We start from the raw sequence: 94,302 nt of genomic DNA, 5'->3' as shown, positions 1-94,302 counted from the left end.
CCGCAGCCGATGTCCACCACATGCTGAAAGGGCCCCTGCCGGCGGCTGAGGGTGCGTTCGATCAGGGTGGCAAAGCGGTAGGTGTCCGGCCCGAAGAACACGGCGTCCGCCTGCACGGTCGGGAAGGCGGAATGCACGAAAAGCTGCCCGCCGAGGCTCGAATAGCGCACCCGGCTACGCCAGAGTTCGCCCACGGGCTCAAGCAGATCGGCCGTTTCCAGCAGCGTCCACATGTCTCGCGGGACGATATCAGGCCTGAACGGGCGACTCCAGCCGAAGACATCCCGCAGGTCGCGCGCAGGCCGGCCCGCTTCGCGGGCATTGACCCGCCGATGCGTCTCGGGCGTCACGCAGGTGAAGTGATAATCAGCCGCCTGCAGCAGGCGGCCAATGGCCAACAACTTGTTTTCAGGGCTTGTGTTCTGGTGGTCTGACATGAGCAGGGGGCTTTTCCAGGAGACAAGCGCGAGTGGCTATAGAACTATCTCATATCTGCCAGTGCTCTTGTCAACCATGGCCAGGACCGCCAGGGGCACAGGTTACCAACATGGATTAATCCATATGGCGTAGCCAGATTCATCCACCTGGCGCAGGAGGAATGATGAACCTCAAGAAGACAGGGTGATCCCGCAAGCCGCTGATGGACATGCTGCCACCTGACAGTATGCTGATCTTCAGTGGCTCTTGCGAAAACAAATCATGCGAATCCTGGTATGCCATGCCATCCGGGACGCGGAGAACGACTTTCGCTGCTGATGCTTGAACATAGCCCCTTTGGCCACTTTCATCACTCCAGCTTTTACCAGATTCAGGATAGTTGCGTTGCCAAAGCGCGAGCAGCAGCTGTCCAGTACCGACGATCGGCACCATTGCCAAGGGCCATTGGCCATCATAACTTGTTACTTCTGGCATTGCCGCGGGCATGATGCGCTGAGTGCCAGTCTCCAGAGATCCAAGTGAATGGATGAGCTTGCCGAGCACTGCCAGCGCCATCCTTTCCTTGTAGGTCGCAGAATTCAGGACAGAATAGTTGCTCTCCTCTTCAAGCACATAAAAATCAATATTTTTCAGTTGAAGACTCTGATAGGCCAAGAACTGGCGCACCAGGAACAACGCTTGCACAAAGTCGTTCCCCGTATTCAACCCCGTTTCCGTAACCTCCAGGGGAATACTATATCCGAACGTCTTGAGGAAACGTTCTTCCGCAGCTACGGCCAACGGCAGATTAGCGCTCTGATTGCCGCCCTGCACGACTTTGTAGGGAAAGGTTTCTGCTGCCGTCGGATACCAGGTCTGCGATTCCGGAAAGGGTCCATATGGATGAAAAGCTTCAGTAAAAGTCTCTGCCTCTGAGCCTTTCAGGAGGTCGGCACTGGGATTCTCCAAGGATTCCCAATCTCCTGTCTTGAGAAAAAGCCAGTCACCGTCAGCAGTTTTGTTGGTTGCCGCATTGCAGAGCTTTACATTCTGGTAAGGCCAACGGGCACTCAGATTGGCAAGCACTGCTGGATAGACCGCAAAATCATCTGTGGTACTTGTCATCCAATCGGGAGGAGTACCGGAAAAAAACCTCTTGGGACTCAGCCATGCATCATCCGGCCAAGGTGGCTCATTCCAGATTTCGATGCTTCCTGTCACACCATTGCTCTCTACTTGTCTGGCTAGTTCACGAAGATAGTTGCAGTAGGCCACGACACCGGGATCCATCGGATCCACCTGCTGCGGAAAGGGGTACATCAGCTTGTTCAGGGCCAGGGGAGTGCCTGCAGGTAATGGTGACAGCACTGGCGCCGCAAGAGTGATCTGTCTTTTGGAGACATCTATTGCCAATACCAAGGTGCCATAGTAGTTCCATTTATCGAGATAGTTTTTCCCTTGTGAGGGATGTATCGATCCGCCAGCGCCCAGCGCAAGGAAAGTCATCCAGGGCTCAAAACCAGACAGATCTCCTTCGACCACCAGGGTACTATCACCAGTATTGGCTTGAGACAATAGCTTGAGTTGGGCATTTGCCTGCCAGGGTGGCCCATAGGCCCCTACCAAGCGGACGCGCATCCCGCGTGAGCGAAGCTCATTGAGCAGCTTTACGCTCGAGCCTCTGTATTTACCAGGGGCGGCAACAATTTCCTCATTGCTCCAAGCGCCTGGTTGCGACCGGATCTCGCGACAACCTGCAGCCCGTGCGCGATCCAGCACCCATCCAAGGTCTTTGGGATAACCGAGGTTGAATCCCAGATGGTCCATCATGCTTGCGGCAAAAACAGGCGGCCACTGCTCGATGATACGATCATTCACGGCATAAAGAACGGTTTTTGGCAAAGGCAAGACCGCTTCACTGGAAGTTCCAGAACCGCTGACATTACTATTGGGGGGAGTTCCAGACCTGCTGCCCGAAGCGGTAGTTGCAGCATCCGGCGTTCTACTGTCACACCCACCAAAGCCCACAATTGCTGCTCCGGCAATGACTTGTCCCAGGAAACGACGTCGACCAATGTTGCATGGCTTGTAGTTAGGCATGGTAACTCCATTCAATCCCTGGATCTCACATTGATCGCAAGTTTGCACTACTGGATCTCAACATTTGCCGTTCTGGACCAGAGCAGCATCCTGCATGAGTGATTTTGTCAGTATCTTGGTAATTGCCCGGTCCACCTCGTCCAGGGATCTTTCCAGAGAAAATCGGCTAAGCGCCCGCTCGTGCCCTTTTTTGCCAATCGAATGTAGAGTAGATGGATTTTGCAGAAGATTTCTGATGGCTTCAGCGAGATGACCAGCATCCCCGGGTGGAACCAGAATGCCGCTGATTTCGTTCTCGATGATCTCGGGCACGCCACCTGCCGCTGTTGCTATCACTGGCTGGCCGGCCAACATGCCTTCAACGACGACCTTGCCGAATGGTTCTGGCAGGGTCGATGCATGTACCACGATATCCACGACCCGCATCAGGGCCGGTATTTCATCGGAATGGCCCCAGAAATGCACCCTGTCCTGTATTCCAAGATCTTCCATCTGCCGTTTGAGCGCCTCATGAAAATTGCGATTTTCATAGGTGGGGGCACCAACGAGCAAGCCATGCACGCCCGGCAGGGCTGCCAGCGCTTTCAGGAAAACGTGCTGCCCTTTCCAGGGAGTCAGACGTCCGAAGATCCCGAGCAAGGGGGCATCCCCGCAATGTTGGTGCCGCCAGGCAAGGATCCTTGTCAGATCCGGGTCCGCAAAATGGGCCGGATCCGTTCCCGGATAAACGACCTGTACGAGATCCGCGCGCCCGCCGCATTGCACAAAGGCGGCTCTGGTCGCTTCGGAATTGGCGAGCACGCGACTGGCATATCGATTGGCCAGGCCAATGGCGAGATCGCGCAGCACCGGATGGAAGTTGCTGTTGGTGAAGATATCGTGCAGATGCCATAGCAGAGGCGTGCCGGAAAACCGTGATGCCACTGCCGCAACGATGAAGGCTTTTTGCGAATTTGCATAAATCACGTCGAACTCACTCGCCTTGCGTGCAATGGCATGCGCCAGGCCAAAAACAGCGGGTACGGCCCGAATGGCTGTCGAGAATCCGGAACCACGTCGTATCCGCATCATGCCCTCGGCACCGTGAGACAACCCCACCATGCACCCCCTGGATTCGAGCAAGTGTCGAAACGCGCCATCCTCAAAGAGCATGACCTGCGATCCTTCGGCAAAATGGCTTGCAATATCCAGTAGACACAGTTCCGCTCCGCCCAGATCTCCGGTATGATTCAAAAACAGTATGCGAGGCTTCATCACAGCACCTCCTGGTAAACACTGCGAACCTGACGGACGATCAGCGGCCAGTTATAGTTTTCCTGCACATAGCGTCTGCATTGTTTGGCATCTGGCAGATGCAGTACTCCTCGCAAGGCGGCACGCAAACCCTCGGCGAGTGCATGGCTGCCTGTTCCGCCAAGCACCAGGGCAGAGGACAAGCCCCCTACCGCTTCAGGCAAGCCACCGACGGGAGTTACCAGAACCGGGGTGCCAGAGGCCAGGGATTCCAGCGTGGTCAGGCCAAAACCTTCCAGAGCCACTGACGGAACAATGCTCAGATCGGCTGCCCGATAGACATAGGGCAAGTCGCTGTCATCGACAAAACCAAGCAGATGCACATGATTCTCGAGTCCAAGCGATCGAATGCGCGCTTCCAGCATGCTCGCCAGTGGCCCCTTGCCGGCGATATGGAGCAGCGCATCGGGAAATTCACGGCGTACCGCCAGCATGGCCTCGATGAGATTTTCCAGCCCCATGCGGTTGACCAGACGCCGTACCGTAATCACGATCGGCCTGTCTTGTGGCCAGCCAAGACGACGCCGCGCTTCTGCTTTCGAAACGTTCAAATCGAACACACTGGCATCCACCGCACTTGGCACGACCCGGATACGCCCGACATCCACGCCGTAGTTCTCGGACAGCAGCCGTCCAAATGCGCGCGTATGAACGATGCATCGATCAGCCTGTTGATATACGGTTTTCTCCAGCCTGAACTTGGCTTTATAGGCAAGTCCACGGCCACCCTCCATGGCCCCCTCATCCGCCCAGGGGCCATGAAAATGGATCACCAATGGAAACTTCCTGATCCGGTCAAGCAGCGGGAAGGTATAAAGCGCAAAATGCGATGCCACCAGGTCCGGCTTTTTTTCAGCCAGAAGATTGCCCATGGCCTTCCGGACTGCAAAAAGACGTCTTGACAACGGGATTTTCGCCGGCGAGAAAGACCGGATGAATCCGCCGGAATCGCTCAGCACCCGCTCCGAGCCCGCCACCAGCCCTCTGACCGCCACGCCTGCCCCGGGGAGCTTGTTGACCAGGTTGTAATAGAATCGATCCATTCCACCGGGCTGTTCCGGGAACCATGCCATACCGATCTCAAGTACTTTCATGTTCATTCTCCACCCCCAGTGAAAAGGTCACCGAACATGCCGGGTATGCCATTCGAGCACCGGCGAAGCCCTTACGAAATGCAAGGATCCATCAGACGCAAGCCACCTCCCGATAAGCTTCCAGATAATTTTCAGCCATGTGGCACCAGGTAAAGCGCTCCATGACGTTTCGCGCGGCACGGCCCATCGAATATCTGAGCTCCGGTTGATCCCGGAGCAGCTGCATCGCTCCAGCCAGGCTATCGACATTGTCGGGGTCATCCAGCACGATCCCGGACTCCGGCGTGAGCATTTCCGCCCCGCCAGTGCAGCGCGCGGTGATCACTGGCAAGCCGGAAGCCATGGCTTCCATGAGCACCAGCCCGAGCGGCTCGTACCGGGATGGAAAGATGAAAAAGTCGGCTGCACGCATCAGGGCCGGCATATCTGTACGTTTGCCGAGAAAGTGCACCCGGTCTGACAGCTTCAAGGAATCGGCAAGGGCCGGAAATGGGCTTCCTTCCAGGGTGCCAGCCACGGCCAGATGCACTTCTGGCACCTTGACGAGTGCCCGGAGCACGGTATCGAGGTTTTTGCGCGGTGTACGCAGATCACCCGCAAACAAGGCCATCGCCTTACCTTCCGGCAGTCCCAGCACGCGGCGAACGGAATACCCCGGGCGAAACTCATCAAGATCCACCCCGTTGTAGATGACGCGGATCCGCTTTTCTGAAACGCCCAGGACCATCAATTCTTCCGCTATCTTTCTGGAAACGGCGACGACCAGGCCGGCGCGGCGGAATATGAATCTCTCCAGCAAGGCGTTGAAGCCTGTATAAAAGGATTGGTAGGCGGCATAGACGCCCTGCCAGGGGCGAAAAGGATAATGGCCCGAGCGTAGGAAACCGCTATGGACGAAATGCGCCGTATTCAGGTCTCCCGGATGCCAAGTGACAAATCCATTGGCGTGCAGTACGTCACATTCATCCCGGTTACATAGCAGCCACACGGCCGCCGCGATCGCGAAGGAATGCTCCCTGAGCAAATAAGTGGGCAACGCGGCTACCGGAACCCTGACCCAATCGAAATTCGGCTCTTCTTGTAGTTCCGGCGCCACCTCCATGGCTATGGCTATCACCTGGTGGCCTGCCGTGAGGGCCTTCCTGGCAATTTCATAGTTCACGCGTCCCTGCCCGTCGCCCCGCACCAGCTTGTGGGTAATGATGCCGATCTTCATATTTCCTCCCTTTCGCTATAAAACCGCGTTCCAGCCAGTGCGAGCCCGGCAAATCCCCAGAAGATCATGCCGACCTCCCCGATCAGGGTGTTCACGAAAGGCAACTGGGAGAATACCGCCAAGGCAACGGCCACTTCGGAAGTCAGCCAGGGATCAGCTCGCTGACTCCTGGCGCGTAACAGATAAAACAGCACACCGCCACTTCCCAGGAAATACAGCAGGCTGCCGGGCCAGCCGAGCACGAACGGGATATTCATGATTCCACTGTCAAAATGCATGAATCTTTGCTGATCTCCCTCGCCTGGCTGATCACTCTGTAATTTCGTCGCCATGCCTGTCGACCCGAGCCCCGTGCCCCATAGTGTTGTAATTGCCGTTTCCCAGAATCGGTCATAAAAGGCGGATCGGGCCTGATAACTCTGGTTTTGTTCCAGATTCTGGATGGAATCGAAGCGACGCTCGACCTGGTTTGCGATCGGCCCAATGCTGAGCAATGGCAGGGAGATGACAAAAATCACGAGGGCCGACAGGATGATGCGAAGCACCTGTCTGGAGGGCACACGCGCCAGTAGATAGATCATCCCGACCAGCCAGCCGCCCCAGGCGGAGCGCACCAGCGACAACAACAGCGCGACATATCCGAATACCGAGGCCGGCAGTCGCAAGCCACCGCCAGGCGCGAAAAGCAGCAGCAGGCCGGACATGATGTAAACCGCAAAGGGCCCTGGAGAGTTCATGGTGCTATAAACCCGCACTTCGAAAGGCGCCGGCTGGCCAATGGTGTTCATCGGCACGTTCAGCATCCAGAACCGGTCCCAGGCAGGCGGCGCCAGAAATTGCAGCAGGCCATAGCTGCCCATGATCAGCACACCCCAGGCAAAGGCACGATGTATGGCATGGCGATTTGCCGCGTACTCCTCCCAGCGCAGGGCCATGTGAAAGGCAAAAGCGATGGGAATTCCCCAGCTCAGGAGTCCGTAGCTGGCAGCGACAGGGCCGGATTGCAGGAATCCGGAAAGATAGCCATACAGCACGCCCGCCATTGCCAGACCCAGCGGAAAGAGCCAGCGTTGCCGAATTTTCGGCAAATGTATGAACAGCGTGAAAAAGGTCAGACCGGTTACGAGATAGGGTGCCAGCATGATCGGCGTTATTGGCTGCCACCCCACCTGGAAATCCACCAGGCGGCGGACCTCAGGGGTCAGGAACCATAGCCACCAGGCATAGCCGAGATAAAAGACCGGATAGCACCGGAAGAGCCAGATTCCCAATGCCAGCGCCAGGACGGGATAGAGATAGTTGAGCAATACCCCGAGATGAAGCAGCAAGGTCAGCAGGGTGATCAGGACAAACCCTGTGGCGCCTATCCAGGCAGGCGAGACTCCTGATCGCCCGGAATCGGGCAGCGAGCTTTCAGCTAGGTTCGTAGCCATGTTCTCACGCCCTCATAGCGACCATGGAAGGAAGCGACGAATCTGGCCATCACGATTCCGCCTTTTCTGGGCAGGAATCGCAGCACTTGCGCCAGACCATAGGCTTCGCTGGTACCTATCAGGAGTGCCCACAACAGAAACACGGGCTTACGCCAGAAAGGCAGATGATCGAGAAGCACCAGGGTTTCGTTGTGGACCATGTTGGATTGCGCCTGAAAGTTGAAACTGGCGCGTTGGTCGATGTCATGCCGCTTGGCCGGGAAGTGATCCACGGCCACCGCTGGATCGTAGATCAGGCGCCAGCCAGCCCGCTTGATGGCCAGACACACGCCCATCTCATTACATACTTGTGCACCATTACCTCGCAAACGCGTATCGAATCCAGTCAGCCGCAGGATCTCCGTGCGAAATGCAAAATTCGCCCCTTTAAGCACATCAACCTCCCGAGCAGCGCCAGCGCCAATGTGATGGTTACCAATGGCGCGCCCATACCAGAGAACCCTGCCCACCTCTACGCATGCACCTTCTTCCAGAATGCCACTGTGATATACCCAGTCACGGCCGCCGACGCCACCAAGTTCGGGATCAGCCAGGAAATGGGCTTCTATCCGTAGAAGCCAATCTGGCCAGGGAGCCGCGTCATCATCCGTAATGGCTACCACATCGCCGGAAACCTCCATCAACCCGGAGTTCAAGGCCGCCACCTGACCCGCTTGATGTACGGTGACCTGTCGTAGCGGCAAGCCCTGTCTTGCCGATTCGGCAGCAACCCGCCGGCATTCATGGTCGTCCTCCCGCAAGACCACCAGCACTTCATCCGGGACGCGATGCTGCCCGGCAAGGGCACGCAGACAGCGCGACAAGTCATCGGGGCGGCGATACGTTGGAACCAGTACACTGATTTTCATGGATCAAGTCCTCCCGGTATTCCGAACCAAACGCATGACATCGACAAGTTCCGACCAGACGGGCAGCAATTGCGGAGGGGCCACATTGAAGATGCGTGGCACGCTGAGATTGATCATCAGGAGCCGCAGGATAGTCGAGATCAGCATGGCACTTGCCACCCCAGTCAGACCAAACCGCGGCGTCAGCAGCATGACCAGGATGACAGTCAGTATCAGGCTCACACCCTGCAGGATAGAGACGAATCCCGGTTTTCCCACGGCCAGAAAAGCCTGGGCCAGCACCATGCCGGCACTCGCGAAAATGGCATCGAGCAACAGGATTCGGAAGACCTGTGTTGCTTCGACAAAGCCAGGCCCATAGAGCAGTTCAAGCACCCAGGGTGCCAGCAGCCCCAAGGGCAAGGCCACCGCGCCAGTCAGCGCCAGGGTGGCTCTTACTGTCCTGCCCGTGACTGCCAGAATCTCGTCAGGCGCTCGGCCAGCGGTTTTCGGCAACAGGACATTGCTGATCGGAGAAATGAGACTGCTCAGGGTGCGCGCCAGACTGACGGCAACCACATAGAGACCCATGGCAGCAGGACTCAACAGCCCAAGTACAAGCACACGATCCAGTTGCGGCGCCAGTACGGTGGCGAGACTGGATCCGGCGGAGCGCCAGGCATAAGACAACAGGGCTTCACTTGAAGAGCGGAATGAGCTGAGAACGGGACGAAAGCTGATCCAGGTCCAGCGTAGGCCCCAGAGAAAAACCGGAAAGGCGGCCAGCAGGTAGGCTAGCGTTGCAGTGAAAGGGGAAAGGTTTCCTGAAACAACCAGCAGGAGCAAGGCCAGGAGTGTGAATGCGGGAGTAAAGTATCGAAGCCGGTTGTAATCAGTGAAATGGCTCATGACCTGCATACCGGCCATGAAGACCAATCCGGTAACTTCCAGGGGCGCGACAAACATCATCCACTGGGCGAAATGAACGATTTCCGGCGAATAATGCTGTAGCCAGATCGGAATCAGCCACCAGCCAAACAGGACCGAAATCCCGCCCATGGCCACCGAGAGGACAAGCGCGGCACCCATCAGCTCTCGCTGAAGTTCTGGTTGGCACTTGGCCTGATAAACCAGGGCCGTAGGTAATCCAAGCACGACCATATATCCCAGCAGTTGCGGCCATAAGGTCATGGCCGCCAGTTCGCCGCGACCCTCAGGGCCCAGCATTCTGGCAGTGAGCACACCCGTGCCGAGATTGATCGCCATGATCAGCAGATTGGTCCAGAGCGTGGAGACCATCGCCCCGACCCCAGTCTCGCCGCGCAGCAGACTCAAGAGCCGGATCACCAGTGTAGCGATTGAATGCCTCATGCAGGCAACCTCTCCCGAATGCAGAATGTCGCAGTGAGTACTTTTCCCCGCCCGTATTACATATCGTATTCAGATAACTACTGAAGATCGGTATGCAGGAATGCCTTTACTGCCTTTCAAATCAGCCATTATTCCAACAGCAATATTCGGGCCGCAGGCGATACATATCGGATTTTCCTCACCTATGGCGAAAACCACGAATCATTATATTTTTTCAATGGGACAAAGGACCTATTATTTGATTTTTTTAATCAGCCTTAAGTCCTATGCATACCAACTTTGATCCTAAATCCCAAGTAGCAAGCCAAAGGTTATCGCACCAAATTACTACATGAGCACCAAATCAGGGCCCTTTTTTGGGCAATCATGATTTCTCTCGATATTCGGTTTGCCAGAATTTTGCCAATGCCAAATAGTTTGCACACAAACCAATTAGTCGCGATCCAAGCAACAGCCAACATTCCAGGCAATCTGCACATGACTATTCCGCCATGAAAATTATTTTCCAGAATTCAGGCATGGTCCTTGCTGCAGATTGACTGAAGATATCTCCTTGACCAGCTCTGGAGAATTATTGGACTCCAGGCAAGAGCACACATAGAAGCGCCAGTAGAATATTTTTCTGCTTCATTCAGTACAGCTTTAAATCGCTGCAGACCCGCGGACACCGATCCGATCAATCTGTACAGGAGTCTGAATCATGCTGAATACACAAACGCCCTTGCCTCCGATTACCGATGCGTACGACAGCGAGGCAGGACATTGTCAACGAATGTTCCCGAAGACAGGGATCACCAGACTGATACTCTTATCCAGTGACTCACTTGCGCTCTTGACGAGCACACTGGCCGGACTGGCGATTGCTGGCATCTTTGGCAGCGAACCTGCAGAAACATGGCACTTGCAGGCAGGCGCGCTGATCATGCTTTCACTTCTGGGTTTGGCAGCAACCAATCTCTATCCTGCACCAGGATTGAATCCTCCCGAAGAAATCCGCTTGATATTTCTTTCCATCAGCAGTGTTTCAGCCACACTTTTTTCCGCATACATACTATTTCAGCCTGCCGGCCTTCCACCGCCATTCGTCATCCTCATTCATTGGCTAAGCAGTCTGCTGCTCATTCCTTTCGGGCGTTCGATCGCAAGGTCATTCTTTGCCCAGTGCTGGTGGTGGGGAACAGCCCTGGTCGTGTGTGGCCAAGGTGAAACACTGACCAGAACGGTACGTGAGCTTGAAGAGAATCCCCGTCTGGGCTTCAAGGTCATCGGCCGGATGCAGGATGAAAATGACTCAGGAATGTCGGTTGACGGAATTGTCGATCAAAGCAGCGCCGAAGCCAGGACACTCGTGGAATCAGGCGTGAATTATCTGCTTCTCGCACGTAACGGCCGCCACCCCGATGAAATGATTCCATTACTCAAATCTCACAGTCTGACCTTTCCGCACGTGATCATGCTCGCGGATAGTGTGGGCAGCACGACGCTGGCGGTGGCACCGAGGGACCTTGGTGGTGCTCTGGGGCTGGAAATGCAGCACAAGCTCCTCATCCCCTTCTATCAGCAATTAAAGCGATGGATGGATCTGGTGCTGAGCTTAACCGGAGGATTGGTCATTCTTCCGCTTCTGTTCATCCTGGCCATTATGGTCAGGCTGGACTCACCAGGCCCTGTGTTTTTCCGTCAGGAAAGAATTGGCAAGAATGGCAAGCCGTTCAAGGTATGGAAATTCAGGACCATGTACGTGGATGCCGAAGTCCGCCTGCAGCAAATCCTGGAAGAGCGGCCGGATTTGAAGGCTGAGTTCGAGCAGTTTCACAAGTTGCGCCAGGATCCCCGCGTAACCCGTTTCGGCGATTTCCTGCGCAAGTCAAGCCTAGATGAACTTCCGCAACTCTGGAACGTGATGCGCGGCGAGATGGGCCTTGTGGGACCGCGGCCGGTCAGCCGGGAGGAGGTACTGCAAATGCAGTCAGCCCGCGATTTGATTCTGAGTGTCAGGCCAGGCATTACCGGTTATTGGCAGGTATCCGGGCGCAATAACATTTCCTACACGGAAAGGGTGCAGATGGAGCTCTATTACGTCCGAAAATGGTCGATCTGGTTCGACTTATATCTGCTGGGGCGGACCATCAGGACAGTGATCAGTGGTCATGGCGCCCACTAATACGCAACTCACCAATTCCAGGAAAGGAGATGTGCCATGGAAACCATGCTAGGACCGGTCATCCAGACCCCGATGAAAGCACAGAAAAATGATGAGATCGATCTGCATGAGCTTGGCCTGGTTGTGCGCAGACACTGGAAATGGATTGTGGGAATAACGCTGCTCTGCATTTTGGCCAGTATTTTCATGCTGCTCTGGTCACGCCCTGTATTCAGGAGCAATGGCGGCCTGTACCTGGGGGACATACACGACAGGAATCTGGCAAGCCAGGACAACTTCAGCCGGGCACTGGATCAGGGCAGCATGTCCGGAGGCATTGAAAGCCAGATGGCGGTTTTGAAGAGCCGCGACCTTGTCGTGCAGGCCATCAAGGAAACCGGGCTGAACGCCCAGGTTGAAGCAGCCGGCTCTTCCGATAACTTGCGTAACTGGCACTGGAAGCTTTCCGGAAAGGACATCCGGCTTTACAAACCCCGCCAGGATGCCCTCGTTGCCATATATGCAGACCTGCACAACCCGATGCTCGCAGGTAGCCCTCTGAGCGTCAGGTTTGCTTCCAAAGGGCATTACCAGGTATTTGCCGGCAAGACGCTGCTTGGCTCGGGGATGATGGGCCAGCCATTCACAGTCCCTAACCAACTGAGCATGAACCTGCAGGGATATGACAAGGGCTTCGTGCCAGCGCCAGGCAGCACATACAAGCTCAGTATCCAGCCCGCCTATTCCTATTATCAGACACTGATCAGAAATGATGCCCTGCAGGTGTATACACCCAAGAAGGAAAATGGCGAGGGATCTACCAGCAAGGCCAATGTCATCTATGTCGGTTTCAAAAGCACCCAGCCTTATCAGGCCTCAGCTTTCGTGAACCAGTTGATGGCTGATTACCTCGCCCAGAGTCTGCGCTGGAAAACGGAAGAAGCCAGCGCGAAAGGCGACTTTGCCAAACAGCAACTGGAAAAAGTACGCCAGTCACTCGTGCTGGCCGACCAGAAGCTCGCAGCATACAAACAGAAGACGGGGATCATCGAAGCGCCAGAAAACGCCAAGGTCATGATCAGTTCGGCTGCGGATTACCAGAAACAGGCGACCGAGGCGCGCATGAAGCTCAATGCCTTGAACAACATCGAGCGACAGATCGCGGCCGGCCATATCGACAGCTATCAGCTCAACATGGCCGACAGCAGGGTCCTCGACGAACTGAGCGGCAGCCTCGCGAAGTCCGAAGCCACGCTTGCCCAGCTCAGAGAGACTCAAACCGATGCCTCTCCGTTGGTGGCGGAACAGAAAGCTGTCTCACAGCGCCTGCAGCAGTCGATTGCCGCACTGATAGCCAATGAGCGGCAAATGGCGAGCCAGACCTTGGCCGACCTGCAGGACCGCATTGGCAGAACGGATGCGGCGATGAAGCAGTTGCCACGCTCGGAAATGGAAATCATCGCCCTGACCCGCAATGCGGAGGTCCTGGGCAAGCTATATGTATTCCTCATGCAGAAGCAAGAGGAATCCGCCTTGAGCAAGGCTTCTACAGTCTCCCAAAATCATATTCTTGAAGAAGCAATCATACCGGACCAGACAATCAGCCCAAAAGCCTCTTTCCTGCTCGGGACTGGGGTGTTTGCTGGCCTGTTTCTAAGCATCACATCAATCTTTGCTTATCACTTCCTCTCCAGGCGGGTCCAGACTTCCCATCAGGCCCGCAGAATGCTCAATGGCGCTCCAACCTATGCAGCCCTTCCGCATCTGCCTGGCAAGCAATCAGGAAACAATCCGCTTTTCCTGGTTGAGGCACCACAATCCACCGGCGCCGAATCGCTCAGAGTGTTGCGTTCGAACATCTATCACACCCTGCAGGGCAGGCTGGGCCAGATAATCATGATCACCTCTGCCGTCCCGGGTGATGGCAAGACCACGCTTGCCACCAACCTCTCCCACGCGCTTGCACTGGATGGCAAGAAAGTTCTACTCCTGGATCTGGATCTCAGGACTTCCGCAAGGGACAGATCGAAGTTCCCGCGAAGCCATGTGGGTGCCGGTGAACTGCTCTGTGGAATTACACAGTGGCGCAATGCCGTGCAAAGAGTCATGAATGGCAGCTTTTCATATATCAGTCCGATCCTGGAGACGGACATGAGTCCCGCCGAGATTCTCAGCCATGAAAAGGTCGACAGGATCTTCGACGAGATCAGACGTGAATTCGACTACATCGTTCTGGATACACCGGCCTTCCCCACCGTCAGTGACAGCATCATTCTGGCCCCGCGCGCAGATCTGATGTTGTCAGTACTCCGAATTGGCCATACACCTCGGCAGGAATGGGCAGAACACCAGGAGGGACTAACAGGACTCGTTCTGCTGCGTGGAGTCGTGATCAATTGCGGCGAAATCATGAAGACGCACATGTATGGCCTGAACACCCGTCGGGATGGCTCCAGGTCAGCAACCCGTCTATTGCAGCGTGCCGGCTAGCCATAAGGAGATTGTCATGAAAATCGCTGTGGTCCATGAATGGTTTGTCGATTATTTCGGATCAGAACGCGTCGTGGAGCAGATCCTCCAGTGCTATCCGGAAGCCGATCTTTTTGCCGTGGTTGATTTTCTCAAGGATGACGAGCGCGGATTCCTGCTGAACAAGCATGCAAAGACCACCTTCGTCCAGAAGATGCCATTTGCACGCAAGCATTTCCGTCAATATCTTCCGCTCATGCCAATGGCCATCGAACTGTTGGATCTATCCTCTTATGACCTGATCATCTCCAGTTCCCATGCCGTAGCGAAGGGAGTGATCACCGGCCCCAATCAGGTGCATGTCAGCTATGTTCATTCACCGATGCGATATGCCTGGGACCTGCAGCACCTGTATCTGAGTCAGGCAGGCCTGAAAACTGGCTTGAAAGGCTGGATGGTGAAATGGATGCTTCACAAGCTCCGCATATGGGACACGCGCAGCGCAAACGGTGTGGATCAGTTTCTTTCCAACTCTCACTACGTTGCGCGTCGCATTGAAAAAACATATCGGCGTGAGGCAAAGGTTATCTTTCCCCCCGCAGACATCGAAGCCTTCCCGATGTGTGAGGACAAAGAGGATTTCTATCTCACCGCATCGCGCATGGTTCAGTACAAGCGGGTCGATCTGATCATCGAGGCCTTTGCCGCGATGAAGGACAAGCGGTTGATCGTAATTGGTGATGGTCCTGATTTTGAAATGATGAAGTCCAAGGTAACCAGCAACATTACATTGCTCGGCTATCAGCCTTTCAACCAATTGCGCGACTACATGCAGCGTGCCAAGGCCTTCATTTTTGCTTCCGAGGAGGACCTGGGCCTGACCCCTATAGAAGCACAGGCCTGCGGCACGCCTGTCATTGCCTATGGCAGAGGCGGCGCGCTGGAAACCGTGATTGGGTTGCCAACCGAACCAACACTGATCTCTCCAAGATCGCATCATGCAAACCGCGAGCAGTCATCGCCAGGACCTACGGGCATTTTCTTCGAAGAGCAGAGTGCGGCATCGATCATCGATGCCGTTCACCGGTTCGAAACCGCTTACCCCCTTTTCTCAGCCAGGGAATGTCGGGCCAACGCTCAAAGGTTTTCGCCTGAGCGTTTCCGGCAGAAATTGATGGAAGCTGTATCTGAAGCCTGCACGCGCTTCGACATGGCAGCAACCCGGCATTCATCATTACGAATGCTGCAGGAGTCCAGGGTCACTCAATGAACGATTCCACAAAGATAAAACATTTACATGAGTCCGGGCTAAACAGATTCATTGCCTAACCCCGATCTTGATGTCAACACGGGAGGTGTTACATGGTTTGTCGCTCTAAAGCCCCACTGCGCCTTGGCTTTGCTGGAGGCGGAACGGATGTGTCTCCTTTCAGCGATCAGCATGGTGGTTTCGTTCTGAATGCAACGATCGACATGTATGCTTACTGCACCATCTTTGCCATTCCGGGAGAAGGCATTTGTTTCCAGGCCATGGACTTGCAGGAATCATTCAGGGGGCCGCTGCAGGAATTTTTTCCACTGGATGGCGTCCTCAGTCTGCACAAGGCGGTCTATAACCGGGTTGTCAAGGAATTCAATCAGGGCAAGCCGATGGAAATATGCGTGGTCACCTATTCGGATGCGCCTCCCGGTAGTGGACTCGGCTCATCTTCCACCATGGTCGTAGCAATGTTACGAGCCTACCAGGAAGCACTGAATATCCCTCTGGGTGAATACGATCTTGCGCAGCTCGCCTTTGAAATAGAGCGTTGTGATGTCGGGCTCGCCGGCGGCAAGCAGGATCAATATGCCGCCACGTTCGGTGGTGTGAATTTCATGGAGTTCTATGGTCATGATCGAGTCATAGTAAATCCACTGCGCATCAAGGATGCCACCATCAATGAGCTGGAAAACTCCATTGTACTTTATTACACAGGCCGGTCGCGGGATTCAGCCCGTATCATTCAGGAGCAGGTGGAAAACACCAAATCACGATCGGAACAGTCTGTCCAGGCCATGCTCGAGGTGAAGGAGGACGCCCTGAGCATGAAGGAGTTCTTGTTGAAAGGAGATATCGAGGGCTTCACGGCCCACCTTGGAAAGTCCTGGCAGGCCAAGAAGCGCATGGCCAAGGCGATCAGCAACGACTTCATCGAGTCCATTTTCGAACGTGCCAGCCAGGCCGGCGCGCAGGCAGGCAAGATCTCTGGCGCGGGGGGTGGTGGATTCATGATGCTCATGACCTCACCAACAAGACGACTTGAACTATTGTCGGCACTGAAACCCCTGCAGGGAGAGATTGTGAGATTCCACTTCACGGGCCAGGGGGCGCAATCATGGCGAGCTTGAGAACATTCGTTCAAAGTGAAATCCGCAGTTCGATCGGCGTCAAGGAAGAAATTCTTGGCATGGATGCGCTGACGGAAGAAATAGCCTGTGTCGCCGAACTCTGCGTGTCCGTCTTTCAAGGCGGCAATCGGATTCTGCTCGCTGGTAACGGCGGTTCCGCTGCAGATGCGCAACATATTGCTGCGGAATTCGTGAGCCGCTTCATGTTTGACAGGCCGGGCCTCCCTGCCATATCACTCACGACGGATCCCTCCACTGTTACTGCCATAGGCAACGACTATGGTTATGAGAACCTGTTCAGTCGGCAACTCCAGGCCAATGGCCGTCCTGGTGATCTTTTCATCGGCATTTCCACTTCCGGCAAATCACCCAATATCCTCCGAGGATTCAAAACCTGCCACGATTTGGGCATTCATTCAGTGGCACTCACGGGCAAGGGAGGCATTCAGGCCATGGAACTGGCGGATCACTGCCTGATGGTTCCTTCATCAAGTACCGCCAGAATTCAGGAATCACATATTCTCATTGGCCACGTCATCTGTGCCATTGTGGAACGCTTGATTTTTGGGGACAGGGAACGCCTATGAAGGAAGCCATCATTCTTGCAGGTGGGCTTGGTACCCGGCTTCGTCAGATCACTGGCGAAGTCCCGAAGCCACTGGCACCTGTCTGTGGCCGCCCTTTTCTCGAACATCTCCTGCGTTATCTGGCCGCTGAAGGAATCGCGCGGGTATGCCTTGCCGTCGGTTATCGGCGCGAGATGATCATGGAACATTTTGGCCAGGAGTTTGCGGGAATGGAACTGGTTTATTCCATCGAGACCGAACCGCTGGGCACGGGCGGCGCGTTGCGTCAGGCTTTGGAATTGATGCACGCAAAAGACATTCTGGTCCTCAATGGCGACACATTGTTCAAGATCCCGCTTCAGCAAATGTTCGACGCACACCAGGCGGAGCAGTCCAAGGTAACGCTGGCCCTCAAGCCAGCCCACCAGGCGAGTCGGTTCGGCAGCGTGCAGGTCATCGAGGGAAGAATAATGGCTTTTGGCGCAGCTCAGCAGGGAGAGTGCCATTACATCAATGGTGGCATATATATCCTGCAAAAGGACTTGCTTAGCAGACCCGACTTGCCGGATAAGTTTTCATTCGAGGCCGATTTCCTGCAGCCAGAATTAGGCAATCTGGATGGCGCCAGTTTCATATCTGACGCCTACTTCATCGACATTGGCGTTCCTGAAGACTACCACCGTGCGGACAGGGAACTATGTGTGAATTGAAAAGGGCGCTTTTCCTCGATCGTGATGGTGTCATCAACAAGGATTTCGGGCATGTGCACCAGCTTCGGGATTTCGAGTTCGTGGATGGAATATTTTCCCTGTGCCAATCGTTCCAGGCCGCCGGGTATTTGATCGTGGTGGTCACCAATCAGGCGGGAATTGCGCGTGGCATGTATTCCGAGCATGACTTTCATCAACTCAGTGAATGGATGTTGAGCCGATTTGCTGACAAGGGCGTTTTCATCAGTGCCGTTTATTTCTGCCCACATCATCCGAGCTTTGGGACTTCAGCAACCCAATGCACATGCAGAAAACCAGAGCCAGGCATGATCTTGCGTGCGCGCACTGATCTCGATCTGGATCTGGGCAACTCGATCCTGATAGGTGACCATGAAAGCGACGTTAGAGCAGCGCATGCTGCCGGTGTAGAAACGACGGTGCTGCTACGTGCTCCCATGACTGCCCAAGTCCCCTCTGAGGCCACCTACATTGCCAGGGACCTCGACCATGCCAACAGCATTCTTGAACATACGTGTTCGCTGCATGTGGCTGGCAGCCCGAGTCCCGATATCGATTCAAGCCAAGGGCATGATGAAAGTCCGGTCTCTGCGTTTGGAAATGGATCTCCCATCCTTAGGGCATGTAGTTTGTGATTGTCACGACGACCTTCCTGATTGAGTAACGCGACGATGATGATGTAGAGTCCAAATCCATAGCCGGAAGGAATTGACATAAAAAAGGATTTTCCAAGGAGCAGATCATTGGCTTTCTGCTGGCGGCGGATACCGGGATACCGCGCAAGTATCTGTGTCGGCTAAACGGATTCTTGGGGCCGATCTACTACTTTGACAGAACAAGTTCAGTGGTCCGAAGGACTCGGAGGCCGAATTACCCATCATTCGGCCTGTCTGGCCAACAATCTCGTGGGTCTGGGTACCTGCGCATCAGGCGCGTTGTGCAATGAAGTCGATCACTTCGGCCAGACCCACATTTTTCTTGAGATTGGTGAATATGAAAGGTTTGTCCACGCGCATTTTCAGGGCATCGCGGTCCATGACTTCCAGACTGGCGCCCACGTAAGGCGCGAGATCGATCTTGTTGATGATGAGCAGGTCGGATTTGGTGATGCCGGGTCCACCCTTGCGCGGGATCTTGTCCCCTGCGGCCACGTCGATCACATAGAGCGTCAGGTCCACCAGTTCCGGGCTGAAAGTGGCCGCCAGGTTGTCGCCGCCACTCTCGACGAAGAGGATGTCGAGATCGGGGAAACGCTGTTCCAGGACCTCGATGGCGGAGAGATTCATGGAGGCATCCTCGCGGATGGCGGTGTGCGGGCAGCCGCCGGTCTCGACACCGATGATACGCTCCGGCGCAAGAGCGGTGCTGCGCACCAGGAACTGCGCGTCTTCCTGGGTGTAAATGTCGTTGGTGACCACGGCCAGGCGATAATCATCGCGCATCGCCTTGCACAGGGCATCCACCAGGGCGGTCTTGCCGGAGCCCACTGGCCCGGCGACGCCGACTCGAAAGGCACTCATCGTTCTTCTCCCATGATCAACTGCGAAACAGGCGGGTGTACTGTATTTCATGATGCATGCTGGCCAGCGCCAGTCCCGGACCGAAGCTCGCCAGTTGCTCATCCGGCAGATCCAGGGCCTGCGCTGCTGCCAGGCGAATGTCGCCCTGCAGGGACCAGAGCAGGCGCTGGCCGGCGGTCTGACCCAGCGGGATGAGCTTCACGCCGGCGCTGATGATATTGCCGGCCCAGGCATGCAGATAGCCTTCCACGGCCATGTGCTGCGGGATCTCCCAGTAGGCTGCGGTCAGCCCGAAAACGCTGCTGAAGTGACGGGCAATTGTACAGGCCGTCTGCAACTCGGCATCAGTGGGATGGAGATCCCGCAGCAGGCGCGCCAGGGCCCGGCCCATGTCGAGACTCTGGCCGCGCAGTTCCTCGCTCTCGCGCGTGGCATCGCACCACGCATCCCAATAGCGTAGCAGGGACAGGTCCCGGGCCTGCCACGCAGACCAGGCCCGCAGGACCAGCGCGGCTTCGAGCCGGGCATTGCCGGAGTGCAAGGCATCCAGCAGCCAACTTTCGAGGCTGCCGGCGTCATTCACCTTGCCCGCCTCGCAGGCCTGCTCCAGCCCTTCCGAGTAGCTATAGGCGCCAACCGGGAGCGCAGGGCTCGCCAGTTGCAGGAGCCTCGGGAGAGCCAGTTCAGCGTTCATGGCCATGGATCAGGCGTGGTTCATGTGAATGGCCATGATAGGCGCCGTTTTCTGGCTGGAAGGGCCGGATTTCCTCGATGACCTGCAGATGCAGGCGGCGGAGCATGTCCGCCAGTACCGGGTCAGGCGACAGGCGCAGGAATTCGGGCGTGATTTCCAGCGGCACATGCCGGTTACCCAGATGATAGGCCGCGCGCAACAGCAGAAGCGGATCGGAGGCGCTGACGGTCAGTACCGGCTCGGGACGGGCCAGCACACGCGCCACATGCTCGCCATCGCCGTAGAGAATATCAGAGTCGCGCAGCACGGTGCCGCGTGGCAGGCGCAGTTCGACCTCCTCGCCGGATTTTGCATGACAGCGAAAGCGGCTGCGCTGGCGCTCTTCAGCGCTCAGCAGAAGGTTCATGTTGGCCCGGGCATCGGGAATGGGGTCCAGGCGTTGCGTGAAGATGATCATGGCGTCCTAGAACAGAAAATAACGTTGAGCGAGAGGGAGAACCGAGGCCGGCTCACAGATCAGCAGTTCGCCATCCGCGCGGACTTCATAGGTTTCCGGATCGACTTCCATGTGCGGCATGGCGTCATTGAGCTTCATATCGCGCTTGCCGATGTTGCGGGTGCCGGATACGGCCATGACCTGATGCCGCAGCCCGAGCCGGGCGGCAATGCCGGCCTCCAGCGCCCGTTGCGAGACGAAGCTCAGCGCGGTCGCATGCCGCGCGCCGCCGAAGGTTGCGAACATGGGCCGGCCATGCACCGGCTGCGGGGTGGGAATGCTGGCGTTGGCGTCGCCCATCTGCGCCCAGGCGATCATGCCGCCCTTGAGGACCAGCTCGGGCTTGACGCCGAAGAAGGCCGGCCGCCAGAGCACCAGATCGGCGAGCTTGCCCGGTTCGATGGAGCCGACATAGCCGGCGATGCCGTGGGTGATGGCGGGATTGATGGTGTACTTGGCGATGTAGCGTCGTGCCCGCAGGTTGTCATGCCGCGCGGGATCGCCCGGCAGACTGCCGCGCTGGGTCTTCATCTTGTGCGCGGTCTGCCAGGTGCGGATGATGACCTCCCCCACCCGGCCCATGGCCTGGGAATCCGAGGCGATCATGCTGAAGGCGCCCAGGTCATGCAGGATGTCCTCGGCGGCGATGGTCTCGCGGCGAATGCGCGAATCGGCAAAGGCCACATCCTCGGCAATGCCGGGATCGAGGTGATGACAGACCATGAGCATGTCAAGGTGCTCGTCGACCGTGTTCACGGTATAGGGTCGCGTCGGATTGGTGGAAGACGGCAGTACATTCGGCAGGCCGCAGACCTTGATGATGTCCGGTGCATGGCCGCCGCCTGCGCCCTCGGTGTGATAGGTATGAATGGCTCGGTCCCTGAAGGCGGCCACGGTATCCTCCACGAAACCGGCCTCGTTGAGGGTATCGGTATGGATGGCCACCTGCACGTCATATCGATCGGCCACGCTCAGGCAGGTATCTATGCTGGCCGGGGTCGTCCCCCAGTCTTCGTGCAGCTTGAGGCCCATGGCCCCGGCCTCGACCTGCTCGACCAGGGCCTCCGGACGGGCGCTGTTGCCCTTGCCAAGGAAACCCAGATTCATCGGGAATGCATCGGCCGCCTGCAGCATCCGCGCCAGATACCAGGGTCCGGGCGTGCAGGTGGTGGCATTGGTGCCGGTGGCCGGACCCGTGCCGCCGCCCATCATGGTGGTCACGCCGGAGGCCAGCGCGGTCTCGATCTGCTGCGGACAGATGAAATGGATATGACTGTCGATCGCGCCGGCGGTCAGGATCATGCCCTCGCCGGCGATGATCTCCGTACCGGGACCGATGATGATGTCCACGCCAGCCTGGGTGTAGGGATTGCCAGCCTTGCCGATGGCGGCAATCAGGCCATCCTTCACGCCGACATCGGCCTTGACCACGCCCCACCAGTCGAGGATCAGGGCATTGGTGATGACCAGATCCATGGCGCCCTGGGCATTCGTGATCGGCGACTGTCCCATGCCATCGCGAATGACCTTGCCGCCGCCGAACTTGACCTCATCGCCGTAGACGGTGAAGTCCTTTTCCACCTCGATCAAAAGCGCCGTATCGGCCAGGCGCACGCGGTCCCCGACCGTGGGGCCGAAATGCTCGGCATAGGCGCGACGGTCCATCTGGCTCATGACGCACCCTCCAGCGGGCCCTCGACCAGGGCATTGAAGCCATAGATCTCCCGGCTGCCGGCAAAGGGCACGAGCCTGACCTCGCGGGTGTCGCCCGGCTCGAAGCGCACCGCCGTGCCGGCCGGGATGTCGAGGCGCATGCCGCGCGCCTGGGCGCGATCGAAGCGCAGGGCGCGATTGACCTCGTAAAAGTGAAAGTGCGAGCCGACCTGCACCGGCCGGTCGCCGGTATTGGCCACTTCCAGTGCTATCTGCCGCCGGCCGGCATTGAGCTCGATGCTGCCTTCCAGTGGAATCACTTCGCCCGGAGTCATCAGGCCACTTCCAGATAGCTTGCAATCACCGACTGATCGAGTTGCTCGATTGGCCCCTGGACCGCAATGTCGCCGCGCTCCATCACAAAAAACCGGCTGGCCAGACGGCGGGCGAAGGGGATCTTCTGCTCGACCAGGAGCACGGCGATTCCCTTTTCCCGGTTCAGTCTCTGAATGATTTCGCCGATCTCCTGCACGATGCTGGGCTGGATGCCCTCGGTGGGCTCGTCGAGCAGAAGCAGTCGCGGTTCACCCATCAGGGCCCGGGCCAGGGCGAGCTGTTGTTGCTGCCCACCTGAAAGCATCCCGGCCTTGCGCCGCAACATGCTGCGCAACATAGGGAAGTAGACGAAGATATCATCCGGTAACTGCATGCGGTTACTGCCGCGGGCCAGGGTCCCGAGCAGCAGGTTTTCCTCCACGGTGAACTGCGGGAGCACCTCCCGCCCCTGGGGCACATAGCCCAGCCCCGCCCTGGCGCGCAGATGAGTCGGCATGCGGGTGATGTCCTGCCCCTGTAGCTGAATGCTGCCGGCAGATGCCTTGATCAGCCCCGTCAGGGTTTTGAGCAGCGTGCTCTTGCCGACTCCATTGCGGCCCAGCAGGCAGACGATCTCGCCCTGCTCGATGCCCAGGGAGACATCCCGCAGGATCTGCGAGCTGCCATAGCCGGACTGCAGTCTGGAAATATTCAGCAAAGTCTCAGGCATGCGCGCCCTCCTCCGTTCCCAGATAGACCGCTCGCACCCGATCATCGGCGCGGACGCGATCGAAGCTCCCTTCCGTGAGCAGGGCACCCTGATGAAAGACGCTGACCCGATCGGCGATCTCCCGCACGAAATTCATGTCATGCTCGATGACCAGCACAGAACAGAAACCCAGCAGCTGTCTCAGCAGTCCGGCAGTGCGGGCCACCTCGCTGGCCGTCATGCCGGCGATGGGTTCATCGATCAGCATCAGGCGGGGTCTGGATACCAGCACCATGCCGATCTCCAGCCATTGTTTCTGGCCGTGGGCCAGACTGCCGGCCCGCTGATCCCGGAGGCGGCCGAGATCGATCAGTTCCAGCACCTCATTGATTCGGCGCGTCTCCTCGGGATCGCGGCGCTGGAACAGCGCCGCCAGTACGCCCCGCTTACGCCTGGCGGCAAGCGCCAGGTTCTCGGACACGCTCAGGTCGGGAAAGACCGAGGGCGCCTGGAACTTGCGTCCGATGCCACGTCTCACGATCTGGAAATCGGCCATGCGGGTAATGTCCTGGCCATTGAAGCGGATCTGGCCGCTGTCCGCGCGGGTGCGCCCACTGATGACGTCCAGCAGGGTCGTCTTGCCGGCGCCGTTGGGTCCGATGACCACGCGCAGCTCGCCTTCCAGCATGGAAAAGTTCAGGTGATCCAGCGCCTTGAACTTATCGAAACTGACGCTGACATCATGCACTTCGAGTATGCTTTGGCCCGTGCTCATGCCGTCTGCACCTTCTGCGCCTTGCTGCGCTCGATCCGTGGCAGGGAACCGACGATGCCCTGGGGGAAAGCAAGCACCACCAGCAGGAACAGCGAACCCAGGAAATACAGCCAGAAATCCGGGTAGGCGTTACTCAGATAGTATTTTGTGTAGTTCACGATGAGGGTACCCAGAATCGCGCCGATCAGGGTGCCTCGTCCACCAAGCGCCACCCAGATCACCATCTCGATGGATGGCACGACACCCAGCATGGCTGGCGCGATGATGCCATTCTGAGGCACGTACAAGGCGCCTGCCACGGCGGCAAACACCGCCGCGAGCCCGAACACGAAGGCCTTATATGCGGTCGGATTGTAACCGCAGAAACGGGTGCGGTTCTCGGCATCACGAATCGCGCGCAGGATCTTGCCCATCGAAGACCCGGTAATCCAGCGCGCCAACAGATACACGCCAAGCAGGATCAGGAGGCTGGCATAGTAGAGCCTGACCTGGGTTTCCGGCTCGTTCAGCGGCATGCCGAACAGGGACTGAAAATTGGTCAGGCCGGAACTGCCACCGGTCAGTTCCTGCTGGTCCACAAACAGGGTGGCCACAATCACGGCCAGTGCCTGGGTGAGAATGGAGAAATAGACACCCTTGATCCGGCTCCTGAACACCAGTGCACCCAGCAGCCAGGCCAGGAGACCCGGGATCAGCACGATCAGGAGCAGGGTGAGGGGGAAGGACTGAAAGGGCTGCCAGATGGCCGGCAGTTCCTCGATGCCGCTCCAGGTCATGAAGTCCGGCAACTCACCTGGGCCGAGTGCGGCGAGCTTGAGATACATGGCCATGCCATAGGCGCCCAACCCAAAGAACACGCCCTGACCGAGGCTGAGGATGCCGGTATAGCCCCAGATCAGATCCAGGCCAATGGCCAGGATGGCCAGGGCCAGGAATTGCCCAAGCAGATTGAGGGAGAAATCCGACAGATAGAGGGGCGCGGCCAGCAACAGGACGAATGCCGTCGCGATTGACGCCAGTTCCACGCCCAGACGGGAATTGAGCACGAGGCCTCCTAATCCAGCGCGCGCGAGCGGGACGGAAACAGACCGGCCGGTCGCAGTTGCAGAAAGATGATGATCAGCCCGAATATCAGGACCTTGCCCATCGTCGCAGATGACAGGTATTCCAGGCCGGCCTGCAACTCGCCAATGCCGAAGGCGCCGACGATGGCCCCGGCCAGATTGCCGACCCCGCCGACCACGACCACCATGAAAGCATCGACGATGTAGTTCTGACCGCTGGAAGGCCCCACCGAACCGATCAGTGACAGCGCGCAACCCGCCAGGCCAGCCAGGCCCGAGCCCAGGGCGAAGGTAATCGCGTCGATGCGCCTGGTAGGCACACCGCAGGCCGCGCTCATGCCGCGGTTCTGGATTGCCGCCCGGATCATGAGCCCCGTGCGGGAGCGGTACAGCACCAGAAACAGGCCTAGCAGGGTGACAAGCACCAGCCCGAGGATGAAGAGCCTGACCGTCGGCAATTGCAGATCAGGCGTCAGCGTCACCCCACCAGTCAGCCAGTCGGGTGTGCTTACCGAGACATTGTTGGAGCCAAACAGGGAACGGAACCCCTGTTGCATGATGAGGCTCACGCCCCAGGTCGCCAACAGGGTCTCCAGCGGTCGCCCGTACAGAAAGCGGATCACGCTGATCTCCATCAACCAGCCGAGTACCGCAGCAACCAGGAATGCCACCGGCAGGGCCGCAAGAATCGCATAAGGCTGCCAGACATCAGACAACTGGCTGGTAAAAAGTGTCTGTACCAGAAAGGCCGTGTAGGCGCCGGCTGTCATCAATTCGCCATGGGCCATGTTGATCACGCCCATCAGGCCAAACACGATGGCCAGACCAAGGCCCATCATCAGCAGAATGGAAGCGCTGCTCAGACCAATGAACAGTTGCCCGGCCCAGATCGAGAAATCCGGCATGAGAGGTTCTCCTTGAGGAGGGCGCCCCCTGGGCGCCCCCTGGAAGTGGCTTAATGGGCCGCCGCGATCAGCCCGCCCTTGGTCCAGTCGCAGGTCTTCTTGGAGATGTAGCGGCTATAAGGCTCGGGCGCGAGAATCTTGCCCGAATTCCAGACCTCCTTGAACATGCCGCTGGGCTGGATCTCGCCGATCCGGGCAACCTGGTACATGTTCTGATTTCGTGGATCGACACGCACCATGCCCAGCGGGCTGTCCATGTTCACCTGGAAGGCCGCAGCACGCACCTTCATCGGATCGAAGCTCTTGGCGCGCTTGACCGCCTCGGCCCAGAGATGGACGTTGATGTAGCCATGGACGATGGGATCATCCAGCACCTGCTTGGCGCCATACCGTTTACGGAAGTTCTGCACGAAGGCGGCGTTTTTCGCGCCGGGAAGGCTCTCGAAATAATTCCAGCTGGCGTAGTGTCCCTTGCAGTACTGCGCACCGATGCCCTGCACCTCCACCTCGGCCACGCTCACCGCCATGATGGGCACGCGTTGGGGCGTCAGCCCGGCAGCCGCAAACTGCTTGTAGAAAGGCACGTTGCTGTCGCCATTGATGGTGCTGAACACCACATTGGCGCCTGATTGCTTGATCTTGTTGACGATGGTGGAGAATTCCATGTGACCAAGCGGTGCGTATTCCTCGCCGACCAACTGACCTCCCATGGCCTTGAGCTGGCCCTTGATGATGGCATTGGCTGTGCGCGGGAAGACATAGTCCGATCCAACCAGGAAGAACTTCTTGCCCTTGTTTTTTAGTAGCCAGGTAACGGCCGGCTCAATCTGCTGATTCGGGCAGGCACCGGTATACATGATGTTCTTCGAACACTCATTGCCTTCGTATTGCACCGGATACCAGAGCAGGCCGTTGTATTGCTCCACCACCGGCTTGACGGCCTTGCGGCTGGCGGAGGTCCAGCAACCAAAGATCGTCGAAACCTTGTTGTCCACCAGAAGTTGTTTGGTTTTCTGCGCGAAGGTGGGCCAGTCCGAAGCGCCATCGACGATCACCGGCTGAATCTTGCGCCCGAGCACGCCACCAGCGTTGTTGATTTCCTCGATGGCCATCAGTTCGGCATTCTTGACTGGAATTTCGCTGATGGACATGGTGCCCGACAGCGAATGCAGGATACCGACCTTGATGGGCTCTGCCGCAAAAACAGTTTCGATGCCACCCAGATATGGCAACGCCATACCTGCGACACCTGCCTTACCTAGGGATTTTATGAATTTTCTTCTGTCCATGCTCATGTAAAGCTCCTTTTCGATGGCTTCAATACTGCAGTTGCACGCCCAGCTTGAAGATATTGGCCGCCTCTTCACCTGCGAATTTGTCGCGTGAATAGATGCCAGAGATCAGCGCATCATGGCCGCTGATAACGTAATTCACGCCCAGGTCCGTGCGTTCATGGTCCGTGCCGGAATCTGGATTCAGCTTTTGATAGCGCACATGTGGCTGAAATTTGCCGATGCCGATTGCTTGCGGAAACATGTATGCTGCATAAGCGAGATAGCCATCTCCCTGCACGAGTGATGGATCGGGGACATCATCCAGGTCATAGTCATAATAGGCACCCTCCAGCGTGACGACGCCATCCCCCGGCAATTTGCGATCCATGAGCGCATCAAGGGTAAGCCCCCTGAAATTTCCGGGGTTGGCCTCGGTACCGGCGCCATCCTTCTGGTAGGTCATGCTGGCGCCGAATGCGAGAATGTTGGCTGCGCCAAAATAGGTGCTGCTGTTGTAATAGCCTGGTTCAGGATCCCAGAGATTGAGCACCAGCCGGCCGGAATAAAGCAGGTTGTCTCCCTGGTTGGACCCTTCCCTACGACCCTCGAATGCGCCAACCTGATACTTGAATTTCCCTTTGCCTACCTGTCCCCAGAATGCCGCGCCATTGTCACGCCCGGCGAGGATGGCGGGATAGGCACTGACGAATGGATAATCATAAGTACCAAGATAATAAGGACCATCCAGATTGGCGCGATCAGTCGGTGGCAGGAAACGTCCCATCCAGATGTTGGCGGTATCCGAAAATTCAAATTGCGCGATTGCGTCCAGAAGCCGAATATCCGACAATTCACCCGCCTTTTCCGTATTAAAGGTGAATTTTATGTACCTGTGCATTTTTCCATTTACGTACAAGCGCACGCTGTCGACATCGAAGTCCTTCGAATAATCCGCTCCACTGGGTGCGGCATCCTCGGCAACAGTAAAGTTGGTGCGCAATCCGGCACCAACACTGATCCAGTGATCATCATCGATTTTCAGTATGCCTCCGGCCTGCACAGGCGCAGAAATTCCAGCCATCAAAATCGCTAGAACAGTTCCTGACAAAACCCCTTTTACCATTCCACCCATGACATCCCCTCTTGCTAGTGATGTTTTTGTTTGCCGATGCCATTTTGCAAAGGTCATGCCATGTTTTGCGCTTCTGAATCCTGCATAAATCTGATGTTTTCGCACAAGGCTGGTGCACTTTTGCTTCAAGGCTGGTGCACTTCTGTTTCCTTGCACCATTTCCTAGCGAATGGGATCATGCACCGTGACCAGCTTAGTACCATCCGGAAAGGTCGCTTCGACCTGCACTTCCGTGATCATTTCCTTCACACCGTCCATTACCTCCCCGGCCTGCAACAATGTTGCCCCGAAGCTCATCAGCTCGCTCACGGTCTTGCCATCGCGGGCGCCTTCCAGGATGCCCGCCGAGATGTAGGCCACGGCTTCCGGGTAATTGAGCTTCAGCCCGCGCGCCTTGCGCCGTTCCGCCACCAGGGCGGCGGTAAAGATCAGCAATTTGTCCTTTTCCTGTGGTGTAAGCTGCATCGGTTCTCCTCAGGTATGCCAGATTCTCGGGATGCAGGCCGGCCGGCCAAGAAAGGCCCGGCGCAACTGGTCCCAGACAAGGGTAAACAGGCTGCGTGCCTCGGCGCTCGACCATCCCCTGTAGCGGCAAAGCAAGCCCTGGGACAGACGGCTCAGTCCAAACTCGCCCTGGGTGGGGGCAGGCGGCTGCTCGCGCAAGGCGTCCAGCAAATCGCGTTCCAGGGAGGCGCCGACAAAGACGAAACTGCCCAAAACCGGAAATCCAGCCAGCCCATAGGGGCTGGCGAGCAGTGAACTGCCGCCCTCCAGGACCTGGCGATCCAGCCAGAGCGGCAGGCCCGCCTGCCAGATTTCAAAACTGTTATGCCAGCTCCCGCGTGTGAATCGCTCGTCATGAGCACTGCGCCCGAAACGCGTGATTTCCCAACCCATGAAATGAGCGCCCGGCGCGAGCTCGACTTTCAGGGTCTGCCGCCCGATAGCCTGGTCATAGACCAGGGTTTCCTGGGGCAGCCACTCCAGCCAGGCGTTTTCGGCCAGATTCAGCTCCACCTGCTGCATGGCTTCGGCACCCGCGCTGCGGTAGAAGCGGTTTGCCGCTGGCGTGGTCAGGAGTACCTGGGCGCCTGGCGCCAGGGCCACTTCGATCTCCAGCCGATCTCCGCCCACCAGGCCTCCCGGCGGGTGCAGCAGCACGACCTGGCAGGCCCTCTTCCCTTCCGGCTGGAAGGGACGCTGGATGCGCAATGGCCCATATCCGGTACTTTCCTGCAGGACGGTTGCGTCACCGGTGTGGGCAAAACGCAGCACGAGCCGCGCCTGCCATCCGGGACTTTGATGCTCAACCTGTCCCTGCACTGCTGGCTTCCCGACCATCAGGAATCGGCCAATTTCGCGCCCGGATTTGCTGATGGTTTCTGCAGCCAGTCCCGCCAGCCGCCGAATTCGGTAATGTCGCGGGCATCGCCCAGGGCATAGGCTTCGCAGACGAAGCCCTGCACAGTGCTGCCGTCTTCCAGCGTGAGCGTGCCGATGCCAAGTGGCGCCGGAATGCCAGCGACGAAGCTGCCGAAATGCGTCAGCGGCAGCTCCCAGACCTCCAGCGCGATATGCGCGCCGGTATCATCGCGCACCAAGCCGGGACGCTGGGGCGGCCCGCCGGCCAGGGCGTAGAGACGATAGCAGGGCGCGGTGCGGGTGCGGCTGATGAGCCGCCCGCCCCGGCTGCTCAGCTCGTGGTTGAGCGGCAGACCTTCCATGTGGGCGCCGCAGACCGCGACGCGGGTCCAACTGGATACTCGCGATGGCACCGAAGCCGCAGGCTCCGGCAAGGGCTGGCCGGTGGCGCCCAGGGGCAGCTTGCCCAATTGCTGGAAGCGCCCGGCGAGATCGAGCAGGGCCGCGTCCTGCCAGGCCGGGGCGCAGAAAGTCACGCCAAAGGGCAGGCCCGCAGGCGTGAAGCCGGCCGGCACGGCCACGCCGCAGAGATCGAGCAGGTTCATGAAGTTGGTGTAGCGGCCAAGCGCGCTATTGAGGCGCAGGGGATCGGCTTCCATGTCCGCAATGCGATAGATGCTGCCGGCCGTGGGCAGCAACAGGCAATCCACTTGTGTCCAGAGCGCCTCGCTCGCGCGCCTGAGTTCCTGCAGCCGGTACATGGCATCGAAAGCATCCACGCTGCGCAGCTCGCGCGCCGGCTCGATCACGGCACGGGTGACCGGATGCAGGCTCTCGGGCTGCGTTTCGATGAAGGCGCGGATGGCGGCGTAGCGTTCCGCCAACCAGGGCCCTTCATAGAGCAGACGAGCGGCCTCCAGCAGGGGCGTGATGTCCAGCGGCACCAGTTCGGCATCGAGCATCCGCGCCTGGGTCAGGGCCTGCTCGAACAACGCCGCGTAATCCGGGTTGCCGAAGAAGTCGAGCTGACTTGCCAGAGGCACGCCGATGCGAATCCGCGCCGGCAGTTCCACCACATCGGCGGGCGCGGGCCGGGCGTAGGCATCGGCAGCATCGAAATCAGCTACCACACGCAGCACCTCGGCAGCATCCGGGCTGGTCAGCGCAAAGATCGACACGCAGTCGAGCGAACGGCAGGCCGGCACCACGCCGCGCGTGCTCAGCAGTCCACGCGTGGGCTTGAGGCCGACGATGTTGTTGAAGGCGGCCGGCACCCGGCCCGAACCTGCGGTGTCGGTGCCGAGCGCGAAACTCACCTGCCCCAGCGCCACGGCCACCGCCGAACCACTGCTCGAGCCGCCGGCGATGTAGTCGGGATCAAAGGCGTTGCGACAGGCGCCATAGGGCGAGCGCGTGCCCACCAGCCCGGTGGCGAACTGATCGAGATTGGTCTTGCCGATGGGTATGGCCCCGGCATCGATCAGGCGTTGCACCACAAAGGCCGATTCAGCCGGCTGATAGGCGTAGTCCGGGCAGCCGGCGGTGGTGGGCAGGCCGGCCAGACCGATATTGTCCTTGATGGCGAAGGGAATGCCATAGAGCGGTAGGTTGCCTGGGTCGCGGGCCTCCAGTCTGGCCGCGTACTCCATCAACTGCTCGCGCGGGAAGATACTGATCCAGGCGCGATGCGGATCATCAGCGATGGCATCGAGCACTTGGGCGATCAGTTCCGTGGGGCGCAGACCGCCTGCGCGATAGGCGCGGCGCAAGGTATCGATATTCAGGGACAGGCTCATGCTTCCTCCTCGGTTTGCAGGACCAGCAGGTCCTGCCCGGCTGATACCGGATGCCCGGCCTGGCAGCAGAGCCGGCAGACCCTGCCAGCCGCTGGCGCCGGCACATTGATTTCCATCTTCATGCTCTCGATCACCAGCAAGGTCTGGCCAGCCTCCACCTGATCGCCCTCGGCCACTTCGAGCTTCCAGACACTGCCGGCCACGCCGGCGGCCACCGCACGCGCGCCCGGTGGCAGGTCCGTGAGCTCGCTCGGGGCAGACTCCATGGGCGTATCGCTGGCATAGAGATTGGCTCCGGTCGCGGCCCAGCGGGCGCGCTCGGCCTCAAAGGCCGCCTGTTGATTGGCCTTGAAAGCCTGGATGCCATCGGCCTCTGCCTCCAGAAAGGCGTTGTAGTCGCGCAGACAAAAGGTGGTCTCCTCGATGCGCAGATGAAAGCGGCCGAGGAGAAAATCCTCGCGCTGACGCAAGAGTTCCGCCTCGCTGACCGGATAAAAGCGGATCTGATCGAAAAAGCGCAGCAACCAGGGCTTGCCGGGATCGAATTCGGCCGTCTCCCGGTAGCGATTCCAGACCGGCAGGGTGCGCCCGACGAACTGGTAGCCGCCAGGCCCCTCCATGCCGTAGATGCAGAGATAGGCGCCGCCGATACCGACCGCGTTTTCCGGGGTCCAGGTACGTGCCGGGTTGTACTTGGTGGTGACCAGCCGGTGACGTGGATCGAGTGGGGTGGCGACCGGCGCGCCGAGATAGACGTCTCCCAGCCCCAGCACCAGATAGCTCGCCTCGAAGACAATGCGCTGCACCTCCTCGATACTGTCAAGCCCGTTGATGCGGCGAATGAATTCGAGATTGCTCGGACACCAGGGCGCATCACGGCGCACCGACTGCATGTATTTCTCGATGGCCAGCCGCGTCTGCGAGTCGTCCCAGGCCAGCGGCAGATGCACGATGCGCGTTGGCACCGCCATGTCCTCGATGGCCGGCAGATCGCGCTCGGCCTCATTCAGCAGCTTCAACAGCGCCGGCAAGGCCAGCACGCGAGGATCAAAATGCACCTGCAGCGAGCGGATGCCCGGCGTGAGATCGATGACGCCCGGCACCCGCTGGGTTTCCAGCCAGTGCAGCAGGGCCTGGGCGCGAAAGCGCAGGTTCAGGTCCAGCACCGGGGGACCGTATTCGACCAGCAGATAGCTGTCGCCGGCCTGGCGATAGACCACCTCGACCGGGCATTCACCGGCCGGCAGGTGCTGCACGACCGGGCCTGCGGGGAGATCCAGCAGGGCCGGGAATGCCGGCGCATCCGCCCCTTCGGCGAGACCGGCGATCTGCGTCTCTTGAACGAAGGCCAACCGCGCGGCTTCGGCCTGGGTGAGCCGGTGAAAGCGCACCCGATCGCCCGGACGCAACTGACCGAGTTTCCAGAGTTCAGCCCCGGCCACGGTGACCGGACAGACAAAGCCACCCAGGCTCGGGCCGTCGGGCCCCAGGATGACCGGCATGTCGCCGGTGAAGTCCACCGCGCCGATGGCATAGGCATTGTCGTGAATGTTGGAAGGATGCAGGCCGGCCTCGCCGCCGTCGGGCCGTGCCCATTCGGGTTTGGGTCCGATCAGGCGCACGCCGGTGCGGCTGGAGTTGTAATGCACCTCCCAGTCCGTGGCAAAGAAGGTGTCGATGTCGCCTTCGGTAAAGAAATCCGGCGCGCCGTGGGGGCCATAGAGCACCCCGATCTCCCAATGATTCTCGTAACGCGGCCGTAGCGCTTCGGGCAGGCAGCGCCCGGCTTCAGGCAAGGGCGAATCCTGCAGATGCAGCACATCGCCAACGCGCAGGGTGCGCCCGGCATGCCCGCCGAACTGTCCGAGCGTGAAGGTGGACTTGCTGCCCAAATAATCAGGCACATCGATGCCGCCCGCCACCGCAAGATAGCTGCGGCAACCCGCGCCCTGCACGGCCCCAAGTTTGAGCACACTGCCGGCCTTGACCGCATGACTGCGCCAGAAGGCCAGGGGCTCGCCGTCCAGGGTGGCCGGCATGGGCGCGCCAGTGAGCGCGATCACGGTATCGCCGTTGAAGCGCAGGGTCGGCCCGCTGACCGTCAGTTCCAGCGCGGCGGCGTCCTCCGGATTGTCGAGCAGGCGGTTGGCCAGCTGAAAGGCGAGCGCATCCATCGGCCCCGAGGGCGGCACGCCCACGCCCCAGTAGCCGAGCCGCCCGGGATAGTCCTGCACGCTGGTCTGCACGCCGGCTTCGAGCACGTCCAGGGTACGCGGCCGGTAAATCAGCCCTTCGAGATAACGCGTGGTCTGTCGGCCCTCCCGAAACACCACGTCATCGAGGATGGCGCGCAGGTAATCGCGATTGGTCTCGATGCCATAGAGCCGCGTGGCCTCAAGCCCCTCCTGCATGGCCGCCAGCGCCGCCGCGCGATCAGGGCCATGGCTGATGAGCTTGGCGATCAGGGGATCGTAATAGGGTGGCACCTCCTGGCCACGCCGCAGCCAGGTATCCACGCGCAGATGCCCGGGAAAGGCCACTTCGCTGAGAATGCCACTGGCGGGCTGGAAGGCCTTGTTGGGGTCCTCGGCATAGAGGCGCACCTGCATGGCATGCCCCTGGGGCTGATGGCGGTAACCGCTAAGATCGAGCTCGCCGTAGGCCGCCTTGAGCATCCATTCCACCAGATCCACCCCGGTGACCGCCTCGGTGACGCCATGCTCGACCTGCAGCCGGGTGTTGACCTCCAGAAAGTAGAATTCACCACAAGCGGTGTCGTAGACGAACTCCACCGTGCCTGCGCTTTCGTAGTTCACCGCCTGCCCAAGTTGCCGGGCCGTGCTGTAGAGCTGCTCGCGGATGGCGTCCGTCAGCCCCGGCGCCGGGGTCTCCTCGATCACCTTCTGGTTGCGCCGCTGCACGGAACAGTCGCGCTCACCCAGATGCACCACCTTTCCGCGCCCATCGCCGAAGATCTGTACCTCGATGTGGCGCGCGGCCTGCACGTACTTTTCGAGAAACAGTCCGGCGTCCTTGAAATTGTTGCGGGCGAGCTGCTCGACCGCGCCATAGGCCTCTGCCAAGGCTTCGGGAGAAGCGCAGAGACGCATGCCGATGCCCCCGCCGCCGGCCGTGCTCTTGAGCATCACCGGGTAGCCGATGCGCGCCGCCTCCGCCTGCGCCATCGTCAGATCCGCCAGCAAGCCGCTGCCCGGCAGCAGCGGCACGGCATTGGCCTTGGCCAGGGCGCGGGCACTGTGCTTGAGGCCAAAGGCGCGCATCTGTTCCGGGCGCGGGCCAATGAAGGCCACGCCGGCCGCATTACAAGCCTCGGCAAAATCGGCATTCTCGCTCAAAAAGCCATAGCCCGGATGGATGGCCTCGGCGCCCGTCTCGAGCGCCAGGGCCAGGATGCGCCCGCCGTCGAGATAGCTCTCCGCCGCCGGCGCCGTGCCGATGCAGTACGCCTCGTCGGCAAGATCCACATGCAGGGCCTGACGGTCGGCCTCGGAGTACACCGCCACCGCGGCAATCCCGAGCCGCTTGAGCGTGCGGATGATGCGACAGGCAATCTCGCCACGATTGGCAATCAGGACTTTCTTGAACATGCAGGGACATCCTCCGGGCGGGTGGTCCCGCCCTGTTCGTAAGCCGTACCGCGCCTCAGGCTGCCTGGGCGTCCCAGATCAGCAGGCGCACCGGCGTCGGATCGTAGGCATTGCAGGGATTGTTGAGTTGCGGGCAGTTGGAGATCAGCACGATCACATCCATCGCGGCCTGCATTTCCACGTACTTGCCCGGCGCGGAGATCCCGTCCTCGAATCGCAGCCCACCCTCGGGCGTGACCGGCACGTTCATGAAGAAATTGATGTTGCTCACGAGATCGCGCTTGCCCATGCCGCAACCGCAATGCCCGAGCGCATGCAGGAAGCTGTCTCGGCAGCTATGCATGGAGCGCTTGTCCAGGGCATAGCGCACCGAGTTGCTTTCCGCCGCGCAGGCGCCGCCCAGGGTGTCGTGCCGGCCGCAGGTGTCGGCTGTGATGCGCAGCAGCTCCCGGCCCTGGCTGGAGATCAGGCGCGAGCCGGCAGTCAGGTAAATGTTGCCCGCCGCGCGGATGGTGTCCTGGGCACTATAGCGCTCGGCGGAATCCGCGGCGTTGTAGAACAGCGTATCGACCGCCTGATTGCCCTTGAGATCGAGAATCCGGAAGGTTTGTCCCTGGCGGATCTCATGCATCCAGGGCTCGCCCGCCGGCAGGGTGAAGTCGTAAATGGCGTCCTTGGGATCGAGCCTGCTTTCGACGATGGCCATGCTCAAGCCTCCTGGCGGAAAAGGATTTCGGTGTTGTAAAAGCCGCGCTGATTCTCAGGGCAGGCATTGCGACAGATGTCATCGATGGGCGCCGGACCGGAGCGCCAGGCCGTGAGTTGCACAGGCCTGGGGGCATATTCGGGATTGGGATCGAGCGGATGCGGCGCAGTGGCGAGCAGCACCAGCGTATGCATCTCGAAGCGCAGGTCGATGTAGTCGCCCGGCGTCGAATGCCCCGGCTGGAAGGCGAGATTGCCCGCCTCGTCCACCGTCACCTTGCTGAAGAAATTGATGTTGGCGACCAGATCGCGCGTCCCGAGCCCCCACTTCCCGGCCTCGATGAGCAGGCTGTCATAGCCATTGCGATGCATGGCGTTGTGGTGGGTCTGGTACGGCGCCTCGCCATGGCGCGCGCGTACCAGTTCGGCGTTGGAGACACCACCGATGGGGTCGTGCCAGCCCAGGCTGTCGGCCGTGATCGAGCACAGCACCCGGCCCATGTCGGAGTAGCAGACGTGCCCGCGGGTCAGCTTCGCGGTGTGCTGGGCCTTGAGGGTATCGGCCATGTTGTAGCGTTCCAGCTTCTCTTCGGCGTTATAAAACAGCGCCGAGCAGTTGGCCCCGCCCTGGGTATCCGTCAGGCGCAGGCTGGTACCGCGCTTGAGGATACCGGACCAGTGCGCGCCGGCCGGCAGGTGTTCTTCCCAGAGGATCTTTTCCGATGGGATCAGGGATTCTTCTGGCATAAAGGCTCCTTTGACGTGTGGCGGGTAAACCCGCAAAAAACCCGAGAGGGCGCGATAAACCTCTATCGCAACCTCCCGGGCTTTTGTCCCGCCGTGGAGCCTCCATCGAGGCCGGACCGCTCTCGGACCAGTCACCTGTCTCCAGGCCGGAACCCTAGCTGTCCTACATGATGCGTACTGGCGCACCTCTCAGCATTGATTTAGCAATCCGCGTGCCAGGCAGCCTGGCGAGATTTCAGCCGGTTTGCGCCATTCTCATGCAGAAACCATGCACGGTTTTGGCGCATTCGCCCCATTCTGGTGCTCAGAACAATTTCAGATAACGGCGGATCTCCCAATCGGAGACATGCCTGTGGTACTCCTCCCACTCCTCGCGCTTGTACTGCGCAAAGCTGCGGGCCATAATGGGGCCCATCACCTGCTCGCTCAGGGGGTCCTGCTCGAAGGCATCGACCGCCTCGCCCAGGGTTCGCGGCAGCGCGCTGATACCCATGGTATCGAGCTCTGCTTCGCTGTGCAGATACATGTTTTCGGCATGCGGCGCACCGGGGTCGAGCTCCTCCCGGATGCCTTCCAGGCCGGCAGCCAGAATCATTGCCGCACCAAGATAGATATTGCCGGCGATATCAGCGGCCCGACATTCCACACGACCACCGGCCAGCGGTATCCGCAGCATGTTGGTGCGATTGTTGTTGCCATAGGACACGAAGATCGGTGCCCAGGTAAAGCCGGACTGATTGCCGCGTCGCACCAGGCGCTTGTAACTGTTGACCGTTGGCGCGATCACCGCACAGATTGCCGGGGCATGGCGCAGAACACCGGCAGTGAACTGATAACCCAGACGGGAGAGCTTGTTACCATAGCGGTCCTTATCGGCCGCAAAGAGATTCCTCCCGCTTCCGAGTTCCGCCAGTGACATGTTGTAATGCGCGCCGCTACCGGTGCGATCACCGAAGGGTTTCGGCATGAAACTCGCGAAATAGCCATGGCGCCGGGCCATCTCGCCTACCATCAGACGAAAAAAGGTCACCCGATCGGCCATGCTCAGGGCATCGGCATACTGAAAATCCGTCTCGAACTGACCATTGGCGTCCTCATGGTCGAAGGAATACACATCCCAACCCAGTCCATTCATGGCCTGCACGATTTCATCCAGCAAGCCGTAATTGTCCAGGAAACCACGAACGTCATAACAGGGCTTGGCCAGGTTGTCGCGCGCACTGACCGGGGCAAAACCGCCATCTGCAGTATCCTTGAAGATGAAGAATTCCGTCTCGATCCCCAGGTTGAACTGAAAACCCATATCGGCTGCCTGCGCCAGCACGCGCTTGAGAATGCCGCGGCTGCAGGCCTCGAAAGGCTGGTTCTCCAGATGCAGATCGCTGGCGAACCAGGCGACTTCAGGATTCCAGGGAAGAATGGCCAGCGAATCCGGATCCGGACGGGCCGACACCTCTTCGTCATTCACCTCCTGCGGCACGCCATCGAGCGCCGCCCCGGTGAACAGTTCCGAGCCTTCGAGCATCTGCCCAAAATGCTCAAGGGGCACGATCTTGCTCTTGGAGATACCGTGGATATCGACGAAACTGGCCAGGGCATACTTGACCCCGCGAGCCTTCAGATCCGCTGCTAAAGTTGATTCCTGTCTTACAAACGGTGCGTTCATGCAACCTCCACGGTTTTAATGATTGACATCGGGCTCAGCGCCCGCCAACGGTGAATTTTCCTGCAGCGCCAGACGCAACTGCGCGCTCAAAGCCATGACGCAGGTTTCGAGCAGGGCCTCGCCCTGTGATTCAGTGGCCTCGCTGGGCCGCCCCACCACCCCATGCACACTTTCCAGATCGACGGTATACGAGAAAAAACAGTTGCTGGAGCGGTCCGGCTCATCGACAGCCCGTTCAGGACGCACCAGATCCGGGCGCAGCGCCAGCATCAGCGATGTCTCGGCGCAATTGGCATGGAAGTTCCTGGCATCGCTGTGATAGGTCCTGGAAATCCCGGGATCTATTTCCCAGAGCGAGCGCAGCGCAATACGCATCTGCGGATAGCTGTGGCGAATGTTCTCCAGACCACAGCGCAAGGGCGCCCAATTCGTAACGTGGCCATTGAGGATCAACAATCTTTCGAATCCCGCGCTTTCCACCCACTCCGCAATTTCGAGAATCATGCGAGCCAGGGTTTCCGGCCGTAGCGAAATCGTGCCCGGCCACTTTTTCGAATGTCCCAGCGAACAGCCATAGGAAAGAACGGGTAGCACCGGAATCCCCGTCCGTGCCGAGGCGCCCTCTGCCACGGCCACCACCGACAGCGTATCCACTCCCATGGGCAGATGCGGACCGTGCTGTTCGGTAGCACCAACCGGCAGGATGGCCATGCGGATGCCGCTGTCGCGGATGGCAACCAGGTCTTCCCAGCTCAGTTCTTCCCAACGTACCGGCTGACTAGTCATGGGCCTGTCGCCTCCCCGCGTGCGCACCGTGCTTCGCCATGCGTTCCAGCAGGCTGAAATCGGTCTGCATGCCCGAAGTCGCGCGGATGCGCGCCAGGATCTCGCCCTTCATCTGCACGAACTCGGGCTTGAGCTTCAGGCCCTGATCGCGCTCGTAGCCCCAGGGCATCGCATGAATGCTGTCGATGCGCCCCGGTCGGGGCGCCAGCACCACCACCCGGTCGGCCAGATACACCGCCTCCTCCACATCATGGGTCACGAACAGCACCGTGCTGCGTTCCACGGCAAAAAGATGCAGCAGCAGATCATGCATGACCTCGCGAGTCTGAGCGTCCAGGGCGCCGAAGGGCTCGTCCATCAACAGCACCTCCGGGCTCGACAGCAGTGCGCGGGCAATCGCCACCCGTTGCTGCATGCCGCCCGAGAGTTGGCTTGGGTAACTGTCCTTGTAGGGCGCAAGCCCCATCATCTCCAGCAGCGCATAGCCGCGATCGACGATGCCACCCAGTTCGCTGTCGTTGCGCACCTTGCGCCGATTGGCCTTCAGGCTGCGCGAGAAACGCAGGTTCTCCATCACCGTCAGCCAGGGATAGAGGCTGTAGTTCTGGAACACCATGCCACGCTCGGCGCCCGGACCCTGCACCGGCGCCCCCCTGAGCAGCACTTGCCCGCTGCTGGCCTGCTCCAGCCCCGCCGCAATCCGCAGCAGGGTGGACTTGCCGCAACCCGAGGCACCCACCAGGGCCACGAACTCGTTGTCGCGCACATCCAGGCTGATGCCGTCCAGCACCTGCAAGGGCGCCTCGCCCTTGCGCGGAAAGGTCTTGCCAACCGACTGGAACTGCAGTTTCTGGCTCGTCATGGGAATCACCTTGGCCATATCTCACCTCACCCAGGGGAACAGGCGCCGTTGCAGCCAGCGAAATGAAAAATCAAACAAGAGGCCAATGAGCCCGATCACCAGGATTCCGGCGAAAATGCGGTCGGTTTCGAGAAAGCGCTGCGCCGTCAGGATGGCATAGCCCAGCCCGTCATTGGCCGCCACCAGCTCCGCCACCACCAGATAGGTCCAGGCCCAGCCCATGTTCACCCGCAGGATATCCAGCAACTGCGGCTGACTGCCGCGCCAGATCACCAAAGACAGCAACTCCTCGCGGTCCGCGCCCAGGGTCGATGCCGCCTCCAGATAGCTGTGCGGGATGCGGCGCACGGTATCGGCCGTCATCACCACGATCTGGAAAAAGACACCGATGAAGATGATGGCGATCTTGGAACCCTCGCCGATGCCGACCCACAGGATGGTCAGTGGAATGAAGGCACTGGCCGGCATGTAGCGGATGAAGTCATTCAGGGGCTGGAAATAGGCCTCGGCCGACTTGAAACTGCCGATCATCACCCCGAGCGGCACGCCGATGATCACCGCCAGCAGGAAACCCACCATCACCCGGTAGATACTCACCCAGAGGTCCTGCCAGAAACCCTCCGCCCACCAGCGCTGGGCCGATTCCCAGACCGCCTGCGGGCTTGGCAGAAAGACCGGATCGGCAACACCGGTATTGGTGGCCCAGAACCAGCCCGCCAGGGGCAGGAGGAAGCCCAGGGTAGCCAGGCTCCAGTACAGCGGCCGCCCGATGTCCTGGCGAATGGCCGCGACCTGCTGATAGATCCTTCCCATGTGCACCTCCGCCTGTGAAGCCTTATTTCGCGACTGCCGCGTTGTAAAGGCTGGTATCGATATGGGCCTTCATGTCCGGCGCGCTCCGCAACAGCTTCTCGCTGATCAGGAAGCGCGAAATGACCGGGCCACTGTAGTAGAGCGAGATCGCCGTGTTGCCGGGGCTCAGGGCCTGCTGATTGAGCTTGGCGTCGAAAAACCGCGTGCCAGGCAGGAACTTCACATATTCCTCAGGCGGCAGTTTCACCTTGGGCGCCATGATCTTCGCTGCTGCCTGCGGCTGGGTCTTGATGAACTGCACGGCATCGAACCAGGCGCGGATCATGCCGATATAGTCCTTGCGATGCGCCGCGATGGACTTCTGCTGGGCCACCAGAAGATCGGGAATCAGACCAGGAATGTCCTTGCTGGTGAAGATCGCATGCCCCTTGCCGCTGGACTGGATGCGGTTCACCCAGGGATTCCAGACCGCCGCCGCGTCCACCCGCCCGGCCATGAAGGCCGCTGCCGCGTCCCCTGCACCCATGTTGACGATTCGCACATCCGAGGCCTTCATGCCGTTCTTTGCAAGCGCCTGCAGCATCAGGAAATGCGACAGGGTGTACTGTTCCAGGGCCACGGTCTTGCCCTTGAGATCCTTGATGCTCTTGATCGCCGGCTTGGCGAGGATGGCGTCATTGCCCGCCGAATTGTCATTGACCAGCACCACCTTCAGCGGCAGGTTCTTGGCAAAGGGCGCGAGGCTGTCGCTCAGGGCCTGGGAATTGGCATCGAGCCGGCCGGCCGAGAGTGCCTGGATCGAATCGGTGTAATTCGGGAACCACACGAGCTGCACATCGGCGCCATGCTTCTTGAAAAAGCCCTTCTCCTGCGCCACATACCAGGCCACCCAGCCCGGCCAGTCGCTCACGCCCACCTTGATTTCAGCCTGAGCGCCCTGCACGCCCGCCAGCGCCAGACCCATTCCGAGCAGCAACCCGCGTAAGATTTTCGATGTACCGCGCATATTCACCTCGCTTGATCTCTGGTCAATAAAAAAAGCCCGGGAGATCATCTCCCGGGCTTTTATCCCGCCGTGTAGCCTCCCCCGCGGGAAGCCGGAGTCTCTCGGTCCGAACGCCTGTGACCAGGCTGGAACCCTAGACCCCTTTCGGACTACCGCACTTGTGCAGACTCACCTTGCCATTCATACCTCCACAGGACCGCACTCATACTTCTGCAGGTTCCGTGCCAGCACAGAAAAGGCGCAAAAGCTGAAAATAGCCGGGAAAATGACAAGGGCTTGCCCCTTTTTGATACAAAAGCCTTGTTGTCGCACCAGGAAGGTGCAGAGCAATCAGATTTGCCAGCCTGCTCATCACGCAAGACACAGATCAGCGGGAACAGTTGAGCAAGTGCCGACTGGCGGGTAAGCTCCAGGCATGATCCAGATCACGCCAGATATCGCCCTCGACGAATCAGAAATACGCCTGCAGTTCACCCGCGCCTCCGGCCCCGGCGGCCAGAACGTCAACAAGGTCGAGAGTGCCGTACAACTGCGTTTTGACGTCGCCCATTCCCCTTCCCTGCCGGATGGACTACGTGCCCGGCTCATGCATCTTGCCGGCCGGCGCCTCACCGCCCAGGGCGAACTGATCATTGATGCCCGCCGCTTTCGCACCCAGGAGCGCAACCGCCAGGACGCCATCGACCGCCTGACCGATCTCATCCGCCAGGCTGCAGTCCCTCCAAAGCAGCGTCATGCCACCCGCCCGACAAAGGCATCAAAGCGAAGGCGGCTGGACGCCAAGCGCCGGCGGGGAGAAACCAAGCGTCTGCGTGTGCGGGACCAGGAGTAAGTTCAAGATGAACTCTAGAATTTATATTGTAACTGTATACGATTGTAGATCAGCTTTTCAGGGGCAACCTGGGAATTGACAACTCCTAACCGGTTTCTGGCAGAAAGCCCCTTTAGCCAGCCCTGAAAATTGTAAGTGGCATCAAAGTCAACTTCGGAAGAATTCTTGCCTCCAGGGTTGTCGTTGAGATCGTATTTTGCGTAACTCACAAGCAATAACCAGCTTTTCAAAGCATAGCTGCCACCAATCTTGTAAGCCTTGCCAGCGAAGGCGGTACTTTTCTCCACAAGACCGGCGGTCATGGAAGTAGTGTAAAGCGGATCTGTGGCAAACGTGTACGGTGACAGTATGCCGCCGTTGCGAAATGCGCCGGCTTGAAAAGGTACATAGTTGAATCCGGCCGTAAGCCCACTCTGGCCTTTCTTGATACCAACTAACACGCCATAGGCGGTGGAATCGACTTGGCCGAGCAGATGGGAACCGACATCCCACTCACGAACAAACTGCGCAGATACGAAGGGCTTTACATTCTTTGCATTGAAAATGTAATCCCCCTGTATGAAGGCCAAGTTGAACAGATCCGACAAGTAGTAATTCCATACCTGAAACTTCGCGCTCTTATCATCGTAAATTAACGACAGAACCGGAATGCCATCGGTGTCGGTCGGTGCTACCACCCTGTACAAGGTAGTAGCATAAAGACCTGTATTAACGAATCTGTCACTGACACGATCCTTGACTTTTGTAAGATAATTTGCCCCGATTGACAGAGCTGACAGGTTATAATTGAAGCTTGCTGCTTCGAATGTAACAGGAATCATCCTAGCATCGGATTGATGAGCAAATGGAGTGGTAATTTCCTGGCGCCCCAATGTGAAATCCATGGTCGAGGAACTGTACTGGACGTAAGCCTCTCCAAGCACATTGATCGTCTTGCCTGGCAGCGTGGCATCCACTTCGGCTGGGTTGTCGGGGTTCAAGCCGAGACCGTTTGCGGTATAAAAACTGACACCACCTGTGATCCCGGCTAGCGGATCCGTCTCGAAATGCAGTTTTCCACCAAGCGAAACAGCCCGTTGATCAATCAGCTGTGGCGCAGTGTCGCTAAAATCCTTGGTGAAATAATATACACGTGCATTGCCACTTGTTTTCCCTTTTCCGAAAGCCGCTGCAAGATCATCGGCTGCGTCAGCAGTATGGATTAACCCACAGCCAAGAAGAATATACGTAGCAAGCCGAAACATCATGCGTCTTTCCCCCTGTTGTTACACGTGCCGATAAGTTTGTATTGACAATCTCCACCACATTGGATGAAAAGGCAGCCCATCTGCTTGGCAATCGACCTGATTAGGCCTAGACCGCTTCGATACCCCGGCACCGGCACGGGTAACTGCTATCCCATTCTCTTAACTTAATGCAGGCTGCATGCCAAATAGAATGATGCCTAGGAAATGAAGTGTTTAGCGTGTTTTCACCGAAGCAAGAGATTAAAGCGGTACCAAAACGGTGCAGCAGATCTCTATTCGCACCAAGATTAAACAGCACACCCGACTCCAACATAAAACTTATACTAATTTTCTGCGCTGAAGCACTACAACAGGGGAAATAGCATTCTGGAAAGCCATAACATGTCTTCCGGTTGCGACCATTACGTCCCACCAGGTGTCCGATTAACAGATTATTCATGCATAAGCTGATCAAACCAGAGTGCACCAAGCTTTTCATGCACTGCATTTTGTCTCTGGCGCAAACCTAGGTTGACGAAATCAACATGGAATAAAGACTGATGTTGATCGAAGCACGAAAACACTGTTTTTTCTGCTTTCCCCGGATTTCCTCGATGACTGCAAAGGCATTGAGCACATACCTCTTTCAGCATGCATTGCATCGGACTGGTTACGGCGGCAATTGCCCGCAATCCCGGCTTGGCAAACATACGCAAATCTTCCTCGATTGCGGTGGCACATAACCGCATGGCTGCCGGCGTGTCGGAGACCAGTAGCAAATCGGCATTTTTCAACCAGGCGCCGAGGTGCTCGTCCTCAGCGCATCTGCGCAGGAAGGCGGGCCAGCCTAGGTGGCAGATTTCGTTGGGGCTCATCAGCATCGGCGTCGGTCCTTGGTCAATTACCCAAACCAATTGGTCTGCCAACTCCGCCGCCAACTCCTGCAGAGGCACAATTGCCTCTGCATCACGAAAATGGCCGATAAAGGTGACGTGATTGCCCTTGCTCCGCCAGGTTGCGCTAGCGTCCATTAGGCTCGTGAAAGCCGCCCGATGACCAATCACGACGATATGCTGTCCCTCCACGATGGGTACCCCCGTGCCGGTGGGCCCCATGAGCACCACGGGGTCGCCGGGCTGTAAACTGCCGGCAATGCGGGTGGATACCCCAACTTCGTTGACCATCAGGGTAATGAGTCCACGTTCGCGATCAACATGAACCCCATCCAGGGCGACTCCCTCCATCTGCAGCCGGGTGTTACCCATGGTCGAGGCGAGGCCTGCATAATTTTGGAGCCGAAAGATCTGGCCCGGCTGCCAGTTTTGGGTTGCTTGCGGCGCGTGAATGGTCAAACGGACCAAATGCTGGCCTAATCGCTCCACCGATTTGATTCTGGCCGAGAACCGGTTGTCTAGATCGGCCGCGAAGCGCCGCCATAGCTGGTCGAGGGTCGCAGTGTCCGCGTGGATGGTGGCTTGGCCCTTGAAAAGATCAATTATCTCGCAGGCACCTTTTCGCCCTGAGGCCATTGCCTTTACCACGCTTCCATGGAAATGCGGATGGTTATCACCATAGAAACTCACTTTTTTGGGACCGGGATAACCAGTCAGGAATCCTGTCTCCCTGGATTTGCAATGTCCCAAACCCGGAATCGGGTGCACTTCCTCGCCATCGGCGCTGGAGGAGAAGGCGGCATAGAAGCGACCCTGCATGGGGAATGTGCCGGGATGCTCCCTTTCATAGGAGGTATTAGGCGTGCTGCCAGCAGCAACGAAAACGGAACGCGTGGCAAGTTCGACTTGCTCGCCAGCATCCCGCCAGTTGCCATTCGAGTCCTGTGCCTGAAGGGCGAACAACATGGCCCGGACATGCCCGGCCTCATCCAGCTTGGCCTCAAGCGGGGAAAGGGCTTCGGCATAAAAAATGCCTTCCTGCAACGCCTTTTCAATCTCTTCATGATTACGCAGATAGGCTGGAGACTGCGCCATTGAGCGCCGATAAACGACGGTTACTCCTCCCCAAGCATGAATAAGGGAGATAAAGTCCGGCAATGTACCGTTTCGATTCGCCCGCTCCCGTTCCTGTCGGACCTGCCGGCCGTGAGCAAGCTGTTCCTCTAGAATGATTCGTTGAGCTGGGTCCAACGACGCATGAAGTGCATCCATACGTCCGGTTTCCGCAAGTGCTTCATATCGCTCAAGCAGCTTTTCCACTTGACGAATGTAGTAAGCCTGTACCTCGGTCGCAGTATCTATGGCCGTCAAGCCACCACCAATGATCAGGGCAGGCAGACGCACCTGCAGATTTGCCAGACTCTCCCACTGGGCAGCTCCCGTTAGCTGCAAGGCCATGAGAAAGTCGCTGGCTTGGCGGATGCCTTGGGCAAGGTGATTTTTCATGGGCAGAACGGTCGGCTTGCCGGCGCCTGTACACAGCGCTACGTGATCAAAGCCAATTGCCCAGGCATCCTCGACAGTAAGCGTGCCGCCAAAGCGCACGCCACCATAAAGGCAGTAATACGCATTGCGGCACAAGGCGAGCTGAATGAGCTTGAGGAAATTTTTATCCCAGCGTACGGTAATACCGTATTCCGCAACCCCGCCGAAGCCGGCGATGCGCCGCGAGTCCAGCGATTCGAAGAGTTCGTTGATGTCGAGGATCGGTACGGGCACCTGTTCAGCCGAGCCTGTCCACCACGACGGCAGGGGTTCGATCTTGAGGCCGTCAATGGCGGCAATGCCAAAACCCGCCTGTAACAGGTGATAGCTCAAGTTGAACCCGGCCGGACCGGAACCCACAGTAAGTACCTTGAAGCCATTATAAGGCAGGGTGTAAGGTCTTTCGCGGTTGAGTGGATTCCATCGCGTCAACAAGAAGTAGACTTCGAAGCCCCAGGGCCAGCCTAGGATATCCGTTAGAATGCGTGTTTCGATCTGCGGAATGTCGACCGGCTCCTGTTTTTGGTAAATGCAAGACTTCATGCAGTCATTGCAAATCCGGTGTCCGGTGGCGGGCAGCAGCGGATTATCAATCATGATGACCGCCAATGCTCCTAGAGTGAAACCGTCCCGCTTGAGCACATTTGCTTCGGATATTCGCTCTTCCAGCGGGCAGCCGGTCAGTTCGACGTCCAACGGATTGCGTCGGAACTCACCGTCCTTGCCCTGGAAACCTTTAGAGCAACGGTCACCTTCATGATCGTGACAGAATACACAGTAGTGGACCTGGTCCATGACCTCGCGCAGACTGGCGCGCGCGTCGGTCAGAGAAAAACCATCACGTTGCCGCCATTGTTCTGGCGGCCCTTGCACACGCCCGGCCGGATCAGAAGGAACAGGAGTCACTGGGACGAGCCGAACGAAATCGCGCTTGCGCGGGACACGAAAACTGACCCAATCCTTGATCCGTTGCCGCCCTGAAGCTGTACTGATCGCGGCCCAGACCCAGTCCTCCACCAAAGAAAGCAGTACCTGATCATTCGCCGCACTGGATTGTTGCCAGAGTCGGGCGATGGCCAGCTCGGGATCAATGTCTTGTACATCTGGTAGGAAAGCACGTACACGCGCATCCAGTTCCCCGAAATCCAGCATCTGGCCCACGCGTTTTTTACGGATAGTCGGCTTGACAAAATGTTCCTTGAAGGCATGCACCGGCTCGTCCTGAAATTGCTGCGCGCGCAACCCAGCCTGGGCACGTTCAAGCCCGAAGACCATCACCAGGAAATCCTCCAGATGCCGGGCCGATTCGATCAGCAGATCAGATTCTGCTGTGGCTGTAAGGCTCCCTTGGCGCCTGTAGCTATCAAAGCGTACCGCTAGGGCCTCGTCCCGCTCCTCCAGCCAGCGCTGAAACTTTTTATCCAGCTCCGGCAAGCGTTCCGGCCGGTATAAATCAGCATAGGAAAATCCCTCTATGCGCAGGTGGAGCTGTTGACGGGTGTTTGATAGCAGACTCTTGGGACCTTGATCCGCGCCGACAAATGCGTTCATTCCTGACTCCTGTATCTACATGTCATGACAAGTTGGAAACACCTGCCGGGCTACAAGCCCAGCAGTGCTCCCAGCCCTTCCGGACCCACTTTCATGCCGAAACCATCGCCGTCCGATAACTCATTGTCCATGGCCTTCATGCTCTCCTCGCGGATCAAGACCATGATCTCCTGCTTGAGCTGCAAATAGTCCGGGCTGGTGGTCATCGCTGCTTGTCTTGGGCGTGGCAGAGGTACAGTCAGCATCCGCTTCAGGGTACCAGGCCGGGTGCTCATTACGCCTACTCGGTCTGACAGGAATATGGCCTCATCGATGTCATGGGTAATGAAAAGTACAGTGATGCCTAGCTGTTGCATCATATTAGTGAGAATTTGCTGCATGATGGCGCGCGTCTGTGCATCCAGCGCCCCGAACGGTTCATCCATCAATAATACCCTGGGCCCAGTGGCCAGGGCGCGCACAATGCCGACACGCTGCTTCATGCCACCGGACAACTGGTCCGGATAATGATTTTCAAAAGCCAGCAGACCGGCCAGCCCTAGTAGGGTGCGGGCGGCGCGTTCCCTTTGAAACCGCGCAAGGCCTTTCATCTTCATACCGAATTCAACATTCTCCCGAACTGTTTTCCAGGGAAACAACGAATACTGCTGAAAAACCACACCACGATCCGCGCCTGGCCCCATTACCGGTTGGTCGTCAATCAGAATGCCGCCCGATTGCGGGCGTATGAAACCCGCCACGGCATTGAGCATGGTCGACTTGCCACAGCCAGATGGTCCTATGATCGAGACGAACTCCCCTGGCCGAACATCCAGAGAGAATCCCTCCACAGCGAGAAACGATTCCCCATTTTGCTTGAAGGCAATGTGCAGATCCCGAATCACCAGCTGCCCTTTCGCCCGGCTATCCATGCTTTTCTCCTATCTATGCAAGTGGACCCAGGGCATCACGATCCTACCCGCGAAGCGGATCAGTGCGCTACTGAGTAGACCCAATAATCCAATGATCATCATACCTACAGCGATATCGGCGTATTGGATGAGGGAATACGCTTCCCAGGTGAAATAACCAATGCCGAATTGTCCCGAAATCATCTCCGCAGCAATCAGCGAGACCCAGGCTACCCCCATACCCAAGGCAAGCCCAGTGAAGATATGTGGTAGTGCGCCAGGCAGAATGACCTCTCGAAGCAATGCGCCCTCGCCTGCCCCGAGGCTCCTGGCCGCACGGACCAGGACCGGGTCGAGATCGCGCACACCTTGATAGGTGTTCAACACGATGGGGAAAAAGGCGCCAAGAAAGGTGATAAACACAATGCTCGATTCCGAAGTCGGCCAAAGCATGATGGCCATGGGAACCCAGGCGATGGCAGGCACAGGACGCAGGACTTCGAATACGGGAAACAGGAGATCCCTGGCCAAGGTATAGCGTCCAATGACCAGACCAGACGCCACACCAAGAATGGCAGCGATGGCGAACCCTATAAAGACCCGGCGCACACTCACAATGATGTTCTGGAACACCGAATCCGTGTGGCTCATGCGTATTAAGGATTCAAAAACACTGGCGGGATCCGGAATGTTGCCAAAACGGATGTAAAAATCCACTCGATAATGTGTTGCTAGATACCAGAACAGGGTCAGGGCGGATAGTGACAACAGGCCAAGCAGATAACTTCTGGCATTCGCCCGTATCGCTTGCCAAAGGCTGTGGGTCTGAGATTTTGCTTGCACCTGCATTCTCTGTAGCACACCAGTGCTGTTGCGTAGATGGACAACGGTACCTGATGCGCGAGTCTCGGTTGTCGTTCCCACTGCTTTGGTATCTGCTGTCGTGAAGTGCGATTGCACACGTTCCGGGGTTTCCATATTAAGTCCTCCGGGCGGCTATGGAGAGTGCCTCTGCAAAGGTCGCGACCCGACCACCATGTTTGGCCACATACGAGGCGGCGTCCTTTTTCAGGAGAAATGGCGTCAAACGTGGCTTATCCCCAGAGCCATCACTGATGGCGTAAAATGCCTTGTCTGCGAACAGTTTCGTGCCTCTGGCCTGGTCAAATAGATATGCCACTAGAATCTTTTTGCCTTGATTCTGCAATTGCTTGTATGCTGCCAAGGTACAGTCCGGCGAACTGTAAGCCGAAATGCCCTCATCGGAGGTCCATATTTCGCCCGCCTGCAGAGCTTGATCGATCGACTGATTGCAGAAGTGGTCCTCACCACTGACCACAGTACCCGCCATTGAAGCCTTCTGCTTCTCATAATCCAGGCTGGTTTCCTTAAAAGCCTGCCTGAGATAGGTTTCATTCACCCAGGGATCGGGATTAAAACCCTTTATCTTGTTCATGCGCTGCAATACCTGGGCGTCGTAGCGAATGGTTTCCAACCACTTGGATTTGATGCTCGGATCCAAAGTCATGATCCCGCCAGGACCCAAAAAGATATACACGACCTCCTTGTCCGTCCCTGTCCACTGCGCGATTTTTTCCGCAGCCTCTTTAGGGTTTCGCTTCACCCATTCATCAGCCGCCAACATTGCTTTGAGATAGGCAACCACCACTTCCGGATATTTATCGGCAAAATCCTGCCGAACGACCACACCATGAAAAGTGGGCACACCGGTTTCCGCACCATCAAAGATCTTTCGGGCAAAACCACGGAATGGTAAGAGTTCTGCAAATGGTACAAAGTCAGCGTGGGCATCAATTTTGCGTTCCTGCAGATTGCTGGTGCCGACCTCCGGACTCTGGCTGGAAAGCTTGAAATAACTTTCTGGCCAGCCCCGATCCTGCATGGCTTTGAGCAACATACCATGCGCAGCGGATCCAAAGGGAACTGAGAGCGATTTCCCTTTCAGATCTTCCAATTGATAGTAAGGAGAATCTTCATGTACCACTACGCCATTTCCAGAACCACTAGCGTTATATGCAATCAGGCTAATAAGATAACTTCTGCTGTCCGGATTGGACTGAAAGGTGTATCCATTTATGATGAGCGGATAATCACCCATCATGCCAATATGCAGCTTATTGGCCATCATGGCATTGGTCACCGGGGGGCCAGAAGTGAAGTTCTGCCAGTTGACCCTGTATTCTACATTCTGATATTTGCCGGATCGGGGTAGGTACTTTTCCAGTAAGCCTAGCTCCCTGATGATGACACCAGCCGTGACGGTGTTGGTTGTGGTGTTCTGTGTGCCAATTCCCAGCGTGATGACTTGCTTCGTATCAGACTGTCCCTCAGGGGAGTTTTTCTGGTCCTTCTGACTACAACCGATGATAGAGAGACTAAGAACAGTGGTGAGCAGTACACGTCTCATTGAGAGCCCCTTTCAGCGCAATAATAGCCCCATTTTATCCTGGATCCCGTCCCACTGAGCTGCTTCCGCCAGCGGTTCCCTGCTTTCACTGATCACTGGCCAGCTTCTGGCAAGTTCCGCGTTCAACTCGACGAAGTGGATCTGGTCGGGCGGTAGATCTGTTTCAGCAAAAATGGCATTGGCCGGACATTCAGGTTCACAGAGAGTGCAATCAATGCATTCTTCTGGGTCAATGACAAGGAAGTTAGGCCCTTCATGAAAGCAATCCACCGGGCACACCTCCACACAATCTGTATATTTGCAGCGAATGCAGTTCTCGGTTACGACAAAAGTCATTGTTTCCTCCCAAATGTCAGGCAGGCATCTTCGCCAGAGCCCAATCGGCTAGCTTGCGTACATCAGGATCCGGGTCCAATTGTGCCTTTCGTAAAAATGGAACAGCTCTTAGATCTCCTATTTCACCCAGCGCCAGGGCTGCCTCCTTGCGCAGATTGCTCACATCATGGAATAACGCTTCTGAGAGAACAGGCACCGCTCGCCTGCTTTTGATTTTGCCGAGGCTGATCGCCGCCTTGGCGCGTACCTGCCAGAAATCATCCAGCATCACAGAAATCAAGGCGTCATCGGTTTCGGCCAATGCAAGTTTACCGATCATTGCCGCCGCTTCCTCCCGTACCTGCCAATGGCTATCGGAGATGGCTGCAACGAGGGCCTGCATTGTTAATCCGCTATCCGAGAAGCCCAGTGCACCAACAGCCATGCGGCGCACCTCGGGATCGAGATCATTCCTCGCTACTTGGGCAATCGCAGGCAAAGCTTCCGGATCCTTCAGATAACCTAGAACGCCTGCTGCTTCGCGACGTACGTCGGCATTCATGTCTGACAAAGCGGCCAACGATGGCGCCAAGCTGTCAGGTAATCGCAAGGAACGTATAGCCCGCAACACTGAGGCACGCACGAAGGGATCGGGCCGTTGCAGGCGTTCCAGGAACAGGTCGGCCAGGCCGGGATGCTTCAGTTCCTCCAAAGTATGGGCCGCAGCTTCACGCACACCGGCATCACAATCTTCCAGCGCATCTAGAAGGGGCATGAGGATGGCATTATTCTGAAACTCTTCGAGACCTCGTGCTGCCTCTGTTCGCACTCCGGCCTCTACATCGTGCAATGCTTCAATCAGCATCGGCACGGCTGCTTCATTACCGGTGTCCACCAGCTCCATGACCGCAATACGTCGAACCTGGGCATCGGGATCTTCCAGCCGGTCCTGCAGCTTTTCCAATTCATCAGTAATAACAAATGTCATCATTGGCCGGCTCCTAACGTAGCAGGTAGGGAATATCCACCTTGACAGCACCGGTTGGGCAATCTGCTTCGCAGGGCGTGCAATACCAGCACTCATCGAACTTCATGTAAGCAGTGCCATTAACGTGATCGATGGCCAACACATCCAGCGGGCACACCTCGACACAGACGGTACATCCCTTATGAGCGATGCATTTATCGGAATCCACTGTGACCGGCACGCTGTTTGATTGAGTTGCAGTAGGCATATTAATCTCCTGTCAGGCGTTAACGGCGTTTTCAGTCACGCGTAAACGGTCGTAAGCGGATTTCTCTTGTTCATCGAGATCAACGAGGTAGGGTGCTACCGGGCGGGTCAGGCAGGTCATTTGCCCCTGCGCATCTTTTTTGACCTGGACATGCACAAACCAGTCCTTATCGTTTCGATCGGGATAATCCACTGTGTAGTGATAAAGTCCCCAGCGGCTTTCCTTACGAAAGAGGGAGGCGCGCGCGGCCATTTCAGCGCAATCCAGAATGGCGTGCACCTCCATGGCACGCATGAGCTCATGGGGATTTGCGGCATACAACAAATCCAGATCCTCGCGGATTTCGGCGAAACGCTCCAGACCAATTTCCATCTTGCGGGTGACTTTGGGCGGTTGTAGATGGTCATTCACCAGCCGACGCAGCTTGTATTCCACCTGATTGGGCGGTAGGCCATCGCTTCGCCGCATCGGTGCCGTCATCCGTAGCCGTTCCTGTTCCACCTGCTTGCTATCGACGGTCGCGAACTCATGGTCGTCACAGAAATCGGCTGCACTTTCACCTGCGATTTCCCCATAGACGAAAGCACCCAGCATGTAATTGTGCGGCACGCAGGCGAGATCGCCGGCGGCGTATAGTCCTGGTACCGTTGTCTCAGCGCGTTCACTGATCCAGACACCCGAGGCGCTGTGACCACTGCACAGACCGATCTCCGAGATATGCATCTCTACCATTCGCTCTCGATAGTTGGTTCCGCGCCGTTCGTGAAAGCGTCCCCGGCTCGGGCGCTCGTTGGTGTGGAGAATCTGCTCGATTTCGCTGATGGTTTCCTCGGCCAGATGATCGAGCTTCAGGAAAACCGGGCCGTTACCCCCCTGCAGCTCACGGTGAAACTCCATCATCATCTGCCCGCTCCAGTAATCGCACTCAATAAAGCGCTCGCCGCGTGCATTGGCCGTATAGCCCCCAAGCGGCCCGGTTACATAGGCGCAGGCAGGGCCGTTATAGTCCTTGATGAGTGGATTGATCTGAAAACACTCAATGCCTGAGAGCTCCGCGCCGGCATGATAGGCCATGCTGTAGCCATCGCCGGCGTTGGTCGGGTTTTCATAGGTGCCAAAGAGATAACCCGAAGAGGGCAATCCCAGGCGCCCGGCGGCGCCGGTGCAAAGAATCACGGCCTTTGCGCGGACCATGACGGGCTCCCCCGTGCGAGTCTCCAGAACCATGGCGCCGGCAATGCGTCCGTTACTGGTCAAAAGGCGCGTTGCCATGAAACGATTGGTGACTTCCACCCGAGCCCGTTTGAGCTGACGGTAAAGCACCTTTTTCATGTTATGGCCTTCGGGCATGGGCAGTACGTAGCTGCCCAGGTGGTGGACCTTCTTGACGTTGTAATCGCCGGTTTCGTCCTTTTCGAACTTCACGCCCCATTTATCGAGGGTCTGAATCATGTCAAAACTGCGCTGGGCATATGTCATAACCGTTTTTTGATTGACGATCCCGTCATTCGCGATGGTGATTTCCTTGACATACTGTTCGGGCGTGGCGTGGCCGGGAATGACAGCGTTGTTGAGGCCGTCCATGCCCATGGAGATGGCACCGCTTCGTTTGACATTGGCTTTTTCCAGCAGCAGCACCCGAAGGGTCGGATTTTTGGCTTTAGCCTTGACGGCGGCCATGGGTCCCGCAGTGCCGCCACCGATTACCAGTACATCTACTTCCATGGCATTCAATTCCATTTCTGTCTCCTGAATTAAATATGTGCGCGCTCGATGCTCAGACGATACTGGAAGGCATCACCTCGGTAATAAAGATGTTCATAATCTATGGGTTGTCCATTGGCAGTGAAGGTCAGGCGTTCAATACGCAAAATGGGCGTTCCTTCCGCAACCTTAAGTAGGCGTGCGAGCAACTCGTCAGCCAATACCGCCTCGATCTGCAGATCGGCCTTCCCCAGAGGGATGTCATAGTCATTTTCCAGGATCAGAAAAATGTCTCGAGAAACCAGATCTTCCTTTATCAGGCGTCGGCCAAGTTCTAGCGGAAGGTAGGTCACATCCAGCGAAATTGGCTCGCGATTCAAATAGCGAACTCGACGAAACTCGCTGACCATCGCATTTGGGTCTAGTAGCAGTTTTTTTGCTAGTGCGGAGTCGACTGGTAATTCGCGAACACTGATCAATTGAGAAAAAGTTTCATACCCCTTAGAACTCATCGCCTCCCCGAACCCCTGCAAGCGAGCGAGTTCTTGAAAAGCCTTTGGACGTGATACAAAGGTCCCTTTTCCATGCACCTTGAACAGCAGTCCTTCTTTTTGAAGATCGCCGAGCGCCTGGCGTACGGTGGTCCGACTGACGCCGTAATCCTTTATCATCTCGCTCTCGGAAGGCATCTGCTCATGGGCTTTGTAGGTGCCATCGAGAATGCGTGCGCGGATAGACTCTTTGATCTGCACGTACAATGGCGCAGGAGCGAGGTGCGTTACTATTTGTGAGTCTGGACGCATGGTTAACCCTCTTGGTTACTACATGTCATTACAAGTTGAGCAAGCTTTGTGCCATATATCCCATGCCTCACTCGATTGACTTAAGCGATTGTTTATATAGGATAATGTTTTGATCAATAACTATGGCGTTACTGATTCCCTGCCATAATGCACAAAATCCGTGCATGGATATTCCACATGCACCATTGAGCAGCAATACCCATCTAGGTTTTACCCTGATTCCATGGACATATTCATTAAGGCTCATACTGAGTCAGGAGGTATCTCATGGCAAAGCGAAGGAAATTTTCGGCGGAGTTCAAGCGTGAAGCGGACGGGCTGGCGCGCTCGAGCAATCTGCCGGTCTGGCAGGTAGCCCGGGATTGGTCCTTGATCCCAATATGTTGACCCGGTGATGTCGGGAATTGCCGACAGTCGGCAACAAGAGTCCATGAGCCCAGCAGGGCATCAATGTCGGCTCGAAACCAAAACGGCGATAACACGCTTCAGCTTCGGCATCGATGGGATGTCTCAGCAGCGCCTGGATGCCCCCCTGCTCAGCAATCGCCATCGTTCGGCGGATGGCATCCTGCAGCAAGCTGGAACCAAGCCCCTGAACTTGATAGTCGAGATCGACAGCAAGCCTCGCCAGGATGACCAGTGGAATCGGGTACTGGCCCATGCCGCAACGAGTTCACTCGGGTGCTTCCTGCGTGTCGATCTGACGTGAGTACGCTTCATGCCAAGATCTGACAGGAATGCGGCATCAGTTTGGCGAACCCACCCGGAGATCCTGGTTTTGCCTGGTTATAACAATAACCAGAAGGTTTATAATGAGCTATACCCTGAAGATCAAGCGCGAAGCCAAGCGCAAACTGCAAAGTCTTTCCAGTACCGACCGTCTACGGGTAGGCACATGGCGCGTGATCTACGACCGGCAGGACGAAGTGCGAATCATTGCCGTGGAAAGAATTGGTCCCCGAGGAGACGTGTACAAATGACCCTGCAAACCATCAAGAGCCTGGACGGACAGGATGAATACGTGCTGATCCCCGTGGCCGTCTATCTAGCCCTGAAAGCCGAGATCGAAGACGAGCTGGCGGGGCTCGAAGCGCGTGCTGTCCAGACCGATGATTACGAGCCCTTCGACCCCGCCGACTACGTGCAAAACCCCGTGGCGCTGATGCGGATGCGTGCGGGCGTCAGGCAGACAGAGCTGGCGCGGCGTTTGGGCGTGTCTCAGCCCTATCTTTCGAAGGTCGAGCGGATGGAGAAAGTATCCAATGATCTGCTGGCGCGGGTTCGAGAAATTTTGTCTATCTGATCGGTTCGACGTAGAGAAGTTGACCTTACCCCGCCGAGTGCACCAGTGTTAAGTTCGGATTCGGGCTATCTGTGGTTGATTCAAACTGCCGCCGAAACATCTCAGGACTCAGTCCACCCAAGGCACTGTGTGGCCGCTCCTGATTGTAATCCTGTCGCCAGGCCTCAATGATTCTCCGGACTTCTTCCAGACTGTGGAACATGACCAAAGAAAAACGGCTTAGACCGTTTCCGATCTAAACCGTTGATTTGTATGGCGCGCTCGGAGAGATTCGAACTCCCGACCTACTGATTCGTAGTCAGTTGCTCTATCCGGCTGAGCTACGAGCGCGTGGTTTGCAGATTTTACCGAAGGAGGCTTTTATGTCAAGCAAAATGGCGGAGAGAGAGGGATTCGAACCCTCGATGGAGCTTTTAACCCCATACTCCCTTAGCAGGGGAGCGCCTTCAGCCACTCGGCCATCTCTCCTTGACTGACGCTTACCGACAGGTAACAGGGGCGCATTCTATCATTGCCGCCCGTACAAGCCAAGCTTATTTGCTACGCTGAATCCTGAAGCTGTGGCCATGTCCGGCCGGCCAGTCCAGCCGTTCCACCGGCAAACCGGCGGCCTGCAGGGCGTCGAACGTCTCGTCACCATAGCTGCGGAAAACCATACTGCGGCCCGGCAGCAGCCGCTCAAGCAAGCCTTCCAGGCGCGCGGGCTCCCACATTTCCGGCTGCACGGCAGCACTCCAGGGATCAAGGAATATCGCGTGATAACCCGCCCGTGCCTGCTCCAGTGCTTCATCCAGAGGCAGGCGGATCATGCGAACGCTCAGATCCTTGATCTGTTGACCATGCAGTGCCTTGCCCAGCGCCTCGCGCGGCTCGCGCACGCTGAAGGGCGCAGGCCAGGCGTCAAAGACATCCAGGATCTCCTGATCGGGCTCGATGGCCACCAGGTCCATCTCCGCGCCGATCTGCCTGAGTGTGGCCCAGGCTGCCGTGGCATTGAGCCCCAGGCCAAAGCCGATATCCAGCACCCGCACCCGTTCGCCGGCGCTCAGCAGGCCGCCACCATAGGCAAAGGCGGAAAAGGCGGTGTGCACCGCACCTTCGGGATCATTGTAGGTCTCGCCGGAGGCATGGCGCAGGGTAAAAGTGCCATCCTCGGTGGGTATCCAGTCGAGCTCCATATCAGTTGTTTCCTTGGTGAAGCCCAAAAGCCTCATGCAGGGCGCGTACCGCCAACTCAAGATATTTTTCGTCCACCACCACCGAAATCTTGATTTCCGAGGTGGAAATCATCTGGATGTTGATGTTCTCGCGCGCCAGGGTCTCGAACATGGTCGATGCAATGCCGGCATGTGAGCGCATGCCCACGCCTACGATCGAGAGCTTGCCGACGCGACAGTCGCCTTCCACCTTCTCGGCTCCCAGTTCCGTGCCGGTGCGCTTGACGATTTCCATGGCCTTGTCGAAATCGCTCTTGTCCAGCGTAAAGGTGAAGTCGGTCTTGCCCTGTTCGCTGACGTTCTGGATGATCATGTCCACATTGATGCTGGCCTTGGACACGGGCCCGAGAATGGCATAGGCGATGCCGGGGCAATCCGGCACGCCGATCATGGTGATCTTGGCCTCGTTTCGGTTGAAAGCGATACCGGAGACCTTGGCTTCTTCCATGTTGACTTCCTCACAGGTGACCAGCGTGCCAGGGCCTTCCTCGAAGGAAGACAGCACACGCACGGGAATATTGTACTTGCCGGCAAATTCGACCGAGCGGGTCTGCAGGACCTTTGCGCCCAGGCTCGCCATTTCCAGCATCTCTTCAAAGGTGATGCGGTCGAGACGGCGCGCGCGTGGCTCGACCCGTGGGTCCGTGGTGTAGACGCCATCCACATCGGTATAGATATGGCACTCGTCCGCTTGCAGGGCGGCAGCGATGGCGACTGCGGTGGTATCCGACCCCCCCCGGCCCAGGGTGGTGATGTTGCCCTCGCTGTCCACGCCCTGGAAGCCGGCAACGACCACCACCCGGCCAGCATCCAGGTCGGCACGGATGCGGTGTTCGTCAATGTTGGTAATGCGGGCCTTGGTAAAGACCGAATCCGTCTGGATCGCCACCTGAGCTCCGGTATAGGAACGCGCAGGATGACCAAGAGCCTCCAGCCCCATGGCCAGCAGGGCCACCGTGACCTGCTCGCCGGTGGAGATCAGCATGTCCAGTTCGCGCTCGGGCGGCTGGCGGTGCATTTCACGCGCAAGCTTGAGCAGCCGGTCGGTCTCGCCGGACATCGCGGACACCACCACGACCACCTGATTTCCGCGGGCCTTCTCCCTCAGGACCCGGTTCGCCACATTGCGAATGCGCTCGGGCGAACCCACCGAGGTCCCGCCAAATTTCTGCACAATCAAAGCCATACTGGAATCCGTTTCGCTGACAGACATGGAGCGGCAATTAAAACATAACTGCCGATGGACCGCGAGTGTGCCAGCCTGTCGATCCTGACATCCTGTGACGTATCTTGACGGCTCTGTGATGGTGTGCCGCCCCTGGATGCGTAAGCTTACAAGCGTGGCAGGAAAACTGATCCGGCCATCGAACCAACCCTTACCCATGAAGGAGATCGCCATGAAAAAGTCCATCCTGATCGCACTCAGCACCCTGATCCTCGCCAGTGGTTCCGCCTTCGCCGCCGAGCACGCGGGCAAGACCGAGGCCGGCAAGCCCTCGGCAGCCAAGGCCGTCCACCAGAAAGCGTCACATGCCAAAAAGATTTCTCACGAAAAAACCAGCCACAAGCAGTCCACCAAGGCTGGCGCCAAAGGCTGAGGTCTTTCCGGGGGGCGCAATGCCCCCCATTCATCGACGCTGACGGTTTCAGCAATGAAACGTGCTAGGATAACTCGCACCGGGTCAAGGCATCCTGACATCATCAACCATGTCCACCCCCCTGCCCACGCCCAAGTGGCAAGATATCGTTCCCCCCGCACGCCCGGGCTGGTCCAGCCACTGGCGCTCCCCCCTATTGCTGTTGCTGGTCCTGGTACTCGCCATTCTGAGCGTGCTGGGTTTCACCTTCTACACCCTGCGCGGCGAGCGCGCCCTGCTCGTCCAGACCCTCAAGGCCAATCAGCAGCAATCCCTGGCCCTGCTGTCCAGCCAGACAGAAACGGTACTCGGAAACGCCATCGAGTCGCCGTTCCTGGTCCTCAAGAATGTTCCGCTGGAAGAAGTGGATGATGACCGCATCGCCGTGCTGCGCCAGCACTTCTCGTCTGTTGAACAGGTGCTCCTGCTGAATCAGCACATGCAATTGACACAAAGATTCCCGCCGCCCCGCTCCGATCACGAGAAACATCTGGATGCCTGGCTGGCGGGCCGCGTCCAGGAAGAATACACAGCCCAGGAAAGCAGCGGTCAGCGCAGTCCCCGCTTTTCACCGCACACATTCATCGAGCCGGTAGCCGGGCGCTATGCCCTGTTCGCCTATCAGCCCATTGCCGATCTCGATCCCCGTCACGAGGACGGTTTCATCCTGTTGCGCTTCAATGTCAACCGGCTGATCTCGCAACATCTTGCCCCGCTGTTTGCGGACTTCACCCGCGAACATGGCGGACGGGTCTGGCTGGCACCGGTGGACAGCCGCAGCAGCCAGCAGGCACTCTATTTTCCGCTGGCCCGCTACTTGCCAGGCTGGCATCTGGTGTATGTACCCGATCCGGGCAAAATCCACGGTCTCTTGAGTCATCCCAACTGGACCCTGCTCGGCATCGCCGCCGGCGTATTGCTGGTGATCCTGCTGGCGGTGTTGGCTGCCTGGTGGGAGCTGCGCCAGGAGCACGCCCTGGTCAGCATGCGCAGCCAGTTTGTCGCCAGCGTCTCGCATGAGCTGAAGACCCCGCTGGCCTTGATCCGCATGTTTGCCGAAACGCTCTACCTGCAGCGGGTCCGCGACCCCGAGCGCATCCATGAATATCACCAGACCATCCTGCGCGAATCCGAACGCCTCACGCGCATCATCGGCGGGGTATTGGACTTTTCGCGGCTCAACAGTGGCGCCAGGATCTATGAACTGGCGGATCTGGATCTCGTCAGCACCGTCAATGAAGTCCTGGATCGCTACACACCGCACCTGTCCGAAAACGGCATGCAGTTGCGCCGGCAGATCGGGCCCTGCCTCCAGCCGGTGGCACATGACCGCCATGGCATCACGCAGATTCTGCTGAATCTGCTGGACAATGCCGTCAAGTACGCCAATGCTGGAGGGCGGGTCGACGTCCGGCTGCAGGAAAGGCAGAACCGGGTGGAGCTGGAAGTGGTGGATTATGGCCCCGGCATCCCGCGCGCCGAAATCCAGCGCATCCGCAAGGCCGCCTACCGGGGCCAGATATCTCCTTCCGGACGTGGCACGGGCCTGGGGCTTGCCCTGGTGGACCGGATCGCCGCGGCACACCATGCGGACTTTCTGCTCGATCAACCGCAGGATCGGCCCGGCTTGCGCATTCTGTTGAGTTTTCCCTTCTATTCAGGCCTTGCTTCAGGAAACCCCCATGCCTAAGCCCCGCATTCTGATCATCGAGGACGACCCTGCCATGCGCATGGGATTGCAGGACAATCTTGAGGTGGAGGGTTATCTGATTGAAAGTGCGGCCACGTCCAAGGCCGGATTCGAGAGCGCCCTGCAGCTAGGCCCGGACCTGATCGTACTGGATCTGATGCTGCCCGACGGCAACGGGCTGGACCTGTGCCGGCGCATGCGCGCCGAGGGCATCGAATCCCCCATCATCATGCTGACCGCGCGCGGCCAGGAAATCGACAAGGTGCTGGGGCTGGAGATGGGCGCGGATGATTACGTCGTCAAGCCCTTTGGCCTGCGCGAACTGCTCGCGCGCATCCATGCCCAGCTAAGGCGTTACCGCCCTGCGCCCGCCAGCAATCGCAACGTGCGGGTCGGTGCCTGCGAGGTGGATTTCGTGCGCCAGCAGATGCAGCGGGATAACTACCCGCTAGAGGCCAGCGCGCGAGAATTCGAACTGCTCAGGTACTTCGTGGATCATGCCGGCCAGGTCATCTCGCGCGACGTGCTCCTGATCGAGATCTGGGGCCATCAGCGCGAGATCGTCACCCGCACGGTGGACAACTTCATCCTGCGCCTGAGAAAGAAGATCGAGCCGGATCCGGCCAATCCGCGCTATCTCCTCACCATTCACGGCAGCGGCTACAAGCTGGTGGAAAACCACGCCGAGCCCTGATCAGTCCGGATGCTCGACCCGAAAACGCCGGGTCAGCGCCACACGCTGTTCGTAGGCCTCGCGCGCGATGCGCACGTCTTCCAGGAAATAGGGCAGCTCTTCGAGCAGCAGGGCCTGGGGGCCGTCCACCAGGGCCTTGGCCGGGTTGGGATGGAAATCCACCAGGATCATGTTGGCGCCGGCAATCACGCCCTGGGCCACCACATGCATCACATCGAGAATGCCATCCGGCGCCCGGTCGCGCGAACCCACCGAGTGCGAGGGATCGATGCACACCGGCATGCGGGTCAGTCGCCTGACCACCGGCACCTGTGCAAAGTCGACGAAGTTGCGGTGCGGGTCGCCCATGTTGCTCTTCATGCCGCGCAGGCCGAAGATCACCCGGGCATTGCCCTCGCTCGCGAGATATTCCGCGGCATTGAGCGACTCTTCGAGCGTGATGCCGAAGCCGCGCTTCAGGAGCACCGGAAATTCCTGCTGGCGGCCGACGATCTTGAGCAGCTCGAAGTTCTGGGTGTTGCGCGTGCCGATCTGCAGCATCACCCCGGTCGGATTGCCGGTCTGCCTAAGCGCCTCGCGGATCTCCTCGACATGCGACTCGTGCGTGACCTCCATGGCAATGACCTTGATGCCATACTTGCCGGCCAGCTCGAAGACGTAAGGCAGACAGGCCTTGCCATGCCCCTGGAAGGCATAGGGACTGGTGCGCGGCTTGTAGGCGCCCATGCGGGTGCAGACCTGGCCCTCGGCCTGCAGGGCCCGCATCATCTGCTCGACGTGCTCGGGGTTGTCCACGGCGCAGAGCCCGGCGAAGACATTGAGATTGTCCTGGCCGAAATGTACGCCGTTATAGTCAAAGCCGGTGGGCCGCTGATCGTCCTTGTGCCGACCGAGGATGCGATACTCCTCCGAGACGCGCACCACCCGGTCCACGCAGGGCAGGCCCTGCATGTCGGCGAGATTCAGGCTGGCGGTGTCACCGATGAGGTAGATCTCGGTCAGGGTATGCTGAGTGCCCTGCTCGACATGGACGCGCGCCCTCACCTTGGGCAGGCGCTCGACATAGTCCATGAGCTGTTTGAAAGCGGCGCCTTTGGGATCAGTATCAGGGGCAAGAATCAGGATCATGCAAACCTCGCTATGCAGGCGCGCCGCCTCAACGGTCGCGTTCGACGATCAGGGCGCTGGCCGCCCAGGAAAGAATACTGTACACCAGAGCCCCCCAAAAAGCCGACCAGAACCCCGCCACATGGAAGCCCGGCACCAGGGCGGATACGAACCAGAACAACAACCCATTGATCACCAGGGTAAACAAGCCCAGGGTCAGCACAGTGATCGGCAGGGTCAGCACCAGCAACACGGGACGGATCAAGGCGTTGACCAGGCCCAGCAGGAGTGCCGTGAACAGTGCGGAAAACGGGCCGGTCAGTGAAATCGAAGGAAACAGATAGGCAACCAGCAAGAGCATCAAGCCATTGACCAGCCAGCGCAGCAGCAATCTCATGAAGTCTCCCTTGTTCTAATGATCAGCGACCGAGCGCCCTGGACTCGCGCGCTACTGCAATTTCACCCCCGCTGCCCTGCACGAACAGGGTCTGGGTCGGATAGGCAAACTCGACCTTTTCCCGGGCAAAGACCTCGATGATGCCCAGATCGATGGCCTGCTGGATATCCATATACACGTTGTAGTCCGGATCGAGCACGAAGTACACCACCTCGAAGTTCAGCGCGGAATTACCGAAGCCGGCCAGATGCGCCCGATCGAACCGGGTCTTGTCCTGGGCCTCCACGATTTTGCGAATCCAGCCTGGCATGGCTGCCAGTTTTTCCTGCGGGGTCTGGTAGGTGACGCCAAACTGCAGCACCACCCGGCGCTCGAACATGCGCTTGTAATTGCGGATCTGGCCCTTGAGGATATCGGCATTGGAAAAAACGATCTGCTCACCCGAGAGACTACGTACCCGCGTCGACTTCATCCCGATGTACTCGACGGTTCCCGCCATGTCGCCCACGGTAATGAAATCTCCAATCACGAAGGGTTTGTCGAGCACGATCGACAGCGATGCGAAGAGATCACTCAGGATGTTCTGCACCGCCAGCGCCACCGCCACGCCACCGATACCAAGACTGGCCACCAGGGCCGTCACATCAACGCCTGAATTGTCCAGGATCAACAGGACAATGACCACCCACAGCACCATCCTTCCTATGAATCCCACAGCACGCATGGTCATGATCGCGCCGCCATCCGTTTCGACGCCGCGATTGCTGACCTGACGATTGAGCAGGAAATCAATGAAGGCCGTGCCCCAGAATGCCGCCTGGATCAGTACCGCGATCACCGCCAGGGTATGAATGATGTCCGTCTTCGCTGGCGGCAGATTGAGGACCATCGTTGCGATGGCCAGGGAGAGAATGATGAGGAAGAACCCCTTGACGCCCTGCAACAGGCTGACGGCAAAGTCATCCAGGTCCGTGCTCGTACCGCGCGCCAGCACACTCAGGCGGTCGACGAGCATACCCTTCAGGTAACGCAGCCCCCCCCAGGACAGCAGGAACACCAGTCCAGCAACCAGCCACTGCGCGTAAGTGTTGCCATATACATTGGCCTGCAGGAAATCGATCTGATTCAGATAATCCAAAACCACCTCCTCTTGCTGCTGATGCGATCAAGTTTCTGGCTGAAACTGTCTCAACGATGCCTGTTGACACCAATCTGCTGGCACATATCCAGTACCGGGCAGCTTGAACAACGGGGCAGCTGCCCGGTACAGATGTGCTTGCCAAAGGGCACCAGCAAGCGGTTGATTGCCACCCGAAAGGCCATGGGCAGCCGGGCATCGAGCTGGACCAGGGTTTGCTCAGGTGTTTTGGCCTGCACATAGCCCCAGCGGTTGACCACCCGGTGAACGTGGATATCGACGCTGATCAGGGGCAAACCACAGGCGATGCCAAGCGACAGATTGGCACATTTCGGGCCGACCCCCTGAAATGATAGCAGGGTATCCCGAGCACAGGGCAGTTCACCCCCATGATCCGCCTCGATGGCTGCCGCGATGGCGCGCATCTGACGCGCCTTGGTTTCGTGAAAGGTGGCAGGGAGGATGGCCGCATAGATCGCCGCGGGATCGAGTGCAAGCAATTGCGCAGGCGTACGGGCCAGGGCGAAAAGACGTCTTGCGGCCGGCAGGGTGGTCTCATCGCGGGTGCGAATGGAAATGATGCAGGCCAGTAGTTGCTCGAACGGCGAACGAAACCCCTCATCCGCGAGTTCGAACAGGGCGGCCTTTGGAAAGGGCTGGACCGCCTCGGCAATGCGCGCAAAAGCCAGATCCGGCTCGAATGGCCGTTTGGACCCAGGCTGCGGAACCTGCATGCGCCCGGTATTAGGTTTCGCGTCCCATCCGGCTGAGCTTGAAGCCTCCCCAGACAATGAAGGCCACACCGGCCAGGAAAAGCAGCATGGCCAACCGGATCGTGATCTTGAACACCAGCCAGGCCAGCAGGCCCAGGGCAACGAGAAAGATACCAATCCACAGCAGGACACGCATGGCCAGCCTCCACGGTTTGTCGGTAATAACGGTGCCCGGAGGCACCGCGCATGATCCCCGCCACGCTACAAGCCAAGCCAAGCCAAGCCAGCCTGGCGCGTTTAACCGAGCAGGTTTTCGATCCAGGCCGGCACCTGGGAGAGGATATCCGGCAGCTTTTCCGGATTGCTGCCACCGGCCTGAGCCATGTCCGGCCGGCCGCCGCCCTTGCCGCCCAAGGGCTGAGCCACGAAATTGACCAGGTCACCAGCCGGGATGCGGCTACTGAGATCCTTGCTGACGCCGGCCACCAGACTCACCTTGTCGCCCTGCACCGCCGCCAGCACGATGGCCGAATTGCCGAGCTTGTCACGGAGCTGGTCCAGGGTATTGCGCAGGGTTTTGGCGTCCGCGCCATCGAGTTGCGCTGCCAGCACTTTAACCCCTTTCAGGCTGATCGCCCTATCCGCCAGATTGTCCCCCTGGCTGGCGGCGGCCTTGGCCCGGATCTGCTCGATCTGGCGTTCGAGCTGGCGGTGCTGCTCCAGCAGGCCTTCCAGACGCTTGGCGGCATCCTGCGGACTGGCCTTCAGAAGATCCGCGACCTGGCGCAGCAATGCCTCCTTTTCGCGCACCATCGCCAGCGCCATGCGGCCGGTCACGGCCTCGATGCGCCGGGTACCGGAGGCAACGCCCGATTCGCTGATGATCCTGAAAAGGCCGATGTCCCCGACTCGCCGCACATGCGTGCCGCCACAGAGCTCGCTGGAAAAGTCCCCCATGCGCACCACCCGCACGGTATCGCCGTATTTCTCGCCAAACAGCGCAGCCGCCCCACTGGCGATTGCCTCATCGATGGGCATGACTTGCGTCTCGGCCTCGGCATTGGCGCGGATCTCGGCGTTGACCAGATCCTCGACGCGCAAGAGTTCTTCCTGGCTCAGGGGCGCAAAGTGCGCAAAATCAAAGCGCAGGCGGTCAGGCGCCACCAGCGAGCCCATCTGGCGCACATGGCCACCGAGCACGGTTTTGAGCGCTGCGTGCAGAAGGTGGGTGGCGGAATGATTGTAGGCAGTATCGAGACGGGCCTGTTCATCGACGTGCGCCGTCAGACGCTGGCCCACCCGCAGGGAACCGCTTTCCAGCCGACCGACATGCACAAAGAGATCCGGCAGGGGCTTTTGCGTATTCTCCACGGCAAAGCGGCCCGCATCCCAGAGCAGGGCGCCCTGGTCGCCCACCTGACCGCCGGACTCGCCGTAAAAGGTCGTGCGATCCAGTATTACAGCGCCACTTTCGCCGACACCAAGCTGATCTACGAGTTCGCCATCGCGCAGGATGGCCACCACCTCGGCCTCGACATCGAGCTGCTCATAGCCAAAAAACTCGACCGGCTGCATGCGCGCGCGCAGGTCGTGATAGACATTCTCGGCCTTGACCTCGCCACTGCCCGACCAGGCGGCGCGCGAGCGATTCTTCTGCTCAGACATGGCGGCTTCAAAGCCCGCCTCATCCACCGTCAGGCCACGCTCGCGGGCGATGTCGCCGGTCAGATCCACCGGAAAGCCAAAGGTGTCATACAGCTTGAACACAGCATCCCCTGGCAGGGTGCGAGCATCCCCGAGCCCGGCAATCACCTCGTCGAGCAGCTTCAGGCCATTTTCCAGGGTCTCCAGGAAACGCTCTTCCTCGAGCTTGAGCACCTTTTCGACATCCGCCCGCGCTGCCAGTAGCTCGGGATAGGCAGCACCCATGCTGTCGCAGAGCGGCCCCACGAGTTTATAGAAGAAGATCTCCCGCAGGCCGAGCTTGTGGCCATGACGGATGGCGCGCCGGATGATGCGCCGCAGCACATAGCCACGTCCCTCGTTGGCGGGCATCACGCCATCGGTGATCAGAAAGCTGCAGGAACGGATGTGATCGGCCAGCACCCGCAACGAGGTATCCAGCTTGGCGTCCTCGCCATAACGCAGACCGGCCAGGCTGGCCGCCGCCTGAATGGCGGGCTGGAACACGTCGGTGTCGTAGTTGTTGTGCACGCCCTGCAGCACGGCAGCCAAGCGCTCCAGCCCCATGCCGGTATCCACCGAGGGCTTGGGTAGCGGGGTCAGCTTGCCGTCGGAATCCCGGTCATACTGCATGAACACCAGATTCCAGATCTCGACGTAGCGATCCCCGTCGGCATCTTCACTGCCGGGAGGACCACCGGGGATATGCGGGCCATGATCAAAGAAGATCTCCGAACAGGGGCCACAGGGGCCGGTGTCGCCCATACTCCAGAAATTGTCTTTCGCATCACAGCGGGAGAAACGCGCCGGATCGATGCCCATTTCGTCCAGCCAGATGGCCGCCGCTTCATCGTCTTCCTGATAGACCGTCACCCAGAGCCTTTCCGGGGGCAGGCCGAGGGTTTCGGTCAGGAAGCGCCAGGCAAACCGGATGGCGTCGCGTTTGAAGTAATCGCCAAAGGAGAAATTCCCCAGCATTTCGAAAAAGGTGTGATGCCGGGCGGTATAACCGACATTTTCCAGATCGTTGTGCTTGCCACCAGCGCGCATGCAGCGCTGCACGCTCACCGCGCGCTGATAGGGGCGGCTTTCCAGGCCCAGGAAGACATCCTTGAACTGCACCATGCCGGCATTGGTAAACAGCAGGGTGGGATCGTTCTTGGGCACCAGGGGGCTGGAGGGCACTTTCTCGTGGCCCTGATCAGCAAAGAACTGCAGGAAATTCTGTCGAATGTCGGCAACGCGCATGGTTTGGCTCTCGGGCGCAAAAAAAGGCAGTCTGTAAACTGCCTTTGAGTGTAACAAAAAGGGATCGGATATGGCGACTGGGGCCAGAATCGGAAAACAGCTAGTCCGGATCCCCCTCGCCGGAAATCGCGCGAAAGATCAGGTCCGATGGAAAACCCTTGTAGGCCAGGAAACGGGCCTGCTGGGCGCGGCTTTTCTGATCCTGAGCGCGCAAGCCGCCAAAGCGCTTTTCCAGCGCCGTGCGCGCCTGTTGCAGCAGGGTATGCTCATCAATATCTGCATACTGGGCAATGGTTTCGTCATCCACGCCCTGGCTGCGCAACTCCGCACGCACCCGGGCCGGACCAAAACCGCGGTTGAAGCGGGTACGCGACAGCATCTCCGCATAACGCTGATCACTGAGCAGCCCTTCCTCGCCAAGCTGGCGAATCAGGGTTTCAGTCACATCTTCCGGACAGCCGATGCGCGATAGCTTCTGACGCATCTGCTGGCTGCTGTGTTCGCGCCGGGCAAGCCAGTTCAGCGCCCGGTTGCGGGCCGTCGCCGCCCCCATCGGGGCGGCTTCTTCCTGGGTGCTGGATCGCTTTTGAAAAGGCACCTGCAATCACCTCCCGTGCGGTTGGCGCTCAAGCCTCAGACTTCAGCCAGATCCTCTTCAGCCACATTGGCCCCGAGCGGCGGCTCCACCACCGGCAGGGGCTTGTTCTGCACCGCAGCGCGGATCTTGGCCTCGATTTCGGCCGCCAGTTCCGGGCGATCCTTGAAGAGCTGACGGACGTTGTCACGCCCCTGGCCGATCCGGTCACCGTTGTAACTGTACCAGGCGCCGCTCTTTTCGATGATGTTGAACTTGACGCCCATATCCACCAGCTCGCCGGCCTTGGAAACACCTTCGCCATAAAGTATGTCGAATTCGGCCTCGCGGAAGGGCGGCGCAACCTTGTTCTTGACCACCTTCACGCGCGTGGCATTGCCGATCACCTCATCGGCCTTCTTGATTGCGCCGATACGGCGGATATCCAGGCGCACCGAGGCGTAGAACTTGAGCGCATTGCCGCCGGTGGTGGTTTCCGGACTGCCGAACATCACGCCGATCTTCATGCGGATCTGGTTGATGAAGATCACCAGGGTGTTGGTGCGGGAAATGTTGCCCGTGAGCTTGCGCAGGGCCTGGCTCATCAGCCGGGCATGGAGACCCACGTGGGAGTCACCCATGTCGCCCTCGATCTCGGCCTTGGGCGTCAGCGCCGCCACCGAATCCACCACGACCAGATCCACGGCACCCGAGCGCACCAGCATGTCGGCGATTTCCAGGGCCTGCTCGCCGGTATCGGGCTGGGAGATCAGCAGATCATCCAGATTGACACCCAGTTTCTGGGCATAGATCGGGTCCAGCGCGTGCTCGGCATCAATGAAGGCCGCCACGCCGCCCTGGGCCTGGCAACTGGCAATGGCGTGCAGGGTCAGCGTGGTCTTGCCGGACGATTCCGGGCCATAGATCTCGACCACGCGACCGCGCGGCAGACCACCGACACCCAGCGCGATATCCAGGGTCAGTGAGCCCGTGGAATAGACCTGAATGTCCTTGACGGCCTTGGCATCTCCCATGCGCATGACCGCGCCCTTGCCGAACTGCTTGTCGATCTGCCCCAGTGCGGCTTGCAGGGCCTTTTGCTTTTGATCATCCATTGAGTCACTACTCCTTGTTGAGACTGTCCCGCAAGGGCCAGGATGCTTCGGTCCGATACTGTCCATGCAACGAACGCACGAGATGAAACTGATCGATCGACCAACCAACACCGGGAAGATTCACGCGCTGACAAGGCCAGGATTGCGGGGAACGAACCAGTGTTATATGGGGGCGAAAAGAACGATTTTCAAGCTTGAAACCGCAATTTGACAGGTTTTCGTTCAATTGAGTGACACATTCAGCGAGCGCCGGAACGGGCTCGCGGGGGCCAAGCCAGGCAATCCTGCCCTTCTGGAAGCAGCCAATTATATCAAAATTCACGGCAACAGGGAAAGTTTTGAATGCCAATCCTGCAAGCGCCTGCTCGATGCAGGGCATGCATTCAGCACCGACGCCTCCCAGATAACGCAGGGTGAGATGCCAACGAAAGGGCGCTTCCAGATAGAGCCCGCGCGGCAAGGATCCATGCAAGGGCAGCCTTGGCATGGCCTCGCGCCGGATCCAGTCCTGCAACTCGGGCGGCACCCAGGCGGTGATGAAATAGTTACCCGGCAGGTTCATGGATCAGCTCCAGCAATCTGCCCAGGGCGACATTGCCGGCGGCGTGGCGCACCGCCCAGCGATCACCCGGAAAATGAAAGGTATCCACACATTGCGGGCCCTGACGCCGCCCCCAGGCAATACAGACCGTCCCCACCGGCTTGCCAGGCGTCGCGCCCCCGGGCCCGGCGATGCCGGTAATGGCGGCAGCCCATTCCGCCTGCCGCAGGGCACCCGCCAGCATCTCCAGCGCCGTCGGCTCGCTGACCGCGCCCATGCGGGCCAGCGTTTCCGCTTGCACGCCCAGCAGTGCTTGCTTGGCATCATTGCCATAGGTGACCAGGCCAGCCTGGAACACAGCCGAGGCCCCCGGGACATTGGTGATGCGCGCTGCCAGCCCGCCGCCGGTACAGGATTCCGCCAGGGCCAGGGTCTCACCGCGCGCCTGCAGGGCCTGCACCAGCGCCAATTCTGGTGGTGCGAAATCCAGGAGCAAGCCTTCTCCCGACGTCCCACCCAGGTGCCAGTACTCGCCTGGCGTTACCATGATGCCCTGCTCGCACACCGCCTTCAAAACGGTATGGACAGCGTGATCCAAAGGGAATTGCTGATCGCAAAATGCCCGCATGCCCAACCAGTCGAGCGGGGAAAAATGATGGCGGTTCGGCTGCGCCAGCCAGGTGGCCAGACCCTGGAAATCACCGAGCGCAACCCCGATCTGCTCCTCCTGTGCCTGCAGGCAGGCACTGATCTCGACCCGGGTCGGTACCCCCGAGAGCTCCAGCCTTGCGGCCAGACGCCGGGCCAGCATGGCGGCATCCGCCTGGGCAACCGAAAGAAGAATTCGCGCGGATTTGTTCATGGCCAGTATGGCAACAGATAATGCAGGGCCAGGGCCGCGCCGATGCCCGCCAGCACATCATCCAGCATGGTGCCCAGACCACCGTGGACATTGCGGTCGAACCAGTAGATCGGCCAGGGCTTGACCATATCGAAGAACCGGAACAGGACAAAGCCGAGAACCAGCGATTTGATCGTAAAGGGTACCGTCCAGAGCGTGATCAGCAACCCGACCCACTCATCCCAGACGATGGCCTGATGGTCCGAGGCCAGTTTCAGGCGCCTGACGATGTTTTCGGTATCCACTCCGCCAAAATCATGCGCGGTTCTGGCGCAAATCCAGGGGCCCAGCATCATCATGCCAATGAGTACCAGGGTATAAAGCACCCAGTTGGGTTGCAGCAGCAGATACAGGGGAATGGCGGTGATGGTGCCGACGGTGCCCGGAATCCAGGGCACCAGCCCGCTGCCAAAGCCGGTGGCCAGCCAGTGCGACCAGTGACTAGGACGCGGTGAAGTGTTCATAACCAAGGCGCTCGGGCATGGGCAGGCGCACATCGCCTTCCCAAAGCTCCATTCGGTGACGGGCGTCGGCCAGCGGGTTCTGGCCAGGCGCGCCACCAATATTTGTAATCCGGCCGACGCAGCTCAAGGGCAGGTCGAGCCGGGCAGCAAGCGCTGCGAGCTCAGCATCCGCACTTGCGGGCGCCGTGAAACACAGTTCATAGTCATCTCCCCCAGCCAGAGCCAGCTCGCGCACCAGGTCTGGCGCGCTGGGCCGCAGCCTGCGCAGCGGTTCCGCGAGGGGCAGATCCCCCAACTCAAGCCGGGCATGGGCATCGGATGCCGCCAGCAAATGCCCGAGATCTGCCAGCAAGCCATCGGAAATGTCCAGCATGGCATGCGCCAGCCCCTCTTCAAGCAAGGCCTGACCCAGCGCCAGCCGCGGTTCGGGCCGTTCCAGGCGCTGACACAAATAATGCCATTCCGCCGCACGCCACTGGATCGGCAGGAATTCTGTCTGAACCCTTTCGGCATAAATGGTTCGCAGGGCAGCAGCCGCTCCGCCCAAGGAGCCGGATACCCAGATCCGGTCCCCCGGCTGCGCGCCGGATCGCCTGATGGCCCGCCCCCTGGCCGCCCAGCCTAGCGCGGTAATGCTGATCTGGAGCGTATCACAGGCCACCGTGTCGCCACCCACGATGCCAACCCCGTGCCTTTGGGCCAGGGCATCCATGCCAGTCATGAAGGCCTGCAACCAGCAGCCTGGCCAGCAATCATTCAGACCTTCCGGCGCCTTGTCCGGGAGGGAAAGACTGAGCAGCGCCCAGGCAGGCCTGGCACCCATGGCCGCCAGGTCGCTGAGGTTGACCGCCAGGGCCTTGTGGCCCAGCCCGGCAGGATCGGCATCCGCAAAGAAATGCCGGCCGGCCACCAGGGTGTCCACGCTGCTGATCAGGTCCTGCCCAGGGTCCGGGCAATGCAGCACGGCAGCATCATCACCGATGCCGACATCGACATCAGCGCGCCGGGCACCCGCATGCTCGGCCATGATGTGGCGGATCAGGCTGAATTCCTGGCAGGACAAGGCTTCTCCTCGAATATGGGGCCCAAGGCCGAGAGGCATCAACGATCCACGCAGTCCTTGACGGTAAAGTAGAAAGTGGCGCCCTTGCCAATCTCCCCCTCTCCCCAGATCTGACCACCATGACGATGAATGATGCGCTGGGCGGTCGCCAGCCCGATGCCGGTGCCTTCGAATTCATTGTATCCGTGCAGCCGCTGAAAGGCACCAAAGAGCTTGTCGGCGTAGTTCATGTCAAAGCCGGCTCCATCGTCCTGCACAAAGAATGTACGCCGGCCATCGATGATGCTGCTGCCGAACTCCACGCTCGCAGCGGGCTTCTTGCCAGTGAATTTCCAGGCGTTGCCCAGCAGGTTTTCCAGCACGATGTGCAGGAGCCGGGGATCGCCGTGCGCGACCACATTGGGGGCAATGACGCACGCCACCTGCCGCTCCGGCTGGCGGGTGCGCAAATCGGCGCAGATACTGCGCGCCAGGGTGCTCAGATTCACCCACTCCCGGCACATCTCGCTACGCGTCATCCGGGAAAGCTTCAGGAGGTCCTCGATCAACTGCCCCATGCGCTGGGTAGCCTGGCAGATGCGGCCCAGATGCAGCTCGCCCTCTCTGGACAGGGCGCCCTTGCAGTCTTCCGCGAGCGCCTGGCTGAAGCCATTGATGGCGCGCAAGGGCGCGCGCAGATCGTGGGAAACGGAGTAACAGAAGGCTTCCAGTTCCTGGTTGACCGCGCTGAGCTGGGCCGTGCGCTCGGAGACCCGCTGCTCGAGCTCCACGTTCAGCCGGCGAATCTCGTCTTCGACACGCTGGTAATCATGGAGCGGCTGGGCCGCCGGGGCATTGAGCACGCAGATCAGCCGCATCACCTGCCCCGCTTCCAGCACCGGATCGAGATACAGACTGACGGTGACCGGATAGCCCTCGCGATGCTGCAGGCGGACTTCAGACAGGCTGGCCGGCCTTCCGGCGCTCAGGACCTCTCCAAACACCTGCTCGATCCTCGGCCACTCAGCCTCGGGCCAGAGGGCGGAAAAATGCCGGCCAGCCAGATCATCCATGCAGAACCCGGTCATCCCCTGCCCTGCAGGATTTCCGCTGGTAAAGCTGCCCGCGCCATCCAGAATGAAAATGGCGTTGCTGGCGTGCCCCAGAATCCTGTCACGGCAGATGGTGGTCCGTTGCAGGGCCCGCTCGATCTGTCGCCATGCGGTCCCATCCTCCAGGGCCAGGATATAGCATAGAAGTTCACCACAGGGTCCGGACAGTAGGGAAACCGCCAATCTTGCCCACAACCAGCCCTCATCCCGGTGATGCAGGCGCAGAACCAGGGAGGTCTGCCGCTGGCCCTGGAAATGCAGGCCAGCCAACTCATCCATCACGCCAAGATCCTCCGGGTGCAGCAGCTCTGCAAGCAAGCATCCTGTCAGGTCCTCGACAGACCTGCCGAGCAGGCTGGCAAACGTCCCATTGACCTCGAGCAGGCGCCCATCCGGTCCGGCATGTGCCAGTCCGACCGCGGCAAGCCTGAAACCCGCCTGAAACCGGTCGTCCGCAAGCTGCCGGACAAGCACATCTTCCTCCGCGAAACCGGCTCCATTGCCCATGGCTTCCCCCAGTTGTACTTGTTATGTTTATCCTACAAATATCGGATGCCGATCAGGATAAGTCAACCTGAGTAGCCATCCCCCTGGATGCCGCTCGCAGGAACTTCCCCGAGGCACGCCACTCCAAAACTTGCACGGTACCATCCTTATCCTTCAGAGGAGCAATCCATGAACAAGCATGGCCACTCAGGCACCAACGTCGCGGAGGATGGAGAGGATCGGGAAATGAACATGGGGGTCAACGACATTCCCGGACCTGCAGACGGCATGGCAGCGAACTCCATGCCATCCAGGCACAGCCCAGGCAGAAGCACCTTATCCAAGCCAATCATTCTCTGGGTCGGCGTCGTTCTGCTGATCCTGGCACTGATCGCGGGATACTCTCTGTAGCAGCTCGCTTCCTGAGCCTGTAGAAACGAAAAAGCCCACGCGCCTGAGCGGGTGGGCTTTCATGTGTCTTCCATTGCCTAATGGATGGCGGCATCCGCCTCCTGGGCCTGCTTGCACTCGACATACAGCGACACGAAGCAGGACAGCAGCTGGTGAAACTCGGCAACGTTGATGCGCAGGGCAGCATCCGCGGCATAATCCTGGGTATCCAGGTAATCGAGAATCTTCTTTGCCTCCGCAGCACTCATCTCGACCTTGGGGTCGATGGTGGGATATTTCTCCTGGGAAAGCTTTGGATAAGCGGTTCTGGCCATATCCTTCTCCTGTACAGGGACGCTCCAGTGACTGGGCGCTCAAAAGGATGAGAATTCACGCAAGCTATGCGCACTTGGACAAGCAATTCCGACAAAGGTTCTAGACAAAGGTTCTAACTCAGGGCCCGGGCGGAGGGAGGACGCAGGAAGGCGTCCTAATCAGCCGTTGATCCAATATGATGCAAAGCCTGATCCAGGCGGGCCAGCGTTTCCGCCTTGCCCAGCAAGGACAGGGTCATGTCGATGGGTGGCGAGACCGCACGTCCGGCCAGGGCCACGCGCAGGGGCTGGGCTACCTTGCCCAGCTTTACCTGTAAATATTCAGCCAGCGCGTTGATCTGCTCATGCAGGGACTCGGGCCGCCAGTCATCCTGCTGGCCCAGCCGCTCCCTGAGGGCTTCGATCACTGGAAGCGCTTCCGAGTTCAAATGCTTGGCAGCATCCTTGGGCTCGTACTCGGTGGGCGCCAGATAGAAAAAGCGGCTGTTCTCCGCCATTTCCACCAGGGTCCTGGCCCGCTCCTGCTGGATTCTGACCACTTCGACCAGGTCAGGGCCGCCATCCAGGTTCCCGGCTCCGAGCCTGGCCAGAAACGGCCGCAGGCGTTCGGCCAGCCGCGCCGGGTCCGCGTGCTTTATGTGATGCGCATTCAACCAGAGCAGTTTCTCCGGGTTGAACACCGAGGCCGCCTTGTTCACGTTCTCGATGCGGAAGTACTCGATCATCTCGGCCATCGAAAACACTTCCTGATCCCCATGCGACCAGCCCAGCCGCACCAGATAATTCAGCAGGGCCTCGGGCAGGTAGCCCTCATCGCGATACTGCACCACGCTCACCGCGCCATGGCGCTTGGACATCTTCTGCTTGTCCGGCCCCAGGATCATCGGCACATGCGCGTAGGTCGGCGGCGTTGCCCCCAGGGCCTGGAGGATCTGGATCTGGCGCGGCGTGTTGTTGAGATGATCGTCACCGCGAATGACATGGGTGATCGCCATATCCCAGTCGTCCACCACCACCGTGAAGTTGTAGGTCGGGGTGCCATCGCCGCGGGCGATGATCAGGTCATCCAGCTCGCTGTTACGAAACACCACCCGGCCATGGATCAGGTCATCCACCACGGTCTCGCCCTCGTCGGGGCTACGAAAGCGGATCACGGGCTCCACACCCTCGCGCGGCGCATGACGGTCCCGACAGAGCCCACTGTAGCGTGGCTTCTCACCGCGGGCGCGCTGGCCCTCACGCATCTGCTCAAGCTCTTCTTTCGTGCAGTAGCAACGATAGGCCTTGTTCTCGGCAAGCAAGGCCTGGATCACCTCCCGATACCGGTCGAAGCGCTGGGTCTGGTAATATGGCCCCTCGTCCCAGTTCAGTTCCAGCCAGTCCATGCCCTCGAGAATGGCCTGTACGGACTCTGGCGTGGACCGCTCGAGATCCGTATCCTCGATGCGCAGCACAAACTGGCCGCCATGATGGCGGGCGTGCAGCCAGGAGTAGAGTGCGGTACGGGCCCCACCAATATGCAGATAGCCGGTCGGGCTGGGAGCGAAACGGGTTCGAACGGTCATGAATCACCCTGTCGAGGTAGCAAGCGTGCGGAAAGATCCGGATATTATCATCATTGGCGGTGGCCCGGCAGGTCTGCACATGATCTTTCAGGCCGGGATGCACGGCATGCGCAGTCTGCTGGTCGACGCCCTGCCCCAGGCCGGGGGGCAACTCAGCGCCCTCTATCCGGAAAAATATATCTACGACATCCCGGGAATTCCGCAGATCCTGGCCCAGGATCTCGTCAGGCAGCTACAGATCCAGGCCGAGGTCTTCGAGCCGGATTATCACTGGGGCGAGCAGGTCAGCAGGCTCGAATTCAGGGATGATAACTGGACCGTGGGTACACAGACCCGCCAATGGCAGGCGCGGGCAGTGGTGCTGGCCGGCGGCATTGGCGCATTTGCGCCCAAGAAGCCGCGCTGCACCGCACTGGAACAGTTCGAGACGCGCGGAGAAGTCCTGTATCATCCGCAATCGGTGCGGGACTGGCAGGACCGGCGGGTGCTGATCCAGGGCGCGGGCCCACAGGCCGTCGAAGCCGCCATCATCGCGGCCAGGCATGGCGCCTGCGAGGTCAATCTCGTGCATCGCAAGGACGCCTTCGAACCCGCCCCAGGCCAGACAGAGTCATTCCAGAACTTGCGCCAGAGCGGACGCATCCGCGTCCATGTGCCCTATACGGTCAGTGCCCTGCAGGGCGAGCCGGCACTGGCTTCGGCAGTTCTCAAGGGCTATGGGACTGCGGATCGCCAGGTCGAGACAGATCTCTTCCTGCCGCTGCTGGGCTATGGCGCGGCGCTCGGGCCCATCAAGGAATGGGATCTATCCCTCAAGCAGGGTGGCATTCCCGTCCAGCCGGACAGCATGGAAAGTCCAAAGCCCCGGCTTTTCGTCATTGGCGACCTCGCCAGCTATCCCGGCAAGAACAAGCTGATCCTTACAGCTTTTAGCGAAGCGGCCATTGCCGCAAGGCAGGCATTCAACTATATATACCCGGGTAAGCGCATTCCAACTGCATACTCTTCCAATCTCGGGCCTTTGTCTCTCGACATCACCCGGCCGGGGGAGTAGTAGAAAAATTTCGGTATGGGCCGGATGCATCACAAGTAGCCACTGATCCATGAAGACCGACAAATACAGCCTGCTGACCGATTTGGGCCGGGGCCGCGTTTCAAAGAACAGACATTACTTACTGCTCACCCGGGAGCCGGGCCTGGGCGCCTATCGCTCGTTCCATCGCCTGCTCGGCCTGAGCCAGCGGCTTTGTGCGAGCCAGCAACACACACAACGTATAGAAAGAACCGAGAGCGACGAGATCTGCATCGAGATTGGTGGCTTGCCAGGCAGGGGCAGTGAGTTTGCCCTGCTCAGCCCGGCGGAAGCCAGGATTCTGGCCAACTTTGCCATTCCGGACTGGGCTCGTGCCCGCATCGTCGAGGTTCTGGGAGGAAAATAAATGCGTCCCTTGTGGATTCTGATACCCGCACTCGGACTGGGCGCCTGCGCTCATGTCGAAAGCACCAGTTCGCCAACGGCGTCACAGACCCTGGAAAATGCCCAGATGTCGGCAGCCGGCCAACTATCCGGACAACAGGCAACAAGTACCACGGTGGTCAGCGGTCAGCCCGCATCCGCAAGGGACGGTTCTCCCGGCACGTCGAAGGTCCGCGGGGAAGACATTGCCGCCCTCGCCCAAACCCAGGCCAACACCGCGCCGGTGAAATCCGGCGACGACACGATGTGGAAGCAGTTGCGGCCCGGGTTCGGGATCAGCGAAATCGATCGTGCGGAAGTGGACTACTGGCGCGAGTACTACAGCCAGCGTCCCAAGCTGATTACGGCCATTTTCGAACGTGCCCGCCCCTTTCTCTATCCTGTCAGCCAGGAAGTAAAGGCCCGCAATCTGCCGATGGAACTGGCGCTGCTACCGGCCATCGAGAGCGGCTTTCATCCCTTTGCCTACTCGCGCAGCCATGCCTCCGGGCTCTGGCAGTTCATTCCCCTGACCGCAGGACGCTTTGGACTCAGCGCCGACGACTGGATGGACCGGCGCCGGGACGTCGCCTCCTCGACCAATGCAGCGCTCGATTATCTCAGCTATCTGAACAAGTTCTTCGACGGAGACTGGTATCTCGCGATCGCGGCCTATAACGCCGGCGAGGGACGGGTACGCAGTGCGGTACGCAAGAATGCGGCGGCCGGCCTGCCCACCGACTTCTGGAGCCTGGACCTGCCCAAGGAAACAAGGGACTACGTACCGCGCCTGCTGGGCTTGGCGCAACTGGTAAAGGATCCGGTCTTCTGTGGCATCACCCTGCCGGACATCCCGGCAAAGGAGATGATCGCGGCGGTGCCGATTCAGGAATCCCTTGATCTGGGCGTGGCCGCGACATTGCTGCAAATGCCGGTGGACGAGCTCAAGCGCCTGAATCCCGGCCTGCGTCAGTTTTCCACGCCGCCAGACCGCGAGTTCCAGCTTGCGATTCCCAAGGACAAGCTCAAGGACTTCACCACGGCGCTGGCTGAACTTGCCCCGGAAGACAAGGCCCCCTGGGAACGACACGTGCTGGCCAAGGGGGAAACCCTGGCCTCGGTGGCAAAGCGCTACGGCATGGACGTCGAGCAGCTCAAGAAGCAGAATCCTCGCGAGAGAAAGACTTTCCGGGCAGGGGAGACCCTGCTGGTGCGCCAGGGCCCGGTACGTTATCCCAGCAGTTTCCTGGCATCCCTTCCCGGCCAGACAGGCGAAAGAGCCAACCCCGGCAATGCCGGGCAAACTGCGCGTAACCCGCTGCTGGCTTCTTCAGAAACACCCGAGCGCGTTTCCGCTGGCTTTCTTTCCCGCCTGCTGCACGGAAAGACCAGGACAACGACCAGCCTGATTGCCGATGCCAGTGATAGCGCGCCCAGCAAGAGCCCCAGCAAGGTCCGCGAGGTGGTGGTCAAGGCCGGCGAAACCCTTTATCGCATCGCCCAGAACGCCAATGTCTCCCTGGAGGACCTGCGTCGCTGGAACCGGCTCGATCCCGACCAGCCGATTCGTGCTGGCCAGAGATTGGTTGTGGCAGACAGCAATACCGGATTCGGCGCGATTGCCGCCCCGCGCGCCACGGCAGGATCTGGTAACGATGGCCGCTTCCCGGGTCAGTCCATGCCGCGCAAGCAGGTCACCTATGTCGTTCAAATCGGTGATACCCTCTGGAGCATCGCCAGACGCTTCAATGTTGCCTTCCATGAGTTGCTGACCTGGAACCGCATCAGTGAAAAATGGCAACTCCGGCCCGGTGACAGCATCATCGTCTATCTGGACAAATGATCAGGACCAGGCAGGGCGTACTTTCCTGGCCATCCCTGCTCGTCCTGATGCTGCTGTCCGGCTGTCAGGCGCAGGATAATGGTCCCGGGTCAACCCCCGCCAGTCTGGATGAACCGTTTCCGCCTGCCCGTGGCGGCCAATTGCGCAATGCCGTTGGCGCCGACGCCAGCAATCTGATCCCTTTCATCGGCGCGGATTCCGCCTCGCATGAAATCGCCGGCTACCTCTTCAACAGCCTGCTCAAGTATGACCGCAATCTGGAGCTTGAAGGGGATCTCGCGCAAAACTGGCGCATCAGCCCGGACGGCCTGAGCATCACCTTCACGCTGCGGCCGGATCTTCGCTGGGCGGACGGCAAGCCACTGACCAGCGCCGACGTCAAATACACCTTCCAGACGATCATCGATCCAAAGACCCACACACCTTATGGCAGTGATTACACCCTGGTGAAGTCACTGGAAACCCCGGATGCCCGCACCGTGGTGGTGCATTACAAGGAACGCTTTGCCCCGGCCCTGTCCACCTGGGCGGGGCTGTCCATCCTGCCGGCCCATATCCTCAAGGGCCAGGATATCAACGCTACCCCCTTCTCGCGCCAGCCTGTGGGCAGCAGTTACTACAGGCTCGGCAACTGGGTTCCGGGCCAGCGCATCACGCTGAAGGACAACCCGCTGAGCACGGGCGGCAGGCCGCTGATCTCCGCCATCAACTATCGCATCATGCCGGATCCCGCCGCCCAGTTCCTGGAGCTCAGTGCCGGCAGTCTCGATCAGATGTCCCTGACGCCTGTCCAGTACACCCGCGTCTTTCCGGCGCGCGAGGACCTGCGGGCGCGCTACAATACCTACAAATATCTCGGCAACAACTACACCTATCTGGGATTCAACCTCAAGCGCCCACCCTTCAACGACCGCCGGGTGCGCCTTGCCATCAACTACGCCATCGACAAGCAGGAACTCATCGATGGCGTGCAACTGGGCCAGGGGCTTGTCATTGCCGCGCCCTTCAAACCGGGCACGCCCTGGTACCCGCGGGACTTGCAGCCCTACCCCTATGACCCGCGGAAAGCCCGCGCCCTGCTCGCCGAGGCAGGCTGGATCGATCATGACGGCGATGGCGTGCTCGACAGGAATGGTCGCCCCTTCCACCTGGAGATCGTGACCAACAACGCCAATGAATCGCGTCAGCTCGCCGCCACCCTGATCCAGCGCCGGCTCAAGGAAGTCGGCATCGACGTGCAGATCCGGCTGGTGGAATGGGCCTCCTTCCTGAGCCAGTTCATCAATACCAGCAACTTCGATGCCGTGATCCTGGGCTGGAGCCTTTCGCTCGACCCGGACCAGTACAGCATCTGGCACTCCAGCGAGCAGGGTCCCGGCAAGTTCAACTTCATCGGTTACAGCAACCCCAAGGTGGACCAGCTGCTGGAGGCCGGGCGTCGCGAAATGGATCCGCAACGCCGGGCGATCATTTACCAGAATTTTGCCCGTGAGCTCCATAAGGACGCTCCCATGGTCTATCTTTTCGCACCTTATTCTCTGGTGGCCGTGCACAAGCGCGTGCGTGGCATCGAGCCGGCTCCCGCCGGCATCGGCTACAATATCGAAGACTGGTATATCCCGCGGCCGCTTCAGAATATCAGCATTCAGCGCTAGCAAGCGACTGGATCAGGGAAGCGCTCACCATGTATGATCCCCATCTATGCTGACCTATCTTGCCAGGCGACTGCTGTGGATGCTGCCCATCCTGCTGGGCATCACCCTGATTTCCTTCGTGGTCATGCATCTGGCGCCGGGCGACGTCACCAGCACGGAGGCCAGTTTCGATCCGCGCATGAGCAGCGAGGCCCGGGAGCGGCTGCGGGAGGCCTATGATCTCGACAAACCACTCCTGGTCCAGTACGGGCTCTGGCTGGAGCGCATCGTGCAGCTCGATTTCGGCAAATCCTTTGCCCCGGACGCCACGCCCGTCATCGACAAGATTGCGCAGCATCTGCCCATCACCCTGCTCATCAATGTCCTGGCAATTGCGCTCATTCTCGCCATTGCCATCCCCCTTGGGCTGCTCTCGGCGGTCAAGGCCCGCTCGCTGTTCGATTACATCAGCACCATACTGGTCTATATCGGCTTCGCCATCCCGAGTTTCTGGCTGGCCTTGATGCTCATGATCTGGCTGGGCGTCGAGCAGCACTGGTTGCCGATCACGGGTCTTACCAGCCTGGATCATGAACAGTTGTCCTTCTGGGGAAGGACAAGCGATCTGGCGGAGCACCTGATCCTGCCGGTGCTGGTTTCCGCCATTGCCGGTATCGCCGGCTTCAGCCGCTACATCCGCGCCAACACCCTGGATGTGCTGTGCCGCGACTACATCACCACCGCACGCGCCAAGGGCCTCCCCGAAAGCAGCGTCATCTATCGTCATGCACTGCGCAATGCCCTGCTGCCCACCATCACGGTGCTGGGTCTGTCCATACCCGGCCTGATTGGCGGCTCGGTGATCGTGGAAAGCCTCTTTTCCATTCCCGGCATGGGAAAGCTCTTTTATGATTCCGTGCTCATGCGCGACTTTCCGGTGGTGATGGGGATACTCGTCATTGGCGCGGCGCTCACCCTGGCGGGCAATCTGCTGGCTGACCTGGCCTATGCCTGGGCCGATCCGCGCATTCGCAGAGGCATCGGCCAATGAAGTCGCTGCAATGGCTACGGCGCTACCCGACCGCCAGCCTCGGCGGCCTGTTCGTGGTCCTCACGGCGCTGGCCGCCATCACCGCCCCCTGGATCGCGCCCTTCGATCCCAATGCCATCGACGTCAGGGCCATCCTGCAGCCGCCTTCCAGTAGCCATGTCATGGGCACCGACCGGCTCGGCCGGGATGTATTGTCGCGCATGATCTACGGCGCGCGCATTTCCCTGTCCGTCGGCTTCGTCGCGGTGGGTCTGGCCACCCTGATCGGCATCATTCTCGGGGCGCTGGCGGGCTTTTATCGCGGGCGGACCGACAGCCTGATGATGCGGCTGGTCGATGTCATGCTCGCCATACCCACTTTCTTCCTGATTCTCGCGGTCATCGCCTTTCTTGAGCCCAGCATGCTCAACATCATGATCGTGATTGGCCTGACTTCCTGGATGGGCGTGGCGCGTCTGGTCCGGGCAGAATTCCTGAGCCTGCATGAACGCGAGTTCGTGCTGGCGGCCAGAGCCCTGGGCGCCGGCGACCTGCGCCTGATGCTACGGCACTTCCTGCCCAACAGCCTTGATCCGGTGATCGTCACGGTCATCCTCAGCATTGCCGGAGCCATCCTGGTAGAATCAGGACTCTCTTTCCTGGGGCTCGGGGTACAGCCACCCACCGCAAGCTGGGGCAACATCCTGAGCGAAGGCAAGGAATACATCCATTTTGCCTGGTGGCTCTCGCTTTATCCGGGGCTTGCGATCCTGATCACCGTGCTCAGCTACAACCTGCTCGGTGAAGGCCTGCAGGAAGCCCTGGACCCCCATCAGAACCGGCAGACCATCGGCCGCTGAATTCATTCACTCGAACGTGGAGATCACATGACATTTCTAGCAAACAAGAAGGCACTCATCGTCGGCGTCGCCTCCGACCGGTCCATTTCCTGGGGCATCGCCCAGGCCATGCGGCGCGAAGGCGCAGAGGTCCTGCTCACCTATCAGAACGAGCGCCTGCGTGAGCGCGTGGAGAGCCTGGCCGCAGAGCTGGGTGGCCCCGCCCCGCTGGAACTGGATCTTGGCGAAGAGGACCAGATCGCCTCGGTCATGGAAAGCATCCGGCAACGCTGGGGTGGTCTGGACATCGCGGTACATGGAGCCGCCTTCGCGCCGAAGAACGAGCTTTCCGGCAATTATCTCGACGCCGTGACCCGCGAGGGCTTTCGCATCGCCCATGACGTGTCCAGCTACAGCTTCACAGCACTGGCCAAGGCCTGCCGCCCACTCATGCAGAATCGCCAGGGCGCCCTGCTGACCCTGAGTTATCTGGGTGCCGAGCGCGCCATGGAGAACTACAATGTAATGGGGCTTGCCAAGGCCAGCCTCGAAGCGAGTGTGCGTTATCTGGCCCAGTCGCTCGGCCCCGAGGGCATCCGCGTCAACGCCATCTCGGCCGGGCCGATCCGCACCTTGGCCGCCAGCGGCATCAGTGGTTTCAAGAGCATTCTGGATCACTACGAGAATCGTGCGGCCCTCAAGCGCAACGTGACCATCGAGGAAGTCGGCAATGTCGGCGCCTTCCTCTGCTCTGATCTTGCTTCAGGCGTGACCGCCGAGATCACCCATGTCGATGCCGGTTACAATGCCATGGGCATCTGATTCCTGCGATGAAAAAGGGCGTGGGATGATTCCCACGCCCTTTTTGTTTGAAGGCACAGCAGTATTCAGAGCTTGTCCTTGTACACCTTGACCTCGGCCTGGGCACGCAGGGTATCGAGATAGCTCTTGAATGCCTGTCCACCCCGCTGATTTTGCAGGAAGTCAGCAATCTGCTGGCGCAGAGGACCCTGCAACTCGCTGGCCGAAGGCTTCTTCACCTCGTCGACACCATACACGAAGGCCCCGCCCGGCATGCTGGTCATGCCATAACTCACCTTGCCTACAGCAGGCTCGGGAGCCTGGAAGGCGGCCCGAACCAGTGGCTCGGGAAGCTGTTCGGCATTGCGGCGTGACAGCGTGGCAGTTTCCACCTGATAGCCATTCTGGGCCGCCAACTGCGACAAGGGCTGACCATTCTGCGCAGATTTCAAGAGATCGTTGGCAGCCGCCTTCGCCGCAGCCTCGGCCTTTTCCAGACGCAGCTTTTCAGTTATCTGGTCTTCCACTGCAGCCAAGGGCAATTGCTTTGCCGGTTCACGTGCCTGCAGGTGGAACCCGGCGACACGACCGTCGCTGAGCTCGACCGCCTCGCTGTTCTTGCCGCCCAGCACCCGGTTCGAGAACACCTGGTTGATCACCTTGGGATCCGCAAAGATTCCGGGCGCCTGAGCATTGCGTGTCAGCCACTCACTCTGCTGCACGGGCAGGCCAAATTCCTTCGCAGCAGCATCGAGGCTCTTGTCCTGGGTAAACAGCAGATCCTTGAAGTTTGCCGTGGCCTCATCAAAGGCCTTTTCGGCCTTCTCGCGCCGCAGTTCCCGCTCAAGCTGGGGACGCACCTCCGCAAATTCCTGCACGCGCTCCGGACGCACCTCCTGGACCTGAATGATATGGAAACCAAACGGGGTACGCACAGGGTCGCTGATCTGGCCGGGCTTGAGGCTGAATACGGCATCCTCGAAGGGCTTGACCATGGCACCACGACCAAAGAAGCCCAGGTCGCCGCCCTGGGCTGCCGACCCCGGGTCACCGGACTCCTGGCGCGCCAGCTGCGCGAAATCCGCACCGTCGCGCAGGCGCTTGACGAGGGATTCAGCCCGGTCCTGCGCCGCCTTGACCTGCTCCGGTGTGGCATCCTGGGGAATGCTGATCAGGATGTGACGCGCGCTACGCTCTTCCGCCGTCTTGAAATTGTCCTTCTGTTTGTCATAGGCAGCCTTCAGCTCATCCTCGCTGACCTGCGCCTTGCCTTCGAAGGCCTCCGGACCCATGACCACATAGCTGACCTTGACGCGTTCGGGCTGCCGAAACTCTGCCTGATGCGCCTTGTAATAGGCCGCCACGGCTTCAGGACTGACAGTCACCTTGTCGGCAAAGGCCTGGGCAGGAATGATGGCCACCTCGACCTTGCGGGTTTCCTCACTGATGGCGAACAGGGAAGCCACTTCATTGGGCGCGGTCAGCGGTGCGGTGGAAATCCCCTGCTCCAGCTGGCGTACCGCCAGTTCCTCGCGAACCTGGCTTTCGAAGCTGGCGGGCGTCATTCCCTGCTGCGCCAGCAGCTGCTGATAGCGCTGCCTGGAAAAGCCCTTCTCGTCAGAAAACACCGGCAGGGTCTGGATGAACTTGACCACCTCGGCATCGGGCACGTGCAGCCCAAGACGCCTGGTCTCATTGACCAGCACCTGATAGTTGATCATCGCCTCCAGCACCTGGTCCTTGAGTTTCATGGATTCCAGCATCTGTGGCGAAAAATCCTTCCCCAGCATCTGGCGGTAGCGCTCGACTTCCTGCTTGTAGCGCTCCTGAAAGGCCTTTTGAGTAATTGCCGCGCCATTGACCTCGGCTACATTCTGCCCACCCGGATCATCGGAAAAATATCCGCTGACACCCCACAAGGCAAAGGAAAGCGCAATCAAGGCCAGCAGCAGCTTGGCTACCCAGGACTGGCCAATATTTCTGAAAGCTTCAAGCATCGGTCTGAAGATCCAATATCAGGAATGGGCGAAAAAAAAGGAATCATACCGGAATCCTGCGCAGGAAACAGCCTTTGGAGGGCAGGATGGAAATAAAAAAGCGAATCCTTGAGAGATTCGCTTTTTAACTGGCGGGGTGGACGGGGCTCGAACCCGCGACCTCCGGCGTGACAGGCCGGCATTCTGACCAACTGAACTACCACCCCATGAACCTGTGCTGGTGGGCGGTGAGGGGTTCGAACCCCCGACATTCGGCGTGTAAAGCCGACGCTCTCCCAGCTGAGCTAACCGCCCTTTGACTGCGGCTTATCCTACCGCATCCTTGAGCGTTTTACCAGCCTTGAATTTGGGCGTTTTCGAGGCCTTGATCTCGATCTCCTCACCGGTGCGCGGATTGCGGCCCTTGCGGCCCTCACGCTCCGCTACCGAGAAGGTACCAAAACCCACCAGGGTCACCTGGTCGCCTGCGGCAAGGGCATCCGTGATTGCCTTGACAGTGGCATCCAGCGCCTGCGTGGCAGCACTTCTGGAAATCCCTGCCGATTGAGCCACTTTTTCTACCAATTCGGATTTGTTCACGCTAGTCCCCCTTTAGTTGTTCACGCGTGCAGTTTATATAGCAAGGCGTTAAAGAAGGTGTCAAGGAATTTGGGTCCCTGACACCAATTTTTAATGCGCGGTTGCCGCCTCACCGACACTCTGGCTTGCCGTTGCGGACTTTTCCTTCATGGAAGGCTCCGGCAAGGGCGTCGGTTTGCTTTCGAGCGCGGTTTCCAGCACTTCCTCGATCCACCTCACCGGCTTGATGGTGAGCTGTTCAAGCACCTTCGCCGGAATGTCCCGGAGATCCTTTTCGTTCTCTTTCGGGATCAGTACGGTCTCGATGCCGCCGCGATGAGCGGCCAGCAACTTCTCTTTCAGGCCCCCAATCGGCAATACCTCGCCGCGCAGGGTGATTTCACCCGTCATGGCCACACTGGCCTTGACCGGGATACCCGTCAGGGACGACACCAGCGCCGTACACATGCCAATGCCGGCACTTGGGCCATCCTTGGGCGTGGCGCCCTCGGGCACGTGGATGTGCACGTCCACCTTCTGGTAGAACTCGGGGTCGATGCCAAGCCGCCTGGCGCGCGAACGCACCACGCTCATGGCTGCCTGGATGGACTCCTGCATGACGTCACCGAGCTTGCCGGTATAGGTCTGCTTGCCCTTGCCAGGCAGGGCAACGGCCTCGATGACGAGCAGTTCGCCCCCCACTTCGGTCCAGGCAAGGCCTGTAACCTGCCCTACCCGGTTCTCGGCTTCCGCCTTGCCATAGCTGAAGCGGCGCACGCCCAGATAGTCTTCCAGATTCTGCGGTGTCACCGTGATCAGGTCCGCATCCTTGCGCGTCAGCAACTCCTTGACTACCTTGCGGGAAATGCGCGCGATCTGACGCTCGAGATCACGCACGCCAGCCTCGCGGGTATAGTGACGGATGATGTCGCGGATCACATCTTCGCCGACCGCAATCTCGCCTTCCTTCAGGCCATGATTCTTCATCTGCTTGGGCAGAAGGTACTTGAGAGCGATGTGGGTCTTCTCGTCCTCGGTGTAGCCCGCCAGGCGAATGATTTCCATGCGGTCCAGCAGGGGCCCGGGCATGTGCAGGGTGTTGGCGGTGGTCACGAACATCACGTCGGACAGATCGTAATCCACTTCCAGATAATGGTCACTGAAGGTGTGGTTCTGCTCGGGGTCCAGCACTTCCAGCAGGGCGGAAGCAGGGTCGCCCCGGAAATCCATCGACATCTTGTCAACTTCATCGAGCAGCATCAAGGGATTGCGGGTGCCGACCTTGGCAAGGCTCTGCACGATCTTGCCCGGCAGGGCACCAATGTAGGTGCGCCGGTGTCCGCGGATCTCGGCCTCGTCGCGCACGCCACCTAGGGCCATGCGTACGAACTTGCGGTTGGTGGCCTTGGCGATGGACTGCCCCAGGCTGGTCTTGCCGACGCCAGGCGGGCCGACGAGGCAGAGAATCGGGCCGCGTGAACCACCCGTGCGGTTCTGCACGGCCAGATACTCGATGATGCGCTCCTTGACCTCTTCAAGACCATAGTGGTCCTCGTCCAGGATCTGGCGGGCAGCCTCGATATCGCGGCGGACCTTGCTGCGCTTTTTCCATGGCACGCTCACGAGCCAGTCGATGTAGTTGCGTACCACGGTGGCCTCCGCGGACATCGGGCTCATCATGCGCAGTTTCTTGAGCTCGGCTTCGGCCTTGCCACGCGCATCCTTGGACATGCCGGCGGCTTCGATCTTCTTGGCCAGTTCATCGGCCTCGCTCGCGCCCTCGCCTTCCATATCCCCGAGCTCCTTCTGGATGGCCTTCATCTGCTCGTTGAGATAGTACTCGCGCTGACTCTTTTCCATCTGCCGCTTGACGCGGCCGCGGATGCGCTTTTCCACCTGCAGCAGGTCGATTTCCGACTCCATCAGGCCAAGCAGGTGTTCCAGCCGGCCACGCACGTCGTGCATTTCGAGGACTTCCTGCTTTTCCTCGATCTTGAGCGAGAGATGCGCCGCCACCGTGTCGGCCAGACGCGCCGGGTCATCGATGCTGGCCAGCGACGCCAGGATTTCCGGTGGAATCTTCTTGTTGAGCTTGACGTACTGCTCGAACTGGTTCAGCACCGAACGCATCAGCGCCTCGATCTCGCGATCATCCACCTCCGTTTCGGTCCAGGTCCGGACTTCGGCGCTGAGACGGGTCTCGCTGGGCAGGAATTCAAGCACCTCGGCGCGCTCGTTGCCCTCCACCAGCACCTTGACCGTGCCATCCGGCAGCTTCAGGAGCTGAAGGATGGTCGCGAGCGTGCCCACGCCATGAATCGCGACGGGTTCCGGCTCGTCGTCAGCAGCATTTTTCTGGGCAACCAGAAGGATGTTCTTGTCGCCGGCCATGGCGTCTTCCAGGGCCGTAATGGATTTGGGCCGTCCCACAAAGAGCGGGATCACCATATGGGGGAACACCACCACGTCCCGCAATGGCAGGACAGGTACGGTCAGGGTGGTGCTCTCTGCGGTTTTCTTGCGGCTTTCGTTCTGTGCCATAAATGCACCTCTTGGTTCTGATTGCTCTGCCTAGATGGAGGCTATGGCAGTCATTTTCAAGATTGCTTGAAAAAAATGCCGGCTCCAGGCCGGCATTTCAGGATTATCGGCCTCGACCCTGCGGAAGATCAGCCGTGTCAGACAACGGAGGCCTTCATCCGCAAGGCTTCAGGCATTGGCATCCGCCCGATTCTCACCTTCCTCGTAAATCAGCAGCGGACTGCCATTCGCGTCGATCACGGCGGCATCGATCACCACCTTCTTCACACCCTGCATAGAAGGCAATTCATACATGGTGTCAAGCAGGACGTGCTCGAGAATGGAGCGCAGTCCACGGGCGCCGGTCTTGCGGATCAGGGCCTTGCGTGCAATGGCGCGCAGCGCCTCCGGCCTGAACTCCAGCTCCACGCCTTCCAGGCTGAAGAGCTTCTGGTACTGCTTCACCAGCGCGTTCTTCGGCTCGGTCAGAATGGTGATCAGGGCGTCCTCATCGAGTTCCTCGAGCGTCGCCACCACCGGCAAACGCCCGACGAACTCGGGAATCAGTCCGTACTTGATCAGATCCTCCGGCTCGAGCTCCTTGAGGACCTCGCCCAGATTCTTGCTCTCTTCCTTGCCCTTGACCTTGGCGCCGAAACCGATGCCGCCCTTCTCGGAACGCTGGCCGATGATGCGGTCCAATCCGCTGAAAGCACCGCCACAGATGAAGAGGATATTGGTGGTATCCACCTGCAGGAACTCCTGCTGCGGATGCTTGCGCCCACCCTGGGGCGGGACGGAGGCCACGGTACCCTCGATCAGCTTGAGCAGAGCCTGCTGCACGCCTTCACCGGACACATCGCGGGTGATGCTGGGATTTTCGGCCTTGCGCGAGATCTTGTCGATCTCGTCGATGTAGACGATCCCGGTCTGGGCCTTTTCCAGATCATAGTCGCATTTCTGCAGCAGTTTCTGGATGATGTTCTCCACGTCCTCGCCGACGTAGCCAGCCTCGGTGAGGGTGGTGGCATCGGCAATGGCGAAGGGTACGTTCAGCAGCCTGGCCAGGGTCTGGGCCAGCAGGGTCTTGCCGGAACCCGTCGGGCCGATCAGCAGGATGTTGCTCTTGGCCAGTTCGACGCCATCTTCCTTGCCGACCCGGTCCAGACGCTTGTAGTGGTTGTACACAGCCACGGAGAGCACTTTCTTGGCCGGCTCCTGGCCAATGACGTACTCATCGAGGATCTGACGGATCTCGACGGGCTTGGGAAGGTGGCTGCCGGCCTGCCGGGAAACCTCTTCCTGCACCTCGTCCTTGATGATGTCATTGCACAGTTCCACGCATTCATCACAGATAAACACCGATGGACCGGCAATCAGCTTGCGCACTTCGTGCTGGCTCTTCCCGCAAAAGGAACAATATAAGAGCTTCTCACCGCTCTTGCCATCTTTGCTCGCCATATCGGTTTCCTTCTCTTAGTCCGTTTTCAAGTCACGGTGCGCCATCACGGCATCGATGATTCCGTAATTGACTGACTCCTCGCTGGACATGAAGTAGTCGCGCTCGGTGTCCCGGTCGATGCGTTCATAAGGCTGTCCTGTGTGTTGGACTAGGATTTGATTGAGTCGTTCCCGAATCCGCAGGATCTCCTTGGTATGGATTTCAATATCCATGGCCTGTCCCTGGAAACCGCCGGAAGGCTGATGGACCATGATCCGGGCATTGGGCAGGGCAAAACGCTTGCCCTTGGCGCCTGCCGCCAGCAGCACCGCGCCCATGCTGGCCGCCTGACCGATACAGACGGTACCGACCTGGGGACGAATGAACTGCATGGTGTCATAGATGGCCATGCCAGCAGTCACGGAACCGCCAGGGCTGTTGATATAGATATAGATGTCCTTGTCCGGATTTTCCGCCTCAAGGAACAGCAGCTGGGCGACGATCAGGTTGGCCATGTGGTCTTCCACCGGACCAACGAGAAAAATGACGCGCTCCTTGAGCATCCGGGAGTAGATGTCATAGGCCCGCTCGCCACGACCGGTCTGCTCGATGACCATCGGCACGAGGCCGAGATCCTGAACAGGGGGAGCCAGTCGATCCTGGGATATGTATTTCATCGGGGAGGCCTCGTCATTACTGGGCAGGAAACCGGATCAAGCGGTTTCCGGACGCCCTATCAGTTGGTTGAAGGACACCGTCTGGTCTTTTGTCTTAGCATGGGTCAAAACCCAGTCCACTACAAGATCCTCAAGGACCATGGACTCGATTTCGGCCAGACGTTCCGGATTCTGGAGATACCAGGACATCACCTGACCTGGATCCTGATACTGGCTGGCGACCCGCTCGATCTCCTGACGCACGGTATCATTGTCGACACGCAGCTCATTGCGACGGACGATCTCGGAGATCACCAGGCCCAGCCTGACGCGCTGACGCGCAAGCTCCTTGAGCTTCTGCTCGGCCGCTGCCTCATCCTCACCGGGCTGCGCGCGGTTCGACTGGCGCAGACGCTGCTCCTCGGCGTCGAGCAGGGCCTTGGGCAGGTCGACGTTCTCGTTGGCCCTGACCAGCAGGTCCAGCACGGCACTCTTTGCCCGGGACCGGCTGGCCCGCTCGGCCTCATGGGCGAGGTTTTCACGGACTTCGCTGCGCAGTGTTTCCACGCTGCCATCTTCCACGCCCAGGGAGCGCGCGAAATCGCCATCGATTTCCGGCAGCTTCGGGGCCAGCACGGCCTGCACGGTGATCTCGAAGCGTGCCTGCTTGCCGGCCAGTTCGGTATTGCCGTAGTCCTCCGGGAAGGTGACATCCACCTGGCGTGACTCACCCGCGGCAGCACCGATCAGCCCGGATTCGAAACCCTCGATGGTGCGACCGGAGCCCAGGATCAGCCCGAAGCCCTGCGCCTCGCCACCGGCAAAGGGCTCGTCATTGACAAAGCCCTTGAAATCGATGATGACCTGATCGCCCATTTCCGCCGGGCGGTCCACGCTCTCGAAGGTGCGCCGCTGCTCCTGCAGGATCTGCAGGGTGCGATCCACGTCGGCATCGGTGATGTCCGCGCGCTGACGCTCGATCTCCTCATCACCGAGATTCGGCTCGAACTCGGGAAATACCTCGAAAGTGGCCAGGAAGGAAAAGTCCTGCCCACGCCCACCACTTTCGACATTGATGCTGGGCCGGTCAACCGGCCGGAAGCCCTGTTCGGAAACCGCCTTTGGATAGGTGCGATTGATGATGTCGTCGTAAGTATCCATCAGCGCCTGGCCACCGAAGCGCTGTTCGATCAGCCTCATCGGAACCTTGCCGGGGCGAAAGCCTGGAATCCTTGTGGAAGAGGCCAGATTGCGCAGGCGGCTGCTCAGGGCAGTTTCCACTTCGGCCGCCGGAACCGTGATTCTCAAGCGCTTTTCCAGTGACCCACTGGTTTCAACAGAAACTTGCATCATTCATCCTCATCCAGAACAAAAGGTGTTTGTAGGCGGTAATAGGCAATGATAACCACAGAGATACGGGGCCACAAGGCATCGTGGTCCCGTCTGGACGAAAAAGACTGGTGCGAAAGGGGGGACTCGAACCCCCACGCCTTGCGGCGCTGGAACCTAAATCCAGTGCGTCTACCAATTCCGCCACTTTCGCGCAACAGGTGAAAACCGGACCGGGATGGGGCCAGGTGACAAGCCTGTTAGTCTATGCCGGATGCAGGGGAAATGCCAGAAGGAAGGCCGGGAGGGCACCCGGGAGCCACTGCTCCGGGTAGCCCCTTCAGATGGAAGGGCAAGCCCGAAATCGGGCTGCGCTGGCAAACTATTCTTCGTTGGCGGCATCCTCAAAGGCCATGCGCCGCTCACGGTGGTTGCGCATGAGGATCTCCCTTTCCTCGGCCAGGGCACGCTTGGCAACCTGAATGGCCTCCATGAGGTCCTGACGCTTGGCCTCGGCCACCTCGCCACCGACGTTCATGAGTTCCTTGGTCTTTTCCTGAATGTCGTGGACCATTTCTGTCAGACGCAGCTGTGCCGCTGCCCCTTTGCTGCCCACCTGTTCACGCCCCTTGTCCATGGTGCGACGCAGTTCTTCACGGGTTTGCGCACCCGTTCTGGGAGAAAAAAGAAGCGCGGCTGTGGCACCAACCAAAACACCCAAAACAAAACTGCCCGTTGTATTCATAATTATGGCTCCTTGTGATGGTGGCCGGACGCGGGGAATTCAGCTACGCCGGAAAAAATACCGCACGCCGGTGGACGCTGCCCGCGTCCAGGTACGAAAGCGCTGGACCGGGGCCAGCATGGCATCGGTGGCATCCATGACACTACTGCTGACATAATGGACGGTATTCTCCATCCGCCGAACCTGCTGCTGGGTACTCTCCCCTGCCCGTTTCATGTCATTGACGATGATGCGCAGATCGAATACCAGCGGACTGAGCTCCTGCTCGACCCGTTGCGCCAGACGCATGGAAGTGCTCAGGGTCCGCCACACGGCTATGGCAAGCAAAATGCCAAGTATGAGAAATGACACCATGACAACCGCGATGATTCCCAGGGCGAGATTGGCGCTCACGCAGTTCTCCTTTTTGATTTTAATGAGAGTGGCCAATTTCCTTTACCAGGAGAGCCTTGGAGGACACGTTCACTCAGGCCGGTATCCAGCACATCCAAGCAGCTGAAATCGGCACGGACAGATATCCCCATCCATTCGCAGAATAGCTCATGTTTCTATAAAAACTGCCACAGCATAAGTGCCGAAAGTCCTAAAGCGGCCATGCTCAGGACCAGCACTGCGGCGGCGGCGCAGTCCTTGGCCAGCCTGATCTTTGGATGTTGCTCGGGATGCAGATGATCCGCAAGATGCTC

Annotated in this window: 88 protein-coding genes, 5 tRNA genes, 1 pseudogene and 2 riboswitches (1 of these 96 only partly in view); of the genes and pseudogenes, 21 read left to right on the top strand and 73 right to left on the bottom strand. The window is 59.0% G+C overall.

Annotated elements, in window-relative coordinates; translation table 11 throughout:
* The 8 genes from WOB96_RS10320 to WOB96_RS10285 all read right to left on the bottom strand — a co-directional run.
* Positions 1–437: hypothetical protein (locus WOB96_RS10320; protein ID WP_423229736.1), on the bottom strand; the 437-nt coding region annotated here is incomplete at its 3' end.
* Between the two features lie 139 nt (positions 438–576).
* Complete coding sequence (locus tag WOB96_RS10315) at positions 577–2,517, bottom strand: hypothetical protein (protein ID WP_341371210.1); 1,941 nt, start codon at positions 2,515–2,517, stop codon at positions 577–579.
* Positions 2,518–2,574: 57 nt separating this feature from the next.
* On the bottom strand, positions 2,575–3,771 hold the full coding sequence (locus WOB96_RS10310; RefSeq protein ID WP_341371209.1) for a glycosyltransferase family 4 protein: 1,197 nt from the start codon (positions 3,769–3,771) through the stop codon (positions 2,575–2,577).
* Entirely contained in the window at positions 3,771–4,904 is a 1,134-nt protein-coding gene (locus tag WOB96_RS10305) for a glycosyltransferase family 4 protein (protein ID WP_341371208.1), read from the bottom strand. Before WOB96_RS10305 ends, WOB96_RS10310 begins: the two co-directional genes overlap by 1 nt.
* A gap of 91 nt (positions 4,905–4,995) precedes the next feature.
* Positions 4,996–6,120: a glycosyltransferase family 4 protein gene (locus tag WOB96_RS10300; protein WP_341371207.1), complete on the bottom strand. Its 1,125-nt coding sequence runs from the start codon at positions 6,118–6,120 to the stop codon at positions 4,996–4,998.
* Positions 6,117–7,553, bottom strand: coding sequence for an O-antigen ligase family protein (locus WOB96_RS10295; protein WP_341371206.1), 1,437 nt, complete (start codon positions 7,551–7,553; stop codon positions 6,117–6,119). The genes WOB96_RS10300 and WOB96_RS10295 overlap by 4 nt, the downstream gene beginning before the upstream one ends.
* Positions 7,538–8,461 carry a glycosyltransferase family 2 protein gene (locus WOB96_RS10290; RefSeq protein WP_341371205.1) on the bottom strand — a complete coding sequence of 308 codons (924 nt, stop codon included), beginning with the start codon at positions 8,459–8,461 and terminating at the stop codon, positions 7,538–7,540. The genes WOB96_RS10295 and WOB96_RS10290 overlap by 16 nt, the downstream gene beginning before the upstream one ends.
* A gap of 3 nt (positions 8,462–8,464) precedes the next feature.
* Positions 8,465–9,811, bottom strand: coding sequence for an oligosaccharide flippase family protein (locus WOB96_RS10285; RefSeq protein WP_341371204.1), 1,347 nt, complete (start codon positions 9,809–9,811; stop codon positions 8,465–8,467).
* A gap of 700 nt (positions 9,812–10,511) precedes the next feature.
* On the opposite strand from WOB96_RS10285, the gene wbaP reads away from it, so the two are divergent.
* The 7 genes from wbaP (at position 10,512) to gmhB (ending at position 18,740) form a co-directional block, all read left to right on the top strand.
* Positions 10,512–11,975, top strand: a complete 1,464-nt coding sequence (gene wbaP, locus WOB96_RS10280; protein WP_341371203.1) for an undecaprenyl-phosphate galactose phosphotransferase WbaP — start codon at positions 10,512–10,514, stop codon at positions 11,973–11,975.
* A gap of 36 nt (positions 11,976–12,011) precedes the next feature.
* On the top strand, positions 12,012–14,444 hold the full coding sequence (locus WOB96_RS10275; protein ID WP_341371202.1) for a GumC family protein: 2,433 nt from the start codon (positions 12,012–12,014) through the stop codon (positions 14,442–14,444).
* A gap of 16 nt (positions 14,445–14,460) precedes the next feature.
* Positions 14,461–15,693, top strand: a complete 1,233-nt coding sequence (locus WOB96_RS10270; protein ID WP_341371201.1) for a glycosyltransferase family 4 protein — start codon at positions 14,461–14,463, stop codon at positions 15,691–15,693.
* A 92-nt stretch (positions 15,694–15,785) separates the two neighbouring features.
* On the top strand, positions 15,786–16,811 hold the full coding sequence (locus tag WOB96_RS10265) for a GHMP family kinase ATP-binding protein (protein WP_341371200.1): 1,026 nt from the start codon (positions 15,786–15,788) through the stop codon (positions 16,809–16,811).
* Positions 16,799–17,398, top strand: coding sequence for a D-sedoheptulose-7-phosphate isomerase (locus tag WOB96_RS10260; RefSeq protein WP_341371199.1), 600 nt, complete (start codon positions 16,799–16,801; stop codon positions 17,396–17,398). The genes WOB96_RS10265 and WOB96_RS10260 overlap by 13 nt, the downstream gene beginning before the upstream one ends.
* Positions 17,395–18,087, top strand: coding sequence for a nucleotidyltransferase family protein (locus WOB96_RS10255; RefSeq protein ID WP_341371198.1), 693 nt, complete (start codon positions 17,395–17,397; stop codon positions 18,085–18,087). The genes WOB96_RS10260 and WOB96_RS10255 overlap by 4 nt, the downstream gene beginning before the upstream one ends.
* On the top strand, positions 18,075–18,740 hold the full coding sequence (gmhB, locus tag WOB96_RS10250; protein WP_341371197.1) for a D-glycero-beta-D-manno-heptose 1,7-bisphosphate 7-phosphatase: 666 nt from the start codon (positions 18,075–18,077) through the stop codon (positions 18,738–18,740). The genes WOB96_RS10255 and gmhB overlap by 13 nt, the downstream gene beginning before the upstream one ends.
* 291 nt (positions 18,741–19,031) lie before the next feature.
* Here the strand turns inward: gmhB and ureG are convergent, their stop codons facing one another.
* The 22 genes from ureG to WOB96_RS10140 all read right to left on the bottom strand — a co-directional run bounded on the left by ureG (position 19,032) and on the right by WOB96_RS10140 (position 41,963).
* Positions 19,032–19,625 (bottom strand): urease accessory protein UreG, encoded by a 594-nt coding sequence (ureG, locus tag WOB96_RS10245; RefSeq protein WP_341371196.1) that lies wholly within the window; start codon positions 19,623–19,625, stop codon positions 19,032–19,034.
* Positions 19,626–19,641: 16 nt separating this feature from the next.
* Positions 19,642–20,319 (bottom strand): urease accessory protein UreF, encoded by a 678-nt coding sequence (locus WOB96_RS10240; protein ID WP_341371195.1) that lies wholly within the window; start codon positions 20,317–20,319, stop codon positions 19,642–19,644.
* Positions 20,309–20,776, bottom strand: a complete 468-nt coding sequence (gene ureE / locus WOB96_RS10235) for an urease accessory protein UreE (RefSeq protein WP_341371194.1) — start codon at positions 20,774–20,776, stop codon at positions 20,309–20,311. Before ureE ends, WOB96_RS10240 begins: the two co-directional genes overlap by 11 nt.
* Positions 20,777–20,782: 6 nt before the next feature.
* A complete protein-coding gene (gene ureC / locus WOB96_RS10230) occupies positions 20,783–22,489 on the bottom strand; it encodes an urease subunit alpha (protein WP_341371193.1) in 1,707 nt (568 codons plus the stop codon).
* Positions 22,486–22,803 (bottom strand): urease subunit beta, encoded by a 318-nt coding sequence (locus WOB96_RS10225; RefSeq protein WP_341371192.1) that lies wholly within the window; start codon positions 22,801–22,803, stop codon positions 22,486–22,488. The genes ureC and WOB96_RS10225 overlap by 4 nt, the downstream gene beginning before the upstream one ends.
* Positions 22,803–23,513, bottom strand: coding sequence for an urea ABC transporter ATP-binding subunit UrtE (gene urtE / locus WOB96_RS10220; protein ID WP_341371191.1), 711 nt, complete (start codon positions 23,511–23,513; stop codon positions 22,803–22,805). Before urtE ends, WOB96_RS10225 begins: the two co-directional genes overlap by 1 nt.
* On the bottom strand, positions 23,506–24,267 hold the full coding sequence (gene urtD, locus WOB96_RS10215; RefSeq protein WP_341371190.1) for an urea ABC transporter ATP-binding protein UrtD: 762 nt from the start codon (positions 24,265–24,267) through the stop codon (positions 23,506–23,508). Before urtD ends, urtE begins: the two co-directional genes overlap by 8 nt.
* The gene (gene urtC, locus WOB96_RS10210) at positions 24,264–25,313 is read right to left on the bottom strand and encodes an urea ABC transporter permease subunit UrtC (protein WP_341371189.1); all 1,050 of its coding nucleotides are present in this window, start codon (positions 25,311–25,313) and stop codon (positions 24,264–24,266) included. The genes urtD and urtC overlap by 4 nt, the downstream gene beginning before the upstream one ends.
* Before the next feature lie 8 nt (positions 25,314–25,321).
* Positions 25,322–26,236: an urea ABC transporter permease subunit UrtB gene (gene urtB / locus WOB96_RS10205; RefSeq protein ID WP_341371188.1), complete on the bottom strand. Its 915-nt coding sequence runs from the start codon at positions 26,234–26,236 to the stop codon at positions 25,322–25,324.
* Between the two features lie 50 nt (positions 26,237–26,286).
* Positions 26,287–27,474, bottom strand: a complete 1,188-nt coding sequence (urtA, locus tag WOB96_RS10200) for an urea ABC transporter substrate-binding protein (RefSeq protein ID WP_341371187.1) — start codon at positions 27,472–27,474, stop codon at positions 26,287–26,289.
* Between the two features lie 79 nt (positions 27,475–27,553).
* Entirely contained in the window at positions 27,554–28,699 is a 1,146-nt protein-coding gene (locus WOB96_RS10195) for a porin (RefSeq protein WP_341371186.1), read from the bottom strand.
* 105 nt (positions 28,700–28,804) lie between these two features.
* Positions 28,805–29,107: an urease subunit gamma gene (gene ureA / locus WOB96_RS10190; protein ID WP_341371185.1), complete on the bottom strand. Its 303-nt coding sequence runs from the start codon at positions 29,105–29,107 to the stop codon at positions 28,805–28,807.
* A gap of 9 nt (positions 29,108–29,116) precedes the next feature.
* On the bottom strand, positions 29,117–29,965 hold the full coding sequence (locus WOB96_RS10185) for an urease accessory protein UreD (RefSeq protein ID WP_341371184.1): 849 nt from the start codon (positions 29,963–29,965) through the stop codon (positions 29,117–29,119).
* 17 nt (positions 29,966–29,982) lie between these two features.
* Complete coding sequence (gene atzF / locus WOB96_RS10180) at positions 29,983–31,800, bottom strand: allophanate hydrolase (RefSeq protein ID WP_341371183.1); 1,818 nt, start codon at positions 31,798–31,800, stop codon at positions 29,983–29,985.
* Positions 31,797–35,408, bottom strand: coding sequence for an urea carboxylase (gene uca / locus WOB96_RS10175; protein ID WP_341371182.1), 3,612 nt, complete (start codon positions 35,406–35,408; stop codon positions 31,797–31,799). Before uca ends, atzF begins: the two co-directional genes overlap by 4 nt.
* Positions 35,409–35,463: 55 nt before the next feature.
* Complete coding sequence (locus WOB96_RS10170) at positions 35,464–36,114, bottom strand: urea amidolyase associated protein UAAP2 (protein ID WP_341371181.1); 651 nt, start codon at positions 36,112–36,114, stop codon at positions 35,464–35,466.
* A 2-nt stretch (positions 36,115–36,116) separates the two neighbouring features.
* Positions 36,117–36,860 (bottom strand): urea amidolyase associated protein UAAP1, encoded by a 744-nt coding sequence (locus WOB96_RS10165; RefSeq protein ID WP_341371180.1) that lies wholly within the window; start codon positions 36,858–36,860, stop codon positions 36,117–36,119.
* Between the two features lie 70 nt (positions 36,861–36,930).
* Positions 36,931–37,029: riboswitch (guanidine-I (ykkC/yxkD leader) on the bottom strand.
* Positions 37,030–37,164: 135 nt separating this feature from the next.
* The gene (glnT, locus tag WOB96_RS10160; RefSeq protein ID WP_341371179.1) at positions 37,165–38,526 is read right to left on the bottom strand and encodes a type III glutamate--ammonia ligase; all 1,362 of its coding nucleotides are present in this window, start codon (positions 38,524–38,526) and stop codon (positions 37,165–37,167) included.
* A gap of 15 nt (positions 38,527–38,541) precedes the next feature.
* Positions 38,542–39,312 (bottom strand): creatininase family protein, encoded by a 771-nt coding sequence (locus WOB96_RS10155; RefSeq protein ID WP_341371178.1) that lies wholly within the window; start codon positions 39,310–39,312, stop codon positions 38,542–38,544.
* Positions 39,305–40,174, bottom strand: coding sequence for an ABC transporter ATP-binding protein (locus WOB96_RS10150; protein WP_341371177.1), 870 nt, complete (start codon positions 40,172–40,174; stop codon positions 39,305–39,307). The genes WOB96_RS10155 and WOB96_RS10150 overlap by 8 nt, the downstream gene beginning before the upstream one ends.
* Before the next feature lie 21 nt (positions 40,175–40,195).
* The gene (locus WOB96_RS10145) at positions 40,196–40,987 is read right to left on the bottom strand and encodes an ABC transporter permease (protein ID WP_341371176.1); all 792 of its coding nucleotides are present in this window, start codon (positions 40,985–40,987) and stop codon (positions 40,196–40,198) included.
* A gap of 22 nt (positions 40,988–41,009) precedes the next feature.
* Positions 41,010–41,963: an ABC transporter substrate-binding protein gene (locus WOB96_RS10140; protein ID WP_341371175.1), complete on the bottom strand. Its 954-nt coding sequence runs from the start codon at positions 41,961–41,963 to the stop codon at positions 41,010–41,012.
* A 76-nt stretch (positions 41,964–42,039) separates the two neighbouring features.
* Positions 42,040–42,141, bottom strand: a riboswitch (guanidine-I (ykkC/yxkD leader).
* Between the two features lie 267 nt (positions 42,142–42,408).
* Between WOB96_RS10140 and arfB the strand changes: the two genes are divergently transcribed.
* Entirely contained in the window at positions 42,409–42,825 is a 417-nt protein-coding gene (gene arfB, locus WOB96_RS10135; RefSeq protein ID WP_423229735.1) for an alternative ribosome rescue aminoacyl-tRNA hydrolase ArfB, read from the top strand.
* Between the two features lie 14 nt (positions 42,826–42,839).
* Here arfB and WOB96_RS10130 read toward each other — a convergent pair whose 3' ends face one another.
* The 11 genes from WOB96_RS10130 to WOB96_RS14505 form a co-directional block, all read right to left on the bottom strand.
* Positions 42,840–44,072 carry an OprD family outer membrane porin gene (locus WOB96_RS10130; RefSeq protein ID WP_341371174.1) on the bottom strand — a complete coding sequence of 411 codons (1,233 nt, stop codon included), beginning with the start codon at positions 44,070–44,072 and terminating at the stop codon, positions 42,840–42,842.
* 431 nt (positions 44,073–44,503) lie between these two features.
* Positions 44,504–48,040, bottom strand: coding sequence for a pyridine nucleotide-disulfide oxidoreductase (locus WOB96_RS10125; protein WP_341371173.1), 3,537 nt, complete (start codon positions 48,038–48,040; stop codon positions 44,504–44,506).
* A 50-nt stretch (positions 48,041–48,090) separates the two neighbouring features.
* Complete coding sequence (locus tag WOB96_RS10120; RefSeq protein ID WP_341371172.1) at positions 48,091–48,951, bottom strand: ABC transporter ATP-binding protein; 861 nt, start codon at positions 48,949–48,951, stop codon at positions 48,091–48,093.
* 9 nt (positions 48,952–48,960) lie between these two features.
* Positions 48,961–49,908 (bottom strand): ABC transporter permease, encoded by a 948-nt coding sequence (locus WOB96_RS10115; protein ID WP_341371171.1) that lies wholly within the window; start codon positions 49,906–49,908, stop codon positions 48,961–48,963.
* 1 nt (position 49,909) lies between these two features.
* A complete protein-coding gene (locus tag WOB96_RS10110) occupies positions 49,910–51,358 on the bottom strand; it encodes an ABC transporter substrate-binding protein (RefSeq protein WP_341371170.1) in 1,449 nt (482 codons plus the stop codon).
* 12 nt (positions 51,359–51,370) lie between these two features.
* Positions 51,371–51,694 carry a ferredoxin FdxA gene (gene fdxA / locus WOB96_RS10105; protein ID WP_341371169.1) on the bottom strand — a complete coding sequence of 108 codons (324 nt, stop codon included), beginning with the start codon at positions 51,692–51,694 and terminating at the stop codon, positions 51,371–51,373.
* A 16-nt stretch (positions 51,695–51,710) separates the two neighbouring features.
* Positions 51,711–52,664: a HEAT repeat domain-containing protein gene (locus WOB96_RS10100; RefSeq protein ID WP_341371168.1), complete on the bottom strand. Its 954-nt coding sequence runs from the start codon at positions 52,662–52,664 to the stop codon at positions 51,711–51,713.
* A gap of 10 nt (positions 52,665–52,674) precedes the next feature.
* A complete protein-coding gene (locus WOB96_RS10095; RefSeq protein ID WP_341371167.1) occupies positions 52,675–52,908 on the bottom strand; it encodes a 4Fe-4S dicluster domain-containing protein in 234 nt (77 codons plus the stop codon).
* 12 nt (positions 52,909–52,920) lie between these two features.
* On the bottom strand, positions 52,921–54,633 hold the full coding sequence (locus WOB96_RS10090; protein WP_423229738.1) for a fumarate reductase/succinate dehydrogenase flavoprotein subunit: 1,713 nt from the start codon (positions 54,631–54,633) through the stop codon (positions 52,921–52,923).
* Positions 54,634–54,662: 29 nt separating this feature from the next.
* Entirely contained in the window at positions 54,663–55,415 is a 753-nt protein-coding gene (locus tag WOB96_RS10085; protein ID WP_341371165.1) for a GntR family transcriptional regulator, read from the bottom strand.
* 298 nt (positions 55,416–55,713) lie between these two features.
* Positions 55,714–56,076 (bottom strand): GNAT family N-acetyltransferase, encoded by a 363-nt coding sequence (locus WOB96_RS14505; RefSeq protein WP_423229734.1) that lies wholly within the window; start codon positions 56,074–56,076, stop codon positions 55,714–55,716.
* A gap of 151 nt (positions 56,077–56,227) precedes the next feature.
* Between WOB96_RS14505 and WOB96_RS10070 the strand changes: the two genes are divergently transcribed.
* Both WOB96_RS10070 and WOB96_RS10065 read left to right on the top strand, forming a co-directional pair.
* Positions 56,228–56,395, top strand: a complete 168-nt coding sequence (locus WOB96_RS10070) for a type II toxin-antitoxin system RelE family toxin (protein WP_341371164.1) — start codon at positions 56,228–56,230, stop codon at positions 56,393–56,395.
* On the top strand, positions 56,392–56,718 hold the full coding sequence (locus WOB96_RS10065; RefSeq protein ID WP_341371163.1) for a helix-turn-helix domain-containing protein: 327 nt from the start codon (positions 56,392–56,394) through the stop codon (positions 56,716–56,718). The genes WOB96_RS10070 and WOB96_RS10065 overlap by 4 nt, the downstream gene beginning before the upstream one ends.
* 25 nt (positions 56,719–56,743) lie before the next feature.
* On the opposite strand, the pseudogene WOB96_RS10060 reads toward WOB96_RS10065, so the two are convergent.
* From WOB96_RS10060 to WOB96_RS10040, 5 genes and pseudogenes are all read right to left on the bottom strand, one after another.
* Positions 56,744–56,920: pseudogene (locus tag WOB96_RS10060) on the bottom strand (integrase core domain-containing protein); the annotation flags it as partial.
* 51 nt (positions 56,921–56,971) lie between these two features.
* A tRNA-Arg gene (locus WOB96_RS10055) sits at positions 56,972–57,048 on the bottom strand.
* Between the two features lie 45 nt (positions 57,049–57,093).
* A tRNA-Ser gene (locus tag WOB96_RS10050) sits at positions 57,094–57,186 on the bottom strand.
* Positions 57,187–57,251: 65 nt separating this feature from the next.
* Positions 57,252–57,896 (bottom strand): hypothetical protein, encoded by a 645-nt coding sequence (locus WOB96_RS10045; RefSeq protein WP_341371162.1) that lies wholly within the window; start codon positions 57,894–57,896, stop codon positions 57,252–57,254.
* A 1-nt stretch (position 57,897) separates the two neighbouring features.
* Positions 57,898–59,121 (bottom strand): aspartate kinase, encoded by a 1,224-nt coding sequence (locus WOB96_RS10040; protein ID WP_341371161.1) that lies wholly within the window; start codon positions 59,119–59,121, stop codon positions 57,898–57,900.
* Between the two features lie 211 nt (positions 59,122–59,332).
* Here WOB96_RS10040 and WOB96_RS10035 point away from each other — a divergent pair, with 211 nt between their 5' ends.
* The 3 genes from WOB96_RS10035 (at position 59,333) to WOB96_RS10025 (ending at position 61,956) form a co-directional block, all read left to right on the top strand.
* Complete coding sequence (locus WOB96_RS10035; RefSeq protein WP_341371160.1) at positions 59,333–59,533, top strand: hypothetical protein; 201 nt, start codon at positions 59,333–59,335, stop codon at positions 59,531–59,533.
* Between the two features lie 109 nt (positions 59,534–59,642).
* Complete coding sequence (locus WOB96_RS10030; protein WP_341371159.1) at positions 59,643–61,262, top strand: sensor histidine kinase; 1,620 nt, start codon at positions 59,643–59,645, stop codon at positions 61,260–61,262.
* Positions 61,255–61,956 carry a response regulator transcription factor gene (locus tag WOB96_RS10025; protein ID WP_341371158.1) on the top strand — a complete coding sequence of 234 codons (702 nt, stop codon included), beginning with the start codon at positions 61,255–61,257 and terminating at the stop codon, positions 61,954–61,956. The genes WOB96_RS10030 and WOB96_RS10025 overlap by 8 nt, the downstream gene beginning before the upstream one ends.
* Here WOB96_RS10025 and WOB96_RS10020 read toward each other — a convergent pair whose 3' ends face one another.
* From WOB96_RS10020 to WOB96_RS09960, 13 genes are all read right to left on the bottom strand, one after another.
* Positions 61,957–63,084: a 3-deoxy-7-phosphoheptulonate synthase gene (locus WOB96_RS10020; RefSeq protein ID WP_341371157.1), complete on the bottom strand. Its 1,128-nt coding sequence runs from the start codon at positions 63,082–63,084 to the stop codon at positions 61,957–61,959.
* Positions 63,085–63,112: 28 nt separating this feature from the next.
* Positions 63,113–63,460, bottom strand: a complete 348-nt coding sequence (locus tag WOB96_RS10015; RefSeq protein ID WP_341371156.1) for a phage holin family protein — start codon at positions 63,458–63,460, stop codon at positions 63,113–63,115.
* A gap of 22 nt (positions 63,461–63,482) precedes the next feature.
* The gene (locus tag WOB96_RS10010; protein ID WP_341371155.1) at positions 63,483–64,598 is read right to left on the bottom strand and encodes a mechanosensitive ion channel family protein; all 1,116 of its coding nucleotides are present in this window, start codon (positions 64,596–64,598) and stop codon (positions 63,483–63,485) included.
* Between the two features lie 50 nt (positions 64,599–64,648).
* Entirely contained in the window at positions 64,649–65,332 is a 684-nt protein-coding gene (locus tag WOB96_RS10005) for an endonuclease III domain-containing protein (RefSeq protein WP_341371154.1), read from the bottom strand.
* A 10-nt stretch (positions 65,333–65,342) separates the two neighbouring features.
* Positions 65,343–65,507, bottom strand: coding sequence for a hypothetical protein (locus tag WOB96_RS10000; RefSeq protein WP_341371153.1), 165 nt, complete (start codon positions 65,505–65,507; stop codon positions 65,343–65,345).
* A 101-nt stretch (positions 65,508–65,608) separates the two neighbouring features.
* Positions 65,609–68,242 (bottom strand): alanine--tRNA ligase, encoded by a 2,634-nt coding sequence (gene alaS / locus WOB96_RS09995; protein ID WP_341371152.1) that lies wholly within the window; start codon positions 68,240–68,242, stop codon positions 65,609–65,611.
* A gap of 100 nt (positions 68,243–68,342) precedes the next feature.
* Positions 68,343–68,840 carry a regulatory protein RecX gene (locus WOB96_RS09990; protein ID WP_341371151.1) on the bottom strand — a complete coding sequence of 166 codons (498 nt, stop codon included), beginning with the start codon at positions 68,838–68,840 and terminating at the stop codon, positions 68,343–68,345.
* Positions 68,841–68,875: 35 nt separating this feature from the next.
* On the bottom strand, positions 68,876–69,931 hold the full coding sequence (recA, locus tag WOB96_RS09985; RefSeq protein WP_341371150.1) for a recombinase RecA: 1,056 nt from the start codon (positions 69,929–69,931) through the stop codon (positions 68,876–68,878).
* Positions 69,932–69,938: 7 nt separating this feature from the next.
* Positions 69,939–70,493: an RNA 2',3'-cyclic phosphodiesterase gene (gene thpR / locus WOB96_RS09980; RefSeq protein ID WP_341371149.1), complete on the bottom strand. Its 555-nt coding sequence runs from the start codon at positions 70,491–70,493 to the stop codon at positions 69,939–69,941.
* Entirely contained in the window at positions 70,477–71,334 is an 858-nt protein-coding gene (locus WOB96_RS09975) for a CinA family protein (RefSeq protein ID WP_341371148.1), read from the bottom strand. The genes thpR and WOB96_RS09975 overlap by 17 nt, the downstream gene beginning before the upstream one ends.
* Positions 71,331–71,837 (bottom strand): phosphatidylglycerophosphatase A family protein, encoded by a 507-nt coding sequence (locus WOB96_RS09970; RefSeq protein ID WP_341371147.1) that lies wholly within the window; start codon positions 71,835–71,837, stop codon positions 71,331–71,333. The genes WOB96_RS09975 and WOB96_RS09970 overlap by 4 nt, the downstream gene beginning before the upstream one ends.
* On the bottom strand, positions 71,815–72,900 hold the full coding sequence (gene thiL / locus WOB96_RS09965) for a thiamine-phosphate kinase (protein WP_341371146.1): 1,086 nt from the start codon (positions 72,898–72,900) through the stop codon (positions 71,815–71,817). The genes WOB96_RS09970 and thiL overlap by 23 nt, the downstream gene beginning before the upstream one ends.
* A gap of 38 nt (positions 72,901–72,938) precedes the next feature.
* On the bottom strand, positions 72,939–74,498 hold the full coding sequence (locus WOB96_RS09960; protein ID WP_341371145.1) for a sensor histidine kinase: 1,560 nt from the start codon (positions 74,496–74,498) through the stop codon (positions 72,939–72,941).
* 168 nt (positions 74,499–74,666) lie between these two features.
* Between WOB96_RS09960 and WOB96_RS09955 the strand changes: the two genes are divergently transcribed.
* Complete coding sequence (locus WOB96_RS09955; RefSeq protein ID WP_341371144.1) at positions 74,667–74,888, top strand: phosphatase PAP2 family protein; 222 nt, start codon at positions 74,667–74,669, stop codon at positions 74,886–74,888.
* Positions 74,889–74,965: 77 nt separating this feature from the next.
* On the opposite strand, the gene WOB96_RS09950 is transcribed toward WOB96_RS09955, so the two are convergent.
* Both WOB96_RS09950 and gltX read right to left on the bottom strand, forming a co-directional pair.
* Complete coding sequence (locus tag WOB96_RS09950; RefSeq protein ID WP_341371143.1) at positions 74,966–75,202, bottom strand: hypothetical protein; 237 nt, start codon at positions 75,200–75,202, stop codon at positions 74,966–74,968.
* Between the two features lie 155 nt (positions 75,203–75,357).
* Positions 75,358–76,767, bottom strand: a complete 1,410-nt coding sequence (gene gltX / locus WOB96_RS09945) for a glutamate--tRNA ligase (protein WP_341371142.1) — start codon at positions 76,765–76,767, stop codon at positions 75,358–75,360.
* Here gltX and WOB96_RS09940 point away from each other — a divergent pair.
* The 7 genes from WOB96_RS09940 to WOB96_RS09910 are packed head-to-tail and all read left to right on the top strand — an operon-like array spanning position 76,766 to position 84,391.
* Positions 76,766–77,821, top strand: coding sequence for an NAD(P)/FAD-dependent oxidoreductase (locus WOB96_RS09940; RefSeq protein WP_341371141.1), 1,056 nt, complete (start codon positions 76,766–76,768; stop codon positions 77,819–77,821). The genes gltX and WOB96_RS09940 overlap by 2 nt on opposite strands.
* A gap of 49 nt (positions 77,822–77,870) precedes the next feature.
* Positions 77,871–78,206, top strand: a complete 336-nt coding sequence (locus WOB96_RS09935; RefSeq protein WP_341371140.1) for a hypothetical protein — start codon at positions 77,871–77,873, stop codon at positions 78,204–78,206.
* Positions 78,207–80,066 (top strand): lytic transglycosylase, encoded by a 1,860-nt coding sequence (locus WOB96_RS09930; protein ID WP_341371139.1) that lies wholly within the window; start codon positions 78,207–78,209, stop codon positions 80,064–80,066.
* Positions 80,063–81,721, top strand: coding sequence for a peptide-binding protein (locus WOB96_RS09925; RefSeq protein WP_341371138.1), 1,659 nt, complete (start codon positions 80,063–80,065; stop codon positions 81,719–81,721). Before WOB96_RS09930 ends, WOB96_RS09925 begins: the two co-directional genes overlap by 4 nt.
* A gap of 46 nt (positions 81,722–81,767) precedes the next feature.
* Complete coding sequence (locus WOB96_RS09920; protein WP_341371137.1) at positions 81,768–82,751, top strand: ABC transporter permease; 984 nt, start codon at positions 81,768–81,770, stop codon at positions 82,749–82,751.
* Complete coding sequence (locus WOB96_RS09915; RefSeq protein WP_341371136.1) at positions 82,748–83,590, top strand: ABC transporter permease; 843 nt, start codon at positions 82,748–82,750, stop codon at positions 83,588–83,590. Before WOB96_RS09920 ends, WOB96_RS09915 begins: the two co-directional genes overlap by 4 nt.
* Before the next feature lie 27 nt (positions 83,591–83,617).
* Positions 83,618–84,391, top strand: coding sequence for an enoyl-ACP reductase FabI (locus WOB96_RS09910; RefSeq protein ID WP_341371135.1), 774 nt, complete (start codon positions 83,618–83,620; stop codon positions 84,389–84,391).
* Positions 84,392–84,456: 65 nt separating this feature from the next.
* On the opposite strand, the gene WOB96_RS09905 is transcribed toward WOB96_RS09910, so the two are convergent.
* From WOB96_RS09905 to WOB96_RS09850, 12 genes are all read right to left on the bottom strand, one after another.
* Positions 84,457–86,367: a SurA N-terminal domain-containing protein gene (locus WOB96_RS09905; RefSeq protein WP_341371134.1), complete on the bottom strand. Its 1,911-nt coding sequence runs from the start codon at positions 86,365–86,367 to the stop codon at positions 84,457–84,459.
* Positions 86,368–86,496: 129 nt separating this feature from the next.
* A tRNA-Asp gene (locus tag WOB96_RS09900) sits at positions 86,497–86,573 on the bottom strand.
* 12 nt (positions 86,574–86,585) lie between these two features.
* Positions 86,586–86,661: transfer RNA gene (locus tag WOB96_RS09895), tRNA-Val, on the bottom strand.
* Between the two features lie 12 nt (positions 86,662–86,673).
* Positions 86,674–86,946 (bottom strand): HU family DNA-binding protein, encoded by a 273-nt coding sequence (locus WOB96_RS09890; protein ID WP_341371133.1) that lies wholly within the window; start codon positions 86,944–86,946, stop codon positions 86,674–86,676.
* Between the two features lie 90 nt (positions 86,947–87,036).
* A complete protein-coding gene (lon, locus tag WOB96_RS09885) occupies positions 87,037–89,466 on the bottom strand; it encodes an endopeptidase La (RefSeq protein WP_341371132.1) in 2,430 nt (809 codons plus the stop codon).
* Positions 89,467–89,634: 168 nt separating this feature from the next.
* Complete coding sequence (gene clpX, locus WOB96_RS09880) at positions 89,635–90,906, bottom strand: ATP-dependent Clp protease ATP-binding subunit ClpX (protein WP_341371131.1); 1,272 nt, start codon at positions 90,904–90,906, stop codon at positions 89,635–89,637.
* A gap of 15 nt (positions 90,907–90,921) precedes the next feature.
* Positions 90,922–91,563 (bottom strand): ATP-dependent Clp endopeptidase proteolytic subunit ClpP, encoded by a 642-nt coding sequence (gene clpP / locus WOB96_RS09875; protein ID WP_341371130.1) that lies wholly within the window; start codon positions 91,561–91,563, stop codon positions 90,922–90,924.
* Between the two features lie 36 nt (positions 91,564–91,599).
* Positions 91,600–92,892, bottom strand: a complete 1,293-nt coding sequence (gene tig / locus WOB96_RS09870) for a trigger factor (RefSeq protein WP_341371129.1) — start codon at positions 92,890–92,892, stop codon at positions 91,600–91,602.
* Between the two features lie 108 nt (positions 92,893–93,000).
* Positions 93,001–93,085: transfer RNA gene (locus WOB96_RS09865), tRNA-Leu, on the bottom strand.
* Between the two features lie 168 nt (positions 93,086–93,253).
* Entirely contained in the window at positions 93,254–93,616 is a 363-nt protein-coding gene (locus tag WOB96_RS09860) for a YtxH domain-containing protein (protein ID WP_341371128.1), read from the bottom strand.
* Between the two features lie 39 nt (positions 93,617–93,655).
* Positions 93,656–94,009 carry a hypothetical protein gene (locus WOB96_RS09855; RefSeq protein ID WP_341371127.1) on the bottom strand — a complete coding sequence of 118 codons (354 nt, stop codon included), beginning with the start codon at positions 94,007–94,009 and terminating at the stop codon, positions 93,656–93,658.
* 155 nt (positions 94,010–94,164) lie between these two features.
* A protein-coding gene (locus WOB96_RS09850; protein ID WP_341371126.1) for a diacylglycerol kinase crosses the window boundary here: on the bottom strand, positions 94,165–94,302 show its 3' end. It continues 192 nt past the right edge of the window; the window shows 138 of its 330 coding nt (coding positions 193–330); the start codon falls outside the window, past its right edge; the stop codon is at positions 94,165–94,167.

Source organism: Thermithiobacillus plumbiphilus, assembly GCF_038070005.1.
Classification (GTDB): domain Bacteria; phylum Pseudomonadota; class Gammaproteobacteria; order Acidithiobacillales; family Thermithiobacillaceae; genus JBBPCO01.
Note: the sequence above shows the minus strand (reverse complement) of the source record. Positions and strands in the feature narration are given on the sequence as shown.

Bases quoted from the DNA above. Each gene is read 5' to 3' on its own strand.
- WOB96_RS10240 (WP_341371195.1), bottom strand. From the start codon at position 20,319: ATGAACGCTGAACTGGCTCTCCCGAGGCTCCTGCAACTGGCGAGCCCT.
- WOB96_RS09860 (WP_341371128.1), bottom strand. From the start codon at position 93,616: ATGAATACAACGGGCAGTTTTGTTTTGGGTGTTTTGGTTGGTGCCACA.
- urtA (WP_341371187.1), bottom strand. From the start codon at position 27,474: ATGGCGTTGCCATATCTGGGTGGCATCGAAACTGTTTTTGCGGCAGAG.
- WOB96_RS10145 (WP_341371176.1), bottom strand. From the start codon at position 40,987: ATGGGAAGGATCTATCAGCAGGTCGCGGCCATTCGCCAGGACATCGGG.
- WOB96_RS10020 (WP_341371157.1), bottom strand. From the start codon at position 63,084: ATGATCCTGATTCTTGCCCCTGATACTGATCCCAAAGGCGCCGCTTTC.
- WOB96_RS09910 (WP_341371135.1), top strand. From the start codon at position 83,618: ATGACATTTCTAGCAAACAAGAAGGCACTCATCGTCGGCGTCGCCTCC.
- WOB96_RS10310 (WP_341371209.1), bottom strand. From the start codon at position 3,771: ATGAAGCCTCGCATACTGTTTTTGAATCATACCGGAGATCTGGGCGGA.
- WOB96_RS10255 (WP_341371198.1), top strand. From the start codon at position 17,395: ATGAAGGAAGCCATCATTCTTGCAGGTGGGCTTGGTACCCGGCTTCGT.
- ureG (WP_341371196.1), bottom strand. From the start codon at position 19,625: ATGAGTGCCTTTCGAGTCGGCGTCGCCGGGCCAGTGGGCTCCGGCAAG.
- WOB96_RS10275 (WP_341371202.1), top strand. From the start codon at position 12,012: ATGGAAACCATGCTAGGACCGGTCATCCAGACCCCGATGAAAGCACAG.
- WOB96_RS10225 (WP_341371192.1), bottom strand. From the start codon at position 22,803: ATGACTCCGGGCGAAGTGATTCCACTGGAAGGCAGCATCGAGCTCAAT.
- uca (WP_341371182.1), bottom strand. From the start codon at position 35,408: ATGTTCAAGAAAGTCCTGATTGCCAATCGTGGCGAGATTGCCTGTCGC.
- WOB96_RS10165 (WP_341371180.1), bottom strand. From the start codon at position 36,860: ATGCCAGAAGAATCCCTGATCCCATCGGAAAAGATCCTCTGGGAAGAA.
- WOB96_RS10015 (WP_341371156.1), bottom strand. From the start codon at position 63,460: ATGAGATTGCTGCTGCGCTGGCTGGTCAATGGCTTGATGCTCTTGCTG.
- atzF (WP_341371183.1), bottom strand. From the start codon at position 31,800: ATGAGCCTGTCCCTGAATATCGATACCTTGCGCCGCGCCTATCGCGCA.
- WOB96_RS14505 (WP_423229734.1), bottom strand. From the start codon at position 56,076: ATGGGCCAGTACCCGATTCCACTGGTCATCCTGGCGAGGCTTGCTGTC.
- WOB96_RS10285 (WP_341371204.1), bottom strand. From the start codon at position 9,811: ATGAGGCATTCAATCGCTACACTGGTGATCCGGCTCTTGAGTCTGCTG.
- WOB96_RS10090 (WP_423229738.1), bottom strand. From the start codon at position 54,633: ATGGAAGTAGATGTACTGGTAATCGGTGGCGGCACTGCGGGACCCATG.
- clpX (WP_341371131.1), bottom strand. From the start codon at position 90,906: ATGGCGAGCAAAGATGGCAAGAGCGGTGAGAAGCTCTTATATTGTTCC.
- WOB96_RS09915 (WP_341371136.1), top strand. From the start codon at position 82,748: ATGAAGTCGCTGCAATGGCTACGGCGCTACCCGACCGCCAGCCTCGGC.
- alaS (WP_341371152.1), bottom strand. From the start codon at position 68,242: ATGCGCGTTGCCGACATTCGACAGAATTTCCTGCAGTTCTTTGCTGAT.
- WOB96_RS10070 (WP_341371164.1), top strand. From the start codon at position 56,228: ATGAGCTATACCCTGAAGATCAAGCGCGAAGCCAAGCGCAAACTGCAA.
- WOB96_RS10270 (WP_341371201.1), top strand. From the start codon at position 14,461: ATGAAAATCGCTGTGGTCCATGAATGGTTTGTCGATTATTTCGGATCA.
- WOB96_RS10260 (WP_341371199.1), top strand. From the start codon at position 16,799: ATGGCGAGCTTGAGAACATTCGTTCAAAGTGAAATCCGCAGTTCGATC.
- thpR (WP_341371149.1), bottom strand. From the start codon at position 70,493: ATGAACCTGCCGGGTAACTATTTCATCACCGCCTGGGTGCCGCCCGAG.
- WOB96_RS09960 (WP_341371145.1), bottom strand. From the start codon at position 74,498: ATGGGCAATGGAGCCGGTTTCGCGGAGGAAGATGTGCTTGTCCGGCAG.
- WOB96_RS09935 (WP_341371140.1), top strand. From the start codon at position 77,871: ATGAAGACCGACAAATACAGCCTGCTGACCGATTTGGGCCGGGGCCGC.
- fdxA (WP_341371169.1), bottom strand. From the start codon at position 51,694: ATGACTTTTGTCGTAACCGAGAACTGCATTCGCTGCAAATATACAGAT.
- WOB96_RS09920 (WP_341371137.1), top strand. From the start codon at position 81,768: ATGCTGACCTATCTTGCCAGGCGACTGCTGTGGATGCTGCCCATCCTG.
- WOB96_RS09950 (WP_341371143.1), bottom strand. From the start codon at position 75,202: ATGGCCAGAACCGCTTATCCAAAGCTTTCCCAGGAGAAATATCCCACC.
- ureC (WP_341371193.1), bottom strand. From the start codon at position 22,489: ATGAGCCAGATGGACCGTCGCGCCTATGCCGAGCATTTCGGCCCCACG.
- recA (WP_341371150.1), bottom strand. From the start codon at position 69,931: ATGGATGATCAAAAGCAAAAGGCCCTGCAAGCCGCACTGGGGCAGATC.
- WOB96_RS10115 (WP_341371171.1), bottom strand. From the start codon at position 49,908: ATGGAAACCCCGGAACGTGTGCAATCGCACTTCACGACAGCAGATACC.
- WOB96_RS09930 (WP_341371139.1), top strand. From the start codon at position 78,207: ATGCGTCCCTTGTGGATTCTGATACCCGCACTCGGACTGGGCGCCTGC.
- WOB96_RS10170 (WP_341371181.1), bottom strand. From the start codon at position 36,114: ATGGCCATCGTCGAAAGCAGGCTCGATCCCAAGGACGCCATTTACGAC.
- WOB96_RS10085 (WP_341371165.1), bottom strand. From the start codon at position 55,415: ATGCGTCCAGACTCACAAATAGTAACGCACCTCGCTCCTGCGCCATTG.
- urtB (WP_341371188.1), bottom strand. From the start codon at position 26,236: ATGCCGGATTTCTCGATCTGGGCCGGGCAACTGTTCATTGGTCTGAGC.
- WOB96_RS09970 (WP_341371147.1), bottom strand. From the start codon at position 71,837: ATGAACACTTCACCGCGTCCTAGTCACTGGTCGCACTGGCTGGCCACC.
- WOB96_RS10315 (WP_341371210.1), bottom strand. From the start codon at position 2,517: ATGCCTAACTACAAGCCATGCAACATTGGTCGACGTCGTTTCCTGGGA.
- WOB96_RS10025 (WP_341371158.1), top strand. From the start codon at position 61,255: ATGCCTAAGCCCCGCATTCTGATCATCGAGGACGACCCTGCCATGCGC.
- gltX (WP_341371142.1), bottom strand. From the start codon at position 76,767: ATGACCGTTCGAACCCGTTTCGCTCCCAGCCCGACCGGCTATCTGCAT.
- WOB96_RS10000 (WP_341371153.1), bottom strand. From the start codon at position 65,507: ATGCGTGTCCTGCTGTGGATTGGTATCTTTCTCGTTGCCCTGGGCCTG.
- WOB96_RS10110 (WP_341371170.1), bottom strand. From the start codon at position 51,358: ATGAGACGTGTACTGCTCACCACTGTTCTTAGTCTCTCTATCATCGGT.
- WOB96_RS10130 (WP_341371174.1), bottom strand. From the start codon at position 44,072: ATGATGTTTCGGCTTGCTACGTATATTCTTCTTGGCTGTGGGTTAATC.
- WOB96_RS10065 (WP_341371163.1), top strand. From the start codon at position 56,392: ATGACCCTGCAAACCATCAAGAGCCTGGACGGACAGGATGAATACGTG.
- urtE (WP_341371191.1), bottom strand. From the start codon at position 23,513: ATGCCTGAGACTTTGCTGAATATTTCCAGACTGCAGTCCGGCTATGGC.
- lon (WP_341371132.1), bottom strand. From the start codon at position 89,466: ATGGCACAGAACGAAAGCCGCAAGAAAACCGCAGAGAGCACCACCCTG.
- clpP (WP_341371130.1), bottom strand. From the start codon at position 91,563: ATGAAATACATATCCCAGGATCGACTGGCTCCCCCTGTTCAGGATCTC.
- WOB96_RS10195 (WP_341371186.1), bottom strand. From the start codon at position 28,699: ATGACCTTTGCAAAATGGCATCGGCAAACAAAAACATCACTAGCAAGA.
- WOB96_RS10100 (WP_341371168.1), bottom strand. From the start codon at position 52,664: ATGATGACATTTGTTATTACTGATGAATTGGAAAAGCTGCAGGACCGG.
- ureE (WP_341371194.1), bottom strand. From the start codon at position 20,776: ATGATCATCTTCACGCAACGCCTGGACCCCATTCCCGATGCCCGGGCC.
- WOB96_RS10120 (WP_341371172.1), bottom strand. From the start codon at position 48,951: ATGGATAGCCGGGCGAAAGGGCAGCTGGTGATTCGGGATCTGCACATT.
- WOB96_RS10005 (WP_341371154.1), bottom strand. From the start codon at position 65,332: ATGCAGGTTCCGCAGCCTGGGTCCAAACGGCCATTCGAGCCGGATCTG.
- WOB96_RS09975 (WP_341371148.1), bottom strand. From the start codon at position 71,334: ATGAACAAATCCGCGCGAATTCTTCTTTCGGTTGCCCAGGCGGATGCC.
- WOB96_RS10035 (WP_341371160.1), top strand. From the start codon at position 59,333: ATGAAAAAGTCCATCCTGATCGCACTCAGCACCCTGATCCTCGCCAGT.
- WOB96_RS09925 (WP_341371138.1), top strand. From the start codon at position 80,063: ATGATCAGGACCAGGCAGGGCGTACTTTCCTGGCCATCCCTGCTCGTC.
- WOB96_RS10295 (WP_341371206.1), bottom strand. From the start codon at position 7,553: ATGGCTACGAACCTAGCTGAAAGCTCGCTGCCCGATTCCGGGCGATCA.
- WOB96_RS10150 (WP_341371177.1), bottom strand. From the start codon at position 40,174: ATGACGAGCCAGAAACTGCAGTTCCAGTCGGTTGGCAAGACCTTTCCG.
- WOB96_RS09905 (WP_341371134.1), bottom strand. From the start codon at position 86,367: ATGCTTGAAGCTTTCAGAAATATTGGCCAGTCCTGGGTAGCCAAGCTG.
- WOB96_RS10265 (WP_341371200.1), top strand. From the start codon at position 15,786: ATGGTTTGTCGCTCTAAAGCCCCACTGCGCCTTGGCTTTGCTGGAGGC.
- WOB96_RS09940 (WP_341371141.1), top strand. From the start codon at position 76,766: ATGAATCACCCTGTCGAGGTAGCAAGCGTGCGGAAAGATCCGGATATT.
- ureA (WP_341371185.1), bottom strand. From the start codon at position 29,107: ATGCAGCTTACACCACAGGAAAAGGACAAATTGCTGATCTTTACCGCC.
- WOB96_RS10290 (WP_341371205.1), bottom strand. From the start codon at position 8,461: ATGAAAATCAGTGTACTGGTTCCAACGTATCGCCGCCCCGATGACTTG.
- WOB96_RS10030 (WP_341371159.1), top strand. From the start codon at position 59,643: ATGTCCACCCCCCTGCCCACGCCCAAGTGGCAAGATATCGTTCCCCCC.
- glnT (WP_341371179.1), bottom strand. From the start codon at position 38,526: ATGAACGCACCGTTTGTAAGACAGGAATCAACTTTAGCAGCGGATCTG.
- WOB96_RS10305 (WP_341371208.1), bottom strand. From the start codon at position 4,904: ATGAAAGTACTTGAGATCGGTATGGCATGGTTCCCGGAACAGCCCGGT.
- tig (WP_341371129.1), bottom strand. From the start codon at position 92,892: ATGCAAGTTTCTGTTGAAACCAGTGGGTCACTGGAAAAGCGCTTGAGA.
- WOB96_RS10040 (WP_341371161.1), bottom strand. From the start codon at position 59,121: ATGGCTTTGATTGTGCAGAAATTTGGCGGGACCTCGGTGGGTTCGCCC.
- urtD (WP_341371190.1), bottom strand. From the start codon at position 24,267: ATGAGCACGGGCCAAAGCATACTCGAAGTGCATGATGTCAGCGTCAGT.
- gmhB (WP_341371197.1), top strand. From the start codon at position 18,075: ATGTGTGAATTGAAAAGGGCGCTTTTCCTCGATCGTGATGGTGTCATC.
- WOB96_RS10045 (WP_341371162.1), bottom strand. From the start codon at position 57,896: ATGGAGCTCGACTGGATACCCACCGAGGATGGCACTTTTACCCTGCGC.
- arfB (WP_423229735.1), top strand. From the start codon at position 42,409: ATGATCCAGATCACGCCAGATATCGCCCTCGACGAATCAGAAATACGC.
- WOB96_RS10095 (WP_341371167.1), bottom strand. From the start codon at position 52,908: ATGCCTACTGCAACTCAATCAAACAGCGTGCCGGTCACAGTGGATTCC.
- WOB96_RS10155 (WP_341371178.1), bottom strand. From the start codon at position 39,312: ATGACTAGTCAGCCGGTACGTTGGGAAGAACTGAGCTGGGAAGACCTG.
- wbaP (WP_341371203.1), top strand. From the start codon at position 10,512: ATGCTGAATACACAAACGCCCTTGCCTCCGATTACCGATGCGTACGAC.
- WOB96_RS09955 (WP_341371144.1), top strand. From the start codon at position 74,667: ATGAACAAGCATGGCCACTCAGGCACCAACGTCGCGGAGGATGGAGAG.
- WOB96_RS10125 (WP_341371173.1), bottom strand. From the start codon at position 48,040: ATGAACGCATTTGTCGGCGCGGATCAAGGTCCCAAGAGTCTGCTATCA.
- WOB96_RS10300 (WP_341371207.1), bottom strand. From the start codon at position 6,120: ATGAAGATCGGCATCATTACCCACAAGCTGGTGCGGGGCGACGGGCAG.